Raw genomic sequence first — 115,343 nt, 5'->3', positions numbered from 1 at the left:
CCGTCACGCCACTTACCGTTGATGATTGACATGCGCAACCAGCGCTTCTTTTACTAGTAGCATGTCTCTAGAAGTCTGGTGAATAACGGCCAGAAGTCTGTAGATACCGTCGAGTCCTGCTATCGGCAACTTGAGGAACTGCAAATATGCATGCAAATTTGTAAAAACAGACGATATTCGGGGCATAGGATGTAATTGTACATGTAAACGACGCTCAATACCCCATTGACACGCACTTTTGCAGTTTGTCTAACTTTTCACCGGACTTCTAATAGAGCTGTCAACTTGTCGCCAGTGCGTCAGTACCAGGGGATGTATACACATGAATGGTCAGCTGCACATTGTACAGCTCCTTACTGTGGCTGTCTGTAGCAGCCATATCAATACTGTACGAATGCTGCATGGTCCATTTCTCCAGTCGATGCAGCCGCTCCTGCCGCTGTATATCTGACAGCCACGACAACCAGCTTTCGTAATCAGCCGCTCCTTCCAGCTCATACGTCCACTGTTCAATCGCAGGAGTTCCTTCGTTTGCCAACTGCGCCCTCTCCTCCACTAAGGGAGGTGCACCTTCATCGCCGAATTCATTCTCGGCGCCTGATGCCGCTCCTGCCGCATTCGCATCGGCTTCTTCCAGCCTCTGCTCGGACGGGGCAAGCAGAAGCTGACGCTCTACGAAGCGCAGCTTCTTCACGTTAATCCCTGTTCTGCGCGATAGCTCCCGCACCTGCTGCAGCCATGCGCTCTCGTCATGCTGCCCGGGGACAGCCCGATGCCACCTGAGCCAATCTGCTGCAGTTGTTTGGATCGGATCAGGTTGACTGCTTATGCTTGCAAGCCGTTTTTCAAGCATCTCCACATCTTCTAATGCAGTGAGTTGTTGACGCGCTTCTTGGACAGGCAGCCATCCGAACAGAAAGATGGCAAGCAGAAGCAAGAGCCCGCCTACCCATATGAGAATTAACCAGAGCTTCTTGCTCTTTAATGAGGACTGCGTTCGTCTGCCTATCGTGTCCGCCATATCACTTCGTCGCCTCCCTCATGCCGCGCGGCCGTAACGTGACGATATAATCCACTTCCAATAACGGCGGCTCCACATTGGTTCCTTGCTCGGTATTGCCTGACCATTGCTGGAATTGTACGGACTGCACCTCATCCATTGACTGCAAAAGAGATAGATAAGCCGCGACAGCATCCGCATCGCGAGCAATGAATGACATGTTGATGATATCAGTCCTGCCATCTGCGGTGGATTCCGCGTCAGCTCGCTTCCAGTTCATCATATCTGGCATCGCATCAGTCAACCGATTCCACATGCTTCCCCAGTCGAGCCGCTCTGCTTTCAATGCATTAGATTGACCTGTCAATTGTGTGAAAAATACTGTAGCAGGGGCCGGCTCCTTCTGCAGTCGCGCCTCGGCAATCTGACTGCTCAGCCGGTTCATATCCGCCTTCATGCGTTCGGTCCCTTGGCTATATTGAATGGAGGCGAACGTCAGCAACGCAGCTGCAACGACCATCACACCGATGCCGGACCATAAATAGAGCAGGAAACGCTGTTCGAGACGCGGACGAATCGGCAGCAAGTTAATATGCTCTGGATGAATGGGCGCCGTATTGTGCATCAGGTTCATACGCCCCCTCCTCTACACGCCAAGCTAACTGGAACTGCAAATGGATAAAGAGGATCATCCAGCTCCGTCGTTAACGCGTCCGTTTCCTCCATCATCCTGACTGGCATGTCCAGCTTCCGTTCCAGCACTGAATATATTGCTTTTAAGCCGTCCGTATCCCCGCAAATGAACACGAACTGGATCGATTCACTCTCCTGCTGGGATGAATAACGGTAAAAATCTATTAACCGCTCCAATTCCATTGCCAACTCATCGCACACCGATTCATATATCTCCGTTTCATTCATCATCGTCCCAGACAAGTACGATACTCTGCTTCCGCTCATCGATATGGAGGCGGATATGTTAATGGATAAGCTCCTCGTCAGACGCAGCTGCCCGCGATGGAAGAGAAAGATATCCGTATGCATCGCATGTATGCTAGCCGTAACATATGTACGGGCATCGTCTACCTGCGGGAGGCGCGGCAGCAATCGATGCAACGCCAATGGCTTGATGTCGAAGACGCGCGGCACTAGCTTGGCAGCTTCCATCGCATCGCGGTACCGAATCATCTCCGATTTCGGCACAGCTACCAACAATACATCGCTGCGCACCGTTAATTCGACATGAGGCTGATCACGGTGCGAGGGCCTGCGCAACCCGCTTCGGAGCCTGCTCCATAACGTGGTCATGCGCCGTTCTGTTACGACTGCAGCCGCAGCTTCATCGTGAGCATTGCCGACTGCCAGAACTGGATCCAACTCCAATTCATCCTCTTCTTTTTTTCGTTCAATCGGAGATTGCGGATAAGACACAATATCATAAATCGGATCGGCGAACGGCAACCGAGTTCGCAGCTCAAGCTCCATATCAATCATTTTTTTCAGCTCCGATTTCACGACAGACGGCAGCTGATAATGCCGAATCAACACAAAAGCGCTTGGAATGCCGAAAATTACCTCGCGCGACTGAAAACCAGCTTCCTCCCATAGCTCTAAGATGGCTGCCGTCAAGAGCTCCGGATGAATGACGCGTCCTTCCACGACGATCCCTGCTGACAGCGGCATCCGTTTTGCCTGCACAACTTGGATTTCCGACGGCTGTTCAATAATTTCAGCAGCCTGCAGCCACGTATCGTTAATCTCCAGCCCTACTCTTCTATTGCTGTTCCTACGCAGCTTCATACGCACACCTCCTATGCAGCAACGATATATTGAAGCATCGCATGCAGAAACTCTTCCCCGTACAAATAGGCCCACCATGCGCCTACAGCAATGAATGGCGCGAACGGCAAAGAACGGTCTTTGCCGAAGGCAGGCTTGAAGCATAGAAGTACACAGCCGTACAATAGCCCCAGCACACTCGCTGTAAACAGCGACAACAGCGCTGAAGCTAGACCGAGCACCATCCCAATGAATAGATATAGCTTAATATCCCCTCCGCCCATTCCACCGTTGCTTGCGATAGCAAGCACAAGAAGCAGCCCCGAGCATACAACGGCAGCGAGCGCATAATTCCACCATGGCAGCGGGTGAATGAAGCAGCGCATGAATACCCCGAGTCCCATCCCCCATATAAGAATGCGGTTCGGGATGATACGCCAATCCATATCGGTCACCGCGACTGCAATTAGGACCGAACTAAGCAGTGCTCCGACAATGGCTTCCCCGCTCCACGGCATGTTCCAGGCTACGACGGCGAAGGCGGCACCCGTCAACAGCTCCACCAACGGATAGCGCGCCGCGATCGGCATACCGCAAGAGCGGCAGCGTCCCCGTAGGATAATGTAGCTGATGACCGGGATCAGATCGTACGGCCGCACCTGCTCCCCACAGTGGGGGCAACGCGAAGGCGGAGCCACGACAGATTCCCCACGCGGCACCCGGTAAGCGACGACGTTAAGAAAGCTGCCGATGCAGAGCCCAAGCAGGGCGAAGCTAACGACCCACAATGCCATTTCCATCATCGTTCCCCCTAAGGAAAAGGTAACTCTTGCGAGTTACCTTTTGTCATTTTGATGACTTTTGGGACAGCCCTTTTCTTTTTTTGTAAAATTCATGTTTACTCTACTGTGAAATTGAGCTTAGCTGTGTTTCCCGATTCTCGCGAAATTACAACTTTTGTATATGGCTTATTCTCTTTGGATTTTTTAGGTTCTGTTTTTAAATATCCTGCATTAAGCATTTCTTTAACTTGAACTTCAAGCGTGCCTGTGTCAGGAACATTCAAATTCTTTTCCAATACGTATCGTTCAGCAGCTTCAATTAAAATTTTCTCTGATGTTGCGTCTGAACCATCTCTTGCCTTATCGAACTGACCGATAATAACGACTGATGCAATCCCGATGATAATCCCCAGAATAACGATAACCGCCAGCAGCTCGATCAGCGTCATCCCCTTTTCGTTCCGAGCGGCCTTCACCCGCTCCTGTACCCATGTCATACTCATGATTTACCTTTCCCCTCTCTAGAAAAATGATATATGTTTTACTTCCGTAAAACCGCTATAATTTTTGTGGAAGGTCCCCTGTTTGAACTTGCACCTTTAGGAATACTGATTACCTCAGATTGTCCATCAGCTTGAACGACGGCAGCATAACCGCCAGCACGATGAAGCCGACAACTACAGCAAGCACGACAATCATGAGCGGCTCAAGCATTGCCTTCAAGCGATCCGACATCGTTTCCACGTCGCGCTCGTAAAAATCGGCGACCTTCTCCATCATCTCATCCAAATTACCTGTCCGTTCCCCGACAGCCATCATCTGCACCAGCATCGGGGGAAACCAAGCATGCTCACTGAACGTTTCCGTCAACGACTGCCCGCTCTTGATATCTTCTCGCGCATCACGTATGATGCGGCCGTACACTTCATTGCCAGTGACACGAGCCGCAATGGTCAGCGTGTCGACAATCGGTATCGCTGCGCCGAAGAGCGAAGCGAACGTTCGGGTGAACCGCGCCAGCGCTTGCTTCTGCTGTAGCGTGCCGAACACCGGCATGCGCAGCTTTGCCATGTCCCAAGGGTACTTCAAGCGCGGCAGCTTCTTCAGGAACATCCATAAAAACGGAAGCAGCGCCATGACCGGAATGACAATATAACTGTAGTGCTGCATGAACTCGCTCACTGCCATCACAATCCGGGTCGGCAGCGGCAGCTCGATGTCCATCGTCGTGAAGCTGTATACGAGCTTCGGAATGACGAATATCATTAATACCGTAACGACGACGATGGTCATGATGAGCATAATGATCGGATATATCATGGCTGATTTTACTTTTTCGCGTGTTTGGTGCTCCTTCTCATAGAAGACGGCCAATCGCTCCAACATCTCGTCCAGCTTTCCCGATGCTTCGCCAGCCTTTACCATGTTAACGAACATTTGGCTAAATACGCCTGGGTATCGTTCGGCAGCTTGTGACAACGACGTGCCCGACTCCAAATCCTCGAGCACTTGCTGCAGCACCTCGCCGAACGGCTTATTGCCCGTCTGCTCAGCAAGGATGCGAATGGATTCCGCCAGCGGGATACCGGCACGCACCATCGTGGCGAACTGCCGGCAGAATACAGTCATCTCCCCTACCTTCACACGCGGTCCACCAAGAGCAATATCGCGATGCAGCCAATGACCTTTGCGATCCTCAAGCTTCGTAACCCACCAGTTCCTTGCTTGCAGCTGCTCCGCAGCTTGCTTCTTCGTCGACGTCTTCACGACGCCGCGCCGGAACACACCGTATTCATCAATCGCCTGGAAATGAAAATCAGGCATCGTTAACAACCTCATTTCACCCAAATATATAAGCGCTTTAATTTAGTGTTCGCCTCGAACCGCTTCTCCAAGTTCTGCGCCTCTATCGATATCCGGCTGCACCGCATCATAAGCTATGAGTCCGCTGGCCGCCGCGTCTGCAAACGCTTGGGAAAAGGTAATCATACCGTTGGCTCGGCTCGTCAGCATAATACCGGGCAATTGATGTGTCCTGCCCGAGCGGATGCAGTGCGCCACTGCTGGAATATTGACCAGCAATTCGAATATGCCTGTCATCCCCTTCTCATACTGTCTTCGCACCAGACGCTGCGCCACTACGCCAACGAGCACCGACGCCAATTGCGAGCGGATATGCTGCTGCGTCTCGCCTGGAAAGCTGTCGATGAGCCGATCGATAGCCATGGCGGCATTGGACGTATGCAGAGTTCCGAATACGAGATGCCCCGTCTCTGCAGCACTCAGGGCTGTCGAGATAGTGTCATTGTCCCTCATTTCTCCTATGACGATAATGTCTGGATCCTGCCGTAGCGCAGCACGCAAGCCATCATAAAACGTAGGCGTGTCAATTCCAATTTCCCTTTGATGAACAAGACCTTTTTGGGAGCGATGCACCTTTTCCACCGGATCCTCCAGCGTCACAATATGGAGCGGCTTCGTCCGATTCAATTCGTTCACAAAAGCACCCAGCGTAGTCGACTTCCCGCTGCCCGTCGGACCAACGACAAGCACAAGTCCTTGCTTCTGTTGAATAAGCTGTCGCGTGATTTCTGGCAGTCCCAACGAATCGATGGAGGCCGCCTTGCTATGAACGATCCGGGCCGCAAGACATGGATTTCCTTGCATGCGATACACATGCAGACGGATGCGAACAGCCTCGCTGTGCTGGATTGCGGCATCCACATCCCCCCGGATGACGAATTGCTTCCATTGCTGCTGCGACAATAACCCTTCACACAGCTCGGTACAGTCCGTTCCAGTCAGAATGCGGTTCCCCATCACCTGCAATTCGCCCATCACGCGCATCATCGGGGGCATATCAGGTGACAGATGCATGTCGGACGCTTCCTTGGCCACTGCGATTGCAAGCCACTCGGACCAATGCTTTAAAATGCTCATTTAGTTCTGCATACCCCTTTCCTGCCGTTCTTCATCCGTCGGGCTCGCTACGCGGAACACCTCGCTAATCGTCGTTAGACCATCTGCCGCTTTGCGCAGACCATCCTCGAATAGAGAGGCAAAGTTCTGCTCGGCAGCCGCCGCACGGTATTCACTATCCGGACGTTTATTCATGGTGAGCATCCGCAGCTTATCATCCATCGTCAGCACCTCATGAATGGCCAGTCTTCCCCGATATCCGGTCCGTGAGCATGTTTCGCACCCTTCGCCGCGTCGCAACCCATCGACTGGCAAGTTATATCGTCCTAACCACTCGCACTCTTCCAATGCAGGTCTATATGGCCGCGCACAGTGCGGGCAGACCTTCCGCACGAGCCTTTGCCCGGCGACACAGAGCAGAGATGAGGAGACAAGATACGGCTCTACCCCCATATCCATCAATCGTGTCATCGTATTAACAGCGCTGTTCGTATGTAAGGTGCTCAGTACAAGATGCCCGGTCATCGCCGCTCGAATGGCGATTTCTGCCGTTTCCAGATCGCGAATCTCTCCGACCATAATAATATTCGGATCTTGACGCAACATCGCCCTTAACCCGCGGGCAAAGGTCATCCCAATTGCCGCGTTGACTTGCACCTGATTGATTCCCGGCAGCTGATATTCGACCGGATCTTCAATCGTCATAACATTGATGCCCTCGTGATAAAGCTGAGATAGCGCCGCATATAAAGTTGTTGATTTGCCGCTGCCGGTCGGTCCGGTCAGCAGTACAATGCCATATGTCGATTGTATTGCTTGCTGAAATTGAGTTAAATTATGTGGGGTGAAACCGAGCTGTTCCAACCCGGTCAGGCCGTGGTGCTGATTGAGCAACCGCATGACGACTTTCTCGCCATGGATCGTAGGAAGAGTAGAGACGCGAACGTCCCATTGAGCATGATCGTGGAGCCATTCGAACCGGCCGTCCTGAGGCAAACGGCGTTCAGTCAAGTTCAAGTCGGCCAAAATTTTGATTCGGGCTACAATAACATTCTGCATATGCTTAGGAAGCGTCCGCTCGGTACGAAGCACGCCATCTACACGATAACGAATTACTAGTTCATCATCTTGAGAATCGAGGTGAATATCGCTCGCCCGCATATTAACTGCCTGTGTAATTAATTGATTTACCGTTCTGACAACTGGGGATTGCTCGTCTTCGAGTTGGGCGGATAATGATTCTTCCTCATGCATCTGCAGCTGCTGCAGCATTTCGTCCACCGATTCCTGCATTCCGTAATAACGCCGAATCGTGCGCGCAAGCTCCTCTCGCGAGGCAATTGTCGGTTCAATCCGGTATCCGGTGGCAAGACGCAACTCTTCAAGAGCATAATAATCCAACGGATCCTCCATAGCTACGATGAGCTTCGACCCGTCAATTCGCAAAGGAAGAACCCGGTATTGTTCGGCAAGACGCTGCGAAATGAGATCAATGGCTTGCTGATCGATCTGTTGGCGGTATAGCTGGATGTGAGGAATCCCTAATTGGAATTCCAACACTTCGATTAACTGCTGCTCATTAATGAAACCTTCCGACAGCAAAATATCTCCTAAACGACCTTTCCGCTTCGCTTGCTCCGCCAAAGCATGTTGCAATTGGGTAGGTGTAATGAGACCGACGTCGACCAATAATTCTCCGATTCGCTTGCGCTGCTTCATGAGTCACCTCGTACAGAGTATTGATGACTATTTCCTGCCTCAAATATGTAATACTATATACCTATAACGATAAGCGCTTAAACTTTTTCTTAGTGCTATATAACCATACCCTATTCCCATTGTCAATATATCCCACATATATATTTTAAATTTGTCTCACATTTGACAACTGTTATCCATAACACTGTCGATTTCGTTCAATAAATTGTCATTATCTCTTTCCTATGTTCATAAATCGACTACTTGCTCTGGATAACTGCCAGTATAATCAGTCGTTTCATGGTATGGCATACGAAAAAGCAGGGCTTTTCTTTATCCTAGACGTTTTCCTTCCTGACAGTATGGGAGAATGGAGCTAAGGGCATTGTACGAAAGACTGGCAGTATGTTTCGTTTGAATGAAAGCGTAATGCTATCAGTCTGAATGAAGGGGAGAGTACGGCAAGGGATGAAACAGGCATATCTTCTCCGCGATGGGGAAAGGGACGACTCCCAGATGAAAAGATCTTCCGCTATGACTTTTATATATTCTATATTGCAAAATAAAAAACAAAAAAACCAGCACCGCTCTGGTGCTGGTTCCTACATTGTGCAGACCTTAGTCACTGCATGTCTCCGGATCCTCTGGTGTTGCCGCCTCTACATTAATTTTATCCGACACCGTATCTCGAATGACGGACATAATGAGCTGCAACAAGTAGTTTACATCGCTCTGACTCTGTTGAAATTCAACAACGAGCGGAATGTTATCCAGCTCATCTTGAAGCGAATTGATCTCCGTTTCAATTTTGTCTACCATTTGCTCGTTCTTGAACGATTTGAAAGCGACGATTTCCTTCTGCTTCTTCTTGATGAGGGGGATGAGCTCCTGCACACGCTTATGCTGTTGAACCAGCTTCTCTGCCTGCTGATAATGCTGCACTTCGTCAGTTGTGCATATCAATTCGGCCATTTGTTTGGCCTTTGCCATAATATCATCGCGCACGAGTAAATCGCGCGTATTGAACGAAGGTATACCGCAGCCCGTCTGATGGGCTTGATGCGAGTCTTGCGGCGAAGATTGTGATTGTTGCGACAATGAGAACCTCTCCCATCTATTCGAACTAGTGTATTGGAAAATGTATCAAGCATCCTCTGTTCATTGTAACCTAAAAAGAGGAAAATTTTAAGAACTTATTTGCATCGGTTCTGTGACAAGCTCGCCTTTAATGTAAAATGTCATGACATCATACACCTTGACGTTGACGAATTGGCCAATCAATTCCTTCGATCCTGCGAAATGAACGAGCTTGTTCGTGCGCGTACGGCCGGATAAAATGTCCGAATTGTTCTTGCTTTCGCCTTCGACGAGCACTTCCACCGTTTCGCCAAGCAGCTTTTCATTGCTCTTGCGGCTAAGCTGTTTCATCAATTCATTTAATCGCTGCAATCTGGCCTTCTTCACATCCATCGGAACGTTATCTTCCATTCCGGCTGCTGGTGTTCCTTCACGCGGGGAATAGATGAACGTAAAGGCAAAGTCGAATTCCACTTCCTTCACCAGCGACATGGTCTCTTCAAATTGCTCGTCGCTTTCTCCAGGGAAACCGACGATAATATCCGTCGACAGCACAACGTCAGGAATGGCCTTTTTAATTTTCCCGGCCAGATCCAAAAACAGTTCACGATCATACTTGCGGCTCATTTTCTTCAATATTTCGCTGCTCCCGGACTGTACCGGCAGATGGATATGTTCCACCAAATTGCCGCGTTTCGCCAACACTTCCACCAGATGATCATCGAAATCTCGTGGATGGGAAGTCGTGAATCGAATCCGTGGAATGTCAACCTTGCGAATGTCATCCATCAGATCCCCGAACGTATATTTCATATCTGTAAAATCTTTGCCGTATGCATTGACGTTCTGTCCCAGCAAAGTAATCTCTTTAAAGCCTTGACGGGCAAGCTCACGCACTTCCGCGATCACGTCCTCAGGACGGCGGCTGCGCTCCTTCCCCCGGGTATAGGGAACGATGCAGTATGTGCAGAACTTATCACATCCGTACATAATGTTCACCCAGCCGCGCATGCCTTCGCGCTTCTTCGGAAGATTCTCGATGATGTCGCCTTCTTTCGACCACACTTCGACAACCATTTCCTTATTGAACAAAGCGTCGCGCACTAAATAAGGAAGACGGTGTATATTGTGCGTGCCGAAAATAATATCGACAAAATGATGCTTTTGCATGATGCGGTTGACTACATTTTCTTCCTGCGACATGCAGCCGCATACCCCAAGCACGAGGCCCGGCTTTTCCAGCTTCAATGTCTTTAAATGTCCCAGCTCACCGAATACTTTATCCTCCGCATTTTCTCGAATCGCGCAGGTGTTCAGCAAAATGATATCCGCTCGCTTTCTTTCATCGGTCTTCTCATACCCCATCTGTTCGAGCAATCCGCTCATCGTTTCGGAGTCGTGCTCGTTCATCTGACAGCCGAACGTATAGATTAGATATTTCTTCCCGTTCCCGAGACCTTGCAACTCTTCCGCGACTGCATTGTCGTAATGAACTTGAATATCTTGCTTGCCGCGCTGCTTCTCTTCACGTTGGTTTGGCTCCGAAATAATGTTGATTTCACGACCATTTATACGGATGCGTTTACCGTGTTCATCTTCGGAAATAACTTTTGCGTTCGAGAAATCAAAATATTTGGAGTAATCCTTCGACTTTTTGCTCATGTCGGCCACTCCCTCTTCTTGGTTTGTGATAGTATATTCCTCTTATTCATTCTCTGTATAATTCGTAATTTTGTAAGGTAGTAGCTAAAAAAGCATTACTTCAAATTATACCATTAGGGGAATTGAACATCAATTCTGTGATATGCAGAATCTCTTTTTGACAGCAATGTCGTTAAGCATTGAACGCTCCCGATATCATCATATTAAAAAAAATGCAGCAAGTCCGGAGTGGACATGCTGCATTCTCTGATGTGACCTATTGTAAAGTTATGCGTGAATTAGTCAATGATCTCCGCAGTGTCGCCGTTCTTGACGCCCGCTGCGTTTGCTTCATCCGTATCGATGTGCATATCAAGCGCGAAGTTCGCAGATACGCGTGCGACAACGTTATCGAATACGACACCACGTTCGCCACCTACAGCAACGCGGAGCTTCTGTTTGTCTTGAATGCCATATTTTTCAGCGTCTGATGTATGAAAGTGAATATGACGAGCTGCGACGATAACGCCATCTTGCAATTCCACTTCTCCTGCAGGCCCTTTGACCAAGATGCCTGGAGTTCCATTAATATCGCCGGATTCGCGCACAGGAGCTTTCACACCGATAGCGAAGGAATCCGTACGGGAAATTTCCAATTGAGAAGCCGGGCGTGCCGGTCCCAAAATACGTACTTTATTAAAGGATCCTTTCGGTCCGATAACTTCAACGGTTTCATTTGCAGCAAATTGTCCCGGTTGAGACAACGGCTTAAATTCCGTCAATTGATACCCAGGTCCAAATAATGCTTCAACATGTTCTTGGGTTAAATGAATATGGCGAGCAGATACGCCAACGGGTACAGTTTTCATTTCTCATCCACCTCACGTATGTGTTCTCTCTAGCTAGTACCAACTCATATTATACTACTTATACTAGAAAAATAAACAAGACATGCGTCAATTGACGCATGTCTTTTTCAACAATTATTTGAATTCTGCCACCAATTTCTCGAAATCGGTAGGCGAAATTTGCAAATTTTGCTTGGCGAGCGGTTCCGGACGGAAGCCCACCACCTGGTTCTCATAACTCTTTCTTGTCTTATCCTGATATATAAGTCCTGTAATCATCCCGCCGGATTCCATCAGCTTCGTCATGGCCATGATGCGGTTCGAAGAGTCATAGTTCTCTACCGTATTCAGGTTGATGATATTCTCCTTGAACCAATCATACGTATTAATTTTGTTGAAGGTAACACATGGGCTAAATACGTTAATAAATGAGAAGCCTTCATGCTTGATCCCTTCTTCAATCAGTGACGTTAGTTGTTTCAAATCGCTGGAGAACGACTGGGCAACGAAGGTTGCTCCGGATGCCATCGCAATTTCTAATGGTGAAAGCGTCGATTCGATAGCGCCTTCCGGCGTACTCTTTGTCTTGAAGCCCACTGCGCTCCGCGGAGACGTCTGTCCTTTGGTCAAGCCGTAAATCTGGTTGTCCATTACGATGTACGTAATATTCACGTTTCGACGAATCGCATGCACCGTATGCCCCATCCCGATGGCGAAGCCGTCTCCGTCACCGCCGGAAGCGATAACCGTCAAATCACGGTTGGCCAGCTTCAAGCCTTGAGCTATTGGAAGTGCGCGGCCATGGATGCTATGAAAGCCGTATGCGTTAATATATCCAGATATCCGTCCGGAGCATCCGATACCGGATACGACCGCTAATTGTTCAGGCTCTAAGCCGACGTTGGCCGCTGCGCGTTGAATGGCCGCTTGTATCGAGAAATCACCGCAGCCCGGGCACCAATTCGGCTTCACATTGTTGCGGAACTCTTTAAACGTAGCCATTCTAGACCAACTCCTTGCTTTGTTTGTACAATTCCGAAGGCAGGAACGGCGTGCCATCGTATTTGTTAATACGGCGCGTCTTCTCGCCGAACCCGACATTCAGCTTGATTTGATCCGCCAATTGACCGGTCGCATTGTTCTCGATAACGACGATTGCTTGCGCTCGTTCCGCGTGCGGTGCGAACAAATCCGCTGGGAACGGATAGATTTGACGGACCGTAATATGATTCGTCTTGATGCCCTCGGCTTCAAGCTTTGTCCGCGCTTCATCAATCGTTCCTCCTGTGGAACCCATGCCAACCAAGAGCAAATCTGGCTGTTCATGGGGTGCGTCTACATGGATTGCATTCGTGATGTGCAGACCGTTCAATTTATTCAGCCGTTTGTCCATCATATTTTTGCGGTTAACCGAACTTTCCGACGGACGTCCCGTTTCGTCATGCTCAACGCCTGTTACGTGATGCAGTCCGCCCTTCTCTCCTGGGATTACGCGAGGAGAAATGCCGTCTTCGGTGAGCTCGTAACGCTTGAATTGTTTATGCTCTTCTAACGGAGGCAAGTCATTGACCAGCTTGCCGCGGTCGATGACGATTTGCTCGTAGTCCAGCATTTCACAGGACTGCTTGCCGAGAGAGAGCTGAAGATCCGTCAAGACGATGACCGGAACTTGATATTTCTCAGTTAAATTAAACGCTTCGATCATATCGTAGAAACATTCTTCAATCGAACTCGGTGCGATTACAATCTTCGGAATTTCACCGTGTGTCGCATAGATCATAGCGTTCAAGTCGCTCTGTTCTTGCTTCGTCGGAAGACCTGTGCTTGGACCCCCGCGCTGGGTGTTGACAATTACGATTGGCGTTTCCGTCATGCCAGCTAAGCCGATAGCTTCCGTCTTCAACGATAACCCCGGTCCGGCAGACGCTGTCATAGCCCGCACACCGCCATAGTTCGCCCCAATTGCCATCGTTATAGCAGCAATCTCATCCTCTGTCTGAATGACTGTACCACCGAACTTCGGCAGACGTTTAATCAAATATTCCATTATTTCAGACGCTGGCGTAATCGGATAGGCCGCCATAATCCGGCAACCGGCAGCCAACGCGCCCAAACCCATTGCATCGTTGCCGATCATGAACAGCTTCTGCTTACCATCTGCCGGCCCCAATTGGAACTCGTTCAGCGGTCCGCCTGCTTGCTCCAGCACAAATTCTGCGCCACGGCGCGCCGCTTCCACGTTCTTCTCGACGACAGCCGGACCTTTCCGTCCGAATTCTTCTTCAAGCGCTTGGTTAAATACTTCGAGCGGCAACCCAAGCAATCCCCACGAAGCGCCGGAAGCGACCATATTTTTCATCAGTGAGGCGCCCAGTTCTTCTGCGATCGCCGTAATCGGAACCGCGAACAACCGCGCATCGTTTCCTTCTGGAACGACCGGGTTAAATTTCGCGTCCGCTACAATGACGCCTCCAGAACGCAGCTCATGAACGTTCAAATCGATTGATTCTTGGTCGAATGCGACCAAAATATCCAAGTCGTCCGAAATCGCTCTAATCGGCTTCGTGCTGATGCGGATTTTATTGTTCGTATGTCCACCCTTAATACGGGAAGAAAAATGACGATAGCCGTACAAATAATAACCAAGACGATTTAATGCCGTCGAGAAAATACGGTCCGTACTTTCTACGCCTTCCCCTTGCTGACCCCCGATTTTCCAAGACAATTGACTAATCAAGCTCGCCCACTCCTTTTGAAAGGTGACTCGCGCTTGCATCCTCATAGATGCACACCAAAGTTCGATAAAATGTAACAAGTAAAAAAATAGTAATGGTTGAGTCATTCTCATTCTATGTCCGAGTGTAGGAAAAAGCAAGCGTTTTCCCCGTTGTCCACGATAGCAACTTTCGATGGATATGATACCTTTGCGAGATGAATATTTGTCTTATTCATCTCGCAAAGGTAGATTTGTCTTCAAAAATTGCAATGCATTAGTGTGAGCGATCTGCTTGACAAATGTCGACGAATATCTTTTATCCAATTGTTCCAGCAGATGAGCGTATTGTCCTGAATGCTCCAATTTGTCAATTTTCCGGTCAATACCGTCAAAGTCAGACCCGAACATCACGTGTTTTTCGCCACCTAGCTCACAGATGTGGTCAATATGCCGAATTAAATCATCAATCGTTACCGTTTCTCCATCCTTAATAAAATAAGGCACGAACGTTATGCCGATACGCCCGTTACGTTCAATAATTGCTTGAATCTGCTTGTCTTTCAAATTACGAGGATGCTCGAGTATATGTGCTGCATTAGAATGAGAGGCAAATATCGGCCGTTCCGTCAGATCAAGCAGCTCCCAAAATCCGTTCTCATTCAAGTGCGACACATCAATCATCAGCCCCAGCCGGTCGCATTCACGAATGAACTGCCGTCCTTTGCTCGTAAACCCGCCCTGACGCGGCTCAAGCGTCCCGTCAACCGCCCAATTGGCATGGTTCCACGTTAACCCGACAAAACGCGCACCCAGCTCGTAGGCCGTACGCACGTAGACCATATCCCCTTCCAAGCCCTCTACACCTTCTAGCGACAAGAGCGTCCCAATACTATCGGCATCTTGCTCCCATCGTTCAACATCTTCACGATAACGTATGTATTCAACTCCTGGCAAAGCATTGATTCGTTCACGCAGCAAATCAATGCAGCGCAGCACCTGTGAAAAGCGAGGCGGACCGGATAGAAGCGAATCTTCCAGAAACAGCGCAAACGCCTGCATACCTACTCCGCCCTGGCGCATTCGCGGCAACGTTACATCCAGCCCCTCCTCACGGTCAAAATGAATGCTGCCTTGGTAGAGCATTTTGTACAGTACGTCACAATGAAAATCGATAACTCGGTGATTCATCCATCTCTCATCCTTTCATAGGCATGTGCAGCTCTTATCGGTGGACAATGCCTCGTTACGCCCGTCCGACTAAGCGCCGAGTTTATTACAGGCTGGCTCGTCTCATTCAGCAAAGTAAAAAAACCTGCTTACATCGTAAACAGGCTAAGAAAGTCCCCCGGTCATTTCCATGTCTTCACACTATCTAGGCTCTACAATTAACTTAATTGCCGTCCGATCTTCACCGTCAATGACAATATCCGTGAATGCAGGTATGCAAATCAAATCCACACCACTTGGTGCGACGAATCCCCGTGCAATCGCGACCGCTTTAATCGCTTGATTCAAGGCCCCGGCACCGATTGCCTGCAGTTCGGCTGCTCCCCGTTCGCGCAAAACCCCTGCTAACGCTCCAGCTACCGAATTTGGATTGGACTTTGCTGAAACCTTTAATACTTCCATGGAAAGTACCTCCTCGGGAATGTTAGGGTTAGACTCCAATACTACAACATATTCGAGAAACTCCCAAAAATTCCTTCTATCTCATCCTTCACTCCCATTCCTCTGTAAACAAAAAAAAGACGTCCGAAAAACGAACGTCTAGCTCATAATCCAATCGTCCTCGCGAACGCGCACCTTTTCCATTTTAACGGCTTGCCCCGTCGCTTCGTCGATGTCCACAACTACTGCATGGAACTGCCATTTACCTTCATCGACGACGAACCGAACCGGCAGCTGCGTCTTGAACTTGCGCAGCACCGCTTCTCGCTCCATGCCAAGCACGCCTTCCTTGGAACCGACCATGCCCACATCCGTCAAGTATGCTGTGCCTTGCGGCAGAATGGTGTCATCATTCGTCTGCACATGCGTGTGCGTGCCGACGACGAGCGATGCGCGCCCGTCCAAATGCCAGCCCATCGCAATCTTCTCGGACGTAGCTTCCGCATGGAAATCTACGAGCACTGCTTTGCGCTTTTTGCCAAGCGACTCGATAATCTCATCCGCTTTCCGGAAGGGACAATCGATGGCCGGCAGGAATGTGCGTCCTTGCAGGTTGATGATGACTAATTCTTTGCCGTTCACTTTGATGGATGCATACCCCCGCCCCGGCGTACCCGGTGGGAAGTTGGCTGGCCGCACCAAGCGCTTCTCGTCATCGATCCATTCGAAAATATCTTTGTTATCCCACGTATGGTTGCCCATCGTAAATCCATGAATGCCTAGATCGGCGAACTCTTTAATTATTGCAGCTGTTACGCCGCGTCCGCCTGCAGCATTTTCCGCATTGGCGATAATGATGTGAGGATTATATTTCTGTTTGAGTGACGGAAGGAGCAGCTTGACCGCTTTACGTCCCGTATTCCCTACAATATCACCAATAAACATCACTTTCATGTTGAACAAGGTCCTCCTTAAAAGGGAGAAGTGGCCACTAGGGCCACTTCTCCTAATCCCATATATCCATGTTATTTCGCATATTCCACAGCGCGGGTTTCACGAATAACCGTTACTTTAATATGACCCGGATAGTCTAACTCGCCCTCAATCTTCTTCGTAATATCTCGAGCGAGGCGGTAGGCTTCCGCATCATCGATCTTATCCGGCTGGACCATGACACGAACTTCGCGTCCGGCTTGGATAGCGTACGATTTCTCCACGCCTTCGAACGACTCTGAAATATCTTCCAATTTCTCCAGACGTTTGATGTACGTTTCGAGTGTTTCCCTACGCGCGCCCGGTCTTGCTGCTGAGAGGGCATCCGCCGCTCCGACCAGCATGGCAATGACGGAAGTTGCTTCACAATCGCCGTGATGAGATGCGATGCTGTTGATGACTACTGGATGTTCTTTATACTTTTTCGCCAACTCTACGCCGATTTCGACGTGAGATCCTTCCACTTCGTGATCCAACGCTTTTCCGATGTCATGCAACAATCCGGCACGTTTCGCCAATGTCACATCTTCGCCGAGCTCTCCTGCCATCAAACCAGCAAGATAAGCTACTTCCATGGAATGCTTGAGCACGTTCTGACCGTAGCTCGTACGGAATTTCAGACGGCCCAAAATCTTGATTAAATCAGGATGCAAGCCGTGTACGCCAACTTCGAACGTTGCCTGTTCCCCATATTCGCGTATCCGTTCGTCCACTTCCTTGCGCGATTTTTCCACCATCTCTTCGATACGCGCTGGATGAATACGTCCGTCGGCAACGAGCTTTTCAAGCGAAGTCCGTGCGATTTCACGACGGATTGGGTCAAACCCGGACAAAATGACTGCTTCTGGCGTATCGTCAATAATGAGATCGATACCCGTCAACGTTTCGAGCGCACGGATATTGCGTCCTTCCCGTCCGATGATGCGTCCCTTCATCTCTTCGTTCGGCAACGCAACAACGGAAACGGTCGTTTCCGCCACATGATCCGCGGCACAGCGTTGAATAGCCAGCGTAATAATTTCGCGTGAACGCTTGTCCGCTTCTTCTCGCGCTTGCTGCTCGATTTCTTTAATCATTTGTGCCGTTTCATGACGCACTTCCTGTTCCACATTCGTCAAGATGATGCTTCTTGCATCTTCCATGCTCAGGTTCGAAATGCGTTCCAATTCAGAAACTTGCTGCTGACAAATACGATCGATCTGCTCTTGTGTCTCTTCGATTCGTTTCTCTTTGTTAGCCACTTGTTCTTCTTTACGTTCCAGCGATTCTAACTTTTTATCCAACGACTCTTCTTTTTGAAGTAAGCGTCTCTCCAGACGTTGAATTTCGTTCCGACGTTCGCGGATATCTTTCTCCGCTTCGGTGCGAAGTTTATGGATGTCGTCTTTTGCTTCAAGCACCGTTTCTTTCTTCAGTGCCTCAGCTTCTTTGCGCGCGCTATCCATAATTTGCTCCGCGGCGTGCTCGGCACTCGTTATTTTCGCTTCCGCAAGCGATTTGCGAATCAGGTATCCGATTCCAAACCCCAAGAACAATGCAGCCACAACGAGAACGATCGCGAGCCAAATGTTAATCTCCATTGCCTCACCTCCCCGTTGGTTGCTCCAAGCACTGCTTGGGTCAGGTTTCATTTTCGATTGTTCACATGTTCCATATTCTTAATTAAGCTAGGTGACCGGCGTCTTTACGCCGGCGAAGGTGATGCTTCCGCATACACCGGCGCCGCCCAAAGGCGACAATCGGAAATCTTCAAAATTGGCGAAATGAATCATTAGAAATCAATTTTTGGAAGGGGAAATTGATTTCGTGATAATAAAGATACATGTTCATTTTATTATTCATGAAAAGATATTGTCAAGCAAATGCCGCAAGCTGACACTTTACTCTCCTTCTTCCCCATCCCAGACTTCGTTTTCTGCTTCCTGTTCATCCGCTGCTTGGTAAGCGGCACGCCTGGCTATATCCATTGGGTATCCTCTTCTGGCCAAAAAAGCCGCCACCTTCTGTTTGCGAAGATGAAGTTCACCCTTGGTTTGCCGCCATTTCTTGCGGGCAGCCTGCATAGCGCTCTCCCATTCCTGTTCGGGCTCTATCGCCTCTATTGCGGAACTGATATGCTGCTCGTGAACGCCCTTCTGCTTCAACTCGTGCTGTATCCAGCGACGACCCTTCATATGACGGGTGACCCGTTGATTCGTCCATTGGTGCGCATAAGCCTGATCATCGACCAGCCACTCCTGCTCCAGCCGATCCAGCACCTCTTGGATGATACCCTCTTCATAGCCCTTCTGAGCCAGGTTACGGGCCAGTTCCATCCGGGTTCTAGGTTTGCGTTGCAAATACTTGATCGATTGAACGTAGGCCTTATTCCCTTCGTCTGCACGCAATATCTCGTCCAAGGAGTCCAGAGATAGCTCCGTACCTTTCAACAGGCGATATTTAATCATCACTGCCTCATGTACGTTGAGCGGTGAAGCTTGATCCAAATGAATAATATATCGTCCTGCCTGCTTCTCGTCACGCTCGACCCGCACGATGGATACGATACGTTCCTTATCGCTCACAGTACTCTCCTCCATCCGTGTTCATTTCGCTCTTTCTTCCCCCAATGAATACACGGTATCTTTACTATACCGCAGCAGTGCCGTTATGACCAAACAAAATAAATAAGCATCGCAAAGTATGTACAAAAACAAGCACCTTCAACAAACTTGAAGGTGCTTGTCCATAACAGTTATGATTACTCTTCTACTTCCAGTTCAAGTGCTTCATCTTCTTCTTCGTTCGAAGCATTCTGTGGAATTGTCGTCGATAAATTGCTGGCATCACGAATCTTTTTCTCAATGACTTCTGAAATGTCGCGATGCTCCTTCAAGAATTGCTTCGCATTCTCGCGGCCCTGGCCTAAGCGCTCACTGTCATAGGAGTACCACGCACCGCTCTTCTGAATAATATCCAATTCCGTACCGATATCGACGATGCTGCCTTCGCGGGAAATACCCTCTCCATACATAATATCGATATCCGCTTGCTTAAACGGAGGCGCAACTTTATTCTTCACAACCTTAATGCGCGTACGGTTACCGATCATATCATTCCCTTGCTTGATCGTCTCTACACGGCGCACATCCAGACGCACACTAGAATAGAACTTCAGCGCGCGACCACCCGGAGTCGTCTCTGGGTTACCGAACATTACGCCGACCTTCTCGCGCAACTGGTTAATGAATATAGCAATCGTCTTGGACTTACTGATGGCACCGGATAATTTACGCAAAGCTTGAGACATCAAGCGTGCTTGCAAGCCGACATGAGAGTCCCCCATCTCGCCTTCGATCTCTGCCTTCGGTACGAGTGCAGCAACAGAGTCAATAACGACAATATCGACAGCACCGCTGCGCACGAGCGCTTCGGCGATTTCAAGTGCTTGCTCTCCTGTATCCGGCTGAGACAGAAGCAACTCATCAATGTTAACGCCCAACTTACTTGCATACAACGGGTCCAAAGCATGTTCCGCATCGATGAATGCAGCTTGTCCACCTGACTTCTGCACTTCAGCAATAGCATGTAGTGCAACCGTCGTCTTACCAGAAGATTCTGGTCCGTATACTTCAACAACACGGCCTCGTGGCAGTCCACCTATACCTAATGCTATATCTAATGCTAACGATCCGCTCGAAACGATCTCAACTTGCATATGAGTGGATTCGCCGAGTTTCATAATCGAACCTTTACCGAATTGTTTCTCAATTTGACGCAATGCCATTTCTAATGCAGCGCGGCGATCTGACACAAACTCACTTCCTTCATTCGTTTGTTTGATAAATATATCATACCGTGTTTTGATCGGTTTGCCAAGCATTTTTTCGAACATACATTCGTTTATTTTGCGAAAAACCACCCCCAAATCCCTTTTATTAACATTTTGTACAACGTGAAATAGTAGCAATGCGCAAAAAAAAACCGCAACAAAGTAAGATGACTTTGTTACGGTTCCTCCGTTAACTATTAATTTAATTATAAGCTATGCCACAACGAAAGTAAAGTTTATCCATGTCCTTGCAATTTCCGCCATAAGCGGTACATTACGGCGTTCACCGTTCTAATTCGGATCGTGTCGCGATCCCCGCTCAAGCGGAGCTCTTCGACATGCGTATCCTTGCCCTTTTCTCCGATTGCAATATAGACAAGACCTACCGGTTTACGTTCTGAATGGCCTGGCCCGGCAACCCCTGTAATTGCAACCGTGAAATCCGTGTCCGCAATGTCCTGCATGCCCTCAACCATCGCTTTGGCCGCTTCAGAACTAACCGCTCCCGGAGCGCTTTCCCCTTCTAACAGCTCATGGGGCACACCGAGAATCCGTTCCTTCATTTCGTTGGAATACGTTACGGCTCCACCAAGAAACACTTGTGAGCTTCCCGGAACTGACGTCATCATCTCCGCAAATAAGCCTCCTGTACAGCTTTCCGCAGCAGACAACGTCATTTGATGCTGAATGAGATGGTTGACGAGCACCTCGTTCATCGATACGTCTTCTGCTGCATACAGATGCTGACCGAGACGATTCGTGATTTCCGTTTCTACTTCTCCAAGCTTGCTTGCAGCCAGAGCTGCATCATCGCTCTTCGTCGCAAGACGAACGAGCACTTCACCTTCTTTGGCGTACGTCGCAATCGTTGTATCCCCCTGCGCCTCAATTAGATCACGAAGCGCATCCTCCAAGCTGGATTCACCGACGCCTGCAAATTTCAGCATACGCGTATACAGCGTCGATGCATCAAGCAATCCATTGTCTTTCATCCAAGGAATGACCTGTTCTGCAAACATCGGTTTCATTTCACGCGGAGGCCCGGGAAGCACAATATATGCCACACCTTCATGAACGATCGCATTCCCGATCGCCAAGCCAGTTCTGTTCGGAAGCACGTCCGCCCCTTCAATAACGAGCGCTTGGCGCTTATTGCTTTCTACCATCGGAGTACCGCGTCCGGCAAACATTTTCTCCATCTGGGTCAATGCATCCTCGTCATGATACAACTCGCTCCCCAGCAATTCAGCCAACACATCTTTCGTTATATCGTCCATCGTAGGTCCGAGTCCGCCTGTAAACAAAATGACATTCGAACGGCTTCGCGCCACTTCGATTGTGTGACGGAGCCGATCGGCATTATCGCCAACTACCGTCTGATAATAGACATCAACCCCAAGAAGAGCCAACTGCTGAGATAAATATTGTGCATTGGTGTTTACAATTTGCCCTAATAGCAGTTCCGTACCGACAGCAATCATTTCGGCTTTCATATAAGACACCATCCTTCATCTATATCTGTACCGCCATGCTTTCAATGTATGTAAATGCTAAATCCAACCTGTAAAGCCGCTGCAAGCTGCTTCATCATCCTGTCCGCGCCTTTCGTGTATCAATGAGTCATTTTATTCATGAAAAAACAATAGGCCTTCTTTCCTCGATCCACTCTACAGTCGATGTCGTAGAAAAAAGCGCCTATTGTTTAAAAGGCTGTCTCGCAAAGGTTGTTTAAAAAGTTCCCTTTTGATCACGATGTATCTCGAGAGGATAATTCGACATCGAATCTGTATTTAAACACGCACTTTACATTTTGCCGTTACGAAAAGTGAAGCACCTTTTTATTTTTCACGAAATAATCAATACCCGAATACACCGTGATCAACGCCGCAAGCCAAGTTGAGATGACATCGAACGGGAAATTAATAAACGCGAACGGGAAATTGTTCAATAACATAGCTACAATGGCTGTAATTTGTATGGCTGTCTTCCATTTGCCCCATTTGCTAGCCGCTACCACGGTCCCTTCCAACAGAGCAACCTGGCGCAAGCCCGTAACCGCAAATTCACGGCTAATAATGACGACGGCAATCCAAGCCTGACATTTGCCCATTTCCACGAGAGAAATCAGGACGGCAGCTACCAGAAGTTTGTCTGCTAGCGGATCTAGCAGCTTGCCGAGATTCGTAACCATCTTGCGTTTGCGCGCAATATAGCCGTCTAATCCATCCGTACTGGCTGCAATAATGAAGATTAACGCCGCAAATATCTGGTTGTATGTGATATAGAAGTCCTCAATTCGTATCGGTGGCAAGTAATCAAAGTTCACCAATAGAAAGAACATCATTATCGGCACGAGAAAAATGCGTGCTAACGTTATCTTATTCGCCAGATTCACGAGACACCCTCCCCGGCTAAATCGAATTCAAGAGCATGCGTAATCTTTACTTTCGTAATATCCCCAATGCTCAGTTGCGAATTGGAAATAAACACTTCACCGTCAATTTCAGGCGCGTCAAATTGCGAACGGCCGATATATACATCGTTGCGTCCGTCGTATCGTTCAACGAGCACCTCCACGATTTCGCCAATTCGCTTCTCACTCACCTGCTTCGACACTTCACGTTGAATTTCCATCAGCGTGTTCGCGCGCCACTCTTTGACTTCATCCGGCACATGATCCGGCAAGCGAGTCGCCGGCGTTGATTCTTCCGAAGAATAGGTGAACACGCCGAGACGGTCGAATTTCATTTCTCGGACGAAATTGCACAGTCCTTCAAAATCTTCATCGGTCTCTCCTGGGAAGCCGACAATAATCGATGTGCGCAAGGCAGCACTTGGAATGCGCTCGCGGATTTTGCGAACCAATTCACGTGAATCGCGTTGACGACCTGGACGGCGCATCCGTTTCAAAATATTGTCTTCACTATGCTGCAGCGGCATGTCGATATATTTGCAAATCTTCGGATTGCTCGCGATCGCTTCAATCAGTTCATCCGAGAAGAAGCCAGGGTAAGCATAATGCAGGCGGACCCATTCCACACCTGGAACTTCACTCACTTTATGCATTAATTCAGGCAGTTTAAACCCATCATACAAATCTACGCCGTAGTTTGTTGAATCCTGCGCAATTAGACTGAATTCTTTGACGCCTTGATCGGCCAACAGCTTCACTTCGGCTAAGATCGAATCCATCGTGCGGCTGCGGAATTTACCGCGCATAATCGGAATGCTGCAGAACGTGCAGTTATTGTCACAGCCTTCTGCAATCTTCACATAAGCCGTATATCTAGGCGTGGCTACCTTACGCGGCAAAATCCGATCATAATCAAATACCGGATTGCCAACTCGCACAGGCTTGCTTCCTTGGAGCGCTTCATCTACAATATCATTAATTTTATCGAAATCACCCGTTCCGACGATTCCGTCAATTTCCGGCATTTCTTCGAGCAGCTGCTCTTTATACCGCTGCGTTAAACAGCCAGACACGATGAGAGCTTTTAAATCAGCCGTCTCTTTCAAATCAGCCAAACTTAAAATGGTGTTTACCGATTCTTCCTTAGCGGCATCGATAAATCCACACGTATTTACGATAATGACGGTTGCGTCCTCTTCCTTCTCCACTAGCTCATATCCACGTTCGTGAATCAAACCGGACATAATTTCCGAGTCAACCAAGTTTTTGTCGCAGCCCAAAGTCACGATTTTAATCTTTTCTGTCATTTATACATCCCCCATAGCAAATTGCAGCTCATCCTGTTCGTTACGGCAACGAGTCGCTTTAATAACCATTGCTTCCCCATACGATTCTTTATATTTCTAGTCTAGCAACAATCACGCTTCTTTAAACCTATTTCTATCTCATCAAGTATAATACAGGGCTATCTTTCTAGTCAAAAACCAAAAAAAAGCCCAGCATCCTCTAAAAGCTCTGCTTGAGAGGTGGCGGGCTATAAGAGGCTGTTCAAAAAGCCCCTTTTGTACACTCATTATAAGTTTAACGATAATTCGTAAATTGCAAGTCTAACGGTAAATCAGCTCCTCTGAGCAGCTGCATTACCTCCTGCAGATCATCTTTATTTTTGCCGGTTACCCGAATTTGGTCCCCCAAAATTTGACTCTTCACTTTCAATTTCGAGTCCCGAATTAAAATGTTGATTTTTTTGGCGATATCCTGTTCAATCCCTTGTTTCAGCTTGATGCGTTGCCGCACAGAACCTCCCGATGCAGGCTCCAATTTGCCGTATTCGACATTTTTGAGAGATATGCCGCGTTTGACCATTTTGGATTGTAAAATATCAATAACGCTCTTAAGCTTATATTCATCTTCGGAGGCAATGACCAGATCCTCTTTTTCTAATGAAATACTGCTCTTGCTCCCCTTAAAATCATACCTGGTTTCAATTTCACGTTCCGCCTGCTTAACTGAGTTGTTCAACTCCTGCATATCCATGTTAGATACAATATCGAATGAACAGTCTGCCATATATTGACCTCTCCCTTCCGTTCTTCCTCATTACTGAAACATTATGTAATACAACACAAAGGCATTCCTCTGCAGACTGCGTCAGCAAAAGAATGCCTGTGCGTTACACGTCTACTAGTAACGGCTGCGCTCCGGCATGCGGAACATATCCAGCACACCAAGCACAATATGCGCCAAGCCGAATCCTAATATGCCGTAACCCCATGCACTTGGCGATAAATAATAACCCAACAAGCTGACGACTACACCAAGACCTGTGACCACCCAGCTTACTGCCATGCTCGACACCTCACTTGTGAAGAGATATAATGATCGCCGCAACGATTATTCTCCCCTGCAGAGATGGCATTATGCTGGTCACCTTGCTAGATGATTTATCCATAAGCCGCGCGTATCGGTTTAGGGCGTGCTTGTTCCGTTCGCCCCCGAATTACCGGTATTTCCTGCGCCTCCGGCTTCTTGCTGGAGCTTCTGCGCTTCTTCATATGGAACCAGCTTCAGATTCATGTTTTTCAAGCCAGCCACATCACCGTCAGGGATTACTTCCCCAGCGATTTTGACGGTAATAAAATCGGCCCGCCCCATTCGAATCGCCATTCCTTTGTCTGGCATCTCGTATTTCACAGTTTTACCATCGTCCAAGTTCTCGTAATACAGCCGTTCGCCCTGACGATTACCTACGAACACGCCCAACCAACTGTAACCGCCTGTCGACGTTATTTCGACTTCCAATTTCCCGTTGTCCGGAGCGGCAACCACAAAATTGTCCTCGCTTCGACTTGACTTCTCAAGCACAACAATCGGTTTTGGTTCAGGCTCTGGCTCTGGTGTAACCGGCGGCTCTGTGCTCGTGTTGCCTCCGTTGCCGCCTGCAGTATCGCCTTTATTCCCCTCACCCGCAACTGGGGACGGCGACTCCGAATCGGTAATCTTCGTATCATCCGCAGTCTGATTGTTCGGGGTATCCGACGTTTTTACTAAAAAGAAATATAGGATCACAAAAATAAGAATAACGAACGCCCACATCAGCAGCGTCGTCGCCCATCTCCCGAATCGGTCCGAATGCTGAACACTGCGTTTCTTCCGAATTATTGGCTCGCTATTGGTCTCCGGCTCGGTAGCAGGAATATCATTGCGGTAATATTGCAATATTTCATCCGGGTTTAAGCCCACCGTCTCTGCGTACGTTTTTACGAAGGCGCGTACGTAGAACGAGCCCGGCAGCACTTTGTAATCCCCTTCTTCAATTGCTTCCAAATAACGCTTCCGAATCTTCGTAGCTTCCTGGACATCATCCAACGAGAGGCCTTTCTCCAGCCTGGCTTTCTTCAACAGCTGTCCTAATTCTGACACAACCTCACCTCCTGTCTGGAATATCATGCTGCAAAGTATGTTCAAAAAGTCCCCTTTTGATCACCAAGATCATCTAGGAAGCGGTTCGACATCGAATCTTGCACTCACCCTCTAAGTCCGGTGCTCATGTAGTCTCGCCTACACTTCGCTCCTCCTTATAAGTTTTGCGGAGCAAAACTCGCTTCGGAAGCATACGCTTCAGGTTCTTGCAACCTTCTCGGTGCTGAAAAGTTCACTTTTTGAACACGTACTTGTATATAACCCGCAACTCCCAATCCTATAGATCATGATAATTGGTCGTAAACGTCTCATATGTAATTTCTTCATCTGGCGTATTGCGCAATTCAATAATGTAATCAAATAAATCGTAATTATATCGGGTCTCCTGAACAAAAATGTCCGGATGTTCAATCACTTTGGTGGAAGGCATATTCATAATTTCGTAAAGAAGCGATTCATGCTTCTCATTGGAGCGTATCGTGCTGACAATGCCATCGATAATGAAAATGTTGTTCGAACTCATTTCTTCCTCAGACATTTGACTGCGGACAGTCTGACGCAGCAGGGTAGACGAGACAAAAGACCATCGCTTCATCGCACAGACGCTACCGGCGATAATCGATTCCGTCTTGCCGACACGAGGCATTCCACGAAGACCAATCACTTGGTGTCCATCGCGTTTGAATATTTCCCCCAAGAAATCAACAAGCAGACCAAGCTCATCCCGAGTAAACCGAAATGTCTTCCGATCATCGGAATCCCTTTCAATATATCTCCCATGACGAACTGCCAAAATATCGACCAATTTGGGCTGACGAAGGGCGGAAACTGTAATATTGTCGACCTTCTTCAACATCTGCCCCATAATCTCAATTTTCTCGTCATCATCCGTCTGCAGTAGCATTCCCCGAGTCTTATCCTCGACACCATTTATTGTAAGAATATTCACCTCAAGCATACCGAGAAGTGATGCGATATCCCCGAGCAGCCCTGGGCGATTTTTATGTATTTTATATTCCATATACCACTGTTTATATTCCATGACACACACCTCATCCGCGGTAATCCGCCGCTTTTCATTCTACAATAACTGGCACGTAAATTCCACCGGACAAAGTGAAAAATGAAAGAAAAAAACGGCAAGCTTTAACCGTAAGGCGAATAGTATTATTATAGCAGATTGTGAGCATGTATTCATGTGACAACAATGAGATGAAGATGACAGAAAAGAAAGAAAGTTCTTTGTAGAACTCCCTTTCTTTTTGACCAATAAGGAATGTTTAAATTCTGGTAAAGCGGTAAAGCGCAGCCAAACATTCCTTATGGCAATAAACCCTACCTCTACACGCGGTCGCTCATCTTCCGAAAGGCCTCGGTAGAGGGTTTCTCATGCTGCTCTGCCATGTGTCAATTAGCCGTTGCGCTCAGCCAATTTCACCATCAAGCGGGCAATCGTCTTCCGATCTTCATCGGATCCGACCTCCCACAACTCTTTCAGCGTGCGCTCCTGCTGATTCTGAGGATCCACTTTCTCATCCAAGAACGAGCCGATTTCATAAGCTAATTTGGAAATGGTTTCTTCTGTCATACCAATTCCTTTTGCTTGCTTGACGCGCTCGCCAAGAAATTTTTTCCATGAGTCGAAACTTTTAAGTACAGATGACATGAGAACGCCTCCTTGTCGCTTTAGTTAATGCGTCAACAGTCGTAATATGTACGATTGAGGCCAGAATTATGCGTTCTCATCATAGATAAAACCTGCCTCGGGAGTATGATTGACATGAATGGATTGCGCCCTGGCTATGTTTGCCATCCTCCGTTGGGGCTGATGACCTGTCCCGTAATGTAGCTCGACTCCGGTAAAGCCAAGAAGTAGACAAGCGATGCTACTTCTTCTGGAGTGCCAAGGCGGCCTAGCGGAATATCGTCCTGAAGAGCAACCCGCTCCTCATTATCCAAATGTTTGACCATATCCGTGTCCACTGCACCTGGAGCAACCGCATTGACTGTCACACCGGATGGGGCAAGCTCTTTGGCCAACGCCTTCGTAAACGCATTTACCCCGCCCTTTGCCGTGGAATACATCACTTCACAAGAAGCCCCCGTAATGCCCCAGATCGATGATACATTAATGATGCGACCGTATTTCTGCGAAATCATATGGGGCACAAATCGTTGGGCGCATAGAAACATCCCCTTTAAATTAATGCTCATGCATTCATCCCATTCTTCTTCCGTCACATCGGTAAACAGACCGTAATACGCGACACCTGCATTATTTACAACAATATCCGGTGTGAACCCGAGCTCGTCCAGCTTCGTTTTCATCCGATCGATCTGTTCCCCTGAACGTAAATCAGCTGCGATCGTCATCACTTCGCCGCCATATGCCAAGCACCGTCTCGCCACTTCATTGGCGGATTCATGGGACTGCAAATAATGGATGATGACCTTCATCCCCACGGAAGCGAATCGTTCAGCGATGGCAGCCCCAATCCCCCGGCTTGCTCCTGTAATCAACACGGAAGTTTCCGCTAAAGCCTTCATTCCCTGTTCTCCCCTTTACATGCTGTAACCTTGGACTAATACCGAAATACAAAGAAGGCGTACCCGTTAGTCAGGCACGCCTTCATATACTACGGCTGTTCCACGATTGAAACCGCTAATCGATTCCAATCGAAATGTTCTTGAAGCCGCTGATGAACCTGTTCTAACTTTAGTGATTCGTATACGGAAATTATATCAAATAAATCCGTATCCCGGAACTTGAACTTCGTGAATTCATTAGCAATTGCTTCTGGCGAATTAAGCATTCGCAAATAAGAACCGATCGCTTTATTGCGAATACGTTCGAACGAAGCCATTTCGAAGCCTTTCTGCTTCGCTTGTTCAATTAGTTCCTGTACACGCTGCACTAAGCGATCCGGCTCCTTGGTTTCTCCGCCCATAATCGAGAACGCATAATCCGGACTGCAGTTGAACTCGCTGCCGAATGAATCGGTTGTCAGTCCTTCTTCATATAGGATCTGGTTCAGTGGCGAGCTGCTGCCCAGCAGCAAATCCATCATGACGCGCGTTGCAATTTCATACTCCAAGAGCGCTCTGCCTTCCAGTCCTGTTCGGGGTTCTTTGCATCCGAACAAGCAGCGCGGGATGGAAACGGGCAGCTTCGAGACACGTCTGGCCTCTTGTACCGCATCAGGTTCTGCTTCGAAAATACGATCGATTTGTCCTTGTGGCTCGAACTGCTTCTGCGATTGATTGCGCCGCACTAATTCAAAAATAGCTTGTTCATCTACACCGCCGACGACGAACAGCAGCATATTGGTCGGATGGTAAAAGGTGTGGTAACACGTATACAGTGTCTCCTTCGTAATCGTGCCGATCGATTCAACCGTTCCGGCAATATCGATGTGTACTGGGTGACGCTGGTACATCGCCTCGATTAATCCGAAGTAGGAACGCCATGCCGGATTGTCTCGATACATGTTGATTTCCTGCGCAATAATTCCCTTTTCCTTCTCTACGTTCTCATCCGTAAAGTATGGTCTTTGCACGAAATCAATTAATGTCTCCAAACTTTCCTCAACTCGGGCGGTGGAAGAGAACAAGTATACGGTACGGTCAAAGGTTGTGAATGCGTTCGCAGAAGCGCCCTGTTGGGCAAAGGTTGCAAAAATATCACCCTCAGGCTCTTCAAACATTTTATGCTCGAGAAAATGTGCGATACCGTCAGGGACTTGAATCGCGTTCTGGCCCTCAACCTTAAAATGATTGTCTATAGAACCATACTTCGTCGAAAACGTTGCATACGTCTTCTGAAAGCCTGGCTTCGGCAAGACGTAGACATCTAAACCGTTGTCCATTCGTTCGTAATATAACGTTTCTTGCAACTGGGAATATTGACGTTGCTCCATCGTTAAACCTCCTCCCGATTACGCAAGAAGTATATCGTGTCCAAATGAAAGGTTTGTGCCGCTTCTTGTATGCGCGTTTCATCCGTTTGTATAATCTCATCTATTAATTGGGCTGTAGAGCGTTCGCGGCCAGATAAGACACGGTTAAAATCAAAACCGATCATTTCAAAAGCTGAGTCGTCAATTTCCCGAAGCTGATTGGCTATCATCGCCTTCGTCTGGTTCAGCTCCAATGATTCAATCTGTCCGGCCTTCATTGCTTCCAGCTGATCTTTAATAATAAGCTGCGCTTTATCAAAGTTTTGGAACTCAATCCCCGATTGGATCGTGCAAATTCCTTTATGGCCGTCAAAGCGCGATGATGCATAATAGGCAAGGCTGTTCTTTTCCCGGACATGAATAAATAGCTTCGAATGTGGATAACCGCCTAGCACACCATTGAATAACAGTGCTGCCGGATACCCATTGTCCGCGTAAGTGATGGTGGAGCGAAGCCCCATGTTAAGCTTCCCTTGACTGACGTCCAGACGTTCGACGACCGTGTTCGGTTCTCCGGTCCGAGGAACGGGCATAGAACGTGCATAAGGCGTTTCGCCCATCCGGCTCAAGACGAAGGACTCGTTAATGTATCGTTCCACCTCTTCGAGTGTCGTGTCGCCTACGACATACACATCGATCGCGGCATGCTCCAGCCACCAACGATATTTCTCGTGCAGCGATTGTGCGTCGATACCATCCAAATCTTGACGATCGCCAAGTGCATGGAGCCGGTATGGCTCATCTTTGCACATTTCCTCAATGCAGCGCTCTGCCGCGTATCGTATCTTATCGTTCACAATCGATTCAATGCGCTGGCGCAGCGTCTCTTTCTCCTCTGTCACATACTTGTTGCGGAAGACTCCTTCTTCCGTGACAGGCGAAGTAATGACATCGCCCATAAATTGAAACGCCTGACCGAGCAAGGAGTCTGCAGAACGGACGAACGTATCGTTAATTACGTCCATACGGAACTGTATAATTTGATAATCTCCCCGCTTGTATACGTCGAACCCAAATCCTGCACCATACATTTCGTCCAGCCGCTCGCGAAAGCGAATCGTTTCCGGATAAGAAGCCGTCCCTCGCCGAAGCACAAATGGCGTCAATGCGATCGGGGTAACCGTTTCTTCCTGAAGCGGTATCCCTACGTATACGGAGATGGCGAACGTTTTGAAGCGATTCGTCGGCATAACGTGAACCCGTATGCCTTTGACATTGCCTCGTTCAAAAGTAGGTTTGCTCACGAGTGTTTACCTCTCTTCTTCCGTGTCCCCTACACGGCTATTGTCATGCATCTTGCATCTTATATTCGATATTTATCCATAGTATACTTGCCACATACCGAATATAGAAATTGCACTTCCATTTAAAAACAAAGAAGCGAACGGTCGAGCCCTGACCATTGCTTCTTCGTTCCGAATGCTACATACAGAATATATGCTTGCCGATCGTTTTCACTTGAGTCCGGGTCCAAATCCACTTGGACGTGGCGGTAACCGGGTTGAAATAATACAGGCAGCCGCCGCTTGGATCCCATCCTTCGATCGCATCCTGTACAGCTTGGCGTGCCTTTTCATTGGGCGTCAACCAGATTTGGCCGTCTGCTACGGCAGTGAATGCCCCTGGTTGGAATATAACGCCCGATACTGTGTTCGGGAAGCTAGGTGATTTTACCCGGTTAAGAATGACAGCGGCCACAGCTACCTGGCCTTCGTATGGTTCGCCGCGAGACTCGCCATATACGGCATTGGCCATTAGTTTCAAATCATTTTCGGAAAATCCAAGATTGTTGGAGCCGCTGACGTTGTTTTTGGGCTTTGAAGCGCTTGGCGCAGTCTCTGCCGCTCCCGGCTTCCAATTTTTCGTAGCGTTATACAGCTTCAATTTCGTCTTCGGACCAGCTACACCATCTGCCTTCATACCGAACTTCCACTGGAACCACTTTACAGATTCAAGCGTGGAGCTACCGAACACACCATCCACTTTACCGTCATAATAGCCTAAAAACTTCAGCCGTCCTTGCAGCTCATTTACGTCTTGTCCCGTTGATCCATACTTTATGGTTGCATTGCTGAAAGTGGCAGCGGACTGTGTCATATGCTTGTACTGATATGCGCCGAACAGCACGAACACCATACACATCGTAATCCAAATCATGCGTTTTCTCATGGCCTAACGTCTACCTCTCTCTTGTGAATTTGACAGGATTGGCAACTTTATTATGAGAAAACGCAGCAAGTTCTATTCATTTGGATTAAGATTTTGACCATAGCTATGCTTCATCATTAACGAAATGCTCCATTCGTGCAGCAGCATGTTTAGGCTGACGGCGATTTGCTTTAATCGCTCTTTTGCTTCACTCTCCCCTATCTTCAGAAGACGTTACGGTTTAGATTTATTGCCATCATAATCGGCCGCTTCATGCCATGGTATATTGAAACGAAGCGTGCCTTATCCTCGGCGTGCTCCACCTGACTATATGGGAGAATGGACAAAAGAACCCGTCAACATGTTTCCGATTTGAAAGGGAGAGGGGCTCTCATTCTGAATGAAGGGGAGAGTGAGGCAACGCATGGAACAGGCACACCCATCTCGCGGCACTACCACCTGCTCCCCCGCCCTCATGACAGCTATTGCCCAGAACATGAAAAAGATTGCCAACCATCTGGCCAGAAGGGCCGAATAGGAGGCAATCTTTTATCCTTCATGTATGTTCTTACGCAAACTAACTTTCAAAAATAGTTAGTATCTATTTCCTTAGAAATACAAGGGGATGTCGACACTTTAAGGGCGTCGGAGCATCCCTTTCTTACGTTATGAAGATATTTTATTTTGTTGATATTGCTCTAATGTCAAGAGCACTTCTCGCGGTCGGCTCCCTTCATGAGGTCCGATAATGCCCTGCATATGCATATGATCGATCAACCGGCTCGCCCGGTTGTATCCGATTCTCATGCGCCGCTGAAGCAAGGACGCTGAAGCCTGCTGCGCTTCAAGCACCATCTGAATGGCTTGCTCATACAGTTCATCGATCGGCTCGTCCGCTGCAAGTCCGTTCTCGTCAATTTCCGGAACTAAGTCTTCGTTGTATTCGGCCTGACCTTGTCCACTGACGAAGGAAACGACCGATTCTACCTCCTGGTCAGACAAGAACGCTCCCTGTACCCGAATTGGCTTCGAGGAGCCCATCGGCAGGAAGAGCATATCTCCCCGGCCCAGCAACTTCTCCGCGCCCACCATATCGAGAATGGTGCGAGAATCCACTTGAGAGGACACACCAAATGCTATCCGTGAAGGGATGTTCGCCTTAATGACACCCGTAATAACGTCAACCGAAGGACGTTGTGTCGCAATAATTAAATGAATGCCTGCAGCACGGGCCATTTGCGCCAATCGGCAGATCGCGTCTTCGACATCATTGGCAGCGACCATCATCAAGTCCGCCAACTCGTCGACGATAATGACAATGTATGGCAGAACCTTATCCGGTTCTTCAGCGACAAGCTTGTTATATCCTTCAATATTCCGTGTGCCCGACTTCGAGAACAGCTCGTATCGCTTCTCCATCTCTACTACGATCTTCTTCAGCGCAAGCGATGCACGACGTGGATCCGTCACGACCGGCGCCAGCAGATGTGGAATGCCGTTATACACATTTAACTCGACCATTTTCGGATCTACCATTAAAAATTTGACTTCATCCGGCTTGGCCTTGTACAGAATGCTCGTAATGATACCATTAATACATACCGACTTTCCTGAACCTGTAGCGCCCGCCACGAGCAAGTGAGGCATGCGGGCCAAGTTGCCTACGATCGGAGTGCCCGAGATGTCGCGTCCAAGAGCGATTGACAATCGTGATGCGGCCTCTAGGAATGTCGGCGTCTCCATCACTTCACGCATCGTGACCGTCGAGACCTCATTGTTCGGCACCTCGATACCAATGGCAGATTTCCCCGGTATCGGCGCCTCCATCCGAATGTCCTTCGCAGCAAGCGCAAGGGCGATGTCATCGGACAAACTTACAATCCGACTTACCTTAACGCCGATGTCAGGCTGAATCTCATACCGTGTCACCGCTGGTCCGCGAACCACTTCCAATACTTTAGCCCGTACCCCGAAGCTTTCCAGCGTCGCCTCAAGCTTGCGGGCTGTCTGCATGAAATCAGCTTGATCCCCGCCTTTGGCACTGTTCGGCTGCTTGGCCAACAAATTGAACGACGGCATTTTGTACGGCTTAACCGGAGGGGGTGGCGGCTTAATCATTGCCGCTTCCGCTGCTCCTTCCGCATTCGCACCGTCAGCATCATGGAGTAATTCGGCAGCTGATCCGGTGTCACCCGAATTGCCACCACTTTGTTGAGCAATAGCTTGAGGGGCTGCTTCCTCCCAATTATCCTCCGTATCGTCGTGCTTCCACGGCGCTTGGCCAGCGGCGGCATTGGGCTCTATCAATTCGCCTTCCTGAGCAGCCCAATCCGGTTCATCCGCTTGTGCTGAGAAATCTCGGAACTTGGGAGCTTCGTTGGAACCGGAATCCAGATCACCATGCTGATTGAGCATCCCACTCGAAGCGTTCGCGGCTGCCGCTGTCCCTGCCGCATTTATAATTAGACTATCTTCCTCATCATCGGCGTCACTCAAGCGCGCCGCTTTCGATCGCCCCTTGAAGACTGCTCTTTCGCCGTATTCTTCATCCTCATCTGTATATTCGGCTGCACGTTTACGGCTGAACAATTGCATAAATATTGGGATCTTGGCACTCCGGCGCGGAGGTCCTTCTTCATCTTCCTCGTCATCGAGCGAATCCGGCAGCATATATTCCTCCGAGGGACGCTTAGCCGCGACCCGCTGTTTGCCTTCCTGCAGCTTGCGTTCATTCAAGCGCGCCTTGCGCTTCTTCTTCAGCACATTGGTCAACTTCTTCACCTGAGTACGCAGGAGACGAACGAGTTCGACATAAGAAAGCTGGGTGGCCAGCATAAATCCGATAAATAGCAACACAATGGTAAGAAGCTTGCTTCCAAGGCTGCCGAACAGCATGAACAAAGCGCAATAAAGCACAGCGCCAACGTATCCGCCGCTTATATCCTTTTGCAGCATCGTTCCTGCTGTTCCTGTCTCTTGAGCTTGCAGTAATTCTAGTTTTAATGTCTTATGTATGTCTTGAAATATGAATCCCGCTCTAACATCTTCGGCAACAGGCAAAATACGCTGCTCAACAGTATGAACGGTACTAATCATCGTTAGAGCCAACATGATGCATACCATCCCTGTCTTGCGCGGATTCCACCCTGACGGCCAATTTCGTTTAATCATGACCGCCAAGCCAATATATATGAACATAAGCGGAATAATGAAATACCATTTTCCTAATAGCAACCCTGAAATTTTGGATAATGATCGCCCGAAAGCCGCCCCGCCAGACAACGCGATGACGGAACACGTAATAAGCAAAATACCGTATATTTCGTATTTCAGGCTTTTGCTAAAGGATTGCTTTTTTTTCTTCCTGCGGGCCAAATACAGTCACCTCCATTTGTACATTATAGCACAGAACAGCCGTTCTTCCTATTGTCATTCCATGAAGACAAAAAAGCACGCTTACCTCCTGAACAGAGGCGCGTGCTCACACATCAAGCCATATGTTAACGCAACGATAAGACAGTGCCTGGAGCAAAACACGGGAGTAAAAAGTCCTGGAGTCCGCGGCCTTGCAGCAACCGTTCGATTCGGACGGTTGTCAAATCCAGTTGCTCCACCAGCAAAGTGCGTCCCTGCCATTCCATTTCCATAAATTTCGGCTCTTTATCATATCCATTCAACACCTGTTCCATTGGCATAACGGTATATAACATTATGCTTGTCCTCCTCCAATCGGCGGAGCAGCCGGAGGGGCTTGGACTGGCTTCGCACCGGGATTCATACTCGGATTTACATTATTCACATTCGGGCTCATATTCGGATTCCCAATCGGATTGGATCTTTTCTCATCAATCATTCGATTCAAGTGCTGTAATGCCAAGCCGATTCCACCCACCTCATCGATGAGACCGTATCGAACCGCGTCAACTCCGATTACGGTCGTTCCGATATCCCGTGTAAGCTCGCCAGTCGTAAACATGAGTTCTTTAAATTTCTGTTCAGACACACGCGAATGAGTCGTAACAAAGCGTACCACCCGTTCTTGCATTTTGTCTAAATATTCGAACGTTTGCGGCACGCCGATTACAAGACCCGTCAGACGTATCGGGTGTATCGTCATAGTGGCCGTCTCCGCGATTATACTGACAGCGGATGATACGGCTATCGGTACGCCGATGCTATGCCCGCCTCCCAACACTAGCGTCACGGTAGGTTTAGACATCGATGAGACCATCTCGGCAATAGCCAGACCCGCTTCCACATCGCCGCCGACTGTATTTAAAATGATGAGCACTCCTTCAATCTTGGCGTTCTGTTCAGCCGCAACCAGTTGGGGAATAACATGCTCATATTTCGTAGTCTTGTTCTGGGGGGGAAGCACGATATGACCTTCGATTTGTCCGATAATATTTAAGCAGTAAATGTTGGATTCACCCGGAGAAGGAGTTGAAGCGGTCCCCAATTGTTGAATCGTCTCCACGGTAGGCGGACCTTTCGGTGCTTGAGCGTCTGGGGGAGCCTCATTTTGTTGCTGTGTAAACGAAAACGGAGACCCATTCTGATCTGACATCACTATTCCCTCCGATCTATCTTGTGCCATGCTGTCATAGGTTGCACATCTAAGGGAATCGTTATGCTTCTAGAACATGATTTCACTTTATCGCTTTACAGAACACTTTCCTTAATGTTAAAAAGGCTGTTATTCCTTGCCCTAGGGCAGGAATAACAGCCTTAACTATTACTTACACGGTTCGTGTGGGCAGGACGAGAATAACTGGTGACTGGGATTCTCGCCCCACACTTCTACACTTCCATGATAATCGGAAGAATCATCGGACGTCGGCGCGTCTGCTCGTACAAGAATCGACCAAGCGCATCCTTCACGTTCGTCTTAAGCGATGCCCACTCATTCACTTTCTCACTCATCAACTTGTGCAATGTCGATGTCACGATGCGATTAGCTTCATCAAGCAACCCTTCCGATTCACGTACATATACGAATCCGCGTGAAATGATATCCGGTCCGGACAAAATCGTGCCGTCTTGCTTACTGAGCGTAACGACCACGACCAAAATCCCGTCCTGCGACAACAGCTTGCGGTCGCGCAAGACGATATTCCCGACATCTCCGACACCAAGACCATCGATGAGCACATAACCAGAAGGAACTTTTGAACCTCGGCGTGCAACACCGTTCTGAATTTCTACCGTATCTCCGATATCGGTAATGAAAATATTCTCAGATTCAATTCCGACCGCTTCAGCTAGCGCAGCATGTTGACGAAGCATGCGATATTCACCATGGATCGGAATAAAGTATTTCGGGCGAATCAAGTTCAGCATCAGCTTTAGTTCTTCCTGACTGCCGTGTCCAGATACGTGAACACCCGATTTCATGCCGCCGTAGATTACATGTGCTCCGAGACGGGACAATTCATCTACGGTACGACCGACATATTTCTCATTACCTGGAATTGGCGTTGCTGCAATTACAACTGTATCTCCCGGCAAAATATCTACCTTGCGGTGTGTAGAACGAGCCATGCGCGTCAGCGCAGACATTGGTTCCCCTTGCGAACCAGTAGACAAAATAACGACACGGTCTGCCGCCATCTTATTCACTTCTTCGGGTTCAATCAGCATGCCATCCGGGATATGTAAATATCCTAATTCCGATGCGATAGTGACGACGTTCACCATGCTTCGGCCGATAACCGTCAGCTTGCGATTGGTAGCATGAGCCGCTTCAATGACTTGTTGTATGCGGTGAATGTTTGAAGCGAATGTGGCAATCACCACACGCTGTTCCGCTTTTCTAAAAATATCTTCCAATGCAATGCCTACACTGCTTTCCGATGGTGTAAAGCCAGGGCGTTCTGCGTTCGTGCTGTCAGAGAGCAAAGCAAGTACGCCACGCTGTCCAATTTCCGCCATCCGATGCAAGTCCGCATATTGTGCATTTACTGGCGAGTGATCAAATTTAAAGTCTCCTGTATGAACCACGCTGCCTTCCGGTGTGTCTAAGCAGACACCAACCGAATCCGGAATGGAGTGATTCGTTCTAAAGAAGCTGGCACGGATGGATCCGAGCTGAACTTCCGAATCCGCTGTGATAAGAATACGCTTCGTCTCACCAAGCAGATTGGCTTCACGTAGTTTGCTCTCTATCAATCCGAGCGTAAGTCGCGTTCCATAAACAGGAACGTTCAAATGTTTCAATACGTAAGGTAAACCACCAATGTGGTCTTCATGTCCGTGCGTAATCAGAATACCTCTTACTTTATCTCGGTTCTCCGTCAGGTATGAAATATCCGGGATGACAATATCTATTCCGAGCATGTCTTCTTCTGGAAACTTCAACCCTGCGTCAATGACGACGATATCGTTACCATATTGAACGACGTACATATTTTTTCCGATTTCGCCTACGCCGCCCAATGCGAAGATGGACAATTTATCAACGTTGTTTTTCTTCGACAAGTGGATCCTAACCTCCTATATTCAGTTGGCCGTCGTACCAATGAATTTCTTTCTTTTTGAATAAAAAATATACCGCACCCAGTCACTTGATTCTCATTATACATGAACAAAAGTAAAAAACACAAGTCGGCGTTTGTTACGTATATTGTTGCCGAAAACAAAGAAACCGATGCTTCGAAATCGCATCGGTTCTTAAATATGTTCGATTGCATAGCTTATTTTGCATAAAAATGCATGTTCAAAACGTAAGCTTTTAGCCTTGCTGCGCTTCAATGGACTGAACTAGCTGACGTATAGATGCCGCTTCACTATCTGTAGGTTCCACTAACGGCAAGCGTACGCCACCAACGTCAAAACCTTTGAGCTGCATGGCATATTTGACGGGTACCGGACTAGGAAATTCGAACAATCCTTTAAATACGGGATATAGCTCTTGATGGAGACGTGCAGCTTCAGCCGGCTGGCCAGCCAAATACGATTCGATCATCTTCTTCATCTGTGCGCCAATCAAATGACTCGCAACGCTAATAATTCCATAGCCCCCTATCGCAAGCAAAGGCAAGGTCATCGGATCATCACCGCTGTACACCCGGAACGATTCCGGCGCGCGCGCTGCGAGTTGAGACATCTGATCGACACTGGCGCATTCTTTCGTCGCCACGATATTCGGTATTTCTGCAAGACGCAGCGTCGTCTCTACTGACAAGCTTGCCACTGTGCGACCCGGCACATTGTATACAATGACCGGAAGCGACGTGGAGTCCGCGATTGTTTTGAAGTGACGATATAGTCCTTCTTGACTCGGCTTGTTGTAATACGGTACGACCGCAAGTATTCCGTCGACACCAGCCTCTTCAGCCAGCTTAGTCATATGAACGGAATGCGCGGTGTTGTTGCTGCCGGTACCTGCGATGATGCGAGCACGTCCGTTCGCTTTTTCCATGGAAAAACGAAACAACGCCAGCTTCTCCTCATCGGTTAACGTGGGAGATTCTCCTGTCGTGCCGCACACGACGAGGCTGTCGCTCTGTTGTTCTTCGATTAAGTAATCGAGTAGTCGTTCTACTTCATACCAATGGATTTCTTCGTTCTCGTCGAACGGTGTCACCATGGCTGTAATCATTCTTCCGAAGTCCACATTGATTCCTCCTCTGGCGTGTTTAACGCTGAAAGTTCGGGATTCATATACAATGCCGGCTTATCGATGAAGCTCAAATTTAGCATGCAGCGCACGTAATGCACGAACCATATCTTCTTTACGTACGAGCACCCATATCGTCGTATTGGAGTCAGCCGATTGAAGGATCTGAATTTCTTGTTCCGTTAAGGCTTCAACGATGCGGGCCATAATACCTGGGACCCCATTGATGCCGCCTCCGATAACCGAAACCTTTGCACAACCTGACAACGACCTTGGAGCATACCCCATCTCATCCAACACATGAAGCGCGCGAGGCGCATCATTGTCGAACACCGTATAAACTGCTCCCGAAGGGGTAACATTAATAAAATCAACGCTAATTTGATTTTGGGCCATTGCTTTGAACACTTGCAGCTGTAAATCATAGGCGCCTTCCCGGGCTTCTACTGTTATTTGCGTTACGTTGCTTACGTAAGCGATTCCGGTCACAAAGCGATCAACGATACCCGTCTCGATATCGCGAAAGCCTTCCGGATGTGTGACAAGCGTCCCCTCGTCGTCACTAAAGGTGGATCGTACGCGAACAGGCACTTGCGCTTGCATTGCAATCTCGACCGCTCGTGGATGAATAACCTTCGCCCCATGATGCGCCATATTGCATATTTCGGCATAACTCACCACCGTAAGCGGCTTTGCGTCTTCCACCAGCCGTGGGTCAGCCGTTAGAATACCGTTCACATCTGTATAAATGTCGACAATTTCTGCATGCAATGCCGCACCCAGCGCAGTGGCCGAAGTATCGCTGCCACCACGTCCAAGCGTTGTGAAGTCACCGTTTTCCGTCTGTCCTTGGAAACCAGTCACGATAACAACCTCAGCATCCTTCCACGCGCTAATGACGCGTTCCGGACGAACATCCACGATCCGGGCATTGCCATAATGGTTGTCAGTCTTAAATCCAGCTTGTGCCCCCGTAAGGACAGTTGCCGTAATTCCTTCATTCTGCAGCAAGCTGCAAAGCGTTGTCGCGGATATAATTTCACCGCAGCACAGCAGTAAATCCTTCTCGCGAACAGGCAGATTGTCTCCGTTCTGACCAATCCAATCAAGCAACGTATCGGTTGCGTAAGGCTCTCCCCGTCTGCCCATAGCAGATACGACAACCGCCAGACGGTATCCCTGATCCAATTCACGACGTATATGGTGGATGACGCGAACTCTGGCTTCTGCTGATGACAAGGAAGTTCCACCAAATTTTTGAACTAAAATGCGCATGTGTAATTCCTCCAACTTATGAAGACTGAACGGCAGAAACATCGATAGCCAAAGAAAACCAAGCTTGCTTAACAGCCTAGTATGAGAAAACCTCTATCGCGGCCTATCGAAGATGAGCGACCGCGTGTAGAGGTAGGTTGTATCGCCATAAGGAAGGTTTGGTTTTGCTTTAGCGCTTCACAGAACTTGAACATTCCTTAATGGTAAAGCAGGAGCGGCCGGCTGGATTACTGCCGCTCCGAAGCGATGTATTCTGCGATTTGTACCGCGTTCCATGCAGCGCCTTTCATTAAGTTGTCTGATACGACCCACATGTTAAGAGCACGTGGCTCATATAAGTCACGGCGCAAGCGTCCGACAAATACGTCTGGTTTGCCGGCCGAGTCTGCAGCCAACGGGTATTGCTGAGATTCAGGATCATCCACCAAAGTCAAACCAGGAGCGTTCGCGAGCAGTTGACGGACTTCATCCATCTGGAAATCCTCTTTCAATTCAACATATAAGGATTCAGAGTGTCCGTATACGACCGGAATTCGCACGCAAGTAGCCGTTACTTGAATGTCCTCATCGTTCATAATCTTCTTCGTCTCACGGATCATTTTCATTTCTTCCAACGTAAAGCCGTTATCTTGGAATTTATCAATTTGCGGGATGGCGTTAAATGCGATCTGATGCTTGACTGGAAGTGAACCTACCGGCAAAATATCCGGATTCACATCAGTTCCTTCAAGCGCCGCTTTCGTCTGACGAAGCAGTTCGTCAATCGCGCGGCTTCCCGCTCCCGATACCGCTTGATAAGTGGATACAATCACTTTGGAGATTCCATAACGATCATAAAGCGGCTTCAATGCTGCCACCATTTGAATTGTAGAGCAATTCGGGTTCGCAATAATACCTTGATGTTCTTTGACCTTCTCGATGTTAACTTCAGGTACGACAAGCGGTGTATTCGGATCCATACGGAAGGCGTTGGTATTATCTATGCAGACCGTGCCCCGTTCAACTGCTGCCGCAGCTAACGCTTTACTAACGTCGCCGCCAGCGCTGAACAAAGCGATGTCCACTCCTTCAAAGCTTTCCGGCTTCGCTTCCTCAACGGTAAACTCTTGACCGTTAAACGGAATCTTTGTGCCGGCGGAACGAGCCGATGACAACAATTTCAATGTATTTATCGGAAATTGGCGTTGTTCCAGCAGCTTGACAATCTGTCCCCCTACTGCACCTGTTGCGCCAACTACAGCAACGTTAAACCGCTTCTGATTCGTCATATGACTTTCTCCCCTCTGTCCCATCAATCTAAGCCCCCTTCAATCACGAAGCATTCCAAGAGGTCATTCGACATCGAGTCTTGCATTCACTCTCGAAGAGCCTATGCTCCCGAAGCAGGTTTCCTGCGGAAACTTTTACTTCTCGGTGCTGAAAAGGGGCTTTTTGTATAAACACTTATATTAATATTATGCGTGATAAGCTATATTGTCTATTGAAATCGCTCAATAAGGACCGGCTGGAGCTGTCTTCCTTCCAACGCCGCAAAACACGCTTCAGGAACTAATTCCATGCGTGCCACTAGGGAATTCGGCTTTTGTGCTGGATTGTCTTGACCAAACGGCACGAAATAAATGTATTTCGCGACTAATAATTTAGCGATATTGGCTGCGTTCAATCCGAGTCCGTCATTCGTTGAGATCGCCAAAACTAGCGGACGCTGATTGCGCATCTGCGCCTTGGCTGCCATCAAGACGGGACTGTCTGTCATCGCATTGGCGAGTTTGCTTGTCGTATTGCCAGTGCACGGTGCAATGACCATCACATCAAGCAGCTTGGACGGGCCAAGCGGCTCGGCTTCTACAATTGTAGAAATAATATCATTCCCAGTAATTTCTTTCAACTGCTTTTGCCAATTTTCTGACGTTCCAAAGCGCGTATCCGTCGTCATCACCGTCTGTGACGCAATGGGGATGACGCGCGCTCCCGCGTCGACAAACCGCTGTATTTGTGGCATGACTTCCGCAAATGTACAATGAGAACCCGTTAATGCATAACCGACCGTCTTCCCCTGATAGTTCATTGCCCATTCCCCCGATTCCGCATAAACTCAAGAAGCAGCTTCGTTATGCAGTGCGCCAAGATGCGCCCCGCTGACTTCGGAGCAACGATGCCTGGCAATCCGGGAGCTAACATCGCCTTGACGCCGCGCTTCTCTGCAAAGCGAAAATCAACGCCGCCAGGGAACGAGGCCAAGTCAATAATAACCGCACGGTTAGGTATTTGGGCAATGACCTGTGCTGTGACTATCATAGTCGGTATCGTATTAAAAAGCAAGTCGATATTTGACACCTGATGGGCCAATTCGCTTAGGAAAAACGGCCTGAATCCCATCTCCGTCGCACGAGCAAAATGCTCATCTTTGCGCACACCGATACGAACATTCGCTCCCAATCCGAGCAAGGTACGAGCCAACGTGAATCCGGTCCGCCCCATGCCGAGCACGACCGACTCCGAACCGTGCAGCGTAATATCGGTATGCTGGATCGCCATCATCACCGCTCCTTCAGCGGTAGGGATGGAGTTGTAAATCGCTACGTCGTCCCGATCGAACAATTCAATGAGTGAAATCCGGTATTTCGTGCATAGCTTGCTTAAGTACGGCTTTGACATCCCGGTAAAAATGACGCAATGCTCCGGTACAACCGCCATATGTTCTTCGGTAAGCATCAGTTCGTCCGAAGTAAATATCGCATGCACCTTGCCGTTATCGTCTGTGCCTACGGCTGGCAGCATTATGGCATCGGCATCCTTCAACAGCTCCGGTGTCAACGGTTGACGTTGAACGCCATGGAACGGGTTCTGCAGCTGGTCAAATCCGACTAGCGTGATACTGGCGTCGAGTTCGATGAATTTATGAATAATTTCAAGCTGACGGGCGTCCCCACCTATGAACACGACTTGAACTCCGGTTAACATAGTCGCTGTCCACTCCTTTCTGAGCCCAAACGTATAGAATATCTTATGCGGGAGCCCATAAAGGGGTGCAGCCACGATCTGATAGCTGGCATCGAAATCTTCGAACAAGGTAGCTTCTCAGCAACCTCTTATAGCAAAAAACGCAGCCGCTCCCGGTACAGGAGCAGACTGCGTTATTATGCCGATTATTTCGTGCCCGTATGTCCGAACCCACCTTCTCCACGAACGGTGTCAGATAATTCGTCTACTTCAATTAACCGGATTTGCGGTACGAATTGAAATACCATTTGGGCAATCCGTTCTTTGCGTTCAATAGTGAAATGCTGCTGCCCCACATTCACGAGCAGCACCTTGACTTCACCGCGGTAATCCGCATCAATCGTACCGGGAGAATTCAAGCACGTGATGCCTTGCTTATAGGCAAGACCGCTGCGCGGTCGGATTTGGGCCTCCAAATGGGCGGGCATCGCCATCGAGAAGCCTGTAGGAATCAATGCGCGATGACCCGGCGCCAATGTTATCGGCTCTTGCACAGCTGCATATAAGTCAAAGCCAGCAGCAAGGTCAGACATTTTCTGCGGCAAAGAAATATCTTCATTTCCGGGTAATCTTTTAATTTGTACTTGATGATCCTGCTGTAACAAGACAATCCCTCCTGAAAGCCGATATTGCACGGTCATTCGAACCGACCATCGAAACCGCGAATGGTTGCGACAGCATGCGCTGCAGCACAAACGAAACGTCTTCCATCGTTATCGCTTCAATTCGTGCTATGATTTCATCTAATGTATAGTGTTTGCCGAGCATCAATTCATTCTTCCCTAATCGGTTCATGCGGCTTCCGGTACTTTCCAAGCCCAGAATCAAATTCCCCTTTAGTTGTTCCTTCCCCTTGCGCAGCTCTTCATTCGACAACCCTTGTACGGCTAAATCCCCCAATACTTGCAGCGTCAAATCAAGCACTTCCTGCGTCTGCTTCGGAGCAGTTCCCGCGTAGATCGTGAACAGGCCGGTATCCGCATGTGATGAGTGATAGGAATAAACAGCATATGCCAAGCCTCGCTTCTCACGAATTTCCTGGAACAGATGCGAGCTCATGCCGCCGCCGATGACATTATTGAGCAGTATCATCGCGTACAGACGCGGGTCGGTCATCGAGCAGCCCGGAAGGCTCAAGCATATGTGATTCTGCTCGGTCTTCTTCTTATGATAGATCAATTCGCTGTGAAAGCTCGGTGGCGTAATCGATGATGACTGCTTCGTATTTTCGAAATGACCAAAATGCTTCTCAAGCAGTTCGACAATCGAATCATCGAAATTGCCAGCTACGGCAATGACCGTATTTGCGATCGTATAATGCTCCCGCATATATTGACGCAAGTGATCCGGTCCCATCAGGGACAGCCGCTCTTTCGTCCCTAGAATCGGGTAAGCAAGCGGATGCGATCCGTAAGCCGCCCGCGTGACGAGATCATGAACCGTGTCATCCGGCGTATCCTCGTACATCGCGATTTCTTCCAAAATGACGTTTTTCTCTTTCATAAGTTCATCTTCTTGCATCGTTGAGCGAAAAAACATATCCGAAAGCACGTCGACCGCGAGCGGCAAATGTTCATCAAGCACCTTCGCGTAATAGCAAGTATATTCTTTGGAGGTAAACGCGTTTACGTTCCCTCCAATCGCATCGAACGAATCCGCTATCGCTTTCGCATCGAATCGCTCTGTTCCTTTGAACATCATATGTTCAATAAAATGAGAAATACCGTTGGTCGTTTCATCCTCATGTCGTGAACCCGTCTTCACCCATATACCGAAAGAAACGGAACGGCAGGTCGGTATTTTTTCCATAACGACACGTAGTCCGTTACGTAACTGCACTTTCTCCACCGGCAATCCTCCTCATCCGTAATTCTATCCATGCATGCCTATCTAATCCTACCAAAAAACTTACCGTCTCTCAACTGGAACCAACGGAACGCGCTGTTCGGACAGCGTGTCGCTCACCGTTCCCGGATGAAACCCTTTATCTTTGATAATACGTATCATATCCTGTAATGCACGGCTGGATGAGGAGGTTGGATGCATCAAAATAAGCGTACCCGGTTCGACCTTCTTCCTTATTTTCTGCAATATAGTGGAAGGTTCAGGCTTCTTCCAATCCACCGTATCAAGCGTCCATAAGACGGTTGATAAGCCATGTGCATGCGCAGTGGTTACCGTCAACGCATTAAAGTCGCCGGACGGCGGAGCAAACCATTTGTTTTCGACACCTAACGTTTCTTTTAGAAGCCGTTTTGTCTTCTCGATTTGCTGCGACTGCAGTCCTGCGCTAAGCTCGCTCATATTGGGATGCGTATACGCATGATTTTCCAATTCGTGTCCCTCGGCTTGAATTTGTTTTGCCACATCGGGATTTTTACTCAACCAGCTTCCATCCAGAAAAAAACTTGCCTTCACCTTCTCCTCCTGCAGCACCTTCAACATCGGAGTAATAAACTCATTTCCCCATGCGACGTTAATCATAAGCGCCACCATCGGCTTATTCGGGTTCCCTCTATATATCGGCTGCGGTTCCAAATCACGCAACGAAACTTCTGGCTTCACCTCTCGCAGTATCCATTTCAGTTTATCCTGCTCTAATTTCCCCTTATTTGCCTTGTAGGTCCGTTCTATATCGGCCTCGACTCCGTTATACCCGGGAATTGCTTTCCATACTCGATCAATACGAGCATTTATCGGCGCAACCTCGTGCTGCTTCGCTTCCGCCATAATCCGCTGCATGAGCGGATTATGCTCCAACGCCTCGATCGAATCCGTCTGAAACGCTTCACTCATCACAAGATCTGCCTTGCGTTCCTGAATAAATGTTCCCACCTCGGTCTCAGAAGCGATGAGCAGAACTCCGAGTACGCTCGCCGCAATTACAATCCATTTCCATATGATAGGCCGCATGGCGTCCATTCCCTTCCAAAGTTTGTCCTTCTGATTCTATGCCATTTCGGCGCAGCTTATGCGGACAAGGATGATTAGAAAGGAGAACAAAGAAAATAGACGCAAAAAAAGAGCCAGAAACCAGTCTGCCTCTTTCCTTGAATCCTATAATCGCCATCCGGCGTTTCAAGTGTGCAACGGAATCGAAGTCCGTTACAATATGAATACACCCAAGTGCAGCCTATGCTTGCGGCTTCGGCGGGCGCGGTCCTCGCGGCGGACGTTGTCCACCTTGATTGTGGCGGCTGCCATTATTCCGCGGGCGATCTGCAGTTATTGCTTCGGTTGCAGCGCCATCCGTCGGTTGAGCGGGCTCGAGCAACACTTTGCGCGACAGATTGATGCGGCCTTGCTGGTCGATTTCAACGACCTTCACTTCAATCTTATCACCGATGGACACGACATCCTCTACTTTGGCGACACGCTCGGTAGACAACTGCGAAACGTGCACAAGACCTTCTTTACCCGGAAGAATCTCTGCAAAGGCACCAAACTTCTCAATGCGCTTCACCGTCGCAGTATAGGTTTCACCGACAACCACTTCTTTCACAATGCCCTCGATCATCTCGCGAGCGCGATCATTCGCTTCTTCGCTAGGGGAAGCGATGAAGATGCGCCCATCCTGTTCGATGTCCACCTTAACGCCGGTTTCTTCAATAATTTTATTGACGACTTTACCACCAGCTCCGATAACATCGCGGATTTTATCTGGATTAATCTGCATGATAAGAATTTTCGGCGCATATTTAGACAACGATTCACGCGGCTGTTGAATCACTTCGAGCATTTTTCCCAAAATGAACATCCGGCCTTCACGAGCTTGCGCGAGCGCTTGCGTCAAAATATCACGGTCAATGCCGTCAATTTTGATGTCCATTTGAATGGCCGTTACGCCTTCTGCCGTACCTGCCACTTTGAAGTCCATATCACCGAGATGGTCTTCCATCCCCTGAATATCCGACAAAATAGAAAAATGCTCGCCATCTTTAATCAGTCCCATTGCGATTCCGGCAACCGGTGCTTTAATCGGTACGCCTGCGTCCATCATAGCTAATGTGCTTGCGCAAATACTAGCTTGCGACGTAGAACCGTTCGATTCCAGCACTTCGGATACGAGACGAATCGTGTAAGGGAATTCCGTTTCCGGTGGAATGACTTTGGACAACGCACGCTCACCAAGCGCACCATGACCGATTTCACGACGTCCTGGCGCACGAAGCGGACGTGCTTCACCTACAGAGAACGGCGGGAAATTGTAATGATGCATGAAGCGTTTCGATTCTTCCAGACCGAGGCCATCCAAGATTTGCACATCGCCAAGCGCACCTAACGTACAAATGCTGAGCGCTTGTGTCTGGCCACGCGTGAATAGACCTGAACCGTGCGTGCGCGGAAGCAGCCCTGTATCGCATTCGATGTGCCGGATTTCATCCAGATTCCGGCCATCCGGACGCACTTTGTCATGCGTAATCAGACGACGAACTTCTTCTTTCACGATATCATACAGCGTCTCTTTGACATCGTCCAGCTTCTCTGGCGTTTCCATATAGATCTCTTCGAAATGGGCCACCGTTTCTTGATTGATGGTGTCGATTGCTTCTTGACGTGCGTGCTTCTCAGGAATGCGGATCGCTTCGACGAGACGTTCCAGAGCAAATGCGCGCACAGCTTGATTCACATCGGCTTCAACGGCATGCAGCTTGACTTCCATCTTCGCCACGCCTGACATTTCGGCAAACTTCTCAATGGAAGCGACAATTTTTTTAATCTCTTCATGACCGAACATAATCGCTTCGAGCATTACATTTTCTGGCACTTCGTCTGCTTCAGCTTCAACCATCATAATGGCGTCCTTCGTGCCGGCCACAGTAAGATGAATGTCGCTCTTCTCTTCTTGCTCTACTGTCGGATTAATAATAAACTGTCCGTCGATGCGCCCGACAATGACGCCGCCAATCGGTCCATTAAACGGTACGTCCGATATGGTCAATGCAGCGGATGTACCGATCATCGCTGCGATTTCTGGAGGACAGTCTTGGTCTACGCTCATGACCAGGTCAACGATTTGAATGTCATTGCGGAACCCTTCCGGGAACAACGGACGAATTGGACGATCAATCAGGCGGCTAGCAAGAATCGCCTTCTCGCTTGGTCGACCTTCACGTTTGATGAATCCTCCAGGTATTTTACCAACAGCATACAAACGTTCTTCATAATTGACGGTTAACGGAAAGAAATCTAAATCCTTCGGTTCCTTCGATGCCGTAACGGTACAAAGCACAACCGTGTCGCCATATTGAACCTTAACCGCCGCATTAGCTTGCTTGGCCAGAAGGCCTGTCTCCATTACGAGCGTTCTTCCGCCAAGTTCCATCTCGATGCGGTTCATCGGATCCCTCCTTAAGTTTAAACAGTAATCATTTCGGCACTACTCCCAGTATTTCCTGCATTTTATTCAAAATACCGTTTAAAGAGGTTGCACAAAAATTCCCTTTTGAACTCCCACTTTAAAGAGGAGCTTGTCCCATATAATTATGTATGAGCTTTCTTAATCACTAAAAAGCAACCCAGTTGCATGCCGCATTATCAGGCGGCGGTGAACAACCAGGCTGCTTGGGGTCGTGCTATTATCGGCGAAGACCGAGTTTTTCGATCAATGCGCTGTAACGCTTAACGTCTTTCTGCTTCAAGTAAGCCAACAACTTACGGCGTTGACCAACCATTTTCAACAAACCACGACGGGAATGATGGTCTTTCTTGTGCGTACGCAAGTGATCCGTCAAATTAATAATGTTTTGCGTAAGGATAGCGATTTGCACTTCCGGAGAACCCGTGTCCGATGCGTGCGTCTTGTGTTCTTCAATAAGCTGATGTTTGCGCTCTTGAGTTAATGCCATCCTATTCACCTCCTAATATGTGTAAATTGATGTACGCCATTAGCCTCGTTACCGTCGGTGAGATCGTGTAACCAAGCTAAGGACAAGTGTCGCAAATACGACAACGTTATTAGTATAGCATCATCAATCGCAAAAGTAAAACGATGTTTCGCTTTATCTATCTGCAGCTTATCGCTCTTGAGCCGCGCAGGAGAACATCGATTCTGCATCCATAGCAGCTAATCGTTGGCGTGCTTCTTCCGCATCCGCTGTTATTTGCGCAATTAAATCTTGAATCGAGTTAAACTTCTGTTCAGAACGGATATAATCCATCACGGCTATAGCAATTGTTTCCCCATAAATATCGGCATCAAAATCAAATAGATGCGCTTCAATGGTCGGTACGGTTTCTCCGGACTTGAACGTAGGCTTCAGACCGATGCTCAGCACGCCGTCATACCATGTCCCGCCAACCTTCACCTTCGCGGCGTATACTCCGATTGCAGGAATAATGTACGGCTCCTCAGGATTTACGTTGGCTGTCGGAAAGCCGATAGTCCGGCCGCGTGCGTCTCCATGAATGACCTCGCCCTGAATCAGATATGGCCGGCCTAAGAGTTGATTGGCCTTCGTAATGTCACCTTGAGCCAAGCATTGACGAATCCGTGTGCTGCTCACTTTCGTACCGTCTTCGCTGTGCGCAGGCACAATATCTACGGTAAAGCAGTCATTTCCCCAATCTTTCAACATCTCAGCCGTTCCCTCCCCGCGATGACCAAATCGATAGTCAAAGCCGATGACTACATGCTTCACTCCAAGCGCGCATACGGCCTCGGCGAATTTCTGCGCCGATACTTGGGCGAACGACATGTCAAACTGAACAACGTACAAGCGATCCAGACCCATTCGGGACAAAATTCGTTCCTTTTCCATTGGCGGCGTCACATAACGGTGATATTCAGATCTGCCGAATACTCCTTTCGGATGCGGATGAAATGTCATCAATCCGACCGGCAAGCCGTGTTCTGCTCCATAGTCCAACGCACGCTGAATCACTTGTGCGTGTCCTGTATGAATTCCATCAAAATGACCTAGTACCAACACTTGCGGTTGTCGGCATGAAGTCCAGCTCGTGTCATCGAGCGGTGCGTGTAAAGGTATCGTTTCCATCGTAATCAGAGCCCCTGCATTCTATCGTTTTGCGGTTGCAACTAACCGTTTATGTTACTTCTAGAAGTTGTTCAAAAAGTCCCCTTTTTTCACGAAGCATCCCAAGATGTCATTCAACGTCGAATCTTGCATTCACTCTAGAAGAGCCTATGCTTCCGATGCAGTTTTCTTACGAAAAGTTGTATACTTCTCAGTGCTCAAAAGTGACCTTTTTGAATACGCACTTCTAGTATGTTCTCCCTTTCACAATATAAGACGAAAAGGTGGCGCAAAAAGAGTACCAGATAACTCCATTTGCGCTGTCTCTCTCTAACAGCTTCATTCGGGTAGAAATACTTTGATGGGGCGCAACTCCGACTGCCCCTCAGGTACATGAAAGATTCCAAAGAACGTTCCCTGTTCATCATACAACCGAACGATGGTGTTCGTCAAAGGTTGCGGAGACAAAGCATGAACCGGAATGCCCCGTCCTTGAGTGGCATACGTCGTATATCGCTCCATAACGCACGTCTTCGGCATAAAAGAAATTGCTTCATCCACAGGAACGAGCATCGATGTGAAGGAATCTTCGGCGATGGCTTGTTCGATCTGCTCGAACGTCACACATTGATCTTCAGTGAAGTTGGCAGATATTGTCCGCTTCAGATTGGACATCGTCGCCGGAACACCAAGCTTGCGCCCGATATCCACACATAATGTACGAATGTAAGTCCCTTTGGAGCACAATACGCGAAACCGTATTTCAGGCTCGGCTTGACCAAGCTGCATTTCCTGAAGCTCAATATTGTAAATCGTCACCTGACGAGGCGTTCGTTCAACAGACTTTCCTTCTCTTGCCAGCTCATATAATCGCTTGCCGTTCACTTTGACGGCCGAGAACATCGGCGGCACTTGCTCGATGTTGCCCACGAACGCTAGTATGGCGTCCCTTACCATTTCTTCAGTAAGATGAGAAGCATCGCTTCGTTCTATCACTTCTCCGCTCATATCTTCCGTATTCGTAGATACACCACAGCGCAGCGTCGCTTCATATTCTTTAGGCATTTCCTGCAAATATTCCACCAAGCGGGTCGCCTTCCCGATGCATAGCGGCAATACGCCAACCACCTGTGGATCCAATGTGCCTGTATGACCGATTCGTTTCTCCCAAATCAATCGGCGAACCTTCGCTACGACATCATGCGATGTCCAATCGGTCGGCTTCCATACCGGCAGCACACCATGATACTTTGTCATAAAGACTGATTCACCCGTTCTACAACCATAGTAATGACATCATGCAATTGTCCGTTAATTTTGCACCCGGCAGCAACAACATGTCCTCCGCCACCGAAATGCTGAGCAATCTCAGCGACATTCACCGTCCCGGCAGAACGCATGCTGACCTTGACTCCGGTCTCATCCACCTGCTTGAACAACAGGCCGACTTCCACCCCTTCAATATTGCGCGGATAATTGACGAGCCCTTCCAAATCCTCGCTCAACGCTCCCGTATCAATCATATCTTCCGGTGAAATATACAACCAGCCAATCTTCTGATCGGGAGTGAAGGACAGGCGCGAGAGCCCTCGCTTAATGAGTTGAACTTGCGGCATCGACATTTTCTCTAGCAGCCGATCGGCAATATCGTTGCCATCTACTCCGTGCTTCAGCAGCTGTGACGCAATCGCCATAACATGCGGGGTCGTATTGCTGTACCGGAATCCCCCAGTGTCAGTCAAAATCCCGGTATACAGCATCGTCGCCACTTCCGAATCGAGTTCCTCGCCAGACACTTGCAGCATATCGAACAGAATCTCTGCTGTAGCTGCAGCATCTTCTCGAATTAACGCGACTTCGCCATAGTGATCGTTGGTCGGGTGATGGTCGATGTTCAAGATGCGGGCATCTTGAGCCACCCACTGCGCAATTTTGCCGATACGAGAATAATCCGCACAGTCCACACAGATGACCATGTCATACGTAAGTTGCGAATGTCTCTCCTCTTCATCTGCATAGGAGCGTACGACCTCGGACATCGACAAGTAGCGCAGCCGATGCGGCACTCCGTTCTCATTCACCATCTTGAAGGTCTTGTTCCATCTGCGGAGCAGCCAACCAATAACGAGGGTTGAGCTTATTGCATCTCCATCAGGCTGGACATGAGATACGACAAGCACGTTGTTGCAAGCACGAACAAAATCGCAAGCTTTTTGCAATTCAACAACGTATGACGGAGAAAACTGCTCAGCCATGCAATTCTCTGTTGAGACAAGTGAATCGAGCCGTAAGCTCGATTCCACTTGTTCCTGCTTGTTGCGCTGCATCATGGTGTATCGTTCTCCTCGCGAATATCACCAAGCAGCTTTTCAATTCGACTTCCATATTCAATCGAAGCATCTATCTTGAACGACAGCTCTGGAGTATGGCGAAGACGGATTCGTTTTCCGACCTCGGAACGGAGAAATCCACTTGCTTTATCCAGCGCTTTAATAGTTTGCTCTTTCTGTTCTTCATCGCCCATGACACTGAGATAGACTCTCGCAAGCGACAAGTCATTAGTCACGTCTACTCCCGTCACCGTAACAAAGCCGATGCGAGGATCTTTTAATTCCAGTTGTATAAGTTGACTCAATTCCTTTTTCATTTGTTCGCCAACCCGTCCAGCACGAATGTTCGCCATGGGAAACACCTCATTTCATTAGTTGCTGTGGAAGCTGCTGCCGTACAGGTGTGTTTATTTGCGTTCAACCGTCTCCATGACAAACGCTTCGATGACGTCGCCTTCTCTGAGATCGTTGTACTTATCCAGCATAATTCCACACTCATATCCTTGTGCGACTTCTTTTGCATCATCCTTGAAGCGCTTAAGCGAGTCGATTTTCCCTTCGAAAATGACGATGCCATCGCGAATCAAGCGAGCTTCTGCCGCGCGGGAAATCTTGCCTTGCGTAATCATACAGCCCGCAATCGTACCGATCTTGCTGATTTTGAACGTATTCCGTACTTCAGCATGACCAATAACGACTTCTTTATACTCCGGATCAAGCATCCCTTTCATCGCTTGCTCGATTTCTTCTACGATAGTGTAGATGACTCGATGCAGACGAATGTCCACTTTCTCTTCATCCGCCGTTGCTTTCGCTTGCGCGTCCGGACGAACGTTGAATCCGACGACAATGGCGTTGGAAGCCGTCGCCAGGATGATATCGGATTCGGTAATGGCGCCGACACCGGAATGCAAAATCTTGACGCGAACACCTTCAACGTCGATTTTCTGAAGCGAACCGCGCAGCGCTTCGACCGAACCTTGCACGTCCCCTTTAATGATGACGTTCAGTTCTTTCATTTCGCCTTCTTTAATGTGCTTGAACAGGTCGTCAAGCGTTACGCGCGTATTGGCGCCCAACTGGCTTTGTCTGTATGTCGTTGCACGCTTCTCCGCAATGGAACGCGCTTTGCGCTCGTCCTCGAACGCCATGAACGGATCGCCTGCTTGCGGAACATCAGTCAAACCTGTAATTTCTACTGGAGTAGATGGACCTGCTTCTTTCAAGCGGCGTCCACGATCATTAACCATCGCGCGTACACGCCCGAAGCATGTGCCGGCTACGAAGGCATCTCCGACTTTGAGCGTTCCGTGCTGCACGAGAATACGCACGACCGGTCCGCGGCCTTTATCAAGCTCTGCTTCGATAACCGTACCGCGAGCTCGTTTGTCAGGGTTCGCCTTGTACTCATTTACTTCTGACACGAGCAAAATCATTTCAAGCAGTTCATCAAGCCCCATGCCCTGTTTCGCAGACACGTTGACGAAAATCGTATCTCCGCCCCATTCTTCTGGAACGAGTTCATATTCCGTCAATTCTTGCTTCACGCGATCCGGGTTAGCTTCTGGCTTATCAACCTTGTTCACGGCAACAATAATCGGGCAATTTGCTGCTTTTGCATGGCTAATCGCTTCTACGGTTTGCGGCATGACACCGTCATCTGCCGCTACGACGATAATCGTAATGTCCGTAACTTGCGCACCACGGGAACGCATCAATGTAAATGCCTCGTGACCCGGTGTATCCAGGAACGTAACCTTCTTATTGTTGTATTCGACTTGGTATGCTCCGATATGCTGCGTAATACCGCCCGCTTCAGCACTTGTTACATTTGTTTTGCGGATAGCATCAAGCAGAGTCGTCTTCCCGTGGTCGACGTGACCCATAATTGTAACGACAGCCGGACGCTCTTGCAGGTCAGCTTCTTCGTCTTTTTCTTCTGTTTCTTCGAACGGATCTTCGGAAACCGGAAGTTTCAAGTCCACTTCAACCTTGAACTCATCCGCAATCAGCTGAATCGTTTCCAAATCGACCTCTTGGTTGATGGTCGCCATCACACCGAGGAATAAGAGCTTCTTGATGACTTCGGAAGCATCCTTGTGGAGCAGCTTCGCGAGTTCTCCTACCGTCATCTCTCCGCGCACAATAATCTTTTTCGGTGTATTGTCAATTTTTTCACGATGCACTTGCTGTTGATTGTTCCCTCTGCCGCGGTTCTTGCCGCCGCGACCGCCACGACCGTTGCGCATGCCGCCGCCCGTTCTGTTGTCATCAAAGCGCTTAGTCGTGGAGTTCGGCTTTCTGCTTTGATTTTTGTTGCCGCCTGGCTTCTGAGAGAAGCTGTCGTTATTCGTCGAATCGAAGCTGCGTGCAGGCTGCTGTTGACGCTGAGGCTGTTGCGATTTGCCTTGGTCGTTACGCTGCTGCTGCTGCGGTGCAGTTCTCTGCTGTCCGCCCCGATTCATATTATTGGATTGGCCGCCTTGCTGCGGTCTGCGTTGTTCACCTTGTCCCGTCGGTTTCCCCTGATTGTTACCTTGTCTTGTATTCATAGAAGTTTGTCTATCGCCGCCCTGTCTCTGTTGTTCTCTTTGACCATCACGAGCTCCACCACGATTAGCGTTGCGATCCGAAGAAGCCGCTGGGCTCGACGGACGTCCATCACGCGAACCACTGCGATTTCCATCACGCTGTCCTTCACGCTGCGGATGACGCTGTCCTTCACGCTGTCCTTCACGCTGTCCTTGACGCGGCTTATTCTCGTTGCCTTCTTTACCGCTGTTGTCCGTTCTCTTTGGCGCTTCGGCAGGTTTGCTGCTCACTTGACTGACTTGCGCTTGCGTTTGCGGTTTAGATTGCGGTCCGCCCTCACGCTTCGCTTGTGCATTTGCTTTTACATCCTTAAAAAACTGTTCTACTTTTACCACTGCATCATTCTCCATTACACTCATATGGTTGTTTACTGGAATGTTAATACGCTTGAGAATCGTAATAATTTCTTTGCTGCTCATATTGAGCGATTTGGCATATTCATACACTCTCAATTTGTCTTTATTGTCCTTCTCTTGTTTAGTCAATATACTCCACCTCCGACATAGTTTTCAGTCCGTTCTGCATCATGTTCGCAAACCCATGATCCGTAACCGCCAAGACCACCTGTTCCGCTTTGCCGAGGCTTTCCCCAAGCATCATTCGGTCAAACCCGATGACAAGCGGCACGCTGTAGCTATGGCATTTATCCCGAAACTTCTTTTTCGTGTTCTCCGATGCATCCCCCGCAACGAATACGAGCCGCGCTTGCTTGCTTCGAATCGCCTTCATCACATTCTCGTCCCCTGTAACGAGCTTGCCTGCCCGGCGCGAGAGGCCTAGCTGCGACATCAGCTTACTCATCATCGTCCTCCCGCTCTTGCAAAGCGCGAAATTCATCTTCCACTTTCACGAAATCGTTAGCAAGCTGTTCATATATTTCGGAATGCACCTGATGCTTCAACGCCCGATCCAAAGCACGCGATTTATGAGCCAGCTTAAAGCAGGATAGCTTTCCGCACAAATATGCGCCGCGACCTGATTTTTTCCCTGTCAAATCGATTAGCACTTCATCCTGGGGCGTCTTCACAACACGAATAAGTTCTTTCTTCGGCATCATTTCCTGACATGCGACACATTTGCGCAGCGGCACTTTTCTTTGTCTCATGACTCATACCCCCTTACGATCCGATCGCACCGTCCAGAGAAGGCTGCGACCGTTTCATATGGCGTTGGTCGCGCCTTCGGTGTTATTCGCTTATTTCTACGTTTTCTTCCGGATCCGCAAGCGATTCATTTTCTTCGGCCGCCGGTTCTTGTTCCGCTTGAGATTCACTCTTAATGTCTATCTTCCATCCGGTCAATTTTGCTGCAAGACGAGCATTTTGACCTTTAATACCGATAGCAAGCGACAATTGATAGTCAGGGACGATAACGCGCGCCATCTTCTCTGCTTCACGCACATCCACCTCAACGACCTTGGACGGGCTGAGTGCGTTCGCTACATACTCTTGCACATCTTCCGACCAACGGACGATATCAATCTTTTCACCACGCAGTTCATTTACAATCGTCTGGACGCGCATTCCTTTCGGACCAACACAGGAGCCGACCGGGTCAACTTCTTCATTGCGGGAATATACCGCAATTTTCGAACGCTGCCCAGCTTCGCGAGCAACGGATTTAATCTCGACGACACCGTCAAAAATTTCCGGAACTTCAAGCTCGAATAGACGCTTCAGAAGCCCTGGGTGCGTGCGGGATAAAATAATTTGCGGGCCCTTTGTCGTATTTTCCACTTTCGTAATGTATGCTTTCACGCGATCGCCGTGCTTAAATTTCTCACTCGGCATCACTTCATTCAGAGGAAGTACCGCTTCTACCTTACCAAGATCCACATACACATTACGCATGTCTTGACGCTGCACGATACCAGTTACGATATCATCAGCTTTGTCAATAAAAGCGTTGTAGATGAGCCCGCGTTCCGCCTCGCGGATGCGCTGGGTCACAACCTGCTTCGCAGTTTGCGCCGCAATGCGTCCGAAATCGCGTGGAGTTACCTCGATTTCGCACACATCATCCAATTGATAATTAGGATTCAGTTCGCGTGAAGCGTGGAGCGAAATTTCCATGCGCGGATCAAGTACCTCGTCCACAACCGTCTTGCGTGCAAATACTTTAATGACACCGGTTGCCCGGTTAATATCGACACGCACATTTTGCGCTGTATTAAAATTACGTTTGTAACTCGAAATGAGTGCTGCTTCGATCGCATCGATCAGCACATCCTTGCTAATCCCTTTCTCTCTTTCGATCTCCGTCAAAGCTTCAATAAAATCCATACTCATTTGGTTAGTTCCCCCTTTCAGCCGATACCGGCTTGATTCCATTCATATTAGAAGACTATCGCAAGTCGTGCGCTAGCTACTTTGTCGTAAGGAAGCGCGTGCTCTTTGTTACCGACTTGAACCACCACGGTCTGTTCATCAAACGAAACGAGCTGACCCTCAAACTCCTTCAGCCCGCCAATCGGTTCGTATGTAGTCACATACACGTGTTTGCCCACCGCTTTGACGAAGTCTTGTGCTTTCTTCAGCGGCCGCTCGGCACCCGGTGAGGATACCTCTAAGAAATAAGCATCCGAAATCGGATCTTCCTCATCCAACTTCAGACTCAAATATTCACTGACGCGGCCACAATCCTCAATATCGATGCCGCCATCCTTGTCCACAAATACGCGTAAGAACCAGCTGCTGCCTTCCTTCACATATTCCACGTCGACAAGTTCAATGCCGTTCTCTTCCAAAAACGGCATAACCATGTTCTCCACTACCGATTTGATATTCGGTGAACTCAATGCAAAGGACCTCCTACAATGTAAGGAATATAGACTGTATATGTCAGAATCCGTAGCAAATATGAAAGAGTGGGTTTCCCCACTCTTTACGTTAACGGATTTATCCACATGATTACCAAAAAAATTATATCATAGCCGTCTATGGAATGGCAAGGGTATTCCATTGCCCCTGCGGCCCCAGCAGGCGCTTCCTCATGCTTGCACTTAGAATAGCGACAACTGGTTGCTTTCCGGCAGTCCACGGAAGCAGCCCATTTGATTGAGCAGTTCCACTATCGTCTTCGTCGCCTTTGAACGCATCTGGAAATCTTCCACGGACAAATATTCTCCGCCCTCGCGCGATGCCGCAATGTTGCGTGCCGCGTTCTCGCCGATGCCTTGAACGGCGGAGAACGGTGGAATGAGCGCCTCTCCGTCCACCAAGAACTTCGTCGCATCCGAGCGGTACAAGTCAATTGGTTTAAACGAGAAACCGCGTGCTGTCATTTCAACCGCCATTTCCAATATCGCAATCATGCTTTTCTCTTTCGTGGTTGCTTGGAACCCTTTCGCTTCGATCTCATCAATCTTGCGATTGATAGCGTCGTAGCCTTGGCAGCACAGCTCAATGTCGAAATCCTCCGCTCTTACCGTAAAGTACGTCGCGTAAAATTCAATCGGATGATACAGCTTGAAATAAGCAGTACGCACCGCGGAAATGACATACGCCGCAGCGTGCGCTTTCGGGAACATGTATTGGATTTTGAGACAGGAGTCAATGTACCATTGCGGCACATTGCAACGCTTCATCTCCTCGATCCATTCCGGCGTCAATCCCTTTCCTTTACGCACGCTTTCCGTAATTTTAAAGGCAAGCCCCGCATCCATACCTGCTTTATAAATCAAATAGAGCATAATTTCGTCACGACAACCGATAACCGTTTTGATCGTACAGACACCATTCTTAATCAACTCTTGCGCATTACCGAGCCATACCCCCGTACCATGCGACAATCCCGAGATTTGCAGCAAATCAGCAAACGAAGTCGGCTGCGATTCCATAAGCATCTGACGGACAAAACGCGTCCCCATTTCCGGAATGCCGAAGGTTGCAACCGGCGAGCGTATTTGATCTGGCCTTACGCCAAGCGAATCAGTCGAGTTGAACATGCTCATGACCTTCGGATCATTCATCGGAATCGTCGTCGGATCGACTCCGGTCAAATCTTGAAGCATGCGCATCATCGTCGGATCATCGTGCCCGAGAATATCGAGCTTGAGCAGATTCATTTCGAACGCGTGATAATCGAAGTGCGTCGTCTTCCACTCCGCGCTCGTATCATCCGCAGGGAATTGGACCGGTGTAACGTCTTCGACTTCAATGTAATCCGGTACGACGACGATACCGCCCGGGTGCTGCCCCGTGCTTCGCTTGACGCCGGTGCACCCAGCCGCCAGTCGGTTCAATTCGGCTCCACGCCATTTCTTCCCATAGTCCTCCTCATACTTCTTCGTGTACCCATACGCCGTCTTCTCCGCGACTGTGCCGATCGTCCCCGCACGGAACACGCTCTTCTCGCCGAACAGCACCTTCGTATAGTTATGGGCAATCGGCTGATATTCTCCGGAGAAGTTCAAATCGATATCGGGAACTTTGTCTCCCTTGAAGCCGAGGAACGTTTCGAATGGGATATCTTGGCCTTCGCCTTTCATCGGTTGTCCACACTCCGGACAATTTTTGTCCGGCAAGTCAAAGCCGCTCGGCACACTGCCGTCTGTGAACCATTCACTATGCTTGCAATCCGAATTGCGGCAAGTGTAATGCGGCGGAAGCGGGTTAACTTCCGAGATGCCGAGGAATGTCGCAACGACAGAGGATCCGACCGAACCCCGCGAGCCGACCAAATAGCCATCCTCGTTCGATTTTTTTACGAGCCGTTCCGAAATTAAATAGTTGGCCGAAAATCCGTATTTAATAATCGGATCCAGCTCCTTCTCGAGACGCTTCACGACGATTTCCGGTATCGGTTCCCCATATATCTGCTTCGCCGTATCGTAGCATTTCGAACGCATCTCTTCGTCGGCACCGTCAATAATCGGCGTGAACAGCTTATCGGGGAATAGTTCGAATTCCTCAATCCGTTCCGCCAGCTCGTTCGTGTTCTTCACGACGACCTTGTAGGCAAGGTCTTTGCCGAGAAATTCGAATTCCTGCAGCATTTCGTTCGTCGTGCGGAAATGCGCATCTGGCTTCCGGAGATCCTTAAGCGGACTGAATCCCGTAATGCCGTGAATTGTAATGTCACGGAACAGCTTGTCGCGCGGACTCAAATAATGAACGTTGCCAGTCGCCACGACCAGCTTATTCAGCTTGTCTCCTATCTGGATAACCTTGCGCAGCGCATCTTGGATTTGGGCGGTTGAGCCCACCAGTCCTTTCTCCACCAAGTGCATGTACATCGTCAACGGTTGAATCTCCAGCACGTCATAGAACTCGGCGATCTGTTCTGCTTCTTCCAGCGATTTATTTAAGACCGTCTCGAAAAATTCACCTTTCTCGCAGCCGGACATGACGAGCAATCCCTCTCTCATTTCCACGAGCTTGCTCTTCGGAATGCAAGCGACACGCTTGAAATACTCGGTATGAGACATCGATATAAGCTTGAACAGATTTTTCTTCCCTACCGAATTCATGGCATAAATATTGCAATGGAAAGGCCGGGCATTTTGCAGGTTTTGCCCGACATAATCGTTTAACCGTTCCAGCATTTCAATACCGCGAATCTGATATACATCGTTCAAGAGCCCGTTCAATATGCCGGCGAGCGCGATCGTATCGTCAATCGCGCGGTGATGATTCTCAAGTGATACTTTATATTTATCCGCGAGCGTATTGAGGCGGTGATTTTTCATGCTGGGATGCAATAGCCGCGCCAGTTCCAACGTATCCAGCACCGGATTCGTCAGCTCCGGCAATCCGAGCTTTTTCAAGTTATTCTGTACGAAGCCCATATCAAAGCGGGCGTTATGCGCCACCAGAATTGCGTCGCCTGCAAAATCGGCGAATTCGGGCAAGACCTTATCGACCTCAGGCGCATCCTGAACCATTTCATCCGTAATATTCGTTAGCTGTTGAATGTTGTATGGAATGCGCTCGTGTGGATTGACGAACGAGGTATAACGGTCGATTTCCTCCCCGTCCTGGATCTTCACGCCCGCAATTTCGATGATTTTGTTGTTGGTTACGGACAGTCCGGTCGTCTCGATATCAAATACGACGTATGTCGCCTCTTTCAAGTTGCGCGAATCTGAGTTCATGACCACTTCCAAATTATCATTGACGACGTTCGCTTCCAAGCCATAGATCATCTTGATGCCGTGCTTCTTAGCCGCCTTCGCAGCTTCCGGATAGCACTGCACATTTCCATGGTCCGTCACCGCGATCGCCGGATGTCCCCACTTCGCCGCTTGCTTGATGTAGTCGCTAATCGAGGTGACTGCATCCATTGCACTCATTGACGAATGTAAATGGAACTCAATCCGCTTCTCTTCCGCCGTATCCTTGCGTTCGGCGGGCGGCGTCACTTCGTTCACATCAGACGGCATCATGACAAGCTCGGGCACCTGCATGAAGCGATCGTATTCCACGCGTCCTCGCGCCCTCAGCCATTTCCCGTTCGAAATGAGGCTCAGCATCTTCACGTCTTCCTTCGTCTTCGCGAACATTTTGAGCATGATAGAATCCGAGAAATCGGTCAAATTGAACGTAAAGAGCGTGCTGCCGTTGCGCAACTCCTTCATCTCGAGACCAAATACGGCGCCTTGGACGGTCACCCGCTTCTCCTCTTCCTGGATGTCCATAATAGGAGTCGGGTTATCTTTAATATCATAACCGACCTGCAGCCGTTCAGGAGCTTCGCCCTCCGCTTCCGCTACCTCGCGCTCCGCGCTCTCCATAATTTGCTGAACCGCATGCCGCTCTTCCTGCACGACCTTCGCCTGGAACGCTTCATACGCACTGCTATCGAAGCTGCCTGCCTGAATCGTCACACGGAGCGTCCGCATGAAATAAGTCTCGAAGAATTTGACTACATAATCATCAATTTTCTTCTTCTTCGCAAGCTCAAGCGTTGTCGTTTCTGATAATGTCAATTTAACATGATCTTGTTCGGTTTCAACCTTGGCTCGATGAAGCCACCCATTTACTGAGGCAACCTCGCGCTTCACCCATTCAACGAACAGCCCCCAATATGCCTCAACGATATCTCCGCTGGCAACTTGCTCGTCATAGTGAAAAATAATGCGAATCTTCGCAATATGAGACATTTTATCTTGAACCTTCAGACAGAAGGAACGATAGGCCTCCGCTGGGACAACTGATGATTTACCGATGTGTATCGTCCATTCCCGATTGGAACGGCTGCACTCCACCTGTTCAATCCGGCCATCCAGAAAAAAACTGTCTACCAGTTCCCCCGGTAAATCCGCCTGTTTCATTAATAGCTCAAATCGTTGTCTTTTGTCCGACATGCCGTTTCTTCCACCTCCTCTATTTCCTGCAGTCTCAGGACTGCGTACAGCCGACGAGAAACAATGAAAGAGAAGCCTCTCTCAGGCGAGTCATCTTCCGGTGTTCCGTTGGATGTTCACGTGATGGAAGCTTCCCTTCATCCTGTCTGCAAGCAGGCTTATTTCAGTAAAACGTATCTAAGGCAATCTAGTACGCACGAGCAAACACAACCGTATGCTTCGCAGCCTCGCCGCACACTAAGCAAGTTGTCTTCTTCTCCTGCGGATCGAACGGAATATTACGGCTCGTTGCACCGGTTTCGTCCTTCACGTGCTTCTCGCACGCTTCTGAACCGCACCATCCGGCAAGCGTAAAGCCGCGCTTCTCTTCCATCTCCGCTTTCATCTCATCAATCGAATCGACCGTGTAGAAATGCTCGTCGCGGAATTGCTTGGCGCGATCATACATTTCCTGATGGACATCCGCAAGCATTTTGCGCACTTCTTCCACCAAGTTTGCTTGTTCCACCACACGCTTCTCACCGGTGATACGGGATACTAATATGCATACGCCGTTCTCCATATCACGCGGGCCGATCTCGAGACGCACCGGCACACCGCGCATTTCATATTCATTAAATTTCCAGCCTGGACTAATGTCCGAACGGTCGTCCATACGGACGCGTACGCCAGCTTGCTTCAATTCACCGAACAGTTCGTTGGCGCGGCCAACGACTTGATCGCGAAGTTTCGCTGGTCCGATAGGAATCATAATGACTTGGGTTGGAGCCACCTTCGGCGGCAATGCAAGACCGCGGTCATCTCCATGTACCATAATAAGGGACCCGATCAGACGAGTGCTCACGCCCCAGGACGTCGTATGCACGAATTCCTGCTCGTTCTCGCGACCCAAAAACTTAATATCGAAAGCAACCGCAAAGTTGGTTCCTAAATAATGAGATGTCCCGGCTTGAACAGCTCGTCCATCCTTCATCATCGCTTCGATAGAGAATGTGTCGACAGCACCCGCAAATTTCTCCGAAGGCGTCTTCTGGCCTTCGATGACCGGAATGGCCAAATAATCTTCAACGAACTCGCGGTATGTCTTCAGCATAAGCATCGTCTCTTGACGTGCTTCCTCTTCCGTTTCATGTGCAGTGTGACCTTCTTGCCACAAAAATTCGCTCGTTCGCAGGAACGGAAGCGTGCGCTTCTCCCAACGAACGACGTTCGCCCATTGATTAATCAGTACCGGCAAGTCACGGTATGATTGGATCCATTTCGAATACATATGACCAATCATCGTCTCTGATGTCGGACGAATCGCCAGCTTCTCCTCAAGCACTTCACCGCCGGCTTCCGTTACCCATGGCAGCTCCGGATTGAAGCCTTCCACGTGCTCCTTCTCTTTTTGGAAGAAGCTCTCTGGAATGAACAATGGGAAATAGGCGTTGCGGTGACCCGTCTCTTTGAAACGGCGGTCCAACTCTTCGCGAATATGCTCCCAAATTTCATAGCCGTCCGGGCGGAAGACGATACAGCCGCGAACCGGCGAATAATCCATTAATTCCGCCTTCTTGATGACGTCAATGTACCAGCGCGAGAAATCCTCTTGCTGAGGTGTAATTTCCGTAACAAATTGTTTTTCTTTCGACATAACGGTTAAAATCCTCCCGAAGACACAATCCGCATCATCATTTATTCCGTACAGCTGTGTCATATAAATGCTTCATTAAAAGGGCATTCTTTGATCAAATCTCCGTTTCTATTACCCTTTAACTAAACGAAGTATATCGTTGTAGGTGACAGCCAGCATCAACAACATCAGCATGGCGAATCCTACGAAATGAACCATACTCTCCCGATTCGGATCAACCGGCTTGCCGCGAACTCCTTCGATACCCAGGAAGACAAGGCGACTCCCGTCTAAAGCAGGTATAGGCAACAGGTTAAAAATCCCCAAATACAAACTAAGAATCGCTGTCCAGAAAGTCAATTGCGCGATTCCCTGCTTGGCAAATTGTCCGGTTACTTCAAATGTTCTTACTGGTCCGCCAAGATCATCCAGACTGAACTGACCGAATATAAGCATGCGGAAGCCTTCAAAGATGCGTTCTGTCGTATCGACCATCGTGACGCCAGCGAACTTGATCGTCTCTCCGAACGAAGCCGTTCGAGTCGGCAGCATAGGCACAATTCCAACTTTTCCGCCTTCCTGACCTTCCACTTTTTGCGGGGTAAGTGTTACCTTGATGACTTCATCACCCCGTCGGATGACGAAGTCCATCGGCTTCCCTTCAGACTTCGAAATGAGCTCGATCATTTTCTCACGATCTCCGCCAACAACCATGTCATTGACCTTTTCAATGATGTCACCTTTTTGCAATTGTGCTTGAGCAGCGGGCAGATCTGCTGTTACATCACCGATTTTTACAAAGGTCGGATTGTCTACCGGTATCCCTGCGAATTGAATGTATGCGCCGAACAAGATGAAGGCAAGGATGAAATTCATCAGCGGTCCCGCAAAAATAGACATTGCGCGCTGTCCGACCGTCTTGCTGCCGAATTGGCGGTTGTATGGAGCGATTTGGGTTTCATCGCCTTTCACGACCATCATCGCTTGCGGATGTATATCGTAAGTGATCGTTTCACCGTCAACGTCCATAGTCACTTTCAATTCGCGCTCCAAATCAATCTTGCTCACTTCGCCGCGGATGACTTGTTTACGCATGTCCAATTGATCGAGATACATCTTCGTCACTTGGTTATCCGCAATACGAACAGCAATGGTCTGCCCAGGCTGTATTTCTACAATCTCGGGATCTTCCCCCGCCATGCGCACATATCCGCCGACCGGAAGCAGCCGTAGCGTAAAACGCGTCTCCTCTCGAGTATAAGAGAATATTTTCGGACCAAACCCGATTGCAAACTCTCGCACGAGAATGCCTGCGCGTTTCGCAAAAAAGAAGTGTCCCCACTCGTGGATCGTCACGATGACGAAAAAGACGAGTATCGTTAAAAATACTATTTGCACCATCTGCACTGCGTTGCATCCTCCTTCACGATTTCGGGTCGCCGTTTATCTATATAGATTATCATTATTCTCCGATTCCGCACAAGAGAATCCGCTAAAACCAATTGGTGCTATAAAATCGCTGCGGCTTCCGCTCTCGCAAGTCCATCCGCCTCTTGTATTTCCTCCAGGGATGGGACAGGGATGATATCATGCTTCGAAATCATCTGATATACAATTCGTTCAATGTCCAAGAACCCAATCGCTCCTTGCAGAAAACGGGCAACCGCAACTTCATTGGCTGCGTTAAATACGGTCGTCGCCGTCCCCCCTGCTATGCCGCATTCACAAGCATAACGAACCATCGGATAACGATCATAGTCCATTTCACGGAAATGCAGCTTGGCCACTTGCGCCAAATTCAACGAAGGAGCTTGGTTATGGATCCGTTGCGGATAAGTAAGCGCATATTGAATGGGCACGCGCATATCCGGCACACCCATTTGCGCGATAATGCTGCCATCCTGATACTCCACGAAGGAATGGATAATGCTTTCTGGATGTATAAGTACATTAATGCGTTCATACGGCATATCAAATAGCCAATGGGCTTCAATAATTTCAAGTCCTTTATTGGCCATTGTCGCCGAATCAATCGTTATTTTGGCGCCCATGGACCAATTGGGATGGTTCAACGCTTGCTCTATCGTCACATGTTCCAGCTCTTCCCGCTTCTTATCGCGAAAGCTTCCTCCGGATCCTGTGAGCGTAATGGAACGAACCGCTTCAGCCGCTTCCCCGTTCAGACATTGGAATATAGCGGAGTGCTCGCTGTCGATAGGCATCAGCATAACGCCATTCTCCTTGGCGCGTGCTGTCACTAGATGTCCCGCTGTCACTAGTGTCTCTTTATTAGCGAGCCCTATCGTCTTGCCCGCTTCGATGGCCGCCAGCGTCGATTGCAGCCCTACACTGCCTACTACAGCTGTTATAACCATATCTGCCTCATGATTCGCCGCAACTTCGATCAAGCCTTCCGCACCATAAAACAATTCGACACCGGCCGGAAGCTGATGGCGGATGCGGTCTGCAACCTCTTTATCCTGAACAGATACTTTCCGTGGCCGGAACTCGTGCACTTGTTCTAAAACTAATGCAGCATTGCGTCCTGCTGCCATTGCCTCAATCTTGAAATGTTCTGGATGATGTCTCACAACGTCCAACGTTTGCGTGCCGATGGAACCTGTCGAGCCTAATACGGCAATCCGTTTCATCCTTCCACCTCTTTTTTATTTATATCTATTCGGTAATAACTTCAGAACTGAAGTTCAATTTACAACGTTAAAAGTCCGATCAGATGGACGAAAGGAAATACGATAAGCCAACTGTCGCACCGATCCAGCACACCACCGTGACCTGGAAGCAATGTTCCGGAATCTTTTACTCCGCGAACCCGTTTATAGGCAGACTGTATTAAATCTCCGATTTGTCCGATGACTGCTGCCGAGATTCCTAAGCCAAGAGCTAATGTCAAGCTTACGAGATCCGGTCGAATGAAATGGAACATAAAGGCGATGATGATGGAGGTCATGACGCCTCCTATCGCTCCTTCAACCGTCTTGTTCGGACTGATTGCAGGCCATAGCTTATGCTTGCCGACAGCCCGTCCAACGAAATAAGCGCCAATATCCGACGCCCAAATGGCAGAAAATAGCATCAAAGTCCAAAACAGACCTTCATCTCCCATGGACGTACGTGTCAACATCATATATTTAAAACCAATTCCAATGTAAAATGCGCCAAGCCACAGTTGGGATACGATCTCAATCGACACTTTATTTTTGGTGATGACCGTCATACACAGCATTACGAACATGCTTAACCACACGACCGTCTCCATCGACATCGACCACGGTAGAGACCATTGCGCCCAAGGAATCGCGATTAGGGCTAAAGTTACATAGCCGGCGATGGACGTTGCATCGAATCGCTTCACATGATGCATACGGGCAAACTCATAGTACCCCACAAAGGCTAACGCGAGGAGCAGCAATTCATAAGGCATACCGCCGATGACGCACAATACACCGAATAACGAGCCGGCTATTAGTCCCGTAACGATTCGCTGTTTCATAAAGACTGTTCCTCCAACTTAGTGTAATCCACCGTATCTGCGAGAACGGCGTTGATATTCCAGAACCGCCTCCATGAGATGCCGTTCCGTAAACTCAGGCCAATACACATCGGTGAACCACAATTCACTGTAAGCAAGCTGCCATAACATAAAGTTACTTAACCGCATTTCCCCGCTAGTCCGTATGAGCAAATCCGGATCTGGTAAATTGTGTGACAGCAAATGATTATGAATCGTGTCTTCATCAATATCATCGACATGAAGCGTTCCTTCCTCAATCTTTCGCGTAATGTCGCGAAAGCCTTCTATCAGTTCACGCTGGCTGCCATAGTTCATCGCAAAATTCAGGATGAGCCCTGTATTGTGTTTCGTTTTTTCAATTGCTTCTTCAAGCGCCTGAACTGTATGCTGCGGCAAGCGATCGCGGTACCCCATCATACGAACTTGAACATTTTTCTCAATCAGCTCATTCAGCTCAATAGACAGAAATTCCTGAGGAAGCTTCATAAGAAAATCAACTTCATCTTTCGGGCGTTTCCAGTTTTCAGTGGAAAATGCATACATCGTCAACACCTTGATGCCGATGTCGTTTGCGGCGATGGTGACACGTTTCACAGCTTTCATTCCTGTATGATGGCCTGCGACACGCGGCAATCCACGGTTCTTCGCCCAACGCCCGTTGCCGTCCATAATAATCGCCACGTGCTGTGGGATATTTTCGGGCATCAGTTCCGGCGGTTTGCGGCTTCCCCTTTGCTGCAACCACGCTTGGAATCGCTTAATCATTCGGTCTCCTCCAACCCGGTGATGAAAAAAAGACAATAAACCCCACCGTGCGGAGGGGCATGAAGAACAAATCGCTAATCTCGTTCCCGTATATTACACTTCCATAATTTCCTTTTCTTTTATCGCCAATACTTTATCGACTTCGGCAATATATTTGTCCGTCGACTTCTGAATGTCTTCCTGATGACGACGAGATTCATCTTCAGAAATCGTCGTTTTTTCCAATTTCTTAATATCATCGTTCGCATCACGACGAACATTACGAATGGCAACTTTTGCTTCTTCACCGTATTTTTTTGTTTGCTTAACAAGGTCCGAACGGCGTTCTTCCGTCAATGGCGGAATGGACAGGCGAATAATTGTGCCGTCATTTGCTGGCGTCAAGCCGAGATCTGATTTCATAATCGCTCTCTCAATTTCGGACATGGACGATTTGTCCCACGGCTGAATGATTAGCGTTCGAGAATCAGGCGTGCTGATGTTAGCCAACTGATTCACTGGAGTCATCGCACCGTAGTATTCAACTTGCACACGATCAAGCAAAGCAGGTGTAGCGCGTCCTGCACGCAGGGTAGCAAGTTCGCGTTTCAAGGCGGAAATAGCTTTTTCCATACGTTCTTCTGCGTTCTTTTTCACTGCTTGTGGCACTAGTTTACACTCCCTTTTACTATGGTTCCAATCTTCTCGCCGAGTACGACGCGTTTAATATTGCCTTGTTCCGTAATGGCAAAAACGATAAGCGGAATGTTGTTATCCATACAAAGCGAAGATGCGGTAGAATCCATAACTCCCAGGTTGCGGTTTAGCACTTCCATGTAAGTCAGTTGTTCGAATTTCTCTGCAGTCTCGTCCTTGAATGGGTCGGCAGAGTAAACCCCGTCGACTTTATTTTTTGCCATCAAGATGACATCGGCTTCGATTTCTGCAGCGCGCAGTGCTGCCGTCGTGTCCGTCGAGAAGAACGGATTCCCTGTTCCAGCCGCGAAGATGACGACGCGTCCCTTCTCCAAATGACGGATAGCGCGGCGGCGAATATAAGGTTCAGCGATTTGCTGCATCGCAATCGAAGTTTGCACGCGTGTCGGCACGCCGATTTGTTCGAGCGCATCTTGTAATGCAAGTGAGTTCATTACGGTTGCAAGCATCCCCATATAATCGGCTGTACCGCGGTCGATGCCTTTTTCGCTGCCTGCGATACCGCGCCAGATGTTGCCGCCACCACACACAATCGCGACTTCAACACCAAGCTCTACGACCTCTTGGACTTGTTCGGCAATAGAATTAATAACTCCAGATTCGATGCCGTAGCCGGCTTGACCTGATAATGATTCCCCGCTTACTTTTAATACGATGCGTTTATAAACCGGTTGTTTCAATGTTTACCCTCCACTTTTCCTAACGGCCGCTAAAAAAGAAGGAACACAATGTGTTCCAACTTTTTAGCGCGTCTGTTGATTACGTATCAGCCGCGTATCCCTATGAGAACCTGTAATGAAAGGTTAGTTCATATTTGCTTGGGCCATGACTTCTTCAACAAAATTATCCACTTTTTTCTCCAAGCCTTCGCCCAGCTCGTAACGAACAAAACGACGGATCGAGATGTTTTCACCGATTGTGGCGATTTTTTCATTCACCAATGTTTCGATTGTTTTGTCCGGATCTTTAATGAAGGACTGCTCCAACAAGCAGAACTCTTCATAGTATTTACTGATGCGGCCTTCAACCATTTTTTCAACGATCTTCTCAGGCTTGCCTTCGTTCAAAGCTTGAGCTTTCAAAATTTCCTTCTCTTTTTCGATTTCGTCTTGAGGGACTTCGTCACGACGAACGTATTTTGGAGAAGCTGCTGCAATTTGCATTGCGATATCGCGTGCAAAATCTTTAAATTGATCTGTTTTTGCAACGAAGTCGGTTTCACAGTTGATTTCAACCAATACGCCGATTCGTCCGCCAGCGTGGATGTAGGACTCAACAACGCCTTCTGTTGCTACGCGCCCTGCTTTACTTGCTGCGGCTGCCAGACCTTTCTCGCGAAGAAGTTCAATCGCTTTTTCCAAATCACCGTTCGTTGCATCCAATGCTTTTTTGCAATCAAGCATCCCTGCGCCTGTTTTTTCGCGCAATTCTTTTACTGCACTTGCACTTACTGCCATGTCGTGTTCCCTCCATTAATGATTTGGCCGCCTCTCGTATGTATCGCCGGAGGCATGCTGCCGGATAGTGTATACGCCTTAAAAAAAGGGCGGTGAGAGGTGAACCACCTGCCAACCACCCTTTGTTCATCCAATTATAATTTCAAACTTAAGCTGTTGTTTCTTCGCCTTGATGAGCTTCAACGATTGCATCAGCCATCTTGGAAGTCAACAATTTCACTGCACGGATAGCATCGTCGTTACCAGGGATAACATGATCGATTTCATCCGGGTCACAGTTCGTATCAACGATACCAACGATTGGGATACCCAATTTGCGAGCTTCTGCAACTGCAATACGCTCTTTGCGAGGATCGATGACGAACAATGCGCTAGGCAGGCCCTTCATATTTTTAATACCGCCCAAGAATTTTTCAAGACGATCTTTCTCTTTGCGGAGCAAGATGACTTCTTTCTTAGGCAATACTTCGAATGTCCCGTCTTCTTCCATCGATTCAAGCAACTTCAAGCGATCAATACGCTTTTGAATCGTTTGGAAGTTAGTCAACGTACCACCCAACCAACGTTGGTTGATATAGTACATTCCACAACGCTCTGCTTCTTCCTTAACGGAATCTTGAGCTTGTTTCTTTGTACCAACGAACAATACTGTTCCGTTGTCTCCTGCGAGGGATTTTACAAAATTGTAAGCTTCCTCAACTTTTTTCACTGTCTTTTGCAAGTCAATGATGTAAATACCGTTACGTTCTGTGAAGATATATTTGTCCATCTTAGGGTTCCAACGACGAGTCTGGTGACCGAAGTGTACCCCAGCTTCCAACAGCTGTTTCATGGAGATAACTGCCATCTTCACTACACCTCCCAATATGGTTATTTATCCGCCGCCGATATCATCTTTCCCCAAGACTTTCCGCACTTGTCGCGACAGAAAGCACCCTTGTAGAAATTAATCGACGTGTGTTCTTAACACCGTCAATTAATATACCATAACGCCATGCGAGTTGCAACCGTTTTGTCGGGCTAACCAACCACTGGATAAGGTCCAACAGAATCTGGCGTGCCGTTCATCGGAAATAATCCAATGCAGTCCAGCCAGACCTCCATCCCCGCTATCTCTTTAGCAAGAGAAGTTGGACCGGATCAACGCCGGCAAAAACAACTCACTTATTATCCTTATTCACTGGCTTCGGTTGTCCTTGGTCGGTGCTTTCGTTCACCTGGTTATTCCGGGGCACCAGCTCTAGTCCAGCCCGTTCCGCCGCCTCACGCAGCTCCTGCTCCGACACGGGCACCGCATATTTTTGCCCGATGAATATCATTTGAAGCAGCAGTCCGCCTATAATAATTCCCGCTCCAAGTCCGATTAAAAAACGACGATCTTTAAACACGGCGAACCTCCTGCTGCTCCAGCTTAATAATTAATTGCGCTTCACCTCTCGGCATCGCTAACTGCTGTGCTGCCTCTTCTTCCGAGTAACCTTGTTCCAACAAGGCGAACAGCTCCGGGTATCGGGCGCGCAGCGGCACGGCGGCCGGCGCCTCAGGCAAGTCATCCAGGAATGTCTCTACGAAGTCGTCCACTTCACTCGTCTCAAATAATACTTCCTCTACGATCGCTTGCGGCATCGAAGGGGGTTCTGGCGGTGCCTTCTGTTCCTGCTTGCCGCTCTCATCCTTCACATCTTCATTCGCGGATGCAAGTCGTTCTTCGAAGCTGCTCCAATTGTGCTCCAGCTTGTCCATTCTTCTTCTCAACGCGTCATCGCGCAAATCACTCTCTTTCTTCATACGCTCGATTACTGTAATGAGCTTCTCATTTTCCACTTCCAACTCTCTCATGTAATGCTCGAGCGTTTCCTCCATATTGCGGCGCAGTTCGGTTGAATTGCCCTCTGGCACAACCTTCGGCCGCAGCATTCCGACAACTACGATTGCTGCTCCAAGCAGCAAAATGTACATCCACGGTTCCATCTCAGTCCTCCTCGCGCACAAACCATTATATATTGAAAATGAAAACGCCGCGAACCTCATTACCACGGGCACCCGGCGTCATAACTATCAACCTCTAACACATGAAATCAATATGCTTACCTTTATAGGGATGTTCCGCAGGCTTGGAAACTATAAGCGTTTCGCTATTTTCCGCTGCCTCGAGCTGTTCTTCGGCAGTTTCCCGTTCCGAATCCGGTCTGTCCTCTTTCTCCTGATCACGAATGCGGCTTTCCTGTGATGATTGCACTTCTTCGTTGCGTTGACTTGATTTCCTAATCATCTTCTCCGCTTGATCATTCAACAGCGATTGTTCTGTAATCGGGCGCTGCTGCAGCTGTTGATGAATTGCCGAAGCATCCTGAGTGCGCGGAATTGCGATCTGCATTTCCACCGGCTTAACATTCATCTTATCACCTCATCTGATTCGATTGAATCATGTCAAATTAATAATAAGGCGACATCACGATCTCCCCTTCTGACATTCGGAGAGAGATTCGCTGTACTGCATCCTTAATAAAGCGCGTATTGCGGCCGATCACGATCTTTGCGCCACCATATATCACATTTATCACATCGACCGAAGCCAATGCGGTTTCTTCCAACGTCTTCTCAATTTCCAGCATGCGTTCCCTAATTTCTGTTTGCTCTTGCGTTACTTTCTTCTTCGTCGAGTTCAGCTTAATACGCATTCCTAGCTTTTCTCCGGTTAACTGACCTGCTGCAGCCATCTGATCTAAGATGCGCAAGGCCTTCTCTGTCTTCTCTAAGCTATCGATGCTGCTGCGCAGCTTTAAACGCAGTTCTGTTAATTCGTTTCGTAAATCCGGCAGTACGCCAACCTCAATCGTTGTCCCCGTTGACATTGTATTACCAATCGTACGAGCGATGACACGATCGCCAGCCTGTATGATTCCTCCGACAATGAGTCCTTTCGTTCCTTTACAAATCACCTGTCTACTTGCGCGAATATTGGCATGCATGATGCTTTGCGTCACGATGACGTCCGTTGCCGCGCTTACATTCGCTTCTTGTATAAAAGAACACTTTACATGTTGTCCCGCTTTGACATACCCTTTGTTGCCAGCAATGATCCCCCCGCTAATTTCAACGCAGCCGGCAGCTTCCATCTCCGCGCCTTCAACGCCTCCGTATACGCGGATATCACCGGCAGCTTGAACACGGAATCCAGTCAACACATTGCCGCGAATGACAATCGTGCCAATGAAATTAATATTTCCGGTCCGATAATCGACATCCCCGTTCACTTCATATACCGGGAACACATGAATGCGATCCTTATCCATTTTGGAGACCAGCCCGTCAATGGCTGCATACATCGCCCGCTCTTCCGGATCAACGACGACGTTTTTTCCCACTTTAAATCGGGCCTCGCGTACTTTATTCGCCGGAATCGTCTCGCCTGTAACCGCCATGCCGGGTATTCCTTCTTTGCTCGGAATTCGCTCCGCAATGATTTGGCCCTTTTTCACATTATCTAACTGTTTGACCTCTTTAAAATTAACCGTACCATCCTCAAGCTCAGCTGGTTTTGTCTCCCGCTCTCTCTTTGGCAACAAAACATTAATTCGTCCGTCCTCACCCGCTATGGGCGCTTTTCCATGAGCAATCATCGTTGCACCGCGTGCAAAGGCTTTGGGATTAGAAGCAATTTCTTGAAGCACTCTCGCCTGAATTCCGAATCGAACGCCATTGCTGTGGAGCAAAGTTTCCAACTTATCTGCCGTACATTGAAATGCTGCATCGAACTTAACAAACTGCACATAGGCATGAAGCTTGTCCTCAGAAATCGTCACTTCCAAATATTGTTCCAAGGCCAACGTCATACTCATGAAAAATCCCCCTTTCCACCTACTCGATTTAAAACCTTGCCAGCCAGTGCTTGATTACGCTTCCAGCAGCATACTCTTATGTTTCTCTAATGTAGTTCGCAAGCGTATAATCGCCTTAGAATGCAGCTGGGAAATGCGGGATGGAGATAAGGACATGACTTCAGCAATTTCACTTAATGACAAATCTTCGTAATAGAACAGTGAGATAACAGTGCGCTCTTTCTCTGTCAGCTTATCAATTCCATGCACCAAGGATTCTTTTAAGTAATGCTCGTTTACTTTGCTTTCCGGATTTTTGGCCTTTTCATCGATTAACAATGAAATACGCGTCTCCGACTCATCTTCCCGTATCGGGTCCTCCAAAGAGCATACGGACATGATGGATACATCCTGAACCATGCTTTGAAATTCTTTCTCGCCTATGTTTAAATACGTACTCATCTCCTCATCGGTTGCAGTACGCAAATAACGCTGTTCCAAATGTTGATACGCTTCTTCGATCTTCTTCGCCTTCTCACGTACCGAGCGTGGAACCCAGTCTCCTTGACGGAGCCCATCTAGGATGGCTCCGCGGACGCGCCAAGAAGCATACGTTTCGAACTGCAATCCTCTGCGATGATCGAATTTCTCGATAGCATCGATCAGGCCCATCGCCCCATGACTGGCGAGATCATCTTTACTAACGTTGCGGGGCAAACCGGCGGCAAGCCGATTCGAGACAAAGTCAACGATGGGCAAATGAATTTCGATTAATTGTTTCCTCGCGTCAAGGTCTCCATGTTCTTTCCAACGTTCCCATAGCTCAACATGCGAGCATGGGTTTAATTTCTGTACGCTCACCGACAGTCAGCCTCCTTACTTTTGTGTCAGGTGACGAACAGCTTGCGCCAATTGTTCCGCGTCCATCTGCGGATTGGTCACGAGCTTGGGCGGGTTTAACGGCTGAAAGGCGTTTCCGTTATCGTCTTCCCGATCGGCATGCTTCTCTTCGCTCGGCTTCGTCCTTAACAAATCATGCAGCATATCACTTTCATCTGGTGTTGTCATATCCACCGTCTGTCCTTTGTCCGCCATCTCGTGGTCGGAGCCTTTATCTTGCTGTGGCTGCTGCAATAGACCGGCGATAAATCTGAGCGCAAATCCAAGCGCAAACCAGATACAAAGGGCAATGATTCCTCTTATGAGGCTAGTCGTCCATACATTGTTGCTCGAAGAAGCAAGAAATGTAACGACAAATCCGACAGCTCCAAAAATAATATTCCAGCGTATTGTTCCTATCATGGCTTATATTTCCTTTACACCTAACTGTACACTGCGAATGTTCAACATTCCATCTCCGCAGCGCAGTTCAATTGTACGTCCGTAATTTCCGCCCGTATCCTCTGCCAAAAGAGGTATACCGTGTTTTTGCAGCATTTGCTTGCAAGATTCCACATTACGCGGTCCGATGCGCATCATGTCATTGTTAGAAGCGAACGCAAACATTTGCGCACCGCCCGCCATTTTGGCTTGTAATCGTGTTAATTTGGCTCCTTCTAGCGTCATACGTCGAATCAGTTCAGGAACAGCAGTGTCGGCATATTTCGCAATGTTGCGCACGCCTTCGCGTGCAATGTCCGAAGATGGCAGCATGACATGCGCCATGCCGGCAATATGGGCAACGGGGTCATACAAAGTCAATCCGACACAAGAGCCTAAACCGGTCGTGCGTATGGAGCCTGTAAGGCACACATTCAAGTCGGCCATGCCGACTTTAACAACCGTGGACTCTTCAATCATTCGAATGGCACTCCCAATGCAGCAAATATTTTTGAAAAAGAGTCCGGGTCAGGTATTAAGAAAAAGGTTCCTTGCACTTCATCGCAGCCTTCCAAAAACTTTGTATCGATTAATAGTGCACTGTCTCCCATCTCCCCATATTGCAAAATACCGTAGTTCAGCACGGCCCCTGCCATGTCAATCGCCAGTTGTGGCACGGTCGGCGACATCGACAGACGGGTGAAATCTGCCAGGGAAGACAAATACGACCCGGCTAAAATGTTGCCAATCTCGGAAAGCGCGGATATTTCCATTTCTGAGAACGCTTGTTCTTCTCCTGCAGGGAAGAACTCCAAATTCGACAACAACTTCTTTGCCGGTTCCAGTTCAAACATAAAAAAGAGATGACTCGATGCTTCACCCTCCACACGAAAGTAGATGGCTATCACAACCTGTTCTGCACCCCCGACTTCATCGGCGATGCACTCAAACGGGACCAACCTTACTTTAGGAACCGCCATGTCGATAGGACGGTTAAGGAGGTGGGAGAGTGCCGTTGCGGCGTTGCCGGCACCAATATTGCCCACTTCCTTTAACACATCCATCTTGTATTCTCCGAGACGTTCGTACAAATGCACAGCTTTATGCCTCGAGTTGTTCTAACTTAATTATTTCGCTTTTGTTTAATACTTCGGCCAAGTTCAGCATAATCAACAAGCGATTATCTCCAAATTTGGCGACGCCGCGCAAATATTTCGCTTGAATGCCTCCGACGACTTCAGGAGCGGGCTCGATATCATCTGAAGTGATGTCTATGACGTCACTCGCACTATCAACGATGAAGCCGACTTCCATTTCATCATGCGCGACGATAATGACTCGCGTCTGATCCGTATGCTCTTCTTCAGCCATCCCGAATCTGCCGCGCAGTTCAATGACAGGCACGACTACGCCCCGGAGATTGATAACGCCTTTAATGAAATCAAACGTCTTCGGCACGCGGGTAATCGGCATCATGCGCTCGATCGTCTTCACCTTTTCTACTTCAATACCATACTCTTCCTGTCCTAACGTAAAGACAACGACTTTAATTTCCTCTGCCATGTCATATCCTCCTCAAGCTTGATATGCAACGAGTGGGCCTTCTTATTTAAGCAACGCGTTCGGATCGATGATTAATGCGACTTGTCCATCTCCCAGAATCGTCGCGCCCGAAATGCCCGGGGTGTTCTTTAAGTAGTTGCCAAGCGGCTTCAACACAATTTCGTTTTGACCGACGAAGTCATCGACGGCAAGCGCTGCAAGGCGCTCCCCTTTGCGAATGATAATAATCTCGATTTCATCTTCATCCATATCGGAATAGCTGGCACAATCGAACAGCGCACTAAGCGATAAGAGCGGAATGACGCTATCGCGGTAATCAATCATGCGAATGCCGCCATGAAGTCGGCGAATATCGTCTTTCTGTACCAATCCGGTCTCTACAATCGAGGTTAACGGAATCGCGTACTTCTCAGTGCCCAGCGTGAACAGCATCGCCGACAAGATAGAAAGCGTGAGCGGAAGCTGAACGATAAATGTCGTGCCTTGTCCCAACTTCGATTCGACAATGACATGTCCGCCGAGTGACGCAATTTTGGATTTCACCACGTCTAGACCCACTCCGCGTCCGGAGACGTCGGATACTTTGTCCGCCGTACTGAATCCAGAAGCGAACAAAAGCTGATACACTTGTTCATCGCTTAGAGAAGCCGCTTTGTCAGGACTGACAATACCGTTCTTCATTGCCTTGCTCAAAATTTTGTCACGGTCAATGCCGTGACCATCTTCCTCAATTTCGATGAAGACATGATTTCCGCTTTGGTACGCACGCAATTGCACCGTGCCTGTCTCTGATTTCCCCTTCGCAATGCGCTCCTCGATGGACTCGACACCATGGTCGACTGCATTCCGAAGCAAATGCACAAGCGGATCGCCAATCTCATCGATAACGGTCCGATCCATCTCGGTATCGGCACCCGTAATAATAAAATCGACTTTTTTATCGAGTGATTTCGCCAAGTCGCGAACCATACGCGGGAAGCGGCTGAATACAACATCTACCGGAACCATCCGCATCTTCAAGACGATATTTTGCAAGTCTGAACTGACACGCACTAAATGTTCGACGGTTTCTGTCAAATCGTGCTGTTTCAACTCGCCTGCCAATTGCTCCAAGCGTACGCGATCGATCAGCATCTCGCTTAATAAATTCATCAGTACATCCAATCGCTCGATGTCTACTCGAATCGTGCGATTCTGAACCGCTTTGTTCGGTGCAGGTGACGCCGAGCTTTTCTTGGCCGCAGCCTGCGTCGTGCTAGCTGGTGATGCCGTCGGAGCAGACTTCGGCTTGTCTTGCTCTACAGCAGGCTTCACTGCAGTCGCCGCCGTCTCTTTGGCTGAAGTATGGACTTCATCTGCACGCTGATTCCATTGACGCACATCTTCCAGCGTCATATCTTTGATTTCTACAGACTCAAGCTCGGACACTTGTCCAACTTCGTGCTTAAGCTGCTCCAGCTCGGTTTGACTGACGAAAAATATAGAGAAGCCGCTGTCGAACTTATCCTGCTCGATATCCTGAGCTGGCGGTGCGGATTTCACCACTTCCCCGTACTGACTCAGCACTTGAAATACCATGTACGCCCGCGCTGCTTTCAGCACGCAGTCTTCTCTCAGCTCGACTCGAATATGGTAGACGTGCATCCCTGCTTCAAGCGATTGTTCCAGAATGCTGCGCTGGAACTCGTCTAAGGACTCGCTTTGGGCTGACGTTTCTTGCTCGGAAGCAGACTCGTCAGCACTCTTTTCTTTCTTGTAATCACCCGATACGATGGATTGCAGCGAAGCGACAATCTCAGTCACATCCGCCTTTCCTTCGCCGCCGTTCGTAATATCTCCGACCATTGCTTCCAGCGCATCCAAGCTGCGGAAGAGCGTATCGAAGATGAAGTCATCCATCGATAGCTGATGATTGCGCACCATATCAAGCACATTTTCCATCTGATGGGTTAAGGATGCCAAGTCTTCAAAGCCCATGGTCGCCGACATACCCTTTAATGTGTGAGCGGAACGGAAGATGACTTGAACAATGCTGACATCGTCCGGCTGACTCTCTAACTCTAGCATGTGCTCGTTCAACGCTTGCAAATGGTCGTTCGCTTCGTCAATAAACATGGATAAATACTGGTTTAAATCCATGTTCGAACACCCCCTTTAACGATTTGCACTACTTTGCGTCTTCATTTCACCGCGTTCATGATAGCGCCTGCCATGTCTCTCAATGGAACGATATGCGACACACACCCGAGCTCAATGGCTGCACGCGGCATGCCGAATACGACACAGCTTTCTTCACTCTCCACGAAGGTGGAAGTTACGCCTTCATCGGCCAATTGGCGCATCATCCTAGCGCCGTCACTCCCCATCCCAGTCAAGAGCACGATATGGCGCTCAAGCTGATGGAACGGCAACAGCGATTCGAATAACATGTCAACGGAAGGACGATGTCCAGATCGCGGTTCTGATTTATTTAATGAAATGGCATAGTTGCCATCGGTTTTCTTGGTGGCAGTCATGTGCAAACCGCCAGGAGCGATATACGCCACGCCCGCTTGCAAGACTTCCCCATCTTGAGCTTCTCTTACCTCTAGCTCGCTGTATGTATTTAATCGCTCGGCTAGCGACTTCGTAAAGTTCGGCGGCATATGCTGAACGATGAGAACCGGAGCAGGCAATCCCTTCGGCAAATCAGTCAATAACTGCTTTAACGCGCGCGGTCCGCCGGTTGACGTTCCGATCGCAATGATATGTTCGAAGGAAGTGGTACGCCCTTTCATCCCTCTGACTCCTGGCTTCTCCACGTTGGATCGGGATAGCGGTTTCGCTTCCGGAACGGGATCCGCTACAGGCTTCATAGAGCGATGGTTCACATCCAGCTCTTGATCTGCCCCCTTACGATATCCGTGCAGGCGTTGAGGAACTGCCTTCTTCGCCAACCTGCTCGACGTTATTTCATCGCGGTTGTTAGCTGCTTGATGGCTCCTATCCGGCAGAGACAACGGCTTCTTCTCTCGTGGAATGGGTCGGGAAGGCTCCATAGCTTTGGAGGTGAGAGACGCTTCCCTCGCAAGTCTCTGCTGTCGAAGCTCCTCAAGCTGCCGTCTTCGCTCCTCGGAAGCGATAGCCGTATGCAGCTTCTCGATTAGCATTTCGCCTACTTTATGAATGTCCCCGGTACCTCCCGCTGGACTCGGCTTGCATACGAAATCATATGCGCCGTATTCCAGAGCGGATAGCGTCTCCGAACGACCTTCTTCGGTCAAGCTCGATAACATGATTACCGGTGTTGGTGCTTCAGCCATAATACGGCGCAGTGCCTCAAGTCCATTTTGGACGGGCATCTCCACATCAAGAGTTACCGCATCAGGCTTTAATTCCTTCACCTTATCTACCGCTTCCAATCCATGACGGGCTGTACCCGCAATCTCGAAAGAAGGATCCCGCACAATTAAATCCGAAATAATAGTTCGCATGAAGGCCGAGTCGTCCACGACGAGCACTTTCTTCTTCGTTGCCAATTCTCATCACGCTCCATTATGGTGTGGACATCTGTCTATGATGACCAGCGCCGCAGCCAATTTCGAATAAATTGCTTTACTCCGCCGTTCGGTTCCGCCGGGTCCGATCCATTGATATAGGACTTCGCAAGCTCGCGGATTTGCAGGGACGCCTTGCTCTGCGGATACAGCAAGCAGAATGGCGTTTGCTTCTTCACGGCTTGCATGACATGAGGATCGTCATACAGAACACCCAAAGTCGGTATCGATTGATGCAAGAACCTCCGGGCGACAGACGATAGACGTTCAGCGGTCTGACTGCCTTCCTTCCAATCGGCCGCCCGATTGACGACCAGCCTAAAGTCTGTCCCGTGACCCATGCCGTTCACGATTTTGATCAATGCGTAAGCATCCGCGATTGCCGTCGGCTCAGGGGTCGTTACGACAAACGTTTCATCCGCCGCCAGAATAAAGCGAATCGTTTCTTTGCTTAGACCGGCCCCCGTATCAAACAAGATGATGTCATAACGCTCGGACCAACTCTCCATCTCGGTGAGCAGCTTGTCGATTTGCTCGGAAGGCAGTTCCAGCAAATCTTGAAATCCTGAACCGCCTGGAATGTAATGCATGCCCAAGGGCCCGATCTGGATAATATCCTGCAGCGTCTTGCGCTGCTGCACAACGTGAACCAGATTCGACGATGCCGGGCTCCCCAGAAGGACATCAATGTTCGCCATACCGATATCAGCATCAAAGACGAGAGTGCGGTAACCCGCTTCCTGCAGCGATAGGGCAAAATTCAATGTAAAATTGGATTTCCCTACACCGCCCTTTCCGCTGGTTACCGTAACTACCCGTGCTCCACCTGACTTCGGATGCTCGTGCGGCGGCGCATCATTCGCGTCCGACCGCTTTGATTTCACTAATCTTCGTAATGCTTGCGCCTGGTCGTTCATCATAAGTTAATCTCCTACGATCCAACGCACGACCTCGTCCACATGAAACGATTTGATATCATCAGGCACGTTTTGACCTGTAGTGATATAACTGAACGGAATCGATGTTCGATCCGCCAAGTTAAGCATTGAACCGTAGGTGTCCGTCTCGTCGGCTTTCGTAAAAATGATTCGGTCGACACGCTGTCTTGAGAAACGTTCCAGAATGGACATCATGTCTTCCGTCTTCGACGTCAAGCTGAGCACTAAAAAGGTCTCGCTGTCAGGCAGCGGCTTGAGCATCGTGTTCAACTCGTTAACGAACATGTCGTTACGGAAATTGCGCCCCGCAGTGTCCATTAGGATGAGGTCACAGCCTTGGAGCGCTTGCAGTGCCCGCCCCGTATCGCTCGGCGAGGTGGCGACTTCGATCGGCACATTCAATATGGAAGCATACGTTCTAAGCTGTTCAACGGCCGCGATCCGATAAGTATCCGATGTGATAAGGCCAACCCGCCGCTGATGATGGAACATCTGATCTGCAGCAAGCTTTGCAATGGTCGTCGTCTTACCGACACCCGTAGGTCCGACCATGTATACGATTCGCGTCGCGGATGTTAAGCCGTTCACTTCATGAGACTGCAGCTGTTCTTTTACAATGTCGCGGACATAGGACCTTATCACCGATATTTCGGGCTGCTCAATCCGGTTGATTTGGCATTTCTCCCATGCTTCCTGCACGATTCGGTAAGCTAGCTCGTTCGCTACGCCCTGATCTAGCAAGCTCTGCTTCATTTCATGCATACTGTCTGGCCAATTGTCGTGATTGACACGCTGCATCACTTTACGCATCATGAGCTTCATTTCATTAAATTCGTTTTGCCAGCCGTCATCTGCAGGCAAGCTCGCAGAGGCGGCTTCCTGCAGACGAGCCTGCATTACCGCATCTTGGAATGCGTTCAGATCCCGCTGTCTCTCTTCTTCCTCCCTGGAATACGGTAATACGCCGACAGGACTTGGTGCAGCTGACGAATGTTCTGTGGGCGCGCGGTTCATGGTTTGTGCCGAATCGTGTCGAGGTCCGGCAGGCCGTACAGCGGTAAGAGCTTCTCTCTTACCGCTGTACGCCGAGCGCGCCATGGAGGACGATACGTATGACTTTGCGCCTGCTGTCTCCTGAAGCGAAGACGCGCTTGAACGCGTCCGTTCCGTTTTCTCCTGTTCGTCCACAGCGGCAACGACTTCGATGCAACGCTTGCGGAACATACCGAGAAATCCGCCCGCTCGTACTTCCTTCGTGCTGACAATGACCGCATCCTGCCCTAATTCATGGCGAATTTGGCTCATTGCCTCGGGCATGGTGTCAACGATGTATTTTTTTACTCTCATACATTCACCACTCCGACGCTTTGAATTTCAACATTCGGTTCGAGCTCATTGTAAGACAACACCGGGATATCCTGCATAGCTCGTTCCATTAACTGGCGCAAATACATGCGTATCGTAGGTGATGCAAGTACGACTGGGGAGTGCCCCGATTGCAGCAACCGCTGTACTTGCTCGCTGACCCGTTGATACACTTGCTGAGTCATGCTTGGATCCATGACGAGATACGATCCGTGCTCGTTCTGCTGCACGCTTTCGGCTATTTTCTTTTCAAGTGAAGGCCCTACCGTAATGACACGCAGCGTTTCACCCGGTACGGCATACTGCTGCGTAATCTGACGCGCCAGCGCCTGACGAACGTATTCCGTAAGCACATCCGGATCCTTCGTATACGTGCCGTAATCAGCCAGTGTTTCGAAGATGGTCACCAAATCGCGAATCGAAATTTTCTCCCGCAGCAGCTTCGCCAACACTTTCTGCACGTCACCGATAGTCAGAACGTTCGGGATAAGCTCCTCAACAAGTGCCGGATACTGCTCTTTGACCGTCTCGATAAGAGATTTGGTCTCCTGACGCCCAACTAACTCGTGCGCGTGCTTCTTAATAATCTCTGTCAGATGGGTAGCGACGACGGATGGTGGATCTACTACCGTATAGCCAGCAAGTTCCGCACGCTCCTTCATCGTCTCATCCACCCAGAGGGCTGGCAGGCCGAATGCAGGTTCCATCGTTTCGATACCTGATACCGAATCATCCTCATACCCTGGATTCATAGCTAAATAATGATTCAATAAGAGCTCTCCGTGAGCAACGGCATTTCCTTTGATCTTGATGACATATTCGTTCGGCTTCAATTGGATGTTATCTCGAATGCGAATGACCGGAACGACCAGCCCAAGCTCCAATGCGCATTGCCGGCGTATCATAATGATGCGGTCTAGCAGGTCTCCCCCTTGCTGGGCATCTGCCAGCGGAATGAGCCCGTAACCGAATTCGAACTCGATCGGATCCACCTGCAGCAAATTAATGACACTCTCCGGACTGCGCACTTCCTCGATTTGCTGTTCTTCCTCGAGCTGTTCCTCTTCCATTTGGCGAACGTCCATATTTTTCTGCATTCGATAACCGGCAACAGCGAGAATGACCGCAAATGGAATCGTCGGGCCTGGACCAATCGGCGTGAGCAAGCCGAGCATGCTTATCGTTCCAGCGACAATATACAACAGCTTCGGATAGGCAAGCATTTGCGTGCTTAATTCCTCCGCCAAGTTACCATTGGAAGCGGCCCGGGTTACGATGAGACCTGAAGCCGTCGAAATAAGCAATGCCGGAATCTGACTGACGAGCCCGTCCCCAATGGACAGAATCGAGTATGTAGAAGCCGCATCCCCGAAGCTCTTGCCATGCATGGCCATCCCAATGATAAATCCGCCGATTAAGTTAATCAGGAGGATGACAATACTGGCAATGGCGTCCCCTTTGACGAACTTACTGGCACCGTCCATTGCGCCATAAAAGTCCGCTTGTTTTTCAATTTTCTCGCGGCGTTCACGCGCCTGATGCTCATTGATCAAGCCTGCATTCAAATCGGCATCAATCGCCATCTGCTTACCTGGCATCGCGTCGAGCGTAAAGCGAGCTGCCACTTCAGCTACACGCTCCGCCCCTTTAGTAATGACGATGAACTGCACGACGACAAGAATCAGGAATACAACCAATCCGACAGCTATATTTCCTTGCGCCACCCATTGTCCAAACGTTGCTACTACATCGCCGGCTTCACCGTGCGCGAGTATGAGCTTCGTTGTGGAAATGTTGAGGGCGAGTCGGAATAATGTCGTAATCAACAGCAAAGCTGGAAAAATCGAGAACTGCAGTATCTCTCTCGTATTCATGGCAATAAGAAGAATCATTAATGCTATGGAGATGTTGATTACGAGCAAGATGTCTAACAACCAAGTCGGTATAGGCAAGACCATCATGAGCACGATACCGATGATACCGACTAAGACGACTAAATCTCTCGTTTTCACGGAGTGCACCCTCCATCCTGTTCGCTCAATTGACTTTGCCCTTCAATTTGTATACGTAAGCCAGCACTTCTGCCACGGCTTGGAACAAATCGGCTGGAACTGCATCGCCAATCTCTGTCCGTTGAAATAAGGCCCGGGCGAGCGGCTTGTTTTCCATGGTCAGTACGCCATGTTCCTTGGCGATTTGTTTGATTCGAAGCGCGACGTAATCCTGCCCCTTGGCTACCACTTGCGGAGCCTCCATATCATTGCCGTCATAGCGAAGTGCGACAGCAAAGTGTGTCGGGTTCGTAATGACGACATCGGCTTTTGGAACCTCTTGCATCATACGCATCAAGGCCATCCGACGCTGCCGCTCTCGAATCTTACCTTTGATGAGGGGGTCACCCTCTGACTTTTTGTACTCATCTTTAATGTCTTGCTTGGACATACGCAAACTCTTCGCGAATTCGAAACGCTGATACATGTAATCAAATACGGCCAGAATACAGAGAGCCGCGCCAATCTTAATCCCTAGCATAACGGTCAAATGTGCGGTATAGCCTAATATTTCACTTAACGGCACATGAGACATCATAATGATGCGCTCCCGTTCTCCCCATATCGACAAATACACAACAGTTCCGATGATCGTCATCTTTAAAATTGATTTTAAAAATTCTACAACCGAGCGAATAGAAAATATTTTTTTAAATCCCTTTATTGGATCAATCTTGGAAAACTGCATCTTGAGCGGTTCGCCCGTAAACAAAAATCCAACCTGCATATAATTCACAATGAGTGCAATGACAACAGAAACGATAAATACGGGCGCCAAGATGATTAACGCCTTTACAAAAAGGCTTCCGAAATAGTCCGTAACGTTGTAAATGGTCACATCCATGGAAAGCCGGTGCCGAAAGGAATCAGCGAACAAATCGATAATTCGTTCTTTATAAAACCCGCCAAGCATCAAGAAGGAGAAGAAGCTGACCAGCAAAATGAACGAGCTGGAAAGATCCGTGCTTTTGGCGACTTGACCTTTTTTTCGAGCTTCCTGCTTTTTCTTTGGCGTTGCTTTTTCCGTCTTCTCCTGCGAGAACATCTGCAGTGAAAGTTTGTGCCGCAGCGTACGAGTAGTAGCGCACGGCACAATCCATTCTTCTGAACCTGGTGTTGGCATCAGCTCGCCCCCTGCATCATGCGCAGCAGTTGCTCCATCGCCTCAAACATAGAAGCGAACAGTTGCTGCAATACATAAACGAGGCCAGGCACGACGAGAAACAGCATGACAAGACCTACGATGATTTTAATCGGAATCCCGACTACAAAAATGTTAAATTGCGGTGCAGTCCGCGCCAAAAATCCAAGCGCCACATCGGTAAGAAACAACGCGACGATAAGCGGCGCAGAAATTTGAAAGGCGATAATGAACGCTTGCGTAAACGACTGAACCAGAAATTCTGTAATATTTCCGTTGGCAATCTGCTGGAAGAACGAATTGTCATCCAGCGGCAACCACTCAAAACTTTTCATGATTCCGTCGATAAAGTAATGGTGGCCGTTCATTCCAAGAAACAATAGCACGACAAATATGTACTTGAAGTTACCCATGACAGGTGCGCTGGTCCCGGTTAATGGGTCAATGACATTCGCGATACCGAAGCCAATCTGAATGTCGACGAACGACCCCGCCGTTTGCACTGCCGTAAAAAACAATTGCGCCAAGAAACCGATGAGCAGGCCAATTAATACCTCACGCACGATAATAACGATATACGTGCCATCAGCCGGAACCGTTTTTCCAAGCCCGAACAACAAATATGCAATCACGCTGATAAAAAACGCGAGCCCGATCTTGAAGCGAAACGGCACGCCTCGCGAAGAAAAGACAGGAACGGCGACAAAGAATGCCGAGATTCGACACAACGTGAGCAAAAAAACAGGGAAAGCTTGTACGAGCGTTTCCATGACCTCACAGCCTAACCGATATAAAGATGCAAATTATTTAAGATGTTATGCGCAAAATCAACGACCGTAGTCAATATCCACGGTCCGAACACCAATATGGCTACCATGACCGCAATTATCTTAGGCACAAAAGCCAACGTCTGCTCTTGAATTTGGGTCGTTGCTTGAAATACACTGATGAGAAGACCTACAACCAAAGCAATGGCCAGCATTGGAGCACTCACTTTCAGTACAGTAAACACTGCCTGCCCTGCCAAGCCGATAATAAACTCAGCACTCATTCCATTCCCTCCCGTGCGTCAATTGAAGTCTCACGTGTTAAAGCTCGCGAGGAGTGATTTCACAACGAGATACCAACCATCCACGAGTACAAACAGCAATATTTTAAACGGCAGCGATATCATGACCGGCGGCAGCATCATCATCCCCATCGCCATCAACGTACTGGCGACGATCATATCAATCACTAGAAAAGGAATGAAAATCATAAAGCCCATTTGAAACGCCGTCTTCAATTCACTGATTGCATACGCGGGCACGAGCACAGTTAAAGGAATTTCCTCATAGGTTTTCGGTTTTTCAGTTTTGGTGTATTTCATAAATAAAAGCAAATCTTTCTCGCGCGTATGCGAGAACATGAACTTTTTTATAGGGACAACCGCTTTTTCCAACGCTTGGGTCTGATTCATCTCGCCTTTTAGATAAGGCTGTAAGGCGACTTCATTCACAGTTCCAATCGTTGGGGACATCACAAACAATGTAAGAAAGAGCGCTAGACCAATCAATACTTGATTGGGCGGCATCTGCTGCGTACCAAGAGAGGTCCGGACGAATCCGAGCACAACCACGATACGCGTGAACGATGTCATCAGGATAAGTATGGCCGGAGCCAAGCTCAGCACGGTAATCATGAGCAGGATAGACAATGATGCCGTCCCCGGCTGCCCGCCACCGCCGCCGACTTTAATGTCGATGTCCGGAATGACAGGAGATGCTACCGCCCAATGAGCCGCAAAGCTGGATAACAGCAGCGTGACAGTTACAGATAGTAGCAATTTTTTATTCATGAATCCATCTACCGATCTTCATTGGTATCATCTTTCAGCAATTGTTCTACTTGATCACTGCGCTTCGGCAATTGATCAAGCTTGGCATGAAACATTTCGTGAAACGATACGGAAGACGGTTCCGCATCCTCTTGCTTAGTGTTGTTGCTTGAGGCTTTACGCCCTGCTCGCATACGGTTCATCAGCTCTGACCAAGAGGTTGGCCATGCCGCTTGTCTGGATGACTGTGCGCCCTCGAGAAACGCGATAAGACGCTCCGCTTGTTCAGGGTCACTTACTTTATCGATAAGCGTAATATCTTCCCCGATCCCCAGCACATAGACGACATCGCCAACTTCTACGATTTGTAAAGACTTATTCGGTCCGAGCCCGGTGCCGCCCAAAGTACGGATACTTTGATTCATTTGCCATATACGGTTCTTACGACTTAACAGCTTAATCAAGAGCACGATAAGTACAATGATTACAGCAAGCGACAACAACACGGTCAATAAGCTGGATATGTAGTCCCCGACACCGGATGTTTGCATCATTTGACCGTTGTCTTCCATAAGATTATCCTAACGTCTTGTTAATGGCTTCAATTACACGATCAGCCTGGAACGGTTTGACGATAAAGTCCTTCGCACCCGCTTGAATCGCATCGATAACCATCGCCTGCTGGCCCATCGCGGAGCACATAATAACTTTCGCACTAGGATCTATTTTACGGATTTCTTTCAATGCCGTAATTCCGTCCATTTCCGGCATCGTAATGTCCATTGTAATGAGGTCTGGTTTATGTTCTTTGTACTTTTCGATCGCTTGTGCACCATCCGATGCTTCTCCTACGACATCGAAACCATTCTTTGTTAAAATGTCTCGAATCATCATTCGCATGAATGCTGCATCGTCTACGATCAAAATACGCTTTGCCATCGTTGAGAATCCTCCCTAAATCTTATTGTAGTTTCTGAATACGATCCCACTGATTGATGATATCTGTGACACGCACGCCGAAATTCTCATCTATGACGACAACTTCCCCTTTTGCAATCAGTTTGTTGTTCACGAGAATGTCGACTGGTTCACCTGCCAGCTTGTCCAACTCGATAATGGAACCTTGCGAGAGCTCCAAAATGTCTTTGATCTGTTTGTGCGTCCTACCTAATTCTACTGTGACTTTGAGCGGGATGTCCAACAATAAATTTAGATTAGATTCATCATTTTGTACATACTGTGCCGGTTGGAAATTTGCAAATTGAACTGGCTGCACATTCAAATTGCGATGGTGTGTCGAGCCAAAAGCCGACGCATTGCCACCATGTGCCTCCATATTTCCCGAAGGCATCGGAGCCGATCCATAAGGCTGCTGCATGACATGCCCTCCTCCCATCATTGGATGGTCATATCCTGCCATTTGCTGCGGTTCAGCCGCTTCTGGAGCTGCATGACTAGCAGGCTGAGCTGGAGGAGCCATCGGAATGTCTGGTTCGACTTGCACAGCAGATGCGGCTGCTTCTGCAGCTGCTTCTGTCGTATCCCCCATCAACATGCGAACCATGTTCTGAGCAAATGGAACCGTTAATATTTGCATAATGGTTGAATCAATCAAGTCGCTGATCGTCAAGCGGAACGATATTTTGACGAGAACATTGTCATCGGGCAGCGTTTCAACACCCTGTCCGTTCGACATATTCAAAATACCAATACCAGGCGGCGAAATGTTAACCATTCGATTAAAGATAGTCGACATCGAAGTGGCCGACGATCCCATCATTTGATTCATCGCTTCCTGAACAGCGCTAATATGAATTTCATTCAATTCTGCGCTATGATTCGTCCCATCACCGCCAAGCATCAAATCGGCGATCACTTGGGCATCCGAGGTTTTGATGACTAAAGAATTGACGCCTTCAAATCCCTCTACATATCGAACGTGCACCGCCACGTGCGGCTTTGGAAACTCATTTTCCAAGTTTTCACGCTTCAAAAGCGTAATCCGCGGCGTCGTGATTTCTACCTTTTTGCCTAATAGCGTAGATAGCGCCGTTGCCGCACTGCCGAACGTAATATTTCCAATTTCACCAAGCGCATCGGTCTCGATCGGATTTAAATATTTTTCTATGGAAGGAGTCTCAGCTTCCTCAGCAGACGGTCCATCACTCGATATTTTTAACAATGCGTCGATTTCTTCCTGCGACAAGTAATCCTTACTCGTCATGCTCTTCCACTCCCTCATCCACGACTTGCTCGATTTGTACAGCTACACGATCTTTTATCACGCCAGGAGAACCTATATATTTCACGCGGTCACCCACTCGAATCATCAAGCCGTTGTCAACCGGTTTGTTCAATGCGATGACATCTCCGATGGATAACTGCATCATTTCCTGCACCGTAATTTGAGATGTGCCCAGTTCAACGGAGATAGGCAGTTTTGCTTTTGTCACCCGTTGGCGTAATTTTTCGACTTCAATCGGTTCCCGCGTTTTTTTCTCTGATACGAACCAATGATGCACCGAAAGCTTCGGCATAATTGGCTCAATCACGACGTGCGGAATACATAAGTTAATCATCCCCGTCGTATCTCCGATTTTAGTGCTTAGAGAGATAAGTGCGATCGTCTCGTTCGGTGATACGATTTGCATAAATTGAGGATTGGTCTCAAGCGCTTCGAGTCTTGGTTGAATATCTAGCACATTCTTCCAAGCTTCCTGCAAGCTATCGAACGCCCGGCTAAAAATGCGTTCCATCACCGTCGTCTCAATTTCGGTTAAAGCATTAATCTTGGAGGGTGCCGTGCCAGCACCGCCCAGCATGCGATCCAGCATCGCATATGCGACGTTCGGATTCACTTCCAATACCATCCGGCCTTTGAACGGCTCTGCCTCAAAAATGTTCAAAATCGTCATTTTTGGAATAGACCGGATAAATTCATCATACGGCAGTTGTTCGACTTGAACGACGTTGATTTGCACAAATGTACGTAATTGTGCGGAAAAATAAGTCGTTAAGTATCTGGCAAAATTCTCATGGATGCGTGTCAAACTGCGAATGTGGTCCTTTGAAAAACGAACGGCACGCTTGAAATCGTACGAACGGATTTTACGCTGGGTTTCCTCTTTTTTCAGTTCCTCCGCATCCATTTCACCAGAGGACAGCGCCGCAAGCAGGGCGTCAATCTCGTTCTGCGATAGCACGTCTACCAATCGTTTCACCCCCTTACAGGATTCAGCTGCAACATGTGTGTCATGCTCAAATGCCTTTAAATGCGAGTCATGATGAAATCAGTTAAATCGACTTGAATTACTTTGCCTTCAGGCAATTGTTTGTTAATAAGGTCGAGCAACTTCGCACACAACTGATCTTGACCCTTCATTCCTTGTAACTCTTCCGGTTTCATATCAGCCAAAGTTCTCAAAATTAACGGTTTGATGCGCAAATCTTTAATCTTGTCGAATTGCTCTTTTGTCTTTTTGTTGTCCAACTGGAACGCAAAGCCAGTCAATGCGACATAGTCGCGGTCAGCCAGGTTTGTTTTGATGTCACTCATGATCGATGTCATCTCCACAATCTCATCGGCCGATAATCTTGCGATATGAACATTCCCCTGCTGTGCTTGTCCCGCTTGCGGCTTGCCGCCCGAATTAGTAATCATAATGACGACAAGAGCGATAAGCGTCAGTGCGAGCAGCAATGTAATCATCCACGGCAACATTCGTTTCATGGTTGTCCCTCCGATAAATCAGTCTTCTTCGTCCCGGCAATAATTCCGACGGAACGTATGTATTGTTCAATAAGGCTAATGACTTCAGGGCCTTTTTCCAGCACAATGATTCTCTTCCCTGTCGTTAACGAAATGTACGTATCCGGTGTTTCTTCGACAGATTCAATGAGCAGTGCGTTCACCCAAATGGGCGACCCATTCAGCCGTGTAACGGATATCATCCTATTCCTCCCTTAATGAACCGTCCGTATCTCCCGATGCCGTGCGGCATCAGGAGATGGGTGCGATTAGTCTATAAGTTTATCGTTTTAAGTTAACAACCTCTTGGAGGACTTCATCGGACGTCGTAATAATACGTGAGTTCGCTTGGAAACCGCGCTGCGCTACGATCATTTCCGTAAATTCTGCCGTCAAGTCCACGTTGGACATTTCCAGCGCCCCGGCAATGATTGCGCCGCTGCCCGTTTCGGGATCGTTTGCTGCACCAACCGTGATTTCACCATCCGCGATCGCGTTCGGAGTTGCGCGGTACAGATTGCCGCCGATCTTCTCCAAGCCTTCTGGGTTCACGACTTTGACGATCCCGATAGAGGTGCCGGTCCCTTCGGTGGTTCCGTCGGCACGCTTCGCCATAATCTCCCCGTTCTGCGAGATCGAGAACTCGACGATATCTTCTTCCAGTTGAATCGGAGCGCCGCCGGAATCAAGCACTCTCAGACCATCCACATTAACGAGGTTGCGTTCTGCATCAAGGTGGAAGTCGCCTGCGCGAGTCAGGAACGGCGCTTCCTGAGCTTCTTCACCTAGCGAGAGGGCGAAGAAGCCGTCGCCGTCGATGCGCAAGTCAAGCGGACGGTACGTCATCATGGCGCTGCCTTGGGTATGCACGTTATCGATAGCCGATATCGCAACACCCAAGCCGACTTGCTTCGCGTTAATACCGCCGCTGCCTTCGTCACTTGGCGCTGTCGTTCCGCTCATCGTCTGGCTCATGATGTCCTTGAACATGACGCGCCCTTGTTTGAAGCCGACCGTGTTCACGTTCGCGATGTTGTTCCCGATAACGTCAAGTTTGGTTTGAAAACCGCGCATACCTGAAACACCCGAATACATGGATCGAATCATTTATTAATACCCCCCCAAATTGTTGGCTCACTTCTGTCGTTCCATGAGCCCATGGCCTCCTGCTCGGTCCGGCCTTGTTTCATGCACTGCTTGCTTATTTCATTAAAATGGCGCTGTCGATTTGCGTAAACACATGGTTCTGCTGAGATGCTTGATCTAAGGCTGTAATGACGGTGCGCGATTTGACGTTTACGATAAACGCTTGATTATCGACGATGATAAGCGACTGACGCGACCCTTTGTCTTCCGCCTGTTTGACCGCTTGCTGCATCTTGTTCATCATGTCCGCAGACATGACCATGCCGCGTTCCTGCATTCTTACCTTCGCATGGTGGCTGAACTGCACATCCTCTGTACGTGTCAGCTCATGCTGCAGCATTCGCTGGAAGGAAGTGTCCTTACCAATCTGCTCCCGCTGCGGTGTCCGCTGGGCGCTCGTTCCCTGGATGGGTCCCGCAATGCCTATATGCCCCATTGCCCCGTGGATGTTCATGCGTTTCCTTCCGGCTGCTGCGGCTGCTCTGGCTGTTCCGGAGCAGGCGGTACTTCATTGTTGCCTTCGTCCGGGTTGCCCTCTGTTTCCGGTGTCCGAATTTCGGAAATGGTGTTCAAATCGACCTCGTCTTTTCCTACCTTGGCATAAGGGATGCCTTCTCGGACAATGATCGATTCGACGATGCCCGTCTTCACGCTTTCCTTCGGCTTGTTCTGGTCGTTTCCAATCTTGACGGTCATCGATTCTTTCTCCGATGCAATCCATGTGATTTCTTTGCCTATCAAACTGGAAGACATCCCGAGCGCCTGCTGCATCGAGCCCAATTGCTTTTGAATGTTCATCAGCTGCTCCACCGAACTGAACTGCGCCATTTGCGCAATGAAGTCCCGATCCTGCATCGGCTGCATCGGATCTTGGTTTTGGAGCTGTGCGATGAGTATCTTCAGGAACTCGTCTTTTCCCAGTGTGTTGTTGCCGTCCTTCTTTTTGACTAGTTTGGAGTTCTCCACACTATAGTTCGGCCAGGTGACTTTATTGAATGTAACGTCAGAAGCCATCCTACACCTCCTTACCCGTTTCTTGAATGGCAGCGCATGTGTTCATTTACACGCTGGCAGTAAACGTTGAGTTCTCATGCAAATCTTGCTGAGCTTTAGCTTCAAGCGCTTCATTCAGTTCATCGATTTCCGATGCTTTGCGTTGCTTCGAGCTTCGCTCAGAGGTTTGCTGACGATTGGCATTCGGCTGTCTCTGTTCCTGGAACATCGAGGATGACAGAGCAGAAGCCGGCTGCTGCGACACTTCAAGCTTGTCTACTTGAATGCCTTGGGTTTGAAGAGCGCCGCGCAAGAGCGACATTTGTTGCTCCAGCATATCCTTAGCCATACCGTGTTCCGTCATGAAGCGTGCCGTCAATTGACCGTTTTGCATCGTTAGGCGGACATCAACCTGACCTAAGTGCTCTGGGTACAATGATATTTTCGCTTCGGACACATTACCCAGCTTGCTGAAGCGAAGCTGCTTCACCACGAAGCCAGCCATTTCGTCGGCGAACCGATCTGCATGAACGACCGGGATTTGCTTTGCAGTGTTAATCCCTTCTTGGCGCAGCGCTAACTGGCCCGCTGTCGTGACCTGGTTAGGATGAGCCTGGAGCTCCACGTCTGCCGTGCTGTCGCTTGAATCGGCCGCCAATGCATTGCTCTGTACAGCCGGAGCGTTCAATACAGTTCCGAGCATGTTATTCTGTGCGCCATTGAGATGAGCTGCAAAGGTCGTGCCTTGCACAGGTGTCGTAGTGTTGCTCTCCACAGCTTGATTCAATGCGTTGGACAGCTGCTGAATCCACTTGACTGCCTCGGCCGAACGCCCAACATGTCCATTATTAGTGATAGAAGCTTGCACGAGCGGTTCAAAGCCTTCGTCATTCGTTTGCTGCAATGCAGACTGGTCTTTCCGTTGAGTTAAACCAGATGCATGCTCGTTGCTCACAATAGCTGCGGTTAATGTTCCATTCAGCAAGTGTTGTACGGATTGTCCGTCTTCACCTTCTCCTTGGGCCATAAGCTCAGACAACTGTTGCATAACATCGCGGACAGCAAGAGTAATCGTCTCAGGCTGCTCCGTCAGCGCTTGAATATTACCCGCTGCATTTGCTTCTGCAGATGGTTGGGCGGATAGCCATTGCTGTGCCTGAAGCACCCATTGCTGCAGCGCAGCCAATAACTCCGGGTTTGCTTCCAGCTGCTCATCCGCCAACTTCAACGGTTCGGCAAATAATTGGTCCAACGCAGCTGCTAATTGTTCTGTTTCCCCTTGAAGCAGATTGCCCAATCCTTCTTGCGTGACGAACAACCCGTTGGGATTGTTAGCGGAAGCAGCCTGCTCTCCGGTGCCATTCATACATTGCGACAAGGAAACCCAGAAGTTCCCCTCACCTGCTCCGGTTCCTTTGGCTTGTACACCACCGAGGAACGAAGCCGCATTGCTGGCTGACACGTTGGATATTGCTCCTGACATATTTATTTCACCTCCTTCCGTTAATGCTTTTTAATTGCTAGGCAGCAGCTTCGACACCAATTTGGCCGTCGCTTCCTTGTCTGCATCGGTCATCGCATTAAGCAGTCTGGAACGCGCTGCATCGTCTACAGCGTTCAACACCGCCAATGCTTTATCCGGGCTGATCTTAGCCGTTTCCAACAAAATGCTGGCACCGCTCTTTGGCGTCATATTAGCAAACGTTTGGCTAAGTTGCGTACGATCCAGCCCTGTGCTGGCTTGCTTCGCAGTCTCATTCTTTTTCAGCCTTGACTGCAGCGCCTTAATTTTCAAATCGTCAGCTGGCTTTACGTCTTTTAGCATAATGGAAGCTTCAGCAGCCACCTTCGGATTCATCTTCTCCAGCACTTTCACGCGGTCTTCTTGCTTCATCGCGTCAAGGACGAGAACGAGCTCTTCTTTCGACAAATTTTCTAATACCGGAGCGGCTTTGCTCGGCATCATTTTCGCATACATATTCGCTAAGTCTTTAATTTGCCGATCGTACTCTTCAGATGAAGCCGTTTCTTCTTGGCGTTTTTGCTTCACCTCTTGCAGTTGCTTGGACAAATCGCCCACTTTGCCTTCAAGCGACTTGCGCTCGTCTGCCAAGTTGCGTAAATCCGCGTCCTTCGAGGCCAATAACGCTTTTAATTCCGTAATTTGTTCGGCTTGTTCCTTCTCCACGTCTTTCTTCTCTTTTTTCTCCTTCTTTTCATCCTTCTTTTCATCCTTCTTATCGTCGGACTTATCTTGATCAGAGGAGATCCATTCGTTCACAATTGGAATTTGCTCAGCTAAGGACAGCACATGATTGCGCCAATTCGCATTAAACAATGTAAGCAGCACAGCTATGAGCACAATCGTAAACAAAATGGGGGTCGCAAAGAACAAAAACCGTTCAAAACCCGAATAATTGCTTTCCTTTTCTTCTGTCTTCATCTCTGACACCGTCATCCCTCCTGCTGAAGCGGCGGGGTCGAACCGTCTTCCGTCGTTGTTCTAGCGAGCGGCCATATGATAACGGACGGTAGCGAGTTCGTCCAATTCGTTTTGCTCCCATAACGCCATTTGACGTTTAAAGTTTGTCTCCGCTTTTTCTCGAGCCTTTGTCCATACCTTTTCATCGGTCATTCGTTCGGCAAGCTTGCTTTGCTTGTCACGAACTTGTATTTCAGCCGAATAGACCCGCTTGCGAGCAAGATGAACTTGACCTTCCAGGTGAGATATGTACTGCTGCCATGCTTGTATGTCCGCAGCCGGCGCACATGCGTCGATGCTTTGCTGCATTTTCTTCCTGACTGACTCCATTTCCAGAAGGCAATGCTGCAATTGCTTCTCTTCCGCTTGCAAGCGTCCCATCGCTTCTGACAATATCCATTCCGCTTGTTTTTTTTCGTTTGTCTTTAGATCAAGAACTTTTTGAAACGAATACTGAAAAGCCCGCACCGTCTAGTCAACTCCCCGGAAATTGCAGTAGTAGTCGTTCGATTGTCTCTTCATACGGAGCACGCTCTTCAATGCGCTGCTTCGTAAAGGCATGAATGTCTTCGATATATTGCATGGCCTCATCAATTGCCGGATTGCTGCCCGGCTGATAGGCGCCGATATTGATTAAATCTTCTGATTCGCGGTAGACCGCTAATAGTCGCTTGAGCCGTTCAGCCGCAAGCTGATGCTCCTGTGGCACGATATCCTTCATGACCCGGCTGATGCTTGATAGTACATCAATCGCCGGAAAGTGTCCCTTGTTCGCGATATTGCGATTCAGCACGATATGACCGTCCAAAATTCCACGCACTGCATCGGCAATCGGTTCATTCATATCGTCTCCGTCCACCAATACGGTATAGAACGCCGTAATCGAACCGCTCGGGCCCGTTCCGGAACGTTCCAACAGCTTAGGCAAGCTCGCAAATACGGAAGGGGTATATCCTCGCGTTGCAGGCGGTTCACCGACAGCTAGTCCGACTTCGCGCATGGCCATCGCGTACCGAGTGACCGAATCCATCATGAGCATGACATTCATGCCCCGATCCCGGAAATACTCGGCAATGGTCGTAGCAATGAGCGCCCCTTTAATGCGCACGAGAGCCGGCTGGTCCGAAGTAGCGACGATGACGACCGAACGAGCCAACCCTTCCGGGCCCAAATCCCGCTCGATAAATTCAAGCACTTCGCGGCCGCGTTCACCAATGAGAGCAATGACGTTGACATCGGCAGCCGTATTGCGGGCAATCATGCCGAGCAGCGTGCTCTTTCCCACGCCGGAGCCGGCAAAGATACCTACACGTTGACCATTGCCAATCGTCAATAGTCCGTCGATCGCTCGTACGCCGACACCGATAGGTTCGCGAACACGCGGGCGTTGGAGCGGATTGGAAGGGATATTCGTCGTCGAATAGTGCGGCATCCGTGTCGGCAAAAACGAGCCATCCAACGGTTGCCCTAATCCGTCCAGCACTTTACCGAGCAGCTCCGAACCGACGGAGACACTTAACGGCTTTCCGGTCCCGACTACGTCGCAGCCGGGACCGATCGACTGCAGATCTCCCAAGGGCATAAGCAGCACTTTGTTATCCCGGAATCCAACCACCTCGGCCAGCAACGGCTCACTGCCCTTGCTTGGATAGATGTGACAGACTTCACCTACGCTGGCGTCCGGTCCTTCGGATTCCACCATCAAGCCGATTACTTGCGTCACCTTGCCGTTTACGCGGACAGGATCGATGCGCTGCAAATAATCTATATACTTGTTTGAATTCCATTTGTAATCAAGACTCATCGCCGTCGCGCTCCTCATGCTGCATTGCAACCTGCATTAACGCCTTTTTGATTTCGGCAAGCTGCGTATCGATTCGTGCATCAATACTGCCCAATGCTGAACGTACGACACATCCGCTATCATGGACACTGGAATCCGGAATAATTTGCAGTTCCGCTTGCGAATCCACTGCCAGACTCAACTCTTCGCGCGCCGCATGAACGTAAGCGAATTGTTGAGGCGACACGCATACCGTAATCGTTCCGCTCTCCCGTTTGCGGGAGAGTGTCTTGCGGACCATTTCGACGGCAATATCGGGTTCCAATGCCAACTGCCGCCCAATGACCTTTTCAGCTACCGAACAGCTAAGCGATACTACAAATGGCTCCGCCTCTTGAATAATCTGTTCTTTCGCCTTATAGGCTTGCTCCAATACAGCCTGCGCCTCGGACAGCTTGCGTTCATAAGCCTGCTGAATTTCCTGCTCCGCTTGCTGCATTCCTTCTTGATAACCTTGCGCATAGCCTGCTTCCCGCTTCGACTCTACTAACGCCTCGTCACTTCCACGCCGTTCTTCCCACCAGGCATCGATCTCAGAACGCGCCTCTTCCAACATGCGTTCGGCTTCTTCCGTAGCGCTCTTCAGATGTTCTTCGGCAAACGACTGCGCGTCATCCAAAATCGATTGGCGCAGATTGGCCAGCTCTTCATCTTGATTAAGGACGATTTCTTCCGTCAGTGGTTGGGGAGCGGGAACGTCATCCGCCACCTGCTGTTGCTGATGGCGACGAACCGCTTCCAGCATTCTCATCTGTTCTACAGGGACATACTGAGATGATTTGATGACGTTAGACAACGATATCATCTCCTCCACCACGCGCAATGATGATCTCGCCTGCTTCCTCTAAGCGGCGAATAGTAGACACGATACGGGTCTGTGCTTCTTCCACATCACGCAGCCGTACAGGACCCATAAATTCCATTTCTTCTTTGAAGGTATCCGCCATACGTTTCGACATATTGCGGAAAATAACTTCGCGAACTTCTTCACTTGCCACTTTAAGCGCCAATTGAAGATCTGCATTATCAATGTCACGAATAATGCGCTGTATTGAGCGATTGTCGATATTGACAATATCCTCGAATACAAACATTCTCTTCTTGATTTCTTCTGCCAGCTCCGGATCTTGAATTTCGAGAGAATCCAAAATCGTCCGTTCTGTACCACGGTCGACACCATTCAAAATCTTAACGACAGACTCGATGCCGCCGGCACTCGTATAATCTTGCGTCACTGTCGAGGAGAGCTTCTGCTCCAGCACCCGTTCGACCTGATTGATGACTTCTGGCGATGTGCTGTCCATCAGTGCCACCCGTCTAGCGACATCCGCTTGTTTCTCCGGTGACAAGGAAGATAGAATGGTCGAAGCCTGCTCCGTTTGCAAGTAAGATAGCACCAATGCAATCGTTTGAACATTTTCGTTCTGAATAAAGTTGAAAATTTGTGACGCATCCGCTTTACGGGCAAAGTCAAACGGTCTCACTTGCAGCGTTGCAGTAAGGCGATTGATAATATCAACCGCTTTTTGCTGCCCTAACGCCTTCTCCAATATTTCCTTCGCGTAACTGATGCCGCCTTGCGAAATGTATTCCTGTGCCAAGCAAATTTGATGAAACTCGCCCATCACGGATTCTTTTTCAGCCGCGTCGACTTTACGCACATTCGCTATTTCCAGAGTCAGCTGCTCTATTTCTTCATCTCTCAAATGTTTAAATATTTGGGCTGACACTTCCGGCCCGAGCGTGATGAGCAAAATCGCCGCTTTCTGTCTGCCCGTTAAGCCGTAACTACTTTTGACCATTGTGCTCACCTCGATTCATCAACTAGCCATGTACGCAGCAATTTGACAAATTCGTCCGGCTTTTTCTTTGCCAAGCCTTCCAATTGTTTGCGCACTTGATGCTCGCCTGTTACATTTTCCAAATCTATCGATGGAAGCTCTACGTGCGTCGGCAGCGACAGATCTGGCTCGTAGACCTCTTCTTCACGTCTGCGTCGACGTACGACCGCATAGGCAATTCCTCCCACAACTGCTAGTAATGCAAGCGCACCCGCGCCATACCATACCCAGTTGGAGATGCTCTTATTGTCCGATACTGTTCCATCTTTAGCACCATTTTGAGTCATAACAGAAACTTTTTGCGTTAGATCAACGTCTGTATATGTAGTGCCGGAATCTTTCAATTGTGCGCCAACGATGTTTCGCAGCACTTTTTCAATCGCTTGGATTTGCTCGGCGCTCACGTCAACGGAGTCAACCGCGGCGTGAATGGTTAAATCTTTAACAGCATATGGACTAGCTTCAATCGTGTTCTTGATTCGATTCACGTCGTAATTAATAGTGCGCTGAGATTTCTCGGATGTCGCGTCTCCGCTTCCAGCAGCTGACGGATAATTTGTCACTTCTCCGTCACCAACACCGGCAACTCCGCTTTCTTGTGCGCCTTTGCCGCTGTATGATTCCTGAAGCTCTTGAACGCTTATCTCGATACCCTTCATCTCTTCTGTATTCACAGGAGTGACCAGGTCTTCTTGCTTGACAACTTTGTCGAAGTTCAATTTTGCCGACACAAGCACGCTGATCTTGTCTGAAGGAATAAATCCATTCAAGAAATCTTGCACTTTCATGCGTATGTCGTTTTCAAATTTACGTTGTATCTTTAGCTGCTCGTCTACTTCTCCGAAGATGCTCTTCGAACCGCCTCCGATAGTATCCGAGGCAAAGATAGGGCCTTCATCGCTAGAGATAGTAATATTATCAATGGCGAGATGTGGAACCGCAGTCTTTACGAGATTGAAATAGCCGTCTACGGCAGCTTGGTTCGGTTGATATCCTGGTTTGAACTTCATCACAATCGAAGCGGAAGCTTGCTCTTGATCAGGTGTCGCAAACACGGTTTCTTTAGGCAGGTTTACAATTGCCTTCGCGTCCTGTATCCCTTGCATTTGACGAAGCAAGCGCTCAATTTCACCGTTAAGGGCATTGTTGTAGCGAACATCGAATACGTTGTCCGTCATACCGCCCATTAATCCGTCAGCACCGAACGATTCGAAGCCAATCGATCCATTCTTCACAATCCCTTGGGCTCCGACATCCACTTTTACCTTCGCTGCTGAGGCGCTTGGAACGGAAATTTGCGATCCGTCGGTACTCAATTGATACGGGATGCTGTTGCCGTTTAAATATTCGATAATGCCAGCCGCATCGTTAGAATTCAAATCTTTGAAAGCAAGTTCATACTCAGTCTTAGAAAACTGAAAAGTTAAAATAATAACAGCTAAAATCAGAAATCCAACGGTCGAAAACAGTAATATTTTTTGTTTCTTACTAAATTGAGTCCAATATTGCGAGATTCGCTCTCGATATTGGTTCACTTTTTCACTCACTCCACGTCACCCCACCAAAACTATGTAAGACAAAACGCCGTTACATCTGCATGCGCATAATATCTTGATACGCTTCGATAACCTTGTTGCGTACCTGCGTTGTCAGCTGCAAACTTAGAAGCGCACGCTCTGAGGCGATCATGAGTTGATCGACATCAACTTCACCAAGAATAAACTGGTCATTCATTGCCTGTACTTGCTGTTCCTGAGTATCGACTTGCTGAAGAGCATCTGAAAGAAAATTCCCAAAGGACTTTGTCACTTCTGCAGGTGTAGCAGCTTTATTGGTCAATGACGCTGCTGCAGAGGATGTAGTAGGTGTTATCATTTGCAATGGTAGCATCGTATTCTGTATCATTCTCTTCTCCTCCTATGGTGATGAACGGCTCTTTACGTTGTTAGCAGAGGTTGTTCAACTCGCATTAGTAGTCAATTATCCTTTGCCTATTTCCAATGCTTTCATGACCATGGACTTGGACGCATTGAGCGCCGTCACATTCGCTTCATAAGAGCGTGTTGCCGCAATCATATCGACCATCTCTTTCGCCATGTCGACATTTGGCAAAGAGACGTAGCCGTTCTCATCTGAATCAGGATGGGTCGGATTGTATACCAGTTTAAAATCAGATGCATCTTCTTTAATTTGCGTCACTTTGACACCTCTGGTTGCGGATTGCCCTTCCATAGCAGACTGCAGAGTTTGTTTGAATGACGATTCCGTTGGTGACATCACTACGACCTTGCGGCGATATGGCACGAACTTCCCGTCTACAAATTGTGCTCGCGTCGTGTCTGCATTGGCAATGTTAGAGGAGATTACGTCCATACGCAACCTTTGGGCGGTTAAGCCGGACGCGCTAATTTGAAAGCTATTGCTGATCTGCATGGCTTATGTCTACCTCCTAACGTCCATAGCGGTTCTCACCATATTAATCTGGTGGTTCAATTGCTTGACAAACGTGTAATATCTCAACTGATTCTCCGCCTGCGCTGACATTTCCCGATCCATGTCGACATTATTCCTGTTATTCCCCATTGTCGTCATCTGATCTTGAACGATCCGTGGGGTCGGTGTCGACTGAACAGGACCGATATAAAAATGTCTCTCGTCTGTGCGACGTCCCTGGAGGCTGCCGCCGCTCATCTGATCACGCAAAATAGATTCAAATTGAACGTCTGAACGTTTGAAATAAGGTGTATCGGCATTCGCAATGTTGTTAGCTGTCGCATTTTGCCTTGCTACGGAAGCTTGAATGGCTCCTTCTAACCGTTGCGCATGAACGCCATTCAATAAGTTCACGATGACCCCTCCTGATCTAGTTTAAATTTAAAGCAACTAAAAAAACTATTCCACTTTTCTGACGTTTCTCCTTCTTTTTCGACAAAATATTTATTTCTTTTACATGAGACTAAGGGCCTTGTATGTTCGCAAAATCATATTCTGATAAAAACATTTTACGTTCTTCATAATGTGACAGAAGAAGATAATTAACGCCATACCTATCATCTTAAACTTTGAGTTATAACACAATAAGAAAAAAGCCCTATCTTTCAGTCTGAAAGTCAGGGCATTTTTCGAATAGTTTGTCGAACAATTTGTCGACGACAAACTTCTATGAAATTCGTCACATTTTTCACAAAAATTTAAAGGATATACTGACTTAAATCTCGATTTTGAGCAATATCTGACAATTTCTCGCGTACATACTCTGGTGTGATTTGGAATTGTTCCAACGTAAGTTCAGGCGCTTCAAAGGATAAATCCTCAAGTAGCTTCTCCATAATTGTATGGAGACGTCGCGCACCGATATTTTCCATATTTTGGTTCACCGCAGCTGCCGTCCGCGCGATTTCCCGGATTGCTTCGTCTGTAAATTCAACATGTAAGTTCTCAGTCTTAAGAAGTTCCACATATTGCTTCGTCATAGCGTTCTGCGGCTCCGTCAAGATAGAAACGAAATCATCCAAGGTCAAGCTGCTCAATTCGACACGAATCGGGAAGCGCCCCTGCAATTCAGGAATGAGATCGGACGGCTTCGCGATATGGAAAGCACCCGCGGACATGAACAGCACATAGTCGGTCTTAATCGGCCCGTACTTAGTCATTATCGTGGAACCTTCAACTATTGGCAATATGTCCCTCTGTACGCCTTCACGGGATACGTCAGGGCCTGATCCGCGACCGCTGGAGGCGATCTTGTCGATTTCGTCAATGAAAATAATCCCGGATTGCTCCGCACGGCGAATCGACTCTTGAATGACATCATCCATATCGATCAGCTTGGCGGCCTCTTCCTGGGTCAACACTTTGCGAGCCTCTCTGATGGTCAGCTTGCGCTTCTTCATCCGCTTTGGCAGCAAGTTGCCGAACATCTCCTGCATATTCATCCCCATCTGTTCATTACCCTGTCCAGAGAGGAAATCAAACATGTTAGGAGCCGCTTCTTCGACATCGATTTCGATCGTATCGTTCTCTAAATTTCCCGACAACAAATCAAAACGAACTTTACGGCGCTGCTCTTGTATGTTCGGATCCGGCTGTTTTTCTTGTTCTGCTGTTTGATTCTGATTATTCTGGCCGAATAGCATCTCGAACGGGTTGCGCCCGTTCTTGTTCGTGCTGGAGGATGGAACAAGCAAATCGACGATACGCTCGTTGGCCATTTCTTCGGCCTTATCCTTCACTTTCTCCGTTCGCTCCAGCTTCACCATGCGGATAGCAGTCTCTACGAGATCGCGCACCATCGATTCCACATCTCGGCCCACATAGCCGACTTCGGTAAATTTGGTCGCCTCGACCTTCACGAAAGGAGCATTAACCAGCTTTGCCAGACGGCGGGCAAGCTCTGTCTTCCCGACTCCGGTAGGCCCAATCATCAAAATATTTTTTGGCACAATCTCGTCTTGAATCGATTCGTCCAGCAAGCTGCGGCGGTAGCGATTGCGAAGTGCGATGGCAACTGCACGCTTCGCTTTTTTCTGGCCGACGATATACTTATCCAATTCCGTGACAATTTGTCGTGGTGTCCATGCTTGTTGATTCATTGTTATCCCTCCGCTCGTTTCATCCTCACGGTATTATAGTTCCTCAATCACCAGATTATCGTTCGTGTACACGCATATTTCACTCGCAATATGCAATGAGGCCTCAGCCATTTCTCGCGCCGTCATCTGTGGAGAATGACGCTTCAACGCCCTAGCCGCCGCCAATGCGAATGAGCCTCCAGAGCCGATCGCGATGACGTCATCATCCGGTTCAATAATTTCGCCGCCGCCGGATACAAGCAGCATATGACTGCCGTCCATCACAATCATGAGCGCCTCTAGCTTGCGCAGCACTCGATCCTGGCGCCAATCCTTAGCTAACTCTACAGCAGCCCGCTGCAGGTTGCCATGATGCTCTTCTAATTTGCCTTCAAATTTCTCGAATAATGTTATGGCATCGGCGACCGAACCCGCGAAACCAGCCAACACTTGACCGCGAAACAAACGGCGAACCTTGCGCGCATGCTGCTTCATCACCATGTTATTCCCAAACGTCACTTGTCCGTCGCCAGCGATCGCAGCTTGACCGTTATGTCTTACCGCACAAATCGTTGTCGCATGAAATTGATATTCCATATGCTTCAACCTCCTGTCTTATGAAAATGGAAAGGAAACAGACGTGCACATTATCGGCCGCTGCTTCCTCACCTCGTCTAGCTGTTATTTCGACATGATGCCTTGCTCTTCTTGGTACGCGCGCAGCATATCCAGCGCACGATGAGCGATAGCTTCATTCTTCTCTTTCTTGTTGCGAATACGCTTCTCAAGCGGCGGGAACAGTCCGAAGTTCGCATTCATCGGCTGAAAATGCTTGAAATCCGCCGTCGTAATATAATGCGCCATGCTTCCTAGGGTCGTTCCTTGCGGGAAGAGAAGACCATCACGCTGCAAGGCATAGCGTGCCGAATTAAGGCCGGCAATCAATCCCGATGCCGCTGATTCCACGTACCCTTCCACCCCGGTCATTTGTCCGGCGAAAAAGAGAGATGGTTTCCCTTTGAATTGGTATGTCGGTTCCAATAGTTTAGGTGAGTTGATAAAGGTGTTGCGGTGCATGACTCCGTATCGCACAAATTCTGCATTCTCCAATCCCGGAATCATCTGGAACACACGCTTCTGCTCGCCCCACTTCAAATGCGTCTGGAAACCGACCATGTTATACAGTGTACCTGCAGCATTGTCTTGACGAAGCTGCACCACGGCAAATGGTGTCTTGCCCGTATGCGGGTCGATTAGACCGACAGGCTTCATCGGCCCGAACAAAGCGGTCTGTCTGCCTCGGCTCATCATTACTTCGATAGGCATGCAGCCTTCGAAATAGACCTCTTTCTCGAACTCCTTCAGTTCGGCTGTCTCCGCTGTGATGAGCGCCTCATAGAAAGCGTTGAACTCCTCCTCGTTCATAGGACAGTTCAAATAAGCAGCCTCGCCTTTATCGTAACGTGAAGCCAAGTACACTTTGTTCATATCTATCGTGTCTTTCTCAATGATGGGGGCAGCGGCATCGTAAAAATAAAAATACTCTTCGCCCATCAGTGCCTTGATGCTTTCCGACAGCGATGGTGACGTTAATGGCCCGGTAGCAATTACGGTAATGCCTTCGCTCGGAATGTCCCCCATTTCCTCGTGCCGCACATCAACGAGCGGGTGCTCCTTCAGCGTACGCGTGATTTCGTCGGAGAAGCCTTCCCGATCTACAGCCAATGCGCCTCCCGCAGGAACGGCGTGCTTATCGGCTGCCTTCATAATGAGCGAGTTCATCATGCGCATTTCTTCCTTTAATACGCCGACCGCGTTGGTCAGGCCATTCGCACGCAAGGAGTTGCTGCATACCAGCTCTGCGAAGCGATCCGTATGGTGAGCAGGTGTCTGCTTCACTGGCCGCATCTCGTACAGCGTTACCGCAACACCCTGTTCTGCAATTTGCCATGCCGCTTCACTACCAGCTAAGCCGGCACCGATGACGGTTACCCTCGGCTTATCCATCTTATTTATTTCCCCCTCAGTTGCTTTAACCTGGATGCAACATCCAACCATTATATTTGTAGGTAGTTCAAAAAGTGGCCTGTTTGGACATGCATTTCACTCTGCTCGTCTTACGTTATTCATCATCAGAATCTTGCACCATCTCCGAATGCTCGCATTGCGTACACTGCAGCTTCGTGCCTTGCTTGCTTCGCTTCTCAATCATCAAGCTGCTGCAGGCAGGACATGGCTTAAGCGAAGGTCTATCCCACATGACGTGGTCGCAATCCGGATAGCGGTCGCAGCCATAGAAGACACGGCCTTTCTTGCTTCTGCGCTCAACGAGCTTTCCTTCATTGCATTTCGGGCATGCTACACCTGTATCCTTCACAATCGGACGAGTGTTGCGGCAATCCGGGAACCCGGAACAAGCAAGGAACTTACCGAACCGTCCCATTTTATAAACAAAATGACGTCCGCATTTCTCACAAATTTCGTCCGAAACCTCGTCTTCAATTTCAATTTCTTTCATTTCTTCTTCCGCGACGGTCAACCGCTTCTCGAACGACTCATAGAACTCAGCAAGCACCTTTACCCAATCCTGCTGTCCTTCTCCCACATGGTCAAGGTCTTCCTCCATATGGGCAGTAAATTCCACATCCAATATTTCAGGAAAAAATTGTTCCATTTGCTGAATGACGAGTTCTCCCAATTCTGTCGGAACGAATTTCTTCTCTTCAATGGCGACATAGCCCCGCTTCTGAATCGTTTCGAGTGTCGGAGCATATGTGCTCGGACGGCCGATGCCCAATTCTTCCAGCGTCTTGACGAGACGCGCTTCCGTGTACCGCGGAGGCGGTTGAGTAAAATGCTGCTTCGGTTCAATCTGCTCCTGCTTCATCTTGTCTCCAGCAGCAAGCGGCGGCAGAAACTTATCATCTTCCACAGCCCCATCATCGCTGCCCTCGACATACACTTTCATAAAACCAGGAAAACGAACCTTGGAGCCATTAGCACGGAACGTCGTCGTTCCAGCTTTGATATCCACTGTCATCGTATCCATAACAGCTGAAGTCATCTGACTGGCTACGAATCGTTCCCAAACTAACTTGTATAGTCGAAATTGGTCGCGGCTCAGAAAAGACTTCATCTGTTCTGGACTACGCAGTATCGAGGTTGGACGTACTGCTTCATGCGCATCCTGCGCATTTGCAGCTTTCTTCACGTACTGTCTCGGTGTTTCAGGTACAAATGCTGCGCCATATTGCTCTTTAATGTACTCACTCGCTTCTTCTTGAGCGCTAGGAGCAACCCGGTTTGAGTCTGTACGCATATACGTGATCAAACCTACTGTGCCCTCTTTACCGAGGTCTACCCCTTCATACAGCTGCTGAGCGACGGACATCGTCTTTGCAGCACGGAAGTTCAGCTTGCGGGCCGCCTCCTGCTGCAAGGAGCTCGTCGTGAACGGCGCAGAAGGATGTCGGAGCCGTTCTTTCTCCTTCACTTCGCTAACTACAAAGTCTTGATCTTTAATCGCAGCCAACACTTCGTTTACTTCAGACTCTTTCTTAAGCTCTTTCTTTTCTCCGTTCAGCCCATAAAACCTTGCTTCAAACATCGATTTACCGGCACATAACTTTGAAGTGATCGTCCAGTACTCTTCCGGAATGAACGCATCGATTTCGTTCTCTCGATCAATAATCAGCTTGACAGACACCGACTGCACGCGTCCTGCAGACAAGCCCTTCTTTACTTTTTTCCATAGCAGCGGGCTAATCTTATAACCGACCAGCCGATCAAGAATCCGTCTTGCTTGCTGTGCATGAACGAGGTCCATGTTAATTTGACGCGGTGTTTTGAATGCATCCTTCACTGCTTGCTTCGTAATTTCATTGAACACGACACGACATGATTCCGACTCATCCAAATCAAGAGCATGAGCCAGATGCCACGCGATCGCTTCACCTTCGCGATCGGGGTCAGCTGCAAGATAGACTTTTTTCACTTTCTTGCTGGCGTCCTTCAATTCTTTCAGGACACTGCCCTTTCCTCTTATCGTAATGTACTTCGGCGCAAAGTCATGTTCTATTTCAACGCCGATTTGACTTTTTGGCAAATCGCGAACATGCCCCATCGACGCTTTTACGATATATTTACTGCCTAAATATTTACCAATTGTCTTGGCCTTCGCAGGCGATTCGACAATGACTAGTGAATCCGCCATAGGCGCATCCTCCTCTCCAACACACCTTTACATCCATACTGAACAATATACGGCCCCTTGGGCCTCTCGGATTCGCTTTTTTAACTGTAAGGATAACAAAATATGATGCAGCTCTGCAAATGGCACTCCACTGCGAAGCAAAAGTTCATCAAAAGAAGCTTCTTGTTCACTAATGAGTTCATACATTCGCTGCTCTTCATCCGTAAGTGGTTCTTCCAATATAGAGTCGACCGTTTCATTATTGTACGGTGAAGGGACCATTGTCAACCAGCCCGAGTATTCTTCCACGATATCACTGGCCGTTGCGACCGGCTTGGCACCTTGTTTCAACAGTCGAAACGTGCCCTTAGACTTGGGGGATGTTATAGGGCCGGGAACGGCAAATACGTCCCGGGATGCTTCAAGCGCGCTATCTGAAGTAATTAACGCTCCACTTCTGTCATCTGCCTCTACGACGACCGTACCAAGTGTCAGACCTGCAATGATGCGGTTGCGCCGCGGGAATAAGCCTGGATGCGATGGGGTATCGAGTGGATATTCCGATATGACTATGCCGTTCGCGGCAATCTTCTCTGCAAGCACTCTATGCTCAGGAGGATAAATATGGGTAAATGGCGTACCCATTACCGCTACTGTCCGACCTTGCTTGAGAGCGCCTTCATGGCTCGCTGCGTCGATCCCCTTTGCCAGTCCGCTTACTACGATGAATCCAGCTTGCGTTAACTGTTCTGCCAACATCCCCGCTACTTTCTTGCCATACACGGTCGGGTTGCGGGTTCCGACCATCGCGATTGAAGTTTCGGATAGTATGTCCCAATCTCCTTTTCCGTAAATAATCCAAGGAGGCTGAGCGGTTTCCTTCAATAGAAATGGGTACTCGTCATCCAAAATGCTGATCCATTCGATCTCTTGCTGTTCTGTTACTATCAATCTTTGCTCCAATCGTTCCGAGCGAAATTGTGCAGCCAATCGTTCGGCGATACTGGGCTTCAACCCCAAATCGAACCAATGCTGTACGGAGCGGTCAAGCCAATGATGTAAGGCAATCATGCCTATTCTCTCGCGTAACGAATGAATCGTATGCCATCCAATACCTTGCGCTTCGTGCAAAGCAAACAATAGTTGTTGTTCCGTCCAATCGCCCATCTTATTCTTCCCTTCCTTGTCGGGAAGCGCGTCTCCGCTTCCCTTATTTTGCTTGAGATGCCCGCAGATTGCAAGCGTCAAGTATATAATCCGTTGAAATTAATGACATTAATGGTAAAAAAAATAAAAAGCAACCTTTCCAACACCTGTAGGTGTACGAAAGGTTGCTTACCTTGCGTTATTACTTATGAACGTGAGTGGTGCACTTCTCAAGCAAACCGCGCTCTTCGAGCACGGATACGAGCGTGCTGCCCATTTCCGCAGGAGTCGGCGCTACCTTGATGCCACAAGATTCGAGCTTAGCCGTCTTCTCCCCTGCAGTTCCTTTACCGCCGGAAATAATTGCTCCCGCGTGACCCATACGTTTGCCTGGAGGCGCTGTTGCTCCTCCGATAAAGCCGACTACAGGCTTCTTCATATTCGCTTGTACCCACTCGGCCGCTTCTTCCTCTGCCGTACCGCCGATTTCACCGATCATAATAACGGCATGCGTATCCGGATCTTCATTGAATAGATGCAATATATCAATAAATTCAGAACCTTTAACCGGATCGCCGCCGATTCCGACTGCCGTCGATTGACCGATGCCGCGCGTCGTCAATTGATGTACGGCTTCATATGTGAGTGTTCCGCTTCTGGATACGACCCCAACGTGGCCCGGTGCATGAATGTAACCCGGCATAATGCCGATTTTGCATTCGTTTGGCGTAATGACACCAGGACAGTTCGGTCCGATAAGAACCGTGCGTTTGCCTTCCATATATCGCTTCACTTTAATCATGTCGAGTACCGGAATGCCTTCTGTAATACAGATAACAAGCTCTAAATCCGCATCCACCGCTTCCATGATGGCATCTGCCGCAAACGCAGGCGGCACATAAATAACACTTGCCGTCGCATCTGTCGCAGTCTTTGCTTCAAGCACGGTATTATAAACTGGCAAAGTAACTACTTCACCGTTATCAAGCGTTATATCAACGGTCGTTCCGCCCTTGCCTGGAACAGCCCCCGCTACCATCTGTGATCCGTATTCCAGACCGCCTTTTGTGTGGAACATACCTGTAGCGCCAGTCATGTTCTGAGTAATGATTTTCGTATCTTTATTGATTAAGATGCTCATCGCACACTCATCCTCTCGTCAGCGAAATTATTGAACCAATGCGACAATTTTCTGCGCTCCGTCAGCCATTGAATCCGCTGCCACGATATTCAAACCGGATTCATTCAGGATCTTTTTGCCGAGAACTACGTTCGTCCCTTCCAAGCGCACGACAAGCGGACGGTCCAATCCGATTTGCTTAGCAGCTTCGACTACGCCGTTCGCAATGACGTCGCAGCGCATGATGCCGCCAAAGATGTTGACGAAGATACCTTTTACGTTTTCATCCGACAAAATGATCTTAAAAGCTTCCGTAACTTTCTCCGTCGTCGCACCGCCCCCTACATCAAGGAAGTTGGCCGGTTCGCCGCCGTAATATTTGATGATATCCATCGTAGACATCGCCAGTCCCGCACCATTTACCATGCAGCCGATGTTGCCGTCAAGCGCGATGTAGCTCAGATCGAACTTGGAAGCTTGAATTTCCTTCTCGTCCTCTTCATCCAAATCACGCAGCGCCTGAATATCCTTGTGACGGAACAGCGCATTCGAATCGAAGTTCAGCTTCGCGTCAAGCGCCATCACTTGACCGTCACCAGTAACGACGAGGGGATTGATTTCTGCAATCGAGCAGTCTTTGTCGACGAAGGCTTGGTACAAGGCAAGCATGAACTTGACCGCCTTGTTGACCAGTTCGGACGGTATATTGATTGCATATGCCAGCTTCCGCGCTTGGAACACCTGAAGACCGACTGCCGGGTCGATCACTTCCTTCACAATCTTTTCCGGCGTAGCTGCGGCCACTTCTTCGATCTCTGTTCCACCTTCTTCTGAAGCCATCATAACGACGCGACCTGTTGCACGATCAACGACGACTCCAACGTAATACTCTTTCTTGATGTCGCAGCCTTGTTCGATTAAGAGGCGTTTAATTTCTTTGCCTTCCGGACCTGTTTGATGCGTCACGAGCACTTTACCCAGCAATTCCTGCGCATATGACCGCACGTCATCCAAGCTCTTGGCAATCTTAACGCCACCCGCCTTACCACGACCGCCTGCATGAATTTGCGCCTTCACAACGACAACGGACGTTCCCAATTCCTCAGCCGCTTGGACGGCTTCCTCTACCGTAAAAGCAACCTTACCGTTCGGAACAACAACGCCATATTGCTTCAATACTTCTTTGCCCTGATACTCATGAATATTCATTGTGCATCCCCCTATCCGATTCTTTGCCTCATAAGCCGTTTCCGACGTGAAGCACAGCGTGAAGGACGATTCGAAAGTCGCTTCAAATCCTCTTCTTGCCTTTGCGGAGCGTCCGTGAAGGTTGGGAAGCGCTTACTCTGCTTCGGCACACCTTGAACAACGGAAAATATATACAATCCGAATACATTCTATCATGAATCTAAAACGCTTTCCTCTCATTTTCGTCAAGAATGTACATTTTTTTGATATGATTATCATCTCTTTTTGAGATTAATAGGAAGATCTGCTCGATTTGCCAGCTTTTTATTGCTGAAAATTGACGAATTCTCTCTATTTATCTATAATAGTGTGTGTTCAAAAGAATAATTTTCAGCACCGAGAAGTATACTTTTTCGCAAGAAAACTTCATCAGAGCATAATCTCTTCAAGAGTGAATGCAAGATTCGATATCGAAATAGCACCAGATGATTTTCGTAATATAAAGGAATTTTTTTGAACAGCCTCTAAAATGAGGTGATTCGCTTTGCGACGGTAGATAAGGAAGCACCTTTCCCTCGCATTCTGGCCACAGAGCCTGGAATGATGGAAGGAGAGGTGTTATTTGTTATGTACGGCAGTTTATGGAGCGCTTCTATTTATGGAGTGGAAGGACGACTCATTCGTGTCGAAATTGATATTTCGCCTGGTTTACCGCAAGTGACAATTGTCGGCTTGCCAGACGCAGCGGTACGCGAATCCGTAGAACGGGTGCGTGCGGCTATCCGCAACTGCGGCTGGACGTTCCCGTTGGAGAGAATCACCATTAATCTGGCACCAGCCGATTTGCGCAAGGAAGGCACGTCATTTGACATGGCCATGGCAATTGGCTTGTTATGCACGAGCGGGCAGATTCCTAGTGAACCGTTTCAGAATATGGTGTTCATCGGTGAGTTGGCATTGGACGGATCAACAAGAGCGATTCCGGGAGTTCTGTCCTTGGTGGATGAAGCCAAACGGGAACATTTCAAGCAGGTGATGGTGCCCGCGGACAATGCAGGCGAAGCGAAGCTTGTCGAAGGAGTCGACATCTTCCCTATGCGGCATTTACAGGAGCTTCGCGAGATTAGCACCTCAGCGGATTTGCCACGTCTTCACATGGAGGAAGCTGCGGCGGATGACCGATACTCCAGCTTGGACGAGTTACCCTCGTTCATTGAGGATTACGCTGATGTCCACGGCCAACTTCACGTGAAACGCGCGATTACGATAGCCGCTGCAGGCATGCACAATATTTTGCTGAGCGGGCCGCCCGGAACAGGGAAGACGATGTTGATCCGCCGGCTTCCGACCATCCTCCCCCCAATGAACGATGAAGAGGCGTTGGAAGTATCGAAAATTTACAGCATTTCTGGAAAGTGGACGCAGGCAAGCCAAGGACTGTTGCGGCACAGACCGTTTCGTGCTCCGCATCATTCTATATCACCGGCTGGTCTTATCGGCGGAGGTTCCGTTCCTAAGCCAGGGGAAATCAGCCTGGCCCATCG

109 protein-coding genes (1 of these 109 only partly in view) are annotated in these 115,343 nt (G+C 48.7%); 1 reads left to right on the top strand and 108 read right to left on the bottom strand.

What is annotated here, in order from left to right:
* Positions 1 to 280: 280 nt before the first annotated feature.
* The 108 genes from LQV63_RS02280 to sucC form a co-directional block, all read right to left on the bottom strand.
* Positions 281 to 1,021 (bottom strand): hypothetical protein, encoded by a 741-nt coding sequence (locus LQV63_RS02280; RefSeq protein WP_233695478.1) that lies wholly within the window; start codon positions 1,019 to 1,021, stop codon positions 281 to 283.
* Between the two features lies 1 nt (position 1,022).
* Positions 1,023 to 1,634 (bottom strand): hypothetical protein, encoded by a 612-nt coding sequence (locus LQV63_RS02275; RefSeq protein WP_019425078.1) that lies wholly within the window; start codon positions 1,632 to 1,634, stop codon positions 1,023 to 1,025.
* The gene (gene pilM, locus LQV63_RS02270) at positions 1,631 to 2,800 is read right to left on the bottom strand and encodes a type IV pilus biogenesis protein PilM (protein ID WP_233695477.1); all 1,170 of its coding nucleotides are present in this window, start codon (positions 2,798 to 2,800) and stop codon (positions 1,631 to 1,633) included. The genes LQV63_RS02275 and pilM overlap by 4 nt, the downstream gene beginning before the upstream one ends.
* Before the next feature lie 11 nt (positions 2,801 to 2,811).
* Positions 2,812 to 3,582 (bottom strand): prepilin peptidase, encoded by a 771-nt coding sequence (locus LQV63_RS02265; RefSeq protein WP_233695476.1) that lies wholly within the window; start codon positions 3,580 to 3,582, stop codon positions 2,812 to 2,814.
* 95 nt (positions 3,583 to 3,677) lie between these two features.
* Positions 3,678 to 4,064, bottom strand: a complete 387-nt coding sequence (locus tag LQV63_RS02260) for a type II secretion system protein (protein ID WP_233695475.1) — start codon at positions 4,062 to 4,064, stop codon at positions 3,678 to 3,680.
* Positions 4,065 to 4,173: 109 nt separating this feature from the next.
* Positions 4,174 to 5,385 (bottom strand): type II secretion system F family protein, encoded by a 1,212-nt coding sequence (locus LQV63_RS02255; protein WP_233695474.1) that lies wholly within the window; start codon positions 5,383 to 5,385, stop codon positions 4,174 to 4,176.
* Positions 5,386 to 5,427: 42 nt separating this feature from the next.
* A complete protein-coding gene (locus LQV63_RS02250; RefSeq protein WP_019425073.1) occupies positions 5,428 to 6,501 on the bottom strand; it encodes a type IV pilus twitching motility protein PilT in 1,074 nt (357 codons plus the stop codon).
* Positions 6,502 to 8,199, bottom strand: a complete 1,698-nt coding sequence (locus LQV63_RS02245) for a GspE/PulE family protein (protein ID WP_019425072.1) — start codon at positions 8,197 to 8,199, stop codon at positions 6,502 to 6,504. It abuts the gene before it with no gap.
* A 597-nt stretch (positions 8,200 to 8,796) separates the two neighbouring features.
* The gene (locus tag LQV63_RS02240; protein ID WP_233695473.1) at positions 8,797 to 9,276 is read right to left on the bottom strand and encodes a RicAFT regulatory complex protein RicA family protein; all 480 of its coding nucleotides are present in this window, start codon (positions 9,274 to 9,276) and stop codon (positions 8,797 to 8,799) included.
* An 87-nt stretch (positions 9,277 to 9,363) separates the two neighbouring features.
* Positions 9,364 to 10,917 (bottom strand): tRNA (N6-isopentenyl adenosine(37)-C2)-methylthiotransferase MiaB, encoded by a 1,554-nt coding sequence (gene miaB, locus LQV63_RS02235; RefSeq protein WP_233695472.1) that lies wholly within the window; start codon positions 10,915 to 10,917, stop codon positions 9,364 to 9,366.
* 278 nt (positions 10,918 to 11,195) lie between these two features.
* A complete protein-coding gene (gene pduL, locus LQV63_RS02230; RefSeq protein ID WP_019425069.1) occupies positions 11,196 to 11,765 on the bottom strand; it encodes a phosphate propanoyltransferase in 570 nt (189 codons plus the stop codon).
* A 114-nt stretch (positions 11,766 to 11,879) separates the two neighbouring features.
* Positions 11,880 to 12,746, bottom strand: a complete 867-nt coding sequence (locus tag LQV63_RS02225) for a 2-oxoacid:ferredoxin oxidoreductase subunit beta (RefSeq protein ID WP_019425068.1) — start codon at positions 12,744 to 12,746, stop codon at positions 11,880 to 11,882.
* Position 12,747: 1 nt separating this feature from the next.
* Positions 12,748 to 14,481, bottom strand: coding sequence for a 2-oxoacid:acceptor oxidoreductase subunit alpha (locus LQV63_RS02220; protein ID WP_233695471.1), 1,734 nt, complete (start codon positions 14,479 to 14,481; stop codon positions 12,748 to 12,750).
* 207 nt (positions 14,482 to 14,688) lie between these two features.
* Positions 14,689 to 15,648, bottom strand: a complete 960-nt coding sequence (locus LQV63_RS02215; RefSeq protein ID WP_233695470.1) for a dipeptidase — start codon at positions 15,646 to 15,648, stop codon at positions 14,689 to 14,691.
* 180 nt (positions 15,649 to 15,828) lie between these two features.
* The gene (locus LQV63_RS02210; RefSeq protein ID WP_006286829.1) at positions 15,829 to 16,089 is read right to left on the bottom strand and encodes a stage V sporulation protein S; all 261 of its coding nucleotides are present in this window, start codon (positions 16,087 to 16,089) and stop codon (positions 15,829 to 15,831) included.
* Between the two features lie 138 nt (positions 16,090 to 16,227).
* Positions 16,228 to 17,022, bottom strand: a complete 795-nt coding sequence (locus LQV63_RS02205; RefSeq protein ID WP_019425065.1) for a TIGR00282 family metallophosphoesterase — start codon at positions 17,020 to 17,022, stop codon at positions 16,228 to 16,230.
* 71 nt (positions 17,023 to 17,093) lie between these two features.
* A complete protein-coding gene (gene rny, locus LQV63_RS02200) occupies positions 17,094 to 18,641 on the bottom strand; it encodes a ribonuclease Y (protein ID WP_019425064.1) in 1,548 nt (515 codons plus the stop codon).
* A gap of 300 nt (positions 18,642 to 18,941) precedes the next feature.
* Positions 18,942 to 19,625: a regulatory protein RecX gene (locus tag LQV63_RS02195; protein WP_233695469.1), complete on the bottom strand. Its 684-nt coding sequence runs from the start codon at positions 19,623 to 19,625 to the stop codon at positions 18,942 to 18,944.
* 176 nt (positions 19,626 to 19,801) lie between these two features.
* A complete protein-coding gene (gene recA, locus LQV63_RS02190) occupies positions 19,802 to 20,854 on the bottom strand; it encodes a recombinase RecA (RefSeq protein WP_325175839.1) in 1,053 nt (350 codons plus the stop codon).
* 254 nt (positions 20,855 to 21,108) lie between these two features.
* On the bottom strand, positions 21,109 to 22,365 hold the full coding sequence (locus LQV63_RS02185) for a competence/damage-inducible protein A (RefSeq protein WP_019425061.1): 1,257 nt from the start codon (positions 22,363 to 22,365) through the stop codon (positions 21,109 to 21,111).
* Between the two features lie 323 nt (positions 22,366 to 22,688).
* Positions 22,689 to 23,267 carry a CDP-diacylglycerol--glycerol-3-phosphate 3-phosphatidyltransferase gene (pgsA, locus tag LQV63_RS02180; RefSeq protein ID WP_019425060.1) on the bottom strand — a complete coding sequence of 193 codons (579 nt, stop codon included), beginning with the start codon at positions 23,265 to 23,267 and terminating at the stop codon, positions 22,689 to 22,691.
* On the bottom strand, positions 23,264 to 24,592 hold the full coding sequence (gene rimO, locus LQV63_RS02175) for a 30S ribosomal protein S12 methylthiotransferase RimO (RefSeq protein ID WP_233695468.1): 1,329 nt from the start codon (positions 24,590 to 24,592) through the stop codon (positions 23,264 to 23,266). The genes pgsA and rimO overlap by 4 nt, the downstream gene beginning before the upstream one ends.
* A 274-nt stretch (positions 24,593 to 24,866) precedes the next feature.
* Positions 24,867 to 25,355, bottom strand: a complete 489-nt coding sequence (locus LQV63_RS02170; protein WP_019425058.1) for a YajQ family cyclic di-GMP-binding protein — start codon at positions 25,353 to 25,355, stop codon at positions 24,867 to 24,869.
* Between the two features lie 114 nt (positions 25,356 to 25,469).
* The gene (locus LQV63_RS02165; RefSeq protein WP_019425057.1) at positions 25,470 to 25,634 is read right to left on the bottom strand and encodes a hypothetical protein; all 165 of its coding nucleotides are present in this window, start codon (positions 25,632 to 25,634) and stop codon (positions 25,470 to 25,472) included.
* 120 nt (positions 25,635 to 25,754) lie between these two features.
* A complete protein-coding gene (locus tag LQV63_RS02160) occupies positions 25,755 to 26,708 on the bottom strand; it encodes a helix-turn-helix domain-containing protein (protein ID WP_233695467.1) in 954 nt (317 codons plus the stop codon).
* Between the two features lie 277 nt (positions 26,709 to 26,985).
* A complete protein-coding gene (locus LQV63_RS02155) occupies positions 26,986 to 27,750 on the bottom strand; it encodes a DUF3388 domain-containing protein (RefSeq protein WP_019425055.1) in 765 nt (254 codons plus the stop codon).
* 369 nt (positions 27,751 to 28,119) lie between these two features.
* A complete protein-coding gene (locus tag LQV63_RS02150; protein ID WP_019425054.1) occupies positions 28,120 to 28,374 on the bottom strand; it encodes a DUF3243 domain-containing protein in 255 nt (84 codons plus the stop codon).
* Between the two features lie 134 nt (positions 28,375 to 28,508).
* Positions 28,509 to 29,255, bottom strand: coding sequence for an elongation factor P 5-aminopentanone reductase (gene ymfI / locus LQV63_RS02145; protein WP_019425053.1), 747 nt, complete (start codon positions 29,253 to 29,255; stop codon positions 28,509 to 28,511).
* Between the two features lie 89 nt (positions 29,256 to 29,344).
* Entirely contained in the window at positions 29,345 to 30,625 is a 1,281-nt protein-coding gene (gene yfmH, locus LQV63_RS02140) for an EF-P 5-aminopentanol modification-associated protein YfmH (protein WP_233695466.1), read from the bottom strand.
* A gap of 2 nt (positions 30,626 to 30,627) precedes the next feature.
* Positions 30,628 to 31,908 (bottom strand): EF-P 5-aminopentanol modification-associated protein YfmF, encoded by a 1,281-nt coding sequence (gene yfmF, locus LQV63_RS02135; protein WP_233695465.1) that lies wholly within the window; start codon positions 31,906 to 31,908, stop codon positions 30,628 to 30,630.
* A 178-nt stretch (positions 31,909 to 32,086) separates the two neighbouring features.
* Positions 32,087 to 32,833: a spore cortex-lytic enzyme gene (sleB, locus tag LQV63_RS02130; protein WP_026011423.1), complete on the bottom strand. Its 747-nt coding sequence runs from the start codon at positions 32,831 to 32,833 to the stop codon at positions 32,087 to 32,089.
* A gap of 645 nt (positions 32,834 to 33,478) precedes the next feature.
* Positions 33,479 to 36,187: an FtsK/SpoIIIE family DNA translocase gene (locus LQV63_RS02125; protein ID WP_233695464.1), complete on the bottom strand. Its 2,709-nt coding sequence runs from the start codon at positions 36,185 to 36,187 to the stop codon at positions 33,479 to 33,481.
* Positions 36,188 to 36,312: 125 nt separating this feature from the next.
* Entirely contained in the window at positions 36,313 to 36,522 is a 210-nt protein-coding gene (locus LQV63_RS02120; RefSeq protein ID WP_019425047.1) for a YlzJ-like family protein, read from the bottom strand.
* The gene (locus tag LQV63_RS02115) at positions 36,522 to 37,379 is read right to left on the bottom strand and encodes a ClpP family protease (protein ID WP_019425046.1); all 858 of its coding nucleotides are present in this window, start codon (positions 37,377 to 37,379) and stop codon (positions 36,522 to 36,524) included. The genes LQV63_RS02120 and LQV63_RS02115 overlap by 1 nt, the downstream gene beginning before the upstream one ends.
* Before the next feature lie 233 nt (positions 37,380 to 37,612).
* Complete coding sequence (locus LQV63_RS02110; protein ID WP_019425045.1) at positions 37,613 to 39,289, bottom strand: ribonuclease J; 1,677 nt, start codon at positions 39,287 to 39,289, stop codon at positions 37,613 to 37,615.
* Positions 39,290 to 39,542: 253 nt separating this feature from the next.
* Entirely contained in the window at positions 39,543 to 40,427 is an 885-nt protein-coding gene (gene dapA, locus LQV63_RS02105) for a 4-hydroxy-tetrahydrodipicolinate synthase (RefSeq protein WP_233695463.1), read from the bottom strand.
* A 60-nt stretch (positions 40,428 to 40,487) separates the two neighbouring features.
* Positions 40,488 to 41,705 (bottom strand): aspartate kinase, encoded by a 1,218-nt coding sequence (gene dapG, locus LQV63_RS02100; RefSeq protein WP_233695462.1) that lies wholly within the window; start codon positions 41,703 to 41,705, stop codon positions 40,488 to 40,490.
* Positions 41,706 to 41,932: 227 nt separating this feature from the next.
* Complete coding sequence (locus LQV63_RS02095) at positions 41,933 to 42,973, bottom strand: aspartate-semialdehyde dehydrogenase (RefSeq protein ID WP_233695461.1); 1,041 nt, start codon at positions 42,971 to 42,973, stop codon at positions 41,933 to 41,935.
* Between the two features lie 209 nt (positions 42,974 to 43,182).
* On the bottom strand, positions 43,183 to 43,773 hold the full coding sequence (locus LQV63_RS02090) for a dipicolinate synthase subunit B (RefSeq protein WP_233695460.1): 591 nt from the start codon (positions 43,771 to 43,773) through the stop codon (positions 43,183 to 43,185).
* The gene (gene dpsA, locus LQV63_RS02085; protein WP_019425040.1) at positions 43,770 to 44,669 is read right to left on the bottom strand and encodes a dipicolinate synthase subunit DpsA; all 900 of its coding nucleotides are present in this window, start codon (positions 44,667 to 44,669) and stop codon (positions 43,770 to 43,772) included. Before dpsA ends, LQV63_RS02090 begins: the two co-directional genes overlap by 4 nt.
* A 185-nt stretch (positions 44,670 to 44,854) precedes the next feature.
* Positions 44,855 to 45,349: a dUTP diphosphatase gene (dut, locus tag LQV63_RS02080; protein ID WP_192813654.1), complete on the bottom strand. Its 495-nt coding sequence runs from the start codon at positions 45,347 to 45,349 to the stop codon at positions 44,855 to 44,857.
* Positions 45,282 to 46,556 (bottom strand): M16 family metallopeptidase, encoded by a 1,275-nt coding sequence (locus tag LQV63_RS02075; protein ID WP_019425038.1) that lies wholly within the window; start codon positions 46,554 to 46,556, stop codon positions 45,282 to 45,284. Before LQV63_RS02075 ends, dut begins: the two co-directional genes overlap by 68 nt.
* Positions 46,557 to 46,616: 60 nt before the next feature.
* On the bottom strand, positions 46,617 to 47,630 hold the full coding sequence (locus tag LQV63_RS02070; protein WP_233695459.1) for a polysaccharide deacetylase family protein: 1,014 nt from the start codon (positions 47,628 to 47,630) through the stop codon (positions 46,617 to 46,619).
* Between the two features lie 211 nt (positions 47,631 to 47,841).
* A complete protein-coding gene (pnp, locus tag LQV63_RS02065; RefSeq protein ID WP_019425036.1) occupies positions 47,842 to 50,049 on the bottom strand; it encodes a polyribonucleotide nucleotidyltransferase in 2,208 nt (735 codons plus the stop codon).
* 238 nt (positions 50,050 to 50,287) lie between these two features.
* Positions 50,288 to 50,557 (bottom strand): 30S ribosomal protein S15, encoded by a 270-nt coding sequence (gene rpsO, locus LQV63_RS02060; protein WP_019425035.1) that lies wholly within the window; start codon positions 50,555 to 50,557, stop codon positions 50,288 to 50,290.
* A gap of 168 nt (positions 50,558 to 50,725) precedes the next feature.
* Positions 50,726 to 51,706, bottom strand: a complete 981-nt coding sequence (locus LQV63_RS02055) for a bifunctional riboflavin kinase/FAD synthetase (protein WP_233695458.1) — start codon at positions 51,704 to 51,706, stop codon at positions 50,726 to 50,728.
* 318 nt (positions 51,707 to 52,024) lie between these two features.
* Complete coding sequence (gene truB, locus LQV63_RS02050; protein WP_233695457.1) at positions 52,025 to 52,942, bottom strand: tRNA pseudouridine(55) synthase TruB; 918 nt, start codon at positions 52,940 to 52,942, stop codon at positions 52,025 to 52,027.
* A complete protein-coding gene (locus LQV63_RS02045) occupies positions 52,939 to 54,015 on the bottom strand; it encodes a DHH family phosphoesterase (protein WP_233695456.1) in 1,077 nt (358 codons plus the stop codon). The genes truB and LQV63_RS02045 overlap by 4 nt, the downstream gene beginning before the upstream one ends.
* Complete coding sequence (gene rbfA / locus LQV63_RS02040) at positions 54,012 to 54,368, bottom strand: 30S ribosome-binding factor RbfA (RefSeq protein WP_019425031.1); 357 nt, start codon at positions 54,366 to 54,368, stop codon at positions 54,012 to 54,014. The genes LQV63_RS02045 and rbfA overlap by 4 nt, the downstream gene beginning before the upstream one ends.
* A gap of 54 nt (positions 54,369 to 54,422) precedes the next feature.
* Complete coding sequence (gene infB / locus LQV63_RS02035; protein WP_233695455.1) at positions 54,423 to 57,092, bottom strand: translation initiation factor IF-2; 2,670 nt, start codon at positions 57,090 to 57,092, stop codon at positions 54,423 to 54,425.
* On the bottom strand, positions 57,085 to 57,408 hold the full coding sequence (locus LQV63_RS02030; RefSeq protein ID WP_019425029.1) for a L7Ae/L30e/S12e/Gadd45 family ribosomal protein: 324 nt from the start codon (positions 57,406 to 57,408) through the stop codon (positions 57,085 to 57,087). Before LQV63_RS02030 ends, infB begins: the two co-directional genes overlap by 8 nt.
* Complete coding sequence (gene rnpM, locus LQV63_RS02025; protein WP_019425028.1) at positions 57,401 to 57,712, bottom strand: RNase P modulator RnpM; 312 nt, start codon at positions 57,710 to 57,712, stop codon at positions 57,401 to 57,403. The genes LQV63_RS02030 and rnpM overlap by 8 nt, the downstream gene beginning before the upstream one ends.
* Positions 57,713 to 57,794: 82 nt before the next feature.
* A complete protein-coding gene (gene nusA / locus LQV63_RS02020) occupies positions 57,795 to 58,895 on the bottom strand; it encodes a transcription termination factor NusA (protein WP_019425027.1) in 1,101 nt (366 codons plus the stop codon).
* A 47-nt stretch (positions 58,896 to 58,942) separates the two neighbouring features.
* Positions 58,943 to 59,404, bottom strand: a complete 462-nt coding sequence (rimP, locus tag LQV63_RS02015) for a ribosome maturation factor RimP (RefSeq protein ID WP_019425026.1) — start codon at positions 59,402 to 59,404, stop codon at positions 58,943 to 58,945.
* Positions 59,405 to 59,608: 204 nt separating this feature from the next.
* Positions 59,609 to 63,913 carry a PolC-type DNA polymerase III gene (locus LQV63_RS02010; RefSeq protein ID WP_233695454.1) on the bottom strand — a complete coding sequence of 1,435 codons (4,305 nt, stop codon included), beginning with the start codon at positions 63,911 to 63,913 and terminating at the stop codon, positions 59,609 to 59,611.
* A gap of 187 nt (positions 63,914 to 64,100) precedes the next feature.
* Positions 64,101 to 65,549, bottom strand: coding sequence for a proline--tRNA ligase (gene proS / locus LQV63_RS02005; RefSeq protein ID WP_233695453.1), 1,449 nt, complete (start codon positions 65,547 to 65,549; stop codon positions 64,101 to 64,103).
* 111 nt (positions 65,550 to 65,660) lie between these two features.
* Positions 65,661 to 66,935: an RIP metalloprotease RseP gene (gene rseP / locus LQV63_RS02000; protein ID WP_233695452.1), complete on the bottom strand. Its 1,275-nt coding sequence runs from the start codon at positions 66,933 to 66,935 to the stop codon at positions 65,661 to 65,663.
* 101 nt (positions 66,936 to 67,036) lie between these two features.
* The gene (locus LQV63_RS01995; protein WP_019425022.1) at positions 67,037 to 68,179 is read right to left on the bottom strand and encodes a 1-deoxy-D-xylulose-5-phosphate reductoisomerase; all 1,143 of its coding nucleotides are present in this window, start codon (positions 68,177 to 68,179) and stop codon (positions 67,037 to 67,039) included.
* A gap of 59 nt (positions 68,180 to 68,238) precedes the next feature.
* Positions 68,239 to 69,039, bottom strand: a complete 801-nt coding sequence (locus LQV63_RS01990) for a phosphatidate cytidylyltransferase (RefSeq protein ID WP_233695451.1) — start codon at positions 69,037 to 69,039, stop codon at positions 68,239 to 68,241.
* An 18-nt stretch (positions 69,040 to 69,057) separates the two neighbouring features.
* Entirely contained in the window at positions 69,058 to 69,825 is a 768-nt protein-coding gene (locus tag LQV63_RS01985) for an isoprenyl transferase (protein ID WP_267933833.1), read from the bottom strand.
* Positions 69,826 to 69,918: 93 nt separating this feature from the next.
* Positions 69,919 to 70,473, bottom strand: coding sequence for a ribosome recycling factor (gene frr / locus LQV63_RS01980; protein ID WP_019425019.1), 555 nt, complete (start codon positions 70,471 to 70,473; stop codon positions 69,919 to 69,921).
* A complete protein-coding gene (gene pyrH / locus LQV63_RS01975) occupies positions 70,473 to 71,201 on the bottom strand; it encodes a UMP kinase (RefSeq protein ID WP_019425018.1) in 729 nt (242 codons plus the stop codon). Before pyrH ends, frr begins: the two co-directional genes overlap by 1 nt.
* Before the next feature lie 123 nt (positions 71,202 to 71,324).
* Positions 71,325 to 71,978, bottom strand: a complete 654-nt coding sequence (gene tsf, locus LQV63_RS01970; RefSeq protein ID WP_019425017.1) for a translation elongation factor Ts — start codon at positions 71,976 to 71,978, stop codon at positions 71,325 to 71,327.
* A gap of 148 nt (positions 71,979 to 72,126) precedes the next feature.
* Positions 72,127 to 72,825 carry a 30S ribosomal protein S2 gene (gene rpsB / locus LQV63_RS01965; protein ID WP_019425016.1) on the bottom strand — a complete coding sequence of 233 codons (699 nt, stop codon included), beginning with the start codon at positions 72,823 to 72,825 and terminating at the stop codon, positions 72,127 to 72,129.
* 313 nt (positions 72,826 to 73,138) lie between these two features.
* Positions 73,139 to 73,366 (bottom strand): hypothetical protein, encoded by a 228-nt coding sequence (locus LQV63_RS01960; RefSeq protein ID WP_019425015.1) that lies wholly within the window; start codon positions 73,364 to 73,366, stop codon positions 73,139 to 73,141.
* Positions 73,359 to 73,949 (bottom strand): hypothetical protein, encoded by a 591-nt coding sequence (locus LQV63_RS01955; RefSeq protein WP_019425014.1) that lies wholly within the window; start codon positions 73,947 to 73,949, stop codon positions 73,359 to 73,361. The genes LQV63_RS01960 and LQV63_RS01955 overlap by 8 nt, the downstream gene beginning before the upstream one ends.
* A gap of 94 nt (positions 73,950 to 74,043) precedes the next feature.
* Positions 74,044 to 74,376, bottom strand: coding sequence for a hypothetical protein (locus LQV63_RS01950; RefSeq protein WP_019425013.1), 333 nt, complete (start codon positions 74,374 to 74,376; stop codon positions 74,044 to 74,046).
* Between the two features lie 37 nt (positions 74,377 to 74,413).
* Positions 74,414 to 75,820 carry a DUF342 domain-containing protein gene (locus LQV63_RS01945; RefSeq protein WP_019425012.1) on the bottom strand — a complete coding sequence of 469 codons (1,407 nt, stop codon included), beginning with the start codon at positions 75,818 to 75,820 and terminating at the stop codon, positions 74,414 to 74,416.
* 54 nt (positions 75,821 to 75,874) lie between these two features.
* Positions 75,875 to 76,660, bottom strand: a complete 786-nt coding sequence (locus tag LQV63_RS01940; protein ID WP_019425011.1) for a FliA/WhiG family RNA polymerase sigma factor — start codon at positions 76,658 to 76,660, stop codon at positions 75,875 to 75,877.
* 15 nt (positions 76,661 to 76,675) lie between these two features.
* Positions 76,676 to 77,101, bottom strand: coding sequence for a hypothetical protein (locus LQV63_RS01935; protein ID WP_019425010.1), 426 nt, complete (start codon positions 77,099 to 77,101; stop codon positions 76,676 to 76,678).
* A gap of 3 nt (positions 77,102 to 77,104) precedes the next feature.
* Entirely contained in the window at positions 77,105 to 77,599 is a 495-nt protein-coding gene (locus tag LQV63_RS01930) for a chemotaxis protein CheD (RefSeq protein ID WP_019425009.1), read from the bottom strand.
* On the bottom strand, positions 77,596 to 78,183 hold the full coding sequence (locus LQV63_RS01925) for a chemotaxis protein CheC (protein WP_019425008.1): 588 nt from the start codon (positions 78,181 to 78,183) through the stop codon (positions 77,596 to 77,598). Before LQV63_RS01925 ends, LQV63_RS01930 begins: the two co-directional genes overlap by 4 nt.
* Positions 78,184 to 78,220: 37 nt before the next feature.
* Positions 78,221 to 78,682, bottom strand: a complete 462-nt coding sequence (locus tag LQV63_RS01920; RefSeq protein WP_019425007.1) for a chemotaxis protein CheW — start codon at positions 78,680 to 78,682, stop codon at positions 78,221 to 78,223.
* Positions 78,683 to 78,724: 42 nt separating this feature from the next.
* The gene (locus LQV63_RS01915) at positions 78,725 to 80,821 is read right to left on the bottom strand and encodes a chemotaxis protein CheA (protein WP_233695450.1); all 2,097 of its coding nucleotides are present in this window, start codon (positions 80,819 to 80,821) and stop codon (positions 78,725 to 78,727) included.
* Positions 80,822 to 80,862: 41 nt separating this feature from the next.
* The gene (locus tag LQV63_RS01910) at positions 80,863 to 82,200 is read right to left on the bottom strand and encodes a protein-glutamate methylesterase/protein-glutamine glutaminase (protein ID WP_233695449.1); all 1,338 of its coding nucleotides are present in this window, start codon (positions 82,198 to 82,200) and stop codon (positions 80,863 to 80,865) included.
* A 35-nt stretch (positions 82,201 to 82,235) separates the two neighbouring features.
* A complete protein-coding gene (locus tag LQV63_RS01905) occupies positions 82,236 to 83,138 on the bottom strand; it encodes a MinD/ParA family protein (protein ID WP_233695448.1) in 903 nt (300 codons plus the stop codon).
* Between the two features lie 3 nt (positions 83,139 to 83,141).
* The gene (gene flhF, locus LQV63_RS01900; protein WP_019425003.1) at positions 83,142 to 84,503 is read right to left on the bottom strand and encodes a flagellar biosynthesis protein FlhF; all 1,362 of its coding nucleotides are present in this window, start codon (positions 84,501 to 84,503) and stop codon (positions 83,142 to 83,144) included.
* Positions 84,500 to 86,533 (bottom strand): flagellar biosynthesis protein FlhA, encoded by a 2,034-nt coding sequence (gene flhA, locus LQV63_RS01895; RefSeq protein ID WP_233695447.1) that lies wholly within the window; start codon positions 86,531 to 86,533, stop codon positions 84,500 to 84,502. Before flhA ends, flhF begins: the two co-directional genes overlap by 4 nt.
* Before the next feature lie 25 nt (positions 86,534 to 86,558).
* On the bottom strand, positions 86,559 to 87,695 hold the full coding sequence (gene flhB, locus LQV63_RS01890) for a flagellar biosynthesis protein FlhB (RefSeq protein WP_019425001.1): 1,137 nt from the start codon (positions 87,693 to 87,695) through the stop codon (positions 86,559 to 86,561).
* Positions 87,695 to 88,483, bottom strand: coding sequence for a flagellar biosynthetic protein FliR (gene fliR / locus LQV63_RS01885; RefSeq protein WP_019425000.1), 789 nt, complete (start codon positions 88,481 to 88,483; stop codon positions 87,695 to 87,697). The genes flhB and fliR overlap by 1 nt, the downstream gene beginning before the upstream one ends.
* An 11-nt stretch (positions 88,484 to 88,494) precedes the next feature.
* Positions 88,495 to 88,764, bottom strand: a complete 270-nt coding sequence (gene fliQ / locus LQV63_RS01880; RefSeq protein WP_019424999.1) for a flagellar biosynthesis protein FliQ — start codon at positions 88,762 to 88,764, stop codon at positions 88,495 to 88,497.
* A gap of 30 nt (positions 88,765 to 88,794) precedes the next feature.
* Positions 88,795 to 89,550 (bottom strand): flagellar type III secretion system pore protein FliP, encoded by a 756-nt coding sequence (gene fliP / locus LQV63_RS01875; protein WP_019424998.1) that lies wholly within the window; start codon positions 89,548 to 89,550, stop codon positions 88,795 to 88,797.
* 8 nt (positions 89,551 to 89,558) lie between these two features.
* The gene (locus LQV63_RS01870; protein WP_019424997.1) at positions 89,559 to 90,101 is read right to left on the bottom strand and encodes a flagellar biosynthetic protein FliO; all 543 of its coding nucleotides are present in this window, start codon (positions 90,099 to 90,101) and stop codon (positions 89,559 to 89,561) included.
* 4 nt (positions 90,102 to 90,105) lie between these two features.
* Positions 90,106 to 90,468: a response regulator gene (locus tag LQV63_RS01865; RefSeq protein ID WP_019424996.1), complete on the bottom strand. Its 363-nt coding sequence runs from the start codon at positions 90,466 to 90,468 to the stop codon at positions 90,106 to 90,108.
* A gap of 22 nt (positions 90,469 to 90,490) precedes the next feature.
* Positions 90,491 to 91,753, bottom strand: coding sequence for a flagellar motor switch phosphatase FliY (gene fliY / locus LQV63_RS01860; RefSeq protein ID WP_233695446.1), 1,263 nt, complete (start codon positions 91,751 to 91,753; stop codon positions 90,491 to 90,493).
* Entirely contained in the window at positions 91,743 to 92,741 is a 999-nt protein-coding gene (gene fliM / locus LQV63_RS01855) for a flagellar motor switch protein FliM (RefSeq protein ID WP_019424994.1), read from the bottom strand. The genes fliY and fliM overlap by 11 nt, the downstream gene beginning before the upstream one ends.
* A 56-nt stretch (positions 92,742 to 92,797) precedes the next feature.
* Positions 92,798 to 93,259: a flagellar basal body-associated FliL family protein gene (locus tag LQV63_RS01850; protein ID WP_233695445.1), complete on the bottom strand. Its 462-nt coding sequence runs from the start codon at positions 93,257 to 93,259 to the stop codon at positions 92,798 to 92,800.
* A complete protein-coding gene (locus tag LQV63_RS01845) occupies positions 93,256 to 93,480 on the bottom strand; it encodes a flagellar FlbD family protein (protein ID WP_019424992.1) in 225 nt (74 codons plus the stop codon). The genes LQV63_RS01850 and LQV63_RS01845 overlap by 4 nt, the downstream gene beginning before the upstream one ends.
* A gap of 79 nt (positions 93,481 to 93,559) precedes the next feature.
* Positions 93,560 to 94,384, bottom strand: a complete 825-nt coding sequence (gene flgG, locus LQV63_RS01840) for a flagellar basal body rod protein FlgG (protein WP_233695444.1) — start codon at positions 94,382 to 94,384, stop codon at positions 93,560 to 93,562.
* 94 nt (positions 94,385 to 94,478) lie between these two features.
* On the bottom strand, positions 94,479 to 94,877 hold the full coding sequence (locus LQV63_RS01835; protein WP_019424990.1) for a TIGR02530 family flagellar biosynthesis protein: 399 nt from the start codon (positions 94,875 to 94,877) through the stop codon (positions 94,479 to 94,481).
* Positions 94,874 to 95,437 carry a flagellar hook capping FlgD N-terminal domain-containing protein gene (locus LQV63_RS01830; protein WP_233695443.1) on the bottom strand — a complete coding sequence of 188 codons (564 nt, stop codon included), beginning with the start codon at positions 95,435 to 95,437 and terminating at the stop codon, positions 94,874 to 94,876. The genes LQV63_RS01835 and LQV63_RS01830 overlap by 4 nt, the downstream gene beginning before the upstream one ends.
* A gap of 46 nt (positions 95,438 to 95,483) precedes the next feature.
* Positions 95,484 to 96,899, bottom strand: a complete 1,416-nt coding sequence (locus LQV63_RS01825) for a flagellar hook-length control protein FliK (RefSeq protein WP_233695442.1) — start codon at positions 96,897 to 96,899, stop codon at positions 95,484 to 95,486.
* Positions 96,900 to 96,929: 30 nt separating this feature from the next.
* Positions 96,930 to 97,874 (bottom strand): MotE family protein, encoded by a 945-nt coding sequence (locus LQV63_RS01820; RefSeq protein ID WP_026011417.1) that lies wholly within the window; start codon positions 97,872 to 97,874, stop codon positions 96,930 to 96,932.
* 45 nt (positions 97,875 to 97,919) lie between these two features.
* Entirely contained in the window at positions 97,920 to 98,366 is a 447-nt protein-coding gene (fliJ, locus tag LQV63_RS01815) for a flagellar export protein FliJ (protein WP_019424986.1), read from the bottom strand.
* A 7-nt stretch (positions 98,367 to 98,373) separates the two neighbouring features.
* Complete coding sequence (gene fliI / locus LQV63_RS01810) at positions 98,374 to 99,702, bottom strand: flagellar protein export ATPase FliI (RefSeq protein WP_019424985.1); 1,329 nt, start codon at positions 99,700 to 99,702, stop codon at positions 98,374 to 98,376.
* A complete protein-coding gene (locus LQV63_RS01805) occupies positions 99,692 to 100,537 on the bottom strand; it encodes a FliH/SctL family protein (RefSeq protein WP_019424984.1) in 846 nt (281 codons plus the stop codon). Before LQV63_RS01805 ends, fliI begins: the two co-directional genes overlap by 11 nt.
* Entirely contained in the window at positions 100,530 to 101,543 is a 1,014-nt protein-coding gene (gene fliG, locus LQV63_RS01800; protein ID WP_019424983.1) for a flagellar motor switch protein FliG, read from the bottom strand. The genes LQV63_RS01805 and fliG overlap by 8 nt, the downstream gene beginning before the upstream one ends.
* Positions 101,544 to 101,548: 5 nt before the next feature.
* Positions 101,549 to 103,129 (bottom strand): flagellar basal-body MS-ring/collar protein FliF, encoded by a 1,581-nt coding sequence (fliF, locus tag LQV63_RS01795; protein WP_233695441.1) that lies wholly within the window; start codon positions 103,127 to 103,129, stop codon positions 101,549 to 101,551.
* 40 nt (positions 103,130 to 103,169) lie between these two features.
* Complete coding sequence (gene fliE / locus LQV63_RS01790; RefSeq protein ID WP_019424981.1) at positions 103,170 to 103,487, bottom strand: flagellar hook-basal body complex protein FliE; 318 nt, start codon at positions 103,485 to 103,487, stop codon at positions 103,170 to 103,172.
* A 75-nt stretch (positions 103,488 to 103,562) separates the two neighbouring features.
* Positions 103,563 to 104,015: a flagellar basal body rod protein FlgC gene (gene flgC / locus LQV63_RS01785; protein WP_019424980.1), complete on the bottom strand. Its 453-nt coding sequence runs from the start codon at positions 104,013 to 104,015 to the stop codon at positions 103,563 to 103,565.
* Positions 104,016 to 104,024: 9 nt separating this feature from the next.
* Positions 104,025 to 104,429, bottom strand: a complete 405-nt coding sequence (gene flgB / locus LQV63_RS01780; protein WP_019424979.1) for a flagellar basal body rod protein FlgB — start codon at positions 104,427 to 104,429, stop codon at positions 104,025 to 104,027.
* Positions 104,430 to 104,773: 344 nt separating this feature from the next.
* Positions 104,774 to 106,174 carry an ATP-dependent protease ATPase subunit HslU gene (hslU, locus tag LQV63_RS01775; RefSeq protein WP_019424978.1) on the bottom strand — a complete coding sequence of 467 codons (1,401 nt, stop codon included), beginning with the start codon at positions 106,172 to 106,174 and terminating at the stop codon, positions 104,774 to 104,776.
* A 33-nt stretch (positions 106,175 to 106,207) separates the two neighbouring features.
* Positions 106,208 to 106,750, bottom strand: a complete 543-nt coding sequence (gene hslV, locus LQV63_RS01770; RefSeq protein ID WP_019424977.1) for an ATP-dependent protease subunit HslV — start codon at positions 106,748 to 106,750, stop codon at positions 106,208 to 106,210.
* Between the two features lie 84 nt (positions 106,751 to 106,834).
* The gene (gene trmFO, locus LQV63_RS01765; protein WP_233695440.1) at positions 106,835 to 108,160 is read right to left on the bottom strand and encodes an FADH(2)-oxidizing methylenetetrahydrofolate--tRNA-(uracil(54)-C(5))-methyltransferase TrmFO; all 1,326 of its coding nucleotides are present in this window, start codon (positions 108,158 to 108,160) and stop codon (positions 106,835 to 106,837) included.
* A 115-nt stretch (positions 108,161 to 108,275) separates the two neighbouring features.
* Positions 108,276 to 110,366, bottom strand: coding sequence for a type I DNA topoisomerase (gene topA, locus LQV63_RS01760; protein WP_233695439.1), 2,091 nt, complete (start codon positions 110,364 to 110,366; stop codon positions 108,276 to 108,278).
* Positions 110,367 to 110,393: 27 nt separating this feature from the next.
* Entirely contained in the window at positions 110,394 to 111,593 is a 1,200-nt protein-coding gene (gene dprA, locus LQV63_RS01755) for a DNA-processing protein DprA (RefSeq protein ID WP_325175838.1), read from the bottom strand.
* Between the two features lie 100 nt (positions 111,594 to 111,693).
* Entirely contained in the window at positions 111,694 to 112,632 is a 939-nt protein-coding gene (gene sucD / locus LQV63_RS01750; protein WP_019424973.1) for a succinate--CoA ligase subunit alpha, read from the bottom strand.
* A gap of 27 nt (positions 112,633 to 112,659) precedes the next feature.
* Positions 112,660 to 113,820 carry an ADP-forming succinate--CoA ligase subunit beta gene (gene sucC, locus LQV63_RS01745; RefSeq protein WP_019424972.1) on the bottom strand — a complete coding sequence of 387 codons (1,161 nt, stop codon included), beginning with the start codon at positions 113,818 to 113,820 and terminating at the stop codon, positions 112,660 to 112,662.
* A gap of 606 nt (positions 113,821 to 114,426) precedes the next feature.
* Between sucC and LQV63_RS01740 the strand changes: the two genes are divergently transcribed.
* Positions 114,427 to 115,343, top strand: the 5' portion of a protein-coding gene (locus tag LQV63_RS01740) for a YifB family Mg chelatase-like AAA ATPase (RefSeq protein ID WP_233695438.1). It continues 637 nt past the right edge of the window; 917 of the gene's 1,554 nt are visible here — the first part of the coding sequence; its start codon is at positions 114,427 to 114,429; its stop codon lies beyond the right edge, outside the window.

The organism is Paenibacillus profundus, assembly GCF_021369635.1.
GTDB lineage: Bacteria > Bacillota > Bacilli > Paenibacillales > Paenibacillaceae > Paenibacillus_B > Paenibacillus_B profundus.
The sequence above is the reverse complement of the archived record's forward strand: the minus strand, read 5'-3'. Positions and strand labels throughout refer to the sequence as shown.

Excerpts from the sequence above, each read along its gene's own strand:
- LQV63_RS01845 (WP_019424992.1), bottom strand. The coding sequence starts at position 93,480 with ATGATATCCGTTACACGGCTGAATGGGTCGCCCATTTGGGTGAACGCA.
- LQV63_RS01945 (WP_019425012.1), bottom strand. The coding sequence starts at position 75,820 with ATGAGTATGACGTTGGCCTTGGAACAATATTTGGAAGTGACGATTTCT.
- dapG (WP_233695462.1), bottom strand. The coding sequence starts at position 41,705 with ATGCGCATTTTAGTTCAAAAATTTGGTGGAACTTCCTTGTCATCAGCA.
- LQV63_RS01865 (WP_019424996.1), bottom strand. The coding sequence starts at position 90,468 with ATGGCAAAGCGTATTTTGATCGTAGACGATGCAGCATTCATGCGAATG.
- trmFO (WP_233695440.1), bottom strand. The coding sequence starts at position 108,160 with ATGGATAAGCCGAGGGTAACCGTCATCGGTGCCGGCTTAGCTGGTAGT.
- fliI (WP_019424985.1), bottom strand. The coding sequence starts at position 99,702 with ATGAGTCTTGATTACAAATGGAATTCAAACAAGTATATAGATTATTTG.
- LQV63_RS02280 (WP_233695478.1), bottom strand. The coding sequence starts at position 1,021 with ATGGCGGACACGATAGGCAGACGAACGCAGTCCTCATTAAAGAGCAAG.
- LQV63_RS02010 (WP_233695454.1), bottom strand. The coding sequence starts at position 63,913 with ATGTCGGACAAAAGACAACGATTTGAGCTATTAATGAAACAGGCGGAT.
- LQV63_RS02090 (WP_233695460.1), bottom strand. The coding sequence starts at position 43,773 with ATGAACTATCAGGGGAAGACGGTCGGTTATGCATTAACGGGTTCTCAT.
- rpsB (WP_019425016.1), bottom strand. The coding sequence starts at position 72,825 with ATGGCAGTTATCTCCATGAAACAGCTGTTGGAAGCTGGGGTACACTTC.
- fliE (WP_019424981.1), bottom strand. The coding sequence starts at position 103,487 with ATGATACAGAATACGATGCTACCATTGCAAATGATAACACCTACTACA.
- LQV63_RS02215 (WP_233695470.1), bottom strand. The coding sequence starts at position 15,648 with ATGAATCACCGAGTTATCGATTTTCATTGTGACGTACTGTACAAAATG.
- miaB (WP_233695472.1), bottom strand. The coding sequence starts at position 10,917 with ATGAGCAAAAAGTCGAAGGATTACTCCAAATATTTTGATTTCTCGAAC.
- flhF (WP_019425003.1), bottom strand. The coding sequence starts at position 84,503 with ATGAGAGTAAAAAAATACATCGTTGACACCATGCCCGAGGCAATGAGC.
- LQV63_RS02245 (WP_019425072.1), bottom strand. The coding sequence starts at position 8,199 with ATGAAGCAGCGCAAGCGAATCGGAGAATTATTGGTCGACGTCGGTCTC.
- fliP (WP_019424998.1), bottom strand. The coding sequence starts at position 89,550 with ATGAATAAAAAATTGCTACTATCTGTAACTGTCACGCTGCTGTTATCC.
- LQV63_RS01925 (WP_019425008.1), bottom strand. The coding sequence starts at position 78,183 with ATGGATGTGTTAAAGGAAGTGGGCAATATTGGTGCCGGCAACGCCGCA.
- ymfI (WP_019425053.1), bottom strand. The coding sequence starts at position 29,255 with ATGAAGGCTTTAGCGGAAACTTCCGTGTTGATTACAGGAGCAAGCCGG.
- truB (WP_233695457.1), bottom strand. The coding sequence starts at position 52,942 with ATGACAAAGTATCATGGTGTGCTGCCGGTATGGAAGCCGACCGATTGG.
- LQV63_RS02255 (WP_233695474.1), bottom strand. The coding sequence starts at position 5,385 with ATGCCTGATTTTCATTTCCAGGCGATTGATGAATACGGTGTGTTCCGG.
- LQV63_RS02170 (WP_019425058.1), bottom strand. The coding sequence starts at position 25,355 with ATGGCAGACTGTTCATTCGATATTGTATCTAACATGGATATGCAGGAG.
- rpsO (WP_019425035.1), bottom strand. The coding sequence starts at position 50,557 with ATGGCATTAACTCAAGAGCGCAAACATCAGCTTATTGAAGAACACAAG.
- hslV (WP_019424977.1), bottom strand. The coding sequence starts at position 106,750 with ATGGAATATCAATTTCATGCGACAACGATTTGTGCGGTAAGACATAAC.
- fliR (WP_019425000.1), bottom strand. The coding sequence starts at position 88,483 with ATGGAAACGCTCGTACAAGCTTTCCCTGTTTTTTTGCTCACGTTGTGT.
- LQV63_RS01995 (WP_019425022.1), bottom strand. The coding sequence starts at position 68,179 with ATGAAACGGATTGCCGTATTAGGCTCGACAGGTTCCATCGGCACGCAA.
- LQV63_RS02150 (WP_019425054.1), bottom strand. The coding sequence starts at position 28,374 with ATGTCATCTGTACTTAAAAGTTTCGACTCATGGAAAAAATTTCTTGGC.
- LQV63_RS01935 (WP_019425010.1), bottom strand. The coding sequence starts at position 77,101 with ATGATAGGAACAATACGCTGGAATATTATTTTTGGAGCTGTCGGATTT.
- LQV63_RS01920 (WP_019425007.1), bottom strand. The coding sequence starts at position 78,682 with ATGGCAGAGGAAATTAAAGTCGTTGTCTTTACGTTAGGACAGGAAGAG.
- tsf (WP_019425017.1), bottom strand. The coding sequence starts at position 71,978 with ATGGCAGTAAGTGCAAGTGCAGTAAAAGAATTGCGCGAAAAAACAGGC.
- LQV63_RS02070 (WP_233695459.1), bottom strand. The coding sequence starts at position 47,630 with ATGGACGCCATGCGGCCTATCATATGGAAATGGATTGTAATTGCGGCG.
- fliG (WP_019424983.1), bottom strand. The coding sequence starts at position 101,543 with ATGGTCAAAAGTAGTTACGGCTTAACGGGCAGACAGAAAGCGGCGATT.
- LQV63_RS02115 (WP_019425046.1), bottom strand. The coding sequence starts at position 37,379 with ATGTCAGATCAGAATGGGTCTCCGTTTTCGTTTACACAGCAACAAAAT.
- topA (WP_233695439.1), bottom strand. The coding sequence starts at position 110,366 with ATGGCGGATTCACTAGTCATTGTCGAATCGCCTGCGAAGGCCAAGACA.
- LQV63_RS01850 (WP_233695445.1), bottom strand. The coding sequence starts at position 93,259 with ATGAAACGAATGTTGCCGTGGATGATTACATTGCTGCTCGCACTGACG.
- LQV63_RS01905 (WP_233695448.1), bottom strand. The coding sequence starts at position 83,138 with ATGATGAACGACCAGGCGCAAGCATTACGAAGATTAGTGAAATCAAAG.
- rny (WP_019425064.1), bottom strand. The coding sequence starts at position 18,641 with ATGGAGATTAACATTTGGCTCGCGATCGTTCTCGTTGTGGCTGCATTG.
- sucC (WP_019424972.1), bottom strand. The coding sequence starts at position 113,820 with ATGAATATTCATGAGTATCAGGGCAAAGAAGTATTGAAGCAATATGGC.
- pilM (WP_233695477.1), bottom strand. The coding sequence starts at position 2,800 with ATGAAGCTGCGTAGGAACAGCAATAGAAGAGTAGGGCTGGAGATTAAC.
- LQV63_RS02210 (WP_006286829.1), bottom strand. The coding sequence starts at position 16,089 with ATGGAAGTATTAAAGGTTTCAGCAAAGTCCAATCCAAATTCGGTAGCT.
- fliQ (WP_019424999.1), bottom strand. The coding sequence starts at position 88,764 with ATGAGTGCTGAGTTTATTATCGGCTTGGCAGGGCAGGCAGTGTTTACT.
- LQV63_RS01870 (WP_019424997.1), bottom strand. The coding sequence starts at position 90,101 with ATGGAAGACAACGGTCAAATGATGCAAACATCCGGTGTCGGGGACTAC.
- pnp (WP_019425036.1), bottom strand. The coding sequence starts at position 50,049 with ATGAACCGCATCGAGATGGAACTTGGCGGAAGAACGCTCGTAATGGAG.
- LQV63_RS02045 (WP_233695456.1), bottom strand. The coding sequence starts at position 54,015 with ATGATGCAGCGCAACAAGCAGGAACAAGTGGAATCGAGCTTACGGCTC.
- hslU (WP_019424978.1), bottom strand. The coding sequence starts at position 106,174 with ATGAATCAACAAGCATGGACACCACGACAAATTGTCACGGAATTGGAT.
- LQV63_RS02155 (WP_019425055.1), bottom strand. The coding sequence starts at position 27,750 with ATGGAATATAAACAGTGGTATATGGAATATAAAATACATAAAAATCGC.
- LQV63_RS02185 (WP_019425061.1), bottom strand. The coding sequence starts at position 22,365 with ATGAAAGCCGAAATGATTGCTGTCGGTACGGAACTGCTATTAGGGCAA.
- LQV63_RS01955 (WP_019425014.1), bottom strand. The coding sequence starts at position 73,949 with ATGGAACCGTGGATGTACATTTTGCTGCTTGGAGCAGCAATCGTAGTT.
- LQV63_RS02260 (WP_233695475.1), bottom strand. The coding sequence starts at position 4,064 with ATGAGTATGACATGGGTACAGGAGCGGGTGAAGGCCGCTCGGAACGAA.
- LQV63_RS01820 (WP_026011417.1), bottom strand. The coding sequence starts at position 97,874 with ATGACGGTGTCAGAGATGAAGACAGAAGAAAAGGAAAGCAATTATTCG.
- LQV63_RS02030 (WP_019425029.1), bottom strand. The coding sequence starts at position 57,408 with ATGAGTAAGCTGATGTCGCAGCTAGGCCTCTCGCGCCGGGCAGGCAAG.
- flgC (WP_019424980.1), bottom strand. The coding sequence starts at position 104,015 with ATGCAGATCAGCAATAGCTTTCAAATTAGCGCGTCCGGCTTAACCGCC.
- dpsA (WP_019425040.1), bottom strand. The coding sequence starts at position 44,669 with ATGTTAACCGGAGTTCAAGTCGTGTTCATAGGTGGGGACGCCCGTCAG.
- pduL (WP_019425069.1), bottom strand. The coding sequence starts at position 11,765 with ATGAAAACTGTACCCGTTGGCGTATCTGCTCGCCATATTCATTTAACC.
- LQV63_RS02120 (WP_019425047.1), bottom strand. The coding sequence starts at position 36,522 with ATGTTATATACCGTTATGCCAATGGAACAGGTGTTGAATGGATATGAT.
- fliY (WP_233695446.1), bottom strand. The coding sequence starts at position 91,753 with ATGACGAGTAAGGATTACTTGTCGCAGGAAGAAATCGACGCATTGTTA.
- LQV63_RS01950 (WP_019425013.1), bottom strand. The coding sequence starts at position 74,376 with ATGAATGTTAAGCCGGTGGAAATGCAGATCGCAATTCCGCGCACTCAG.
- LQV63_RS01915 (WP_233695450.1), bottom strand. The coding sequence starts at position 80,821 with ATGGATTTAAACCAGTATTTATCCATGTTTATTGACGAAGCGAACGAC.
- nusA (WP_019425027.1), bottom strand. The coding sequence starts at position 58,895 with ATGAGTATGGATTTTATTGAAGCTTTGACGGAGATCGAAAGAGAGAAA.
- LQV63_RS02265 (WP_233695476.1), bottom strand. The coding sequence starts at position 3,582 with ATGATGGAAATGGCATTGTGGGTCGTTAGCTTCGCCCTGCTTGGGCTC.
- sleB (WP_026011423.1), bottom strand. The coding sequence starts at position 32,833 with ATGAGAAAACGCATGATTTGGATTACGATGTGTATGGTGTTCGTGCTG.
- proS (WP_233695453.1), bottom strand. The coding sequence starts at position 65,549 with ATGTCGAAAGAAAAACAATTTGTTACGGAAATTACACCTCAGCAAGAG.
- LQV63_RS02055 (WP_233695458.1), bottom strand. The coding sequence starts at position 51,706 with ATGGAAACGATACCTTTACACGCACCGCTCGATGACACGAGCTGGACT.
- LQV63_RS02250 (WP_019425073.1), bottom strand. The coding sequence starts at position 6,501 with ATGAGCATTTTAAAGCATTGGTCCGAGTGGCTTGCAATCGCAGTGGCC.
- rimO (WP_233695468.1), bottom strand. The coding sequence starts at position 24,592 with ATGACAGAAAAGATTAAAATCGTGACTTTGGGCTGCGACAAAAACTTG.
- LQV63_RS01835 (WP_019424990.1), bottom strand. The coding sequence starts at position 94,877 with ATGAACATCCACGGGGCAATGGGGCATATAGGCATTGCGGGACCCATC.
- LQV63_RS01990 (WP_233695451.1), bottom strand. The coding sequence starts at position 69,039 with ATGAAACAGCGAATCGTTACGGGACTAATAGCCGGCTCGTTATTCGGT.
- rnpM (WP_019425028.1), bottom strand. The coding sequence starts at position 57,712 with ATGAGACAAAGAAAAGTGCCGCTGCGCAAATGTGTCGCATGTCAGGAA.
- LQV63_RS01830 (WP_233695443.1), bottom strand. The coding sequence starts at position 95,437 with ATGGCTTCTGACGTTACATTCAATAAAGTCACCTGGCCGAACTATAGT.
- LQV63_RS01930 (WP_019425009.1), bottom strand. The coding sequence starts at position 77,599 with ATGATTGAAGAGTCCACGGTTGTTAAAGTCGGCATGGCCGACTTGAAT.
- flhB (WP_019425001.1), bottom strand. The coding sequence starts at position 87,695 with ATGCCAACACCAGGTTCAGAAGAATGGATTGTGCCGTGCGCTACTACT.
- sucD (WP_019424973.1), bottom strand. The coding sequence starts at position 112,632 with ATGAGCATCTTAATCAATAAAGATACGAAAATCATTACTCAGAACATG.
- LQV63_RS02205 (WP_019425065.1), bottom strand. The coding sequence starts at position 17,022 with ATGAAAGTGATGTTTATTGGTGATATTGTAGGGAATACGGGACGTAAA.
- LQV63_RS02095 (WP_233695461.1), bottom strand. The coding sequence starts at position 42,973 with ATGACGAATCAGAAGCGGTTTAACGTTGCTGTAGTTGGCGCAACAGGT.
- LQV63_RS02165 (WP_019425057.1), bottom strand. The coding sequence starts at position 25,634 with ATGGCAGTAAGCTGGGTGGTCACAGGTCTTGGTGTAGTCGTCAGCTTG.
- flgG (WP_233695444.1), bottom strand. The coding sequence starts at position 94,384 with ATGATTCGATCCATGTATTCGGGTGTTTCAGGTATGCGCGGTTTTCAA.
- LQV63_RS01985 (WP_267933833.1), bottom strand. The coding sequence starts at position 69,825 with ATGATTAAGCGATTCCAAGCGTGGTTGCAGCAAAGGGGAAGCCGCAAA.
- rbfA (WP_019425031.1), bottom strand. The coding sequence starts at position 54,368 with ATGGCGAACATTCGTGCTGGACGGGTTGGCGAACAAATGAAAAAGGAA.
- yfmH (WP_233695466.1), bottom strand. The coding sequence starts at position 30,625 with ATGGAGCAACGTCAATATTCCCAGTTGCAAGAAACGTTATATTACGAA.
- LQV63_RS01825 (WP_233695442.1), bottom strand. The coding sequence starts at position 96,899 with ATGTCAGGAGCAATATCCAACGTGTCAGCCAGCAATGCGGCTTCGTTC.
- dut (WP_192813654.1), bottom strand. The coding sequence starts at position 45,349 with ATGACCGTGCAATATCGGCTTTCAGGAGGGATTGTCTTGTTACAGCAG.
- LQV63_RS02275 (WP_019425078.1), bottom strand. The coding sequence starts at position 1,634 with ATGAACCTGATGCACAATACGGCGCCCATTCATCCAGAGCATATTAAC.
- LQV63_RS02225 (WP_019425068.1), bottom strand. The coding sequence starts at position 12,746 with ATGGCTACGTTTAAAGAGTTCCGCAACAATGTGAAGCCGAATTGGTGC.